Origin of the sequence: Mucilaginibacter sp. NFR10, assembly GCF_900100445.1 — a bacterium.
In the GTDB taxonomy this organism is placed as follows: Bacteria; Bacteroidota; Bacteroidia; order Sphingobacteriales; family Sphingobacteriaceae; genus Mucilaginibacter; species Mucilaginibacter rubeus.
In genome coordinates, this window is sequence record NZ_FMTV01000001.1 from 1778579 (window position 1) to 1893921 (window position 115343).

General features: G+C 43.5%; 92 protein-coding genes (1 of these 92 cut by a window edge). 36 read left to right on the forward strand and 56 right to left on the reverse strand.

Translation table 11 applies throughout. The annotated features are described in order from the left end of the window. Window positions 1-18: 18 nt before the first annotated feature. Entirely contained in the window at window positions 19-1686 is a 1668-nt protein-coding gene (gene glgP, locus BLP33_RS07295; RefSeq protein ID WP_090526043.1) for an alpha-glucan family phosphorylase, read from the reverse strand. A gap of 508 nt (window positions 1687-2194) precedes the next feature. Here glgP and BLP33_RS07300 point away from each other — a divergent pair. The 4 genes from BLP33_RS07300 (at window position 2195) to BLP33_RS07315 (ending at window position 8586) form a co-directional block, all read left to right on the forward strand. Further along, the gene (locus BLP33_RS07300; RefSeq protein WP_090526044.1) at window positions 2195-2578 is read left to right on the forward strand and encodes a hypothetical protein; all 384 of its coding nucleotides are present in this window, start codon (window positions 2195-2197) and stop codon (window positions 2576-2578) included. A 93-nt stretch (window positions 2579-2671) separates the two neighbouring features. After that, window positions 2672-7024 (forward strand): CusA/CzcA family heavy metal efflux RND transporter, encoded by a 4353-nt coding sequence (locus tag BLP33_RS07305; protein ID WP_090526045.1) that lies wholly within the window; start codon window positions 2672-2674, stop codon window positions 7022-7024. Window positions 7025-7034: 10 nt separating this feature from the next. Continuing rightward, window positions 7035-8168, forward strand: coding sequence for an efflux RND transporter periplasmic adaptor subunit (locus BLP33_RS07310; RefSeq protein ID WP_090526253.1), 1134 nt, complete (start codon window positions 7035-7037; stop codon window positions 8166-8168). A gap of 34 nt (window positions 8169-8202) precedes the next feature. After that, on the forward strand, window positions 8203-8586 hold the full coding sequence (locus BLP33_RS07315; protein WP_090526046.1) for a hypothetical protein: 384 nt from the start codon (window positions 8203-8205) through the stop codon (window positions 8584-8586). A gap of 243 nt (window positions 8587-8829) precedes the next feature. Here BLP33_RS07315 and BLP33_RS07320 read toward each other — a convergent pair whose 3' ends face one another. The 3 genes from BLP33_RS07320 to BLP33_RS07330 all read right to left on the reverse strand — a co-directional run bounded on the left by BLP33_RS07320 (window position 8830) and on the right by BLP33_RS07330 (window position 12546). Next, complete coding sequence (locus tag BLP33_RS07320; protein WP_175489960.1) at window positions 8830-11217, reverse strand: phosphoketolase family protein; 2388 nt, start codon at window positions 11215-11217, stop codon at window positions 8830-8832. Between the two features lie 234 nt (window positions 11218-11451). Beyond that, window positions 11452-12036, reverse strand: a complete 585-nt coding sequence (locus tag BLP33_RS07325; protein ID WP_139159949.1) for an HdeD family acid-resistance protein — start codon at window positions 12034-12036, stop codon at window positions 11452-11454. 78 nt (window positions 12037-12114) lie between these two features. After that, window positions 12115-12546, reverse strand: a complete 432-nt coding sequence (locus BLP33_RS07330) for an Hsp20/alpha crystallin family protein (RefSeq protein WP_090526048.1) — start codon at window positions 12544-12546, stop codon at window positions 12115-12117. 224 nt (window positions 12547-12770) lie between these two features. Between BLP33_RS07330 and BLP33_RS07335 the strand changes: the two genes are divergently transcribed. After that, a complete protein-coding gene (locus BLP33_RS07335) occupies window positions 12771-13631 on the forward strand; it encodes a universal stress protein (RefSeq protein WP_090526049.1) in 861 nt (286 codons plus the stop codon). Window positions 13632-13725: 94 nt separating this feature from the next. Here the strand turns inward: BLP33_RS07335 and BLP33_RS27840 are convergent, their stop codons facing one another. The 9 genes from BLP33_RS27840 to BLP33_RS07380 form a co-directional block, all read right to left on the reverse strand. Further along, window positions 13726-13878 (reverse strand): PAS domain-containing protein, encoded by a 153-nt coding sequence (locus tag BLP33_RS27840; RefSeq protein WP_090526050.1) that lies wholly within the window; start codon window positions 13876-13878, stop codon window positions 13726-13728. Between the two features lie 40 nt (window positions 13879-13918). Further along, complete coding sequence (locus BLP33_RS07345) at window positions 13919-14563, reverse strand: LOG family protein (protein ID WP_254780076.1); 645 nt, start codon at window positions 14561-14563, stop codon at window positions 13919-13921. A gap of 93 nt (window positions 14564-14656) precedes the next feature. After that, window positions 14657-14770 (reverse strand): universal stress protein, encoded by a 114-nt coding sequence (locus tag BLP33_RS07350; RefSeq protein ID WP_090526052.1) that lies wholly within the window; start codon window positions 14768-14770, stop codon window positions 14657-14659. A gap of 28 nt (window positions 14771-14798) precedes the next feature. Continuing rightward, a complete protein-coding gene (locus BLP33_RS07355) occupies window positions 14799-16163 on the reverse strand; it encodes a L,D-transpeptidase scaffold domain-containing protein (RefSeq protein WP_090526053.1) in 1365 nt (454 codons plus the stop codon). Window positions 16164-16272: 109 nt separating this feature from the next. After that, the gene (locus BLP33_RS07360; protein WP_090526054.1) at window positions 16273-17091 is read right to left on the reverse strand and encodes a universal stress protein; all 819 of its coding nucleotides are present in this window, start codon (window positions 17089-17091) and stop codon (window positions 16273-16275) included. 295 nt (window positions 17092-17386) lie between these two features. Then, window positions 17387-19924 carry a magnesium-translocating P-type ATPase gene (mgtA, locus tag BLP33_RS07365; protein WP_090526055.1) on the reverse strand — a complete coding sequence of 846 codons (2538 nt, stop codon included), beginning with the start codon at window positions 19922-19924 and terminating at the stop codon, window positions 17387-17389. A gap of 128 nt (window positions 19925-20052) precedes the next feature. Continuing rightward, window positions 20053-20811, reverse strand: coding sequence for a hypothetical protein (locus BLP33_RS07370; RefSeq protein ID WP_090526056.1), 759 nt, complete (start codon window positions 20809-20811; stop codon window positions 20053-20055). A gap of 109 nt (window positions 20812-20920) precedes the next feature. Continuing rightward, window positions 20921-22171 carry a sensor histidine kinase gene (locus BLP33_RS07375; RefSeq protein WP_139159950.1) on the reverse strand — a complete coding sequence of 417 codons (1251 nt, stop codon included), beginning with the start codon at window positions 22169-22171 and terminating at the stop codon, window positions 20921-20923. Further along, on the reverse strand, window positions 22171-22845 hold the full coding sequence (locus BLP33_RS07380) for a response regulator transcription factor (protein WP_090526058.1): 675 nt from the start codon (window positions 22843-22845) through the stop codon (window positions 22171-22173). Before BLP33_RS07380 ends, BLP33_RS07375 begins: the two co-directional genes overlap by 1 nt. Window positions 22846-22986: 141 nt before the next feature. Here BLP33_RS07380 and BLP33_RS07385 point away from each other — a divergent pair, with 141 nt between their 5' ends. Then, entirely contained in the window at window positions 22987-23649 is a 663-nt protein-coding gene (locus tag BLP33_RS07385) for a cytochrome b/b6 domain-containing protein (protein ID WP_090526059.1), read from the forward strand. A gap of 3 nt (window positions 23650-23652) precedes the next feature. Here the strand turns inward: BLP33_RS07385 and BLP33_RS07390 are convergent, their stop codons facing one another. Genes BLP33_RS07390 through BLP33_RS07415 form a run of 6 tightly spaced genes read right to left on the reverse strand, consistent with a single transcriptional unit; the run spans window position 23653 to window position 27437 of the window. After that, a complete protein-coding gene (locus BLP33_RS07390) occupies window positions 23653-24342 on the reverse strand; it encodes a VIT1/CCC1 transporter family protein (protein WP_090526060.1) in 690 nt (229 codons plus the stop codon). Window positions 24343-24348: 6 nt separating this feature from the next. Then, entirely contained in the window at window positions 24349-25572 is a 1224-nt protein-coding gene (locus BLP33_RS07395; RefSeq protein WP_090526061.1) for a DUF3570 domain-containing protein, read from the reverse strand. Window positions 25573-25587: 15 nt separating this feature from the next. Beyond that, window positions 25588-25815 (reverse strand): DUF4266 domain-containing protein, encoded by a 228-nt coding sequence (locus BLP33_RS07400; RefSeq protein ID WP_090526062.1) that lies wholly within the window; start codon window positions 25813-25815, stop codon window positions 25588-25590. Between the two features lie 3 nt (window positions 25816-25818). After that, complete coding sequence (locus BLP33_RS07405) at window positions 25819-26766, reverse strand: FAD:protein FMN transferase (protein ID WP_090526063.1); 948 nt, start codon at window positions 26764-26766, stop codon at window positions 25819-25821. After that, window positions 26763-27191 (reverse strand): thioredoxin family protein, encoded by a 429-nt coding sequence (locus BLP33_RS07410; RefSeq protein WP_090526064.1) that lies wholly within the window; start codon window positions 27189-27191, stop codon window positions 26763-26765. Before BLP33_RS07410 ends, BLP33_RS07405 begins: the two co-directional genes overlap by 4 nt. 12 nt (window positions 27192-27203) lie before the next feature. Then, the gene (locus BLP33_RS07415) at window positions 27204-27437 is read right to left on the reverse strand and encodes a QcrA and Rieske domain-containing protein (RefSeq protein ID WP_090526065.1); all 234 of its coding nucleotides are present in this window, start codon (window positions 27435-27437) and stop codon (window positions 27204-27206) included. Between the two features lie 334 nt (window positions 27438-27771). Here BLP33_RS07415 and BLP33_RS07420 point away from each other — a divergent pair, with 334 nt between their 5' ends. Together BLP33_RS07420 and BLP33_RS07425 are read left to right on the forward strand one after the other, a co-directional pair. Then, window positions 27772-28809 carry a zinc-dependent alcohol dehydrogenase family protein gene (locus tag BLP33_RS07420; RefSeq protein ID WP_090526066.1) on the forward strand — a complete coding sequence of 346 codons (1038 nt, stop codon included), beginning with the start codon at window positions 27772-27774 and terminating at the stop codon, window positions 28807-28809. A 59-nt stretch (window positions 28810-28868) separates the two neighbouring features. After that, window positions 28869-29711, forward strand: a complete 843-nt coding sequence (locus tag BLP33_RS07425; RefSeq protein ID WP_090526067.1) for a universal stress protein — start codon at window positions 28869-28871, stop codon at window positions 29709-29711. 191 nt (window positions 29712-29902) lie between these two features. On the opposite strand, the gene BLP33_RS07430 is transcribed toward BLP33_RS07425, so the two are convergent. Both BLP33_RS07430 and BLP33_RS07435 read right to left on the reverse strand, forming a co-directional pair. Then, complete coding sequence (locus BLP33_RS07430) at window positions 29903-30973, reverse strand: AI-2E family transporter (protein ID WP_090526068.1); 1071 nt, start codon at window positions 30971-30973, stop codon at window positions 29903-29905. Between the two features lie 234 nt (window positions 30974-31207). Further along, a complete protein-coding gene (locus tag BLP33_RS07435; RefSeq protein ID WP_090526069.1) occupies window positions 31208-31687 on the reverse strand; it encodes a DUF2231 domain-containing protein in 480 nt (159 codons plus the stop codon). A gap of 126 nt (window positions 31688-31813) precedes the next feature. Between BLP33_RS07435 and BLP33_RS07440 the strand changes: the two genes are divergently transcribed. The 4 genes from BLP33_RS07440 to BLP33_RS07455 all read left to right on the forward strand — a co-directional run bounded on the left by BLP33_RS07440 (window position 31814) and on the right by BLP33_RS07455 (window position 37421). Further along, window positions 31814-32671: a universal stress protein gene (locus tag BLP33_RS07440; RefSeq protein WP_090526070.1), complete on the forward strand. Its 858-nt coding sequence runs from the start codon at window positions 31814-31816 to the stop codon at window positions 32669-32671. A 34-nt stretch (window positions 32672-32705) separates the two neighbouring features. Next, entirely contained in the window at window positions 32706-35225 is a 2520-nt protein-coding gene (locus BLP33_RS07445) for a cation-translocating P-type ATPase (RefSeq protein WP_090526071.1), read from the forward strand. Window positions 35226-35537: 312 nt separating this feature from the next. Further along, entirely contained in the window at window positions 35538-36431 is an 894-nt protein-coding gene (locus BLP33_RS07450) for a MerR family transcriptional regulator (RefSeq protein ID WP_090526072.1), read from the forward strand. A 153-nt stretch (window positions 36432-36584) separates the two neighbouring features. Further along, window positions 36585-37421 (forward strand): phytoene/squalene synthase family protein, encoded by an 837-nt coding sequence (locus tag BLP33_RS07455; protein ID WP_090526073.1) that lies wholly within the window; start codon window positions 36585-36587, stop codon window positions 37419-37421. Between the two features lie 10 nt (window positions 37422-37431). Here BLP33_RS07455 and BLP33_RS07460 read toward each other — a convergent pair whose 3' ends face one another. From BLP33_RS07460 to BLP33_RS07475, 4 genes are all read right to left on the reverse strand, one after another. Beyond that, window positions 37432-37686, reverse strand: coding sequence for a hypothetical protein (locus BLP33_RS07460; protein ID WP_090526074.1), 255 nt, complete (start codon window positions 37684-37686; stop codon window positions 37432-37434). After that, window positions 37676-38191, reverse strand: coding sequence for a flavodoxin domain-containing protein (locus tag BLP33_RS07465; RefSeq protein WP_090526075.1), 516 nt, complete (start codon window positions 38189-38191; stop codon window positions 37676-37678). The genes BLP33_RS07460 and BLP33_RS07465 overlap by 11 nt, the downstream gene beginning before the upstream one ends. A gap of 258 nt (window positions 38192-38449) precedes the next feature. After that, complete coding sequence (locus BLP33_RS07470; RefSeq protein ID WP_090526076.1) at window positions 38450-39742, reverse strand: NRAMP family divalent metal transporter; 1293 nt, start codon at window positions 39740-39742, stop codon at window positions 38450-38452. A 147-nt stretch (window positions 39743-39889) separates the two neighbouring features. Continuing rightward, entirely contained in the window at window positions 39890-41302 is a 1413-nt protein-coding gene (locus tag BLP33_RS07475; RefSeq protein ID WP_090526077.1) for a L,D-transpeptidase scaffold domain-containing protein, read from the reverse strand. 224 nt (window positions 41303-41526) lie between these two features. Between BLP33_RS07475 and BLP33_RS07480 the strand changes: the two genes are divergently transcribed. From BLP33_RS07480 to BLP33_RS07490, 3 genes are read left to right on the forward strand one after another with little or no spacing between them, the layout of a single operon-like run. Then, window positions 41527-42666, forward strand: a complete 1140-nt coding sequence (locus BLP33_RS07480; protein WP_090526078.1) for an efflux RND transporter periplasmic adaptor subunit — start codon at window positions 41527-41529, stop codon at window positions 42664-42666. After that, window positions 42663-43922, forward strand: a complete 1260-nt coding sequence (locus tag BLP33_RS07485; RefSeq protein ID WP_090526079.1) for an ABC transporter permease — start codon at window positions 42663-42665, stop codon at window positions 43920-43922. The genes BLP33_RS07480 and BLP33_RS07485 overlap by 4 nt, the downstream gene beginning before the upstream one ends. Before the next feature lies 1 nt (window position 43923). Then, a complete protein-coding gene (locus BLP33_RS07490; protein WP_090526080.1) occupies window positions 43924-44601 on the forward strand; it encodes an ABC transporter ATP-binding protein in 678 nt (225 codons plus the stop codon). A 270-nt stretch (window positions 44602-44871) separates the two neighbouring features. Here BLP33_RS07490 and BLP33_RS07495 read toward each other — a convergent pair whose 3' ends face one another. The 8 genes from BLP33_RS07495 to BLP33_RS07535 form a co-directional block, all read right to left on the reverse strand. Further along, a complete protein-coding gene (locus BLP33_RS07495) occupies window positions 44872-46434 on the reverse strand; it encodes a RagB/SusD family nutrient uptake outer membrane protein (RefSeq protein ID WP_090526081.1) in 1563 nt (520 codons plus the stop codon). Between the two features lie 20 nt (window positions 46435-46454). Next, window positions 46455-49787, reverse strand: coding sequence for a TonB-dependent receptor (locus BLP33_RS07500; protein ID WP_175489962.1), 3333 nt, complete (start codon window positions 49785-49787; stop codon window positions 46455-46457). 231 nt (window positions 49788-50018) lie between these two features. Continuing rightward, window positions 50019-51023 carry a FecR family protein gene (locus BLP33_RS07505; protein WP_090526083.1) on the reverse strand — a complete coding sequence of 335 codons (1005 nt, stop codon included), beginning with the start codon at window positions 51021-51023 and terminating at the stop codon, window positions 50019-50021. Between the two features lie 69 nt (window positions 51024-51092). Next, window positions 51093-51695 (reverse strand): RNA polymerase sigma-70 factor, encoded by a 603-nt coding sequence (locus BLP33_RS07510; RefSeq protein ID WP_090526084.1) that lies wholly within the window; start codon window positions 51693-51695, stop codon window positions 51093-51095. Between the two features lie 267 nt (window positions 51696-51962). After that, window positions 51963-53609, reverse strand: a complete 1647-nt coding sequence (locus tag BLP33_RS07520) for a hypothetical protein (protein ID WP_139159951.1) — start codon at window positions 53607-53609, stop codon at window positions 51963-51965. Window positions 53610-54168: 559 nt separating this feature from the next. Further along, the gene (locus BLP33_RS07525) at window positions 54169-55092 is read right to left on the reverse strand and encodes a ketopantoate reductase family protein (protein WP_090526087.1); all 924 of its coding nucleotides are present in this window, start codon (window positions 55090-55092) and stop codon (window positions 54169-54171) included. Window positions 55093-55110: 18 nt separating this feature from the next. Continuing rightward, window positions 55111-55653, reverse strand: a complete 543-nt coding sequence (locus tag BLP33_RS07530; RefSeq protein ID WP_090526088.1) for a YbhB/YbcL family Raf kinase inhibitor-like protein — start codon at window positions 55651-55653, stop codon at window positions 55111-55113. A gap of 73 nt (window positions 55654-55726) precedes the next feature. Further along, window positions 55727-56563, reverse strand: coding sequence for a helix-turn-helix domain-containing protein (locus BLP33_RS07535; RefSeq protein WP_090526089.1), 837 nt, complete (start codon window positions 56561-56563; stop codon window positions 55727-55729). Window positions 56564-56702: 139 nt separating this feature from the next. On the opposite strand from BLP33_RS07535, the gene BLP33_RS07540 reads away from it, so the two are divergent. The 7 genes from BLP33_RS07540 to BLP33_RS07570 all read left to right on the forward strand — a co-directional run bounded on the left by BLP33_RS07540 (window position 56703) and on the right by BLP33_RS07570 (window position 60433). Then, entirely contained in the window at window positions 56703-57725 is a 1023-nt protein-coding gene (locus BLP33_RS07540) for an LLM class flavin-dependent oxidoreductase (RefSeq protein ID WP_090526090.1), read from the forward strand. Window positions 57726-57809: 84 nt separating this feature from the next. After that, complete coding sequence (locus tag BLP33_RS07545; protein WP_090526091.1) at window positions 57810-57998, forward strand: hypothetical protein; 189 nt, start codon at window positions 57810-57812, stop codon at window positions 57996-57998. A 44-nt stretch (window positions 57999-58042) separates the two neighbouring features. Continuing rightward, window positions 58043-58705, forward strand: coding sequence for a class I SAM-dependent methyltransferase (locus BLP33_RS07550; RefSeq protein ID WP_175489963.1), 663 nt, complete (start codon window positions 58043-58045; stop codon window positions 58703-58705). 136 nt (window positions 58706-58841) lie between these two features. Continuing rightward, window positions 58842-59345: a class I SAM-dependent methyltransferase gene (locus BLP33_RS07555; RefSeq protein ID WP_217633116.1), complete on the forward strand. Its 504-nt coding sequence runs from the start codon at window positions 58842-58844 to the stop codon at window positions 59343-59345. Between the two features lie 99 nt (window positions 59346-59444). Then, the gene (gene gcvH / locus BLP33_RS07560; protein WP_090526094.1) at window positions 59445-59825 is read left to right on the forward strand and encodes a glycine cleavage system protein GcvH; all 381 of its coding nucleotides are present in this window, start codon (window positions 59445-59447) and stop codon (window positions 59823-59825) included. A gap of 100 nt (window positions 59826-59925) precedes the next feature. Beyond that, window positions 59926-60105, forward strand: coding sequence for a histone H1 (locus BLP33_RS07565; protein WP_090526095.1), 180 nt, complete (start codon window positions 59926-59928; stop codon window positions 60103-60105). A 91-nt stretch (window positions 60106-60196) separates the two neighbouring features. Continuing rightward, window positions 60197-60433 carry a hypothetical protein gene (locus BLP33_RS07570; RefSeq protein ID WP_090526096.1) on the forward strand — a complete coding sequence of 79 codons (237 nt, stop codon included), beginning with the start codon at window positions 60197-60199 and terminating at the stop codon, window positions 60431-60433. An 8-nt stretch (window positions 60434-60441) separates the two neighbouring features. On the opposite strand, the gene BLP33_RS07575 is transcribed toward BLP33_RS07570, so the two are convergent. Continuing rightward, on the reverse strand, window positions 60442-62154 hold the full coding sequence (locus tag BLP33_RS07575) for a SulP family inorganic anion transporter (protein ID WP_254780077.1): 1713 nt from the start codon (window positions 62152-62154) through the stop codon (window positions 60442-60444). Beyond that, a complete protein-coding gene (locus tag BLP33_RS07580; RefSeq protein ID WP_317197331.1) occupies window positions 62154-62447 on the reverse strand; it encodes a hypothetical protein in 294 nt (97 codons plus the stop codon). The genes BLP33_RS07575 and BLP33_RS07580 overlap by 1 nt, the downstream gene beginning before the upstream one ends. Window positions 62448-62756: 309 nt before the next feature. Between BLP33_RS07580 and BLP33_RS07585 the strand changes: the two genes are divergently transcribed. Next, window positions 62757-63476 carry a Crp/Fnr family transcriptional regulator gene (locus BLP33_RS07585; RefSeq protein ID WP_090526098.1) on the forward strand — a complete coding sequence of 240 codons (720 nt, stop codon included), beginning with the start codon at window positions 62757-62759 and terminating at the stop codon, window positions 63474-63476. A 344-nt stretch (window positions 63477-63820) separates the two neighbouring features. Here BLP33_RS07585 and BLP33_RS07590 read toward each other — a convergent pair whose 3' ends face one another. From BLP33_RS07590 to BLP33_RS07625, 8 genes are all read right to left on the reverse strand, one after another. Next, window positions 63821-65332, reverse strand: coding sequence for a SusD/RagB family nutrient-binding outer membrane lipoprotein (locus BLP33_RS07590; protein ID WP_090526099.1), 1512 nt, complete (start codon window positions 65330-65332; stop codon window positions 63821-63823). A 12-nt stretch (window positions 65333-65344) separates the two neighbouring features. Further along, window positions 65345-68503 carry a SusC/RagA family TonB-linked outer membrane protein gene (locus BLP33_RS07595; protein WP_090526100.1) on the reverse strand — a complete coding sequence of 1053 codons (3159 nt, stop codon included), beginning with the start codon at window positions 68501-68503 and terminating at the stop codon, window positions 65345-65347. A 185-nt stretch (window positions 68504-68688) separates the two neighbouring features. Next, a complete protein-coding gene (locus tag BLP33_RS07600) occupies window positions 68689-70005 on the reverse strand; it encodes a gluconate:H+ symporter (protein ID WP_090526101.1) in 1317 nt (438 codons plus the stop codon). A 15-nt stretch (window positions 70006-70020) separates the two neighbouring features. Next, a complete protein-coding gene (locus BLP33_RS07605; protein ID WP_090526102.1) occupies window positions 70021-71736 on the reverse strand; it encodes an IlvD/Edd family dehydratase in 1716 nt (571 codons plus the stop codon). A 50-nt stretch (window positions 71737-71786) separates the two neighbouring features. Continuing rightward, a complete protein-coding gene (locus BLP33_RS07610) occupies window positions 71787-72623 on the reverse strand; it encodes a fumarylacetoacetate hydrolase family protein (RefSeq protein WP_090526103.1) in 837 nt (278 codons plus the stop codon). Window positions 72624-72947: 324 nt separating this feature from the next. Further along, window positions 72948-74069 carry a bile acid:sodium symporter family protein gene (locus BLP33_RS07615; RefSeq protein WP_090526258.1) on the reverse strand — a complete coding sequence of 374 codons (1122 nt, stop codon included), beginning with the start codon at window positions 74067-74069 and terminating at the stop codon, window positions 72948-72950. A gap of 12 nt (window positions 74070-74081) precedes the next feature. Beyond that, the gene (locus BLP33_RS07620) at window positions 74082-75365 is read right to left on the reverse strand and encodes a mandelate racemase/muconate lactonizing enzyme family protein (protein WP_090526104.1); all 1284 of its coding nucleotides are present in this window, start codon (window positions 75363-75365) and stop codon (window positions 74082-74084) included. Window positions 75366-75389: 24 nt separating this feature from the next. Then, window positions 75390-76343 carry an RraA family protein gene (locus BLP33_RS07625; RefSeq protein ID WP_090526105.1) on the reverse strand — a complete coding sequence of 318 codons (954 nt, stop codon included), beginning with the start codon at window positions 76341-76343 and terminating at the stop codon, window positions 75390-75392. 247 nt (window positions 76344-76590) lie between these two features. On the opposite strand from BLP33_RS07625, the gene BLP33_RS07630 reads away from it, so the two are divergent. After that, window positions 76591-77457 (forward strand): AraC family transcriptional regulator, encoded by an 867-nt coding sequence (locus tag BLP33_RS07630; protein WP_090526106.1) that lies wholly within the window; start codon window positions 76591-76593, stop codon window positions 77455-77457. A 24-nt stretch (window positions 77458-77481) separates the two neighbouring features. Further along, on the forward strand, window positions 77482-79008 hold the full coding sequence (locus BLP33_RS07635) for a gluconokinase (protein ID WP_090526107.1): 1527 nt from the start codon (window positions 77482-77484) through the stop codon (window positions 79006-79008). An 87-nt stretch (window positions 79009-79095) separates the two neighbouring features. Here the strand turns inward: BLP33_RS07635 and BLP33_RS07640 are convergent, their stop codons facing one another. After that, on the reverse strand, window positions 79096-80481 hold the full coding sequence (locus BLP33_RS07640; RefSeq protein WP_090526108.1) for an alpha-L-fucosidase: 1386 nt from the start codon (window positions 80479-80481) through the stop codon (window positions 79096-79098). A 357-nt stretch (window positions 80482-80838) separates the two neighbouring features. Between BLP33_RS07640 and BLP33_RS07645 the strand changes: the two genes are divergently transcribed. The 7 genes from BLP33_RS07645 to BLP33_RS07675 all read left to right on the forward strand — a co-directional run bounded on the left by BLP33_RS07645 (window position 80839) and on the right by BLP33_RS07675 (window position 87800). Next, the gene (locus tag BLP33_RS07645) at window positions 80839-81201 is read left to right on the forward strand and encodes a transmembrane 220 family protein (protein WP_090526109.1); all 363 of its coding nucleotides are present in this window, start codon (window positions 80839-80841) and stop codon (window positions 81199-81201) included. Window positions 81202-81237: 36 nt separating this feature from the next. After that, window positions 81238-82110 (forward strand): EboA domain-containing protein, encoded by an 873-nt coding sequence (locus tag BLP33_RS07650; RefSeq protein ID WP_175489964.1) that lies wholly within the window; start codon window positions 81238-81240, stop codon window positions 82108-82110. 90 nt (window positions 82111-82200) lie between these two features. Further along, the gene (locus tag BLP33_RS07655; protein ID WP_254780078.1) at window positions 82201-83106 is read left to right on the forward strand and encodes a TatD family hydrolase; all 906 of its coding nucleotides are present in this window, start codon (window positions 82201-82203) and stop codon (window positions 83104-83106) included. Between the two features lie 2 nt (window positions 83107-83108). Then, on the forward strand, window positions 83109-83999 hold the full coding sequence (eboC, locus tag BLP33_RS07660) for a UbiA-like protein EboC (protein WP_254780079.1): 891 nt from the start codon (window positions 83109-83111) through the stop codon (window positions 83997-83999). Between the two features lie 29 nt (window positions 84000-84028). Further along, window positions 84029-85201, forward strand: a complete 1173-nt coding sequence (locus BLP33_RS07665) for a 3-dehydroquinate synthase (RefSeq protein WP_090526112.1) — start codon at window positions 84029-84031, stop codon at window positions 85199-85201. A 21-nt stretch (window positions 85202-85222) separates the two neighbouring features. Further along, a complete protein-coding gene (eboE, locus tag BLP33_RS07670; protein ID WP_090526113.1) occupies window positions 85223-86434 on the forward strand; it encodes a metabolite traffic protein EboE in 1212 nt (403 codons plus the stop codon). A 13-nt stretch (window positions 86435-86447) separates the two neighbouring features. Then, window positions 86448-87800, forward strand: coding sequence for an alkaline phosphatase family protein (locus BLP33_RS07675; RefSeq protein WP_090526114.1), 1353 nt, complete (start codon window positions 86448-86450; stop codon window positions 87798-87800). A 101-nt stretch (window positions 87801-87901) separates the two neighbouring features. On the opposite strand, the gene BLP33_RS07680 is transcribed toward BLP33_RS07675, so the two are convergent. The 6 genes from BLP33_RS07680 to BLP33_RS07705 form a co-directional block, all read right to left on the reverse strand. Beyond that, window positions 87902-88990 carry an MBL fold metallo-hydrolase gene (locus BLP33_RS07680; protein WP_090526115.1) on the reverse strand — a complete coding sequence of 363 codons (1089 nt, stop codon included), beginning with the start codon at window positions 88988-88990 and terminating at the stop codon, window positions 87902-87904. Between the two features lie 301 nt (window positions 88991-89291). After that, window positions 89292-89525 carry a hypothetical protein gene (locus tag BLP33_RS07685; RefSeq protein ID WP_090526116.1) on the reverse strand — a complete coding sequence of 78 codons (234 nt, stop codon included), beginning with the start codon at window positions 89523-89525 and terminating at the stop codon, window positions 89292-89294. A gap of 116 nt (window positions 89526-89641) precedes the next feature. Further along, window positions 89642-90016, reverse strand: coding sequence for a DoxX family membrane protein (locus tag BLP33_RS07690; RefSeq protein WP_090526117.1), 375 nt, complete (start codon window positions 90014-90016; stop codon window positions 89642-89644). 46 nt (window positions 90017-90062) lie between these two features. After that, the gene (locus tag BLP33_RS07695) at window positions 90063-91454 is read right to left on the reverse strand and encodes an MATE family efflux transporter (RefSeq protein ID WP_090526118.1); all 1392 of its coding nucleotides are present in this window, start codon (window positions 91452-91454) and stop codon (window positions 90063-90065) included. A 168-nt stretch (window positions 91455-91622) separates the two neighbouring features. Then, a complete protein-coding gene (gene ppsA / locus BLP33_RS07700) occupies window positions 91623-94259 on the reverse strand; it encodes a phosphoenolpyruvate synthase (RefSeq protein ID WP_090526119.1) in 2637 nt (878 codons plus the stop codon). Between the two features lie 5 nt (window positions 94260-94264). Further along, window positions 94265-94720 (reverse strand): MarR family winged helix-turn-helix transcriptional regulator, encoded by a 456-nt coding sequence (locus BLP33_RS07705; RefSeq protein WP_090526120.1) that lies wholly within the window; start codon window positions 94718-94720, stop codon window positions 94265-94267. 78 nt (window positions 94721-94798) lie between these two features. Between BLP33_RS07705 and BLP33_RS07710 the strand changes: the two genes are divergently transcribed. Further along, window positions 94799-95173 (forward strand): DUF6597 domain-containing transcriptional factor, encoded by a 375-nt coding sequence (locus BLP33_RS07710; protein WP_139159952.1) that lies wholly within the window; start codon window positions 94799-94801, stop codon window positions 95171-95173. Here the strand turns inward: BLP33_RS07710 and BLP33_RS07715 are convergent. The 4 genes from BLP33_RS07715 to BLP33_RS07730 form a co-directional block, all read right to left on the reverse strand. Beyond that, complete coding sequence (locus tag BLP33_RS07715) at window positions 95132-97387, reverse strand: CRTAC1 family protein (RefSeq protein WP_254780080.1); 2256 nt, start codon at window positions 97385-97387, stop codon at window positions 95132-95134. The two genes, BLP33_RS07710 and BLP33_RS07715, sit on opposite strands and share 42 nt — an antisense overlap. Before the next feature lie 90 nt (window positions 97388-97477). Then, window positions 97478-101050, reverse strand: coding sequence for a VCBS repeat-containing protein (locus BLP33_RS07720; protein ID WP_090526122.1), 3573 nt, complete (start codon window positions 101048-101050; stop codon window positions 97478-97480). 108 nt (window positions 101051-101158) lie between these two features. Further along, window positions 101159-102718 (reverse strand): RagB/SusD family nutrient uptake outer membrane protein, encoded by a 1560-nt coding sequence (locus tag BLP33_RS07725; protein ID WP_090526123.1) that lies wholly within the window; start codon window positions 102716-102718, stop codon window positions 101159-101161. A gap of 24 nt (window positions 102719-102742) precedes the next feature. Further along, window positions 102743-105940: a SusC/RagA family TonB-linked outer membrane protein gene (locus BLP33_RS07730; protein ID WP_254780081.1), complete on the reverse strand. Its 3198-nt coding sequence runs from the start codon at window positions 105938-105940 to the stop codon at window positions 102743-102745. A gap of 1277 nt (window positions 105941-107217) precedes the next feature. Here BLP33_RS07730 and BLP33_RS07735 point away from each other — a divergent pair. Continuing rightward, window positions 107218-108111, forward strand: a complete 894-nt coding sequence (locus tag BLP33_RS07735) for a sialate O-acetylesterase (protein ID WP_090526124.1) — start codon at window positions 107218-107220, stop codon at window positions 108109-108111. A 37-nt stretch (window positions 108112-108148) separates the two neighbouring features. On the opposite strand, the gene BLP33_RS07740 is transcribed toward BLP33_RS07735, so the two are convergent. Then, entirely contained in the window at window positions 108149-112333 is a 4185-nt protein-coding gene (locus BLP33_RS07740; RefSeq protein WP_090526125.1) for a hybrid sensor histidine kinase/response regulator transcription factor, read from the reverse strand. A 563-nt stretch (window positions 112334-112896) separates the two neighbouring features. On the opposite strand from BLP33_RS07740, the gene BLP33_RS07745 reads away from it, so the two are divergent. Together BLP33_RS07745 and BLP33_RS07750 are read left to right on the forward strand one after the other, a co-directional pair. Beyond that, window positions 112897-114018, forward strand: a complete 1122-nt coding sequence (locus tag BLP33_RS07745; RefSeq protein WP_090526126.1) for an alpha/beta hydrolase-fold protein — start codon at window positions 112897-112899, stop codon at window positions 114016-114018. 170 nt (window positions 114019-114188) lie between these two features. Beyond that, the gene (locus BLP33_RS07750) at window positions 114189-114572 is read left to right on the forward strand and encodes a hypothetical protein (protein WP_090526127.1); all 384 of its coding nucleotides are present in this window, start codon (window positions 114189-114191) and stop codon (window positions 114570-114572) included. 142 nt (window positions 114573-114714) lie between these two features. On the opposite strand, the gene BLP33_RS07755 is transcribed toward BLP33_RS07750, so the two are convergent. Next, a protein-coding gene (locus BLP33_RS07755; protein ID WP_217633117.1) for a glycoside hydrolase family 9 protein crosses the window boundary here: on the reverse strand, window positions 114715-115343 show its 3' end. 1924 nt of this gene lie beyond the right edge of the window; only the last 629 of its 2553 coding nucleotides appear in the window; its start codon lies off the right edge, out of view — the gene reads right to left on this strand; it ends in the stop codon at window positions 114715-114717.

Sequence of the window (115343 nt, forward strand, 5' to 3'; positions counted from 1 at the left end):
GTAGCGAAGAAGCCCACATTAACAAATATTAGTACCGTTGATAGTATAAAGCTGTTTATAATACTCATTTGCCATCCGGTTACTGTCAAAGAGAGGGAATATATCCTGCATACTGCGCCTAATTATTTCAACCCATTTATCCGGATGATCGTAATACAGGGGAATGACTGTTTTTTGCAGCAAATTGTACAAGTTATGCGCATCGGTTTCATCCTGTTGAAATTTATGCTCACTAATTTCAGTATTAGGTATAACAAAACCGTTCACTCCATCCACAACAAATTCCGGAAACCAGCCATCAGGAATCGAAACATTAACACATCCGTTCATTGCCGCCGACATCCCGCTCGTACCTGAAGCTTCGTGGGTCAGCCGCGGCGTGTTGAGCCAGACGTCTGCCCCTTGTTTAAGTAATCGTGATAAACGCAATTCATAACCGACTAAAATCGCGCAGTTTGGGTAATCCTTACATAAGTTTACGATCTTATTAAAACTGGCTATCGCATCATAATCCATTGGATAAGGCTTTCCCGCCCATATCATTTGGATCGGCATTTTATTGTTAGTTAGCAGTTGGTGAAAAAAGTCCATATCATGCAATAGCAATTCCGGCCTTTTGTACCCGGCAAACCTTTTCGCAAAAACAATGGTGAGCACTTCAGGATCGAGGAGAACACCACATTGGTCCGCTACCTCGTCAAAAAGTGCACGTTTACCTGCCTTTTTCCTTTCCACCAGCTTTTGCATCTGATTAGTTTCCAATGCCGCATACATTTCCTTGTCTGCCCAATAAGAATAGCTCTGCGCATTTGTTATAGAAGTAAGTTCACAAATGCCGTTATTTCCATTCCATATTCCCTGTAGCGTGTTTAAATGCATTTTTGACACAGCATTGGCTTTGCCGGAGAACCTAAACGCAGTTAAGGTATGATCCATAACGTCGCCCTGACAACCCGCTATTTCCTTCACTTCATCTATTGGAATATCCCCCCAAAAGCCCATTTTATTAAGCAGGAACAAATCAGACCGTTGGTTGCCGCCAGGCTCGGGTGTATGGTTAGTGAAAACCAGTCTTCTTTTTACTTCCTCAACGGACTTATATTTTTTATATAAATAAAATGCGATGGGTAAGGCATGCGATTCGTTCAGATGATAAATATCTGGTTGGAAATTGATTGCTTCTAATAAGCGTGCCCCGCCTTCACCCAACAATATCGCAGCAGCAGTCCCCGTTTCAGGATTACTGTCATAAAGCTTATGTGAAATGGTTTTAGCCAAATAATCATTCTCCGGCAGATCTGTTGTCAGGAAAAACAGAGGAGCCGTTTTAAAAATTTCAGGCTTCAGGTAAAACGCGGTAACCCAAACATCGTGGCCGGATACCTTAATAGTAAATTTAATGCCGGTATCAATGAGGAAGTGATATATTTTTTCCTGGAAGAGTACCTCCATGGTTTCATCACCCTTTCTTCCCTGGTTATAATAACCATATTTCCACAAGATTCCGATACCTATAACGTTCTGCCTGAGTTCATAGGCGCTCCTCATAAAAGAGCCTGCAAGATAGCCGAGGCCACCTGAGTAGGTTTTAAGGGGCTGATGGACGGCATATTCCATGCAAAGATAAGCGACCGGCATTTTGTATTCCGGGTTTATTGGGTAAGGATGCTGAAAGGAGAAGCTCATATGATTTAAAAAAAAGACCCGTAGCTATTTTAAAGCTGACGAGTATATTAGTATTATAGACTATTTTGATTTCTGTTTTTCACAAGTTGTGATGAATGTTTTTTCAAATGTTGGTGTTTATCTGCTAACCGGGAATGACACGGATCAGGGTATTATATGACAGTACGCACAAAACACTCAAATTCAAACGATGGATTAAGAGCCAAATTTGAAACCGGCCCGCAATTGACTTTAATAAGTGACCTCACTCCTACATACTTTAAAACAGAAAACCGCTTTTAATATTTCCGTTTACAAAATTCTTTCACAATGATACCCTTTCCGTGTAAGTACTTTCGTCATTCCCGTGTTTTCCAGTCTGAATATGAAAAAAGGACCAAATGCGGCTGCGAAGACCTTCGGGAGCTCATTTTGAGCCTATCGCGCATATTAATAAATGATTAAAACTTAATAATCATATGATCTGCGTCAAAAACGATTGTTTATTAATTGTTACTTTTGTATAGTTTTGAAAAAGTTCACGGCCATATTGCTTTTAACAACCTTCCTGTTCTCAACAACTGAACTCCACCAGTTGCTGAAATTGCCTGTGGTTTTTGAACACTTTGCCGAACACCGGAAGGAAAACAAGAGCATTTCATTCCTGCAATTTCTGGACATGCATTACATGCATGGCAGCCCGAGGGATAAAGACTACAGCGAGGATATGAAGCTGCCCTTCAAAACAGCAGATAATTGCACAGCGACGATATCACCCGTGCTGGTTCCTCAATTATTCCAGCCACTCGTCCCTCCCCTGGTATTCTCAACGAAAACGAAGTTACATGCCTTCGATCAGTCGTTTAACCACTCAACTTATTTATCCAGCATTTGGCAGCCGCCAAAATCCTAATTAGCAGTCATTTCTATGTTATTTACAGCGCTTAGCCTGGCTATTCCTGCTATGCGCTGCTTTTTGAATTGCTAATTTTCAAGATCTTATTTTATGTTAAATCATATTATCGCTTTTTCCGTGCGGAATAAGCTGATCATAGGGCTTTTTATTATCGCCCTTATTGGCTATGGCAGCTATCAGTTTACCAGGCTGCCCATTGATGCCGTACCCGATATTACCAACAACCAGGTACAGGTTATTACCATCGCCCCATCATTCGGAGCTACAGATATCGAACGTTTGGTTACCTACCCTATAGAGCAGGCGAACAGCAATATCTCGGGCTTAAAAGAGATCCGAAGTTTTTCCAGGTTTGGCCTGTCGCTGGTTACCATTGTTTTTGACGACGCTACAGATGTTTACTGGGCGAGACAGCAGGTTGCCGAACGTTTGCAAAAAGTGCAAAGCCAGATACCCGCCGGTATCGGCACACCCGAGTTGGGCCCGGTAAGCACCGGGCTGGGCGAAATTTACCAATACGTAGTGCGCCCCAAAAAGGGCTATGCCGGTAGGTATAACGAAACCGAGCTCCGTACGATACAGGACTGGATAGTTCGCCGCCAGTTACTCGGCGTCAAAGGTGTAGCCGAAGTGAGCAGCTTTGGCGGGAAGCTTAAACAGTATTCTATTGAAGTTGATCCTAATAAACTGCTTTCCCATAATATTACCATAACCGATGTTTTTAAGGCCCTGGAAAGTAACAACCAGAACACCGGCGGCGCTTATATTGAAAAAGGCCCGACGGTGGTATATATCCGTAGCCAGGGGCTGATCGGCAATATGGAAGATATCAATAATACGGTAATTAAAAATACTGCCGATGGCTCGCCGCTTTTTATTAAAGACGTGGCTGACGTTAAAATAGGCTATGCTACCCGTTATGGTGCGATGTGCTATAACGACGAAGGCGAAGTTGCGGGAGCGGTTGTCATGATGCTGAAAGGTGCCAACAGCAGCGAGGTGATTAAAAACGTAAAGGAACGTATAGCACAAATCCAGAAAACTATGCCAGAAGGCGTGGAGATTGAACCTTTCCTGGACCGTACCAAAATGGTGAACAACGCCATCGGTACTGTGGAGCGCAATCTGCTGGAGGGGGCGCTCATTGTGGTATTTGTACTGGTATTATTCCTTGGCAATTTTAGGGCAGGTTTGCTCGTTGCCTCTGTGATCCCGTTGTCGATGCTGTTTGCCATTATTATGATGAACCTTTTTGGTGTAAGCGGTAACCTGATGAGCCTTGGTGCGCTTGATTTCGGTTTAATTGTAGATGGCGCCGTAATTATTGTAGAAGCCGTAATGCATACCCTTAGCCATAGCAAACATTTTACATTAACTGACAAGATTGGGCAGAAAGAAATGGATCAGGAAGTGAACAGTTCTGCCAGCAAAATGATGAACAGCGCCGTTTTTGGCCAGATCATTATATTAGTAGTATACCTGCCGATCTTCACTTTGCAGGGAATCGAGGGTAAAATGTTTAAGCCTATGGCGCAAACCGTGGCGTTTGCGCTGTTGGGCGCTTTTATTTTATCACTCACTTACATCCCTATGATGAGCGCCGTCTTCCTGAGTAAGAAGATCAAGCACAAGCCCAATTTTTCGGATAGGTTAATGGCGAAGGTTGAAAGAATATATCAAAAAACATTAAGCGGGGTAATTGCAGTTCCCAAAGCTGCATTATTAACTATTATCGGTCTGTTTATATTTTCAGCCTATATTTTAACCACACTGGGCGGTGAGTTTATACCTGCACTGGAAGAAGGTGATTTTGCGGTTGATACGCGGGTGCTAACCGGCAGTAGCCTGAATACTACTATTACCAATACCCAAAAGGCCGCCCACATCTTAAAAAGCCAATTCCCCGAAGTTGAAAAGGTGGTGACCAAAATAGGCAGCGGCGAAGTTCCGACCGATCCTATGCCGATGGATGCAAGCGATATGATGGTGATCCTAAAACCCAAGAAAGAGTGGACATCGGCTAAAACCTTTAATGAATTGTCTGAAAAAATGGGTAAGGCCTTACAAGCGGTTCCGGGTGTTACCGCAGGCTTTCAGTACCCGGTTCAGATGCGTTTTAACGAACTGATGACCGGTGCGCGCCAGGACGTGGTTTGTAAAATATTCGGCGAAGACCTGGATACCCTCGCTGCTTATGCGAATAAACTGGGTAAGATCATCAATACCGTTGACGGCGCTAAAAACCTGTTTGTGGAAGCAGTTGCCGGCATGCCACAGATCATCATTAATTATAACCGCAATGCCATAGCACAATACAACCTCAATATCGCCGATATTAACAAGGTGGTTAACACAGCACTTGCCGGGCAAAGCACCGGAACCCTGTTTGAAGGTGAAAAGCGCTTTGAAGTAGTGGTCAGGATAAGCAGCGAGCAAAAAAAAGACTTGAAGGATATTCAAAATTTACTCATCCCGACACCGCGGGGTACACAGATCCCTTTATATCAGCTGGCCGATGTACAAATAAAAGACGGCCCCAACCAGATACAGCGCGAGGATGCCAAACGCCGTATCGTAGTTGGCTTTAATGTGCGCGGCCGGGACGTACAAACAATCGTAAACGAGCTGCAGGCCAAGGTAGATAAACAACTTAAATTCCCGGCGGGGTATTATGTAACCTATGGTGGTGCCTTTGAAAACCTGAATGCTGCCAAACAGCGCCTGATGATAGCCGTGCCGGTTTCGTTACTGCTTATTTTCTTACTACTCTATTTTGCTTTCAACTCCATTAAGCACGGATTATTGATTTACTCCGCAATTCCATTGTCAGCTATCGGCGGCATCCTGTTCCTTGCTTTGCGCGGCATGCCTTTCAGCATCAGCGCCGGGGTGGGTTTTATCGCTCTGTTTGGCGTGGCCGTGCTAAACGGCATTGTATTGATATCGGAATTTAACCAGTTAAAAAAAGAAGGTATGACCAATTTGAAACATATTGTGTTATCAGGCACCAAGGTAAGGTTAAGACCGGTACTCATGACCGCATTTGTGGCTTCCTTGGGTTTCTTTCCCATGGCCATCAGTAACGGTGCCGGTGCCGAAGTACAAAGGCCCTTAGCTACGGTAGTAATAGGTGGCTTGCTGATCGCCACTTTCCTCACCTTGTTTGTATTGCCCGTTTTGTATGTCATGTTTGAAAAAGGCTTTAAAACAGTGCTATCGAAGAAAACGGCCACTGTGCTTTCCATCATTTTGCTGACTGTAATAAGCCAAACCTCGGGGGCGCAAACGCCCATCACCCTTAAAGCCGCTATAGATACTGCTTTAAAAAACAACTTACAAGTTAAACATGAACAGTTAAAGTCGAAGTATCAGCAGATACTGATCGGCACATCAGCCAATATTTCGCAGGCTACGCTGTTTGGAGAGGTTGGGCAAATCAACAGCAGCTACAACGATACGAAATTCGGTATTTCCCAGTCTTTCAACTTTCCGACTGTCTATAGCAGGCAGAAAGAACTTTTGCAAGAAGACTGGAAAAACAGCATACTGAATATCGCGGTAAATGAGGTGCTGTTAAAAAAGCAGGTTAGCCAGGTTTTTAACACCCTGGTATATTTGGAAAACAAGCGAATGTTACTACAGCATGCCGATAGCTTGTATTTGAGCTTTTATAAAAAAGCCGAGTTGCGGCTGGCCAAAGGCGAAGCCAATATACTGGAGAAAACGAGTGCTGAAACATTATTGGGACAGGTGCAGATGCAGCTAAGCCAGTTAAAGGAAGATGTGGCCATCATACAACTGCAATTCCAGTTGTTGCTTAATTCTACAGAGCTCTTAACACCAGACAGATCCGACTATAAATTAGCCGTTATATTGGCCTCAGATACCTTGACCTTGAAAAACCACCCGGTAATAAAACTAATAGCTCAGCAGCAGCAAATTGCAGACGCTGCTATCCGCATGGAAAAGAGCAAACTTTTGCCTGATCTGGCCATAGGATATAACAATACCAGCATCAAGGGTATTGGTGCCGATAATAAGCTTTACAATGGCTCAAATCGGTTTAACTCAGTGCAATTGGGTATCGGCATACCTATTTTTGCCCGGGCGCAAAAGGCGCGGATCAACAGCGCGAGAGTAAACAAACAGATAGCCGAAAGTAGTTATGCTATGGAACTTCAAAGCATGACAACGGCTTATCAATCTGCCGTTTTTCAATACCACAAGTACCTGCAAACGGTTCAGCATTTTGAAAGCAAGCCGTTAAAAAATGCCGCTTTAATAACCGTTACCGCCAACCAGCAAATTGCCGCCGGAAACATCAACTACCTGGAATGGACACAACTGATTAACCAGGCCACTACTATTAAAAATGATTACCTGGATGCTGTTCGCAACCTTAACGAGGCCATCATTCAACTCAACTATTTTTCAAACAACTAAAAATATGATCATGAAATCCATTATATATCTATCAGTCATCATTATTCTGCTATCTGCCTGCGGCGAAAAAAAACCGGCAACAGATAATACAGATAAAGCAGAGAATACTAACATTGTAACCCTGACGGATGCGCAGCTAAAAAATGCATCGATACTTACAGGCAAGATTGAGCAAAGGGAAATATCATCTGTGTTAAAACTCAATGGAAAAATCGATGTTCCGCCGCAAAATATGGTTTCCATTAGTGTCCCCCTTGGTGGGTATTTAAAATCAACCAAGTTGTTGCCGGGCATGCATGTGAATAAAGGTGAAGCCATAGCGATGATAGAGGACCAGCAATATATTCAGTTACAACAGGATTATCTTACAGCGAAGGCGCGGATAGGGTACCTGGAAAATGAATATAACCGCCAAAAAGACCTTAACCAGAGCAAAGCGAGCAGTGACAAGGTTTTTCAGCAGGCCGAGGCCGAATACCGCAGCCAGCAAGTGTTAATTAGCTCATTAGCTGAGAAATTACAACTCATTGGTATCAACGTACGAACTATCAGCGCTTCAAAAATATCAAGGAGCGTAAATATATACTCTCCTATCACCGGCTTTGTATCTAAAGTAAATGTCAATATCGGCAAATACGTATCCCCGACGGAGGTGCTGTTCGAGTTGGTCAACCCAACAGATATCCACCTGGCGCTGAAAGTATATGAGAAAGATCTGGATAAATTATATGTCGGTCAAAAACTGGTGGCCTATACCAACAACCAACCCGCAAAAAAACACGAAGCCGAGATATTACTGATTGGCCGTGATCTTTCTGCCGACAGGAACGCAGACGTGCATTGCCATTTTGAAACCTACGATAAAACACTGGTTCCGGGTACGTATATGAATGCAGAAGTACAAGTAAAAAATACTAAGGCATATGCCATAGCTAACGAAGCCATTGTTCAGTTTGAAGGTAAACAGTATATCTATAAAGTTATCGGGAACCGACAGTTTGAGATGACCGAGGTTAATACAGGTGAAAGTGAAAACGGCTTTACAGAAATACTGTTGCCTACAAAGACTATGACCGCAAACGCTGTTTTTGTAACCAAAGGTGCGTATTCATTATTAATGATGATGAAGAATAAGGCGGAATAAAATTAAATAGCGTTTAAACTAAGGCCTGTCAAATATGAAAACTAATATCACGATGAAATTAGTCATCTCAGTAGTTGCCATCACTATATTATCATCATGCGAAAAAGCTAGTGTATATAATGGGAATGTTAATATTATGGTACAATACAACCAACAACCTGTGCCAGATATTCCTGTTTATTACTATGCCGGGATACCTGAAAAAGACAACTCAGGCAACATTAGATATCAAGGAATGCAGCTTTCCGCTATTGATGGAAGTGCAACTTTTAGCCAATTATCCCCCGGGCAATATCACTTTACTGCATCTGTTTTTTTGAAGCCTGCCCATAAAACGGTAGCAGCAGACACTGATGTCACAGTAAGAAAGCGTTACCGGGACGAAAGTAATTATCAGATACTACTCTCCCTTCGTTAAATTAAAGTCCGGAAACAGAAAATGCCTGTTGGCATTTTCTGTTTCACCGGGCCCCGTTGTCGTAATAGGATAAATTGCTAAGTAATGCAGGCCGGTTTTTGCAGTGTGGCTTTGGGGGACAGGGAATTACATTATGTCCCGATCTGCATATTTATTTGAATCAGGATCCGCAATAATTAGCTGGTTATCATGGTGATTAGATTAAGCATACGTGCAACTTCTGGCTTTCGAAAATTTCACCTTTCAAGCTTTCCACCGCCAATTTCTGATTTCGGGCATATCCTCACCATTAACATTGATGTATTGTTTGTGCTCAACCAATTTGTCCATTAGGTTTTGTTTGAGATATAAACCTTTACTGCCCAAATCCGGCAATCGATCGATTACGTCCATTACGAGATGAAACCTATCCATTTCGTTAAGCACGGTCATGTCAAAGGATGTCGTTATTGTGCCTTCTTCTTTGTAACCTCTTACATGAATATTGTTATTATTGGTCCTATTATAAGTAAGCCTGTGAATAAGCCATGGATAGCCATGAAAAGCGAAGATCACGGGTTTATTGACAGTAAAAAGTGCATCAAAATCATGGTCGTTCAAGCCATGTGGATGGCTGGATTGCCTTTCCAGCTTTAGCAAGTCGACAACGTTTACAACCCTTATCTTTAAATCAGGAAAATGTTCACGTAATATGGATACAGCAGCCAGCGTTTCTAATGTAGGCACATCACCGCAACAGGCCATCACAATATCCGGCTCACAGTCCTGATCATTACTTGCCCAGTCCCATACCCCAATGCCTCTTGAACAATGAACCACAGCCTCATCCATACTTAACCATTGAGGAGAAGGATGCTTCCCTGCTACCATAACATTTACATAATGTTTACTGCCCAGGCAATGAGCCATAACCGACAAAAGGCAGTTAGAATCCGGTGGCAGGTAAACCCTCACAATTTCTGATTTTTTATTAATGACGTGATCAATGAATCCCGGGTCCTGATGGGTAAAACCGTTATGGTCCTGGCGCCAAACGGTTGAAGTAAGCAGGATATTCAGGGATGCTATCTTTCTCCGCCATGGTATCTCCCGCGTCATTTTCAACCATTTGGCGTGCTGGTTAAACATCGAATCGACGATATGTATAAATGCCTCATAACAATTGAATAGCCCGTGCCTGCCGGTTAGCAAATACCCTTCGAGCCAACCTTCGCACTGATGTTCGCTGAGCATCTCCATTACCCTCCCCTCTGGGGCAAGGTATTCATCATTTACATTAATATCAGCGTTCCACTGACGGCTGGTAGTTTCAAAAATTGCCTCTAACTTATTTGAGACAGTCTCATCGGGACCGAAAACTCTGAAATTTTGAGGATTAAGAGATATTACATCCCGTAAGAAACGACCGGTGACGTGCACATCACCTTCGCCTGTGATACCCGGATGATCAACATTAACTGCATATTTCTGAAAATCAGGAAGCACCAACTCTCTAAGCAAAAGGCCCCCATTTGTGTGCGCATTTGCTCCCATCCTTCGATTGCCTTTTGGTGCTATTTCCGCAATTTCCTTCTTTAAGCAACCGTTAGTATCGAATAACTCTCCGGGCCGGTAACTCTTCATCCAGCTTTCGAGCATTTGCAAATGACTCTCCGGGCTTGACTCAGAAACGGTAAGCGGTATTTGATGAGAGCGAAATGTGCCCTCTATCTGCTTTCCATCAACAACCTTTGGCCCGGTCCATCCTTTTGGTGAATTTAATATGATCATTGGCCATTTTGGTCGCTCCTGCCCTGGATGCTCTATGGCATTGTATTTTATTTGCTTTAGAAAGTGTACTGCTTGCTCTAAGGCCGCAGCCATAGCCTGGTGCATAATTGCAGGGTCCGAACCTTCGACAAATAAAGGAAAGTAGCCATAACCATGAAATAATTGTTCGAGCTCGATGTGGGGAATGCGGGCCAAAACCGTTGGATTTGAAATCTTATAGCCGTTCAAATGCAAAATTGGTAATACAGCGCCATCGGTAATCGGGTTCAGGAACTTATTAGAATGCCAGGCAGTTGCCAGCGGACCGGTTTCGGCTTCTCCATCGCCCACAACACAAGCAGCAATGAGGTCCGGATTATCCAGCACAGCGCCAAATGCATGGCTTAACGAGTATCCAAGTTCGCCCCCTTCATGCATTGACCCCGGTGTTTGGGGCGAGGCATGACTGGATACACCACCTGGAAATGAGAACCGTTTAAACAAATTTTTCATCCCCGCGCGGTCCTGGCTAACTTCCGGATAAACTTCGCTGTAGGTCCCTTCCAGGTATGTACCTGCTGCTACTGCAGGTCCGCCGTGCCCGGGTCCTGAAATATAAAGCATATTTAAATCATATCTGTTAATGATCCGGTTAAGGTGCGTATAAATAAAATTCTGCCCGGGGGTGGTACCCCAGTGGCCTAACTGCATTTTCTTGAGATGTTCTATTTTTAACGGCTCTTCCAAAAGCGGATTATCGCAAAGATAAAGCTGGCCGACAGACAAATAATTAGCTGCGCGCCAATAAGCATCTAATTTTTCCAAACATTCACCGGTTAACGGCGCGTTATCGATTGATGTGATATCAGTTATCATTGTCATTTTAATTGCTTTAAATAATTTAAAATGCGGTTTATTTCATTCACGATCTGCGCCATCATCAGTTCCTCATCAGTTGGTATAATATAGACGTTTACCCCTGAATAATTTACAGATATATTCTTATTTTGGTTAAGATTCATTATTCAGGGATTTAACATTATCAACAAATATCGAATGACTGGGATTCTCAAAACATGACCGCCATCACTAATTCCGATGAGTAACAGCATTTAGTTAACCTTTGGATTTACCCGAAGAAAGACTGATGATATGCCTAACCTTAAAAGAAATAACCACTCTGAAAATACCTGCTCCCAAAAACGCCATTCCAGTCCATACGATCAGGTTAGCGATACCAAAAGCAGGATAAGCAAGAATGCCAACTGAAAAGAAAATGATAACCAAGCTATTAAACATGATCCAGCCCCAACTCCCGATACCGTAAGCACGCATATCAAGCGCGCTTCCTATACCCATTATGCCTCTTACAAGCAACCAAAATCCAACAATAATCGGAAGCAACATCATGGTTATTGTTGGGTAGGTAAACAAATAACTACCTATAGCTAAATCAATCAACCCGCTTGCCAGCAGCCACCCCCAGCGCTCAATATGCCGGATACTTATCATTGCAAAAACAGTTTCAAAAAGGCCGGTCATCATCATTCCTGCGGCAAACGTAATACTAAGTGAAAGATACGACTGCAGCGGCGATAGAATCACCCAAAACCCAAGAACACAAAGCAGGATACCAGATAACAGCATCAATATCCAATATCTGGACGGGACAATTACCCTGTTATAAACTACAGCTTCCATAGTTTGATATTTTTTGCGGCGTTTGATCAAAGAAGAAGTTGCACCTGTACAATCAAAGTACAGGCGCAACGCGGTTGATCAGTCAATGTTAATTTTCTTTTTCTCTGCAACAGCAGGGGTTGTTTTACGAATATCAATAGTCAGCAACCCGTTCTTGTAATTTGCTTTAATGTGGTCATCATCCACATCTTCGGGTAAATTGAAGCTTCGGGTAAAGGAACTGCTTGAAAATTCTTTGCGGGTGTAACTCTCTTTTTCCTCATTATGTTCCTCGCTGGTTTCGGCGCTGATAGTCAGCAAACCATTTTCAATACCGATATTGAAATCATCTTTCTTGAAACCCGGGGCGGCAACTTCAAGTTCATAATTCTCTTTCTTATCACGGATGTTTACCGCCGGCAATAGCTCCCGATTAAAGAAAGTATGATTAAAGAAATTGTCGTTGTTCCAGAAATCCTCCATCATTGAACGCAATGAGGGGATATTGTTTGATTTTACTAATGTTGACATAGCGTTGTATATTTAAGTTTATGGTTCAAAATTCGGAATGGATCATTCAAATTCACATGACCGTGCTCACCAAGAGCTATGATTGTGGGCATTAAATGCAAGGCTGTATTTAACCATTCATGTTTAAAGTCAAGTTCAGTTATGACCATGGTCATTTATAATAAGGACTGAGACGTGAATATTTGTGTAATCAAATCAGTTACTTAAAAATTCAATCCATTATCATGAAAACTATCCTCGCACTCACCGATTTTTCCGATAATTCATCAAACGCTGCAAATTTGGCTGTACTACTGGCAGGTAAATTGCATGCCAACGTACTTTTGTATCATAACTATGAAACCATAGCGGTAGCGTCCACTTTTTCAGGAGGCCCCTACGTAGAAGAAGAGTTTTTTTTAGCCACTGCCGAAATAAAGAAAAAACTTGATCATCAATTAAATACGCTGCAATACATTGCAGATGGGATTGATAAAACCGAACGAAAGCCAACACTTAAAGGCTTAAGCGGTGACGGTAACCTGAAAGATAATCTCAAACAAATACTTGATGAAAACCAAATTGTGTTTATAACGATGGGGGCCCCATCAGGTACCTCTATCGAACACTTGTTTTTCGGCAGCGAAACCAATAAAATAATTCAACATACACAACGCCCGGTGTTGGTGGTACCAGCCAGTACCAGTGTTACCGATATTAAAAAGGTAGTGTTCGCTACTACCTTCGATGAAGCGGATATTGCGCCACTCCATTTCTTAATTGGCCTGGGAAAGATCTTTAAGTTCAGTATTGAAGTAGTACATGTAAACCAGCCGGTAAAAGATAAGAAACAGCAAATTGAAAAGGAAGAAGCTTTCCAAAAACATATTGCCAAATTCGGGTACGACCGTATTTCGTTTAAGGACCTCGGAGGCCGCGAAGTTGCGGACCGGCTACACCGTCATTGCGCTGAAGAAAAACCTGATCTCCTCGCGGTAGTTCATCACCAACATTCTTTTTTCAGACGCTATTTTGAACATAGCACTACCAAAGAAGCTCTTAGCGACCTAAAATTGCCGCTGTTCATTTTCCCGACTATTATTTAAACCCGGTTCAATTTATTAAAAACGGTCCATTCAAAAATGGGTTCAACCCATACTTTGAATGGACCATTAGTATCAGTTACATGAAGCGGTTTATTCAACCGGAAATTTCATTTCGAAAAAGGCGCCATCTTTGAGGCTTGTATCCAAACGATTCGTCAGCTGCTGGATTGGTATAAATGACCTCTCCGGTTTTATCAATGATAATAATACCATCTATCACATGCTGTATAACGGCTTTTAGGGAAATTCAGATCATTCATATTGATAGCGATATTGATAATAAACTATTAGATGCGTTCCAAAAGCCACTTTATAGGAGTGATTGGTTTTGCCGGCTTTAGCCCAAACGTTTTGATGCACTTTTCGGAAATTAAACTAACGGCTTCTTCTATATCATCAGTTATCAAATACAACTTCATATCACCAGGCCCTATTGTTCCATTAGCCTTCATGAGATCGATATGTTCAACAAGTTTGCTATAGTATTCTTTACCGAAAATAATCACCGGGAAGTCTTTTATCTTGTGTGTTTGGATCAGGGTTAGCGCTTCAAAATATTCGTCCATTGTACCATATCCCCCAGGCATAACAACAAAGGCAAAAGAGTATTTGACCAATAACACCTTCCTTACAAAAAAATGTTTCATGTAAACCCATTTATCGAGGTATTGGTTAGGCTTCTGCTCTACAGGAAGCTGGATATTACAGGCAACAGACCGGCCGCCAACATCCTTAGCGCCCCTATTAGCCGCTTCCATAAGTCCAGGCCCTCCCCCTGTCATAATTGTAAAACCGAGTTTCGCAAATTCGGCAGCAGCTTTCCGGGTCAGTTCATAATAAGGATGGTTTTCCTTAAATCTGGCCGAACCAAATACCGTAATACAGGGGCCAATAAAATGTAATGCACGGAATCCTTTTATAAATTCCCACATTGTTTCGAACGTAAAACTTAGCTCCTTAAATCGCGAATGGGGGCCCTCCAGGAATGCGATCTCAGATTTATTGCTCTCTTTAGACATCACTAATTATAATTGGCATAATATTACGCCTGCCCTTATATTTTGAGCAATATTTACAGCATAACTTGCCGCATTTTTTGCCTGCGCCGAAAAATCTGTTGGAACTAAAATCGTTTTCATAATTTTTCAAAATCATAATTAAAACCGCTCACTTTGTTTTATTGACGGGTTTAAGGCCATAAAGCTGATTTTCGACCTTGCTGTCAAGGTTATATATATCTTCATATTTTACAATCTGGCCATCCGCAATAGCGGTAGTGATATAGGTGATCCTGATTGGGACGGGCTTTTTAAGTTGAAAAACTTTAATTTCCCGATCCATCAGGGCCCGGTGCATGGATTTTATGTCTGTTTTATTTCCGGCTGTAGTTAATAACAATTTGGCAAGTTCTTCTCCCCGCTCAATTCTTATCGCCCCGTTACTCGTCGCTCTTTTTTGCTTCCTGAATAAATTCTTATCAGATAAACCCAACAACTCTATACCTGCCTTATTGCCGGGCATGAAATAGATGTAAGTACCATTTTTTTGATTGCCTGTTTTTTGTTTAAAAAACAGATTATACGGAATCATTTTGTCTCTCTGATTAGTTTTGGGATTTACAGCGCCTGTTCCGGTAACAAAATCTGTAAGCGTACTTACCATTAAGGGTGTTGGTGTAGCACGAGCCCCTACAACTATTTTGAAATTAAACGTTGTATCCGGCAGGACTAATTTTAATGTATAAGTTGGAATATTAATCTGGATATAAGTACTATCGTTTATTTCGGCCCACCGTAACCGCTCCATATTCACAGCAATTTTTCTCACATCGGCTTCCGGCGTTTCATAGCAGTCTCCCTCATAAAGCCCTTTAATCAAATGTAACTGATGTTGAAATATTGCGTACTCTTTGTTTAAAGGTTGCACTTTTACTACTGCATCCATAAAAGCAGGTAATTTGAGCGCATTAGTTAATATTTCTTCGCTGTTAAAGCCGTTAATGGTTGCCCTATCAATTTTCGCAGGCGGATAATATGGGTTCAGTTTGCCGAAATGCAGGTTATTCATAAAAGCGAGCATAGCGTCGGTGAGGAATATCTCAAACCGGGCCTTTTGCTTGTTGCTTACTTTACCGGGTTGTTCGAGTATGGTGTGCAAGGTGGTATACTGCAGCTCTTTAGGATGATAATCTTCGTGCCTTAAACCAAATTGCAACACACAATCAATCAGGAGCATGGCAGCCCATGTTTTATTTTGATCTTTTTGTTCCACTGTCCATACCGGAGCAAAAGCCCGTTTTTCGTAAAACCGCTTAGCTGAAACAGGAAAATACAAGCCATTATTCAATGCCTTATCATTTAATTGCCCGGCGATCTGTGCTGTGATCGAAGTATCAGTTGTATTGCGAATAATGTTTTTTCCTGGTGCATAGCTTTTTGATATGGCTTCTACCGGCATAAAAAAAATGCACAAAACAAACAGCCAAATAAGGGTTTGTTTACTGGCGGCAAAGCTTATTTCAACTATTTTCATAATATCGTTTTTATGACGTAAAATTGCAATGCCTGGTAGGTTAAATTAGTGACGACGGTCATTTATCCAATTGATCCTGAACACTCAAAACAATTTCAACTTTGTAAACTCAATATGGAAAGACAAGCACCGGGATGCCTACTTGCACAGGAATGGAAATATCGCTCCCCTCGGTTCTCAACTGCTCACAATGAAATCGGTGATGTACAACCGCCAGCAGATCGGCATGCATATTATGTATCATAACATCAACAGCCCGTGACATATTACGTTCTTTTGTATTACTAAAAAACAGCCTCTCATAGCCGATTTTTTTACTTATCTCGTCGCTAAAGAGTGTTAGCGCGTAATTTTGTTCTAAATGGGGCAAACCTTTTGCCGAAATATGAGCGAGTAACAGATCTGCCTGAAAGGCCTGGGCCAAAGAAGCAAGATGTTTCAAAACATTTAACCGGCAATATCGTAAATCAGCGGTGTAAACCAAGCGCTCAAAACCACCATCAAACTTCACAGGAACAAGCATCACCGGGCAAGATATCCGGTTTAAAACCGCCTGCACCTTAACGTCCCGATTAAATGGTGCCGATTCCGGCAACCCTTTTATAACCATCCAAACGCAATTTTTATTGATGTAAGTAACCAATTGCGCTTCCGTATCACTTGATACTTCAAGTTCTTTAATTAGCGGCATATGCTCCCCTTCTTTTACAGGCAAATTGGCCGGTTGGCCCCGTAACGGACCGGGTATGCAACCATCTGCGGCAACGTGCCCCGCCAATTGCAATGCTTTAGAAAACGATGGCTGTTTTACCGGATATATCCGGGCCAAAACTAAATTCGCTCCAATGTGCTTTGCTATATTGAAGGCAAGATGCGTGGCATTTGTAGCGGACGCAGAACCATCATCAATTACCAGGATCGTTTTCATAGGCTGTGTTTTCAGGTTAATAATGGAAGTACGATAGCAAAATTAGGCATAGGCATATTTTATCCACTTGATGTAAATCAACGATTTACGTGATTTTCCTCATACATTTTGCAGGCCTTATAAAACGACTTTTTCATGGTAGCCCTTGAAATGGCTAAAAACATTAATATTCCGTTGCTGATATTAAATGCGAAATAGAATTTAAAATACACATAACCATATACAGGTACAATATCATCTTAAGCTATGATAGCGATTTGCAGACAGCTATTACTATGTACGTCGGACAAAGAGGTTATTTAATTTTTTTATAAAACCATCTCTTGGCAAGTTCGGCCGATAGAATATATGCAGTAACAGTTGCAAGCATCAACATATAATATTTCCAGGACAGTGGTACGAAACCAAATATTGACGCCAATGGCGAATATGGAATCATTAACACCAATAGCAATATTGCGATGGTAGTTATCGATAAATATTTGCCGGGAAGGCTTTTAAAAAATGACAGTCGGGTACGTACTACTAAAACAATTAAAACTGCAGAAACCACAGACTCGGTGAACCACCCTGTTTGAAAAACTCTTTGATTAGCATGCAAAATAAAAATGAGCACGGCAAATGTCAAATAATCAAAAACGGAACTCAATAAACCGAAAACGATCATAAATCGTTTAATAAAACCGAGGTCCCACCGTTGCGGCGTTTTAAGATTAATATCATCAACCCTGTCTGAAGATATGGTCATTTCAGGAAAATCGGTCAACAGGTTGGTAAGCAATATCTGCTTTGGCAACAAAGGCAAAAAGGGCAAAAATAACGATGCACCGGCCATACTAAACATATTACCAAAATTTGCACTGGTAGCCATAAAAATATACTTCATGGTATTTGTAAATGTTTTACGGCCTTCTATAATCCCATCACATAATACATTTAGGTCCTGATCTAATAAAACAATATCAGCTGCCTCTTTTGCAACATCAACCGCCGAATTTACTGATATACCCACGTCGGCCGTGTGCAGTGCCGGCGCGTCATTAATACCATCTCCCATAAAACCAACAACGTTTCCTGCTTTTTTTAAAACACTTATGATACGTTCTTTCTGGCTGGGCTCAACCTCCGCAAAAATATGAGTCAGGGGCGCCTTATGACGCAATGCTGCACTACTCATATTACGTATTTCCTGACCGGTAAGGACCTGTGCGGATGAAAGCCCAAGCTGTTTAGCCAGGTTTCTGGCTACCGGTGCGTTATCACCTGTAATAATCTTAAGTCTGACACCGAGATGTTGCAGTTTTTTAATAGTTTCAGACATGCCGGCACGCGGAGGGTCAAATAATGTTATAAACCCAAGGAAAACCATATCATGCTCATTTTCCCTGGTGAAAATTTGATCAGGACCAACTTCCTTATATGACACTCCAAGCGTGCGCAATCCCGAATCACTTAAAAGCTGATACTGAGCTAAAATCGCTTCTTTATGGTCGCCTATATCCGCAAGAATACCTGCCGATGTTTCAACCCGATTACAAATATCAAGAACCTGACGCACAGCACCTTTCGTGATGGCTATATTGGCTGCCGGGATTTTCACCTGTACTGTAAGCCGTTTACGCACAAAATCATATGGCACTTCTGTAATCGCCGAAAAATCCTTCGCTTCATTTCCCTCATAGTGGACAGAACAGATGGCTTTATCAATCGGGTTGACAAATCCTTGCTGGCAGCTGGCATTAAGCCAGGCATATTTAAAAACTTTATCGCTGGGTGCGCCTTTAAAATCAAGTGTCTCTTTTAAAGTTACTTTACCTTCTGTAATTGTCCCTGTCTTATCAGAACACAAGATATTCATGCTGCCAAAGTTTTCAATAGCGCTCAGCCGTTTTACAATCACCTTTTGGCTGGCCATCCTGCGGGCACCAACCGAAAGATTAACGCTAATGATGGCGGGCAACAATTGAGGTGTAAGCCCTACGGCCAACGCGAGTGAAAACAAAAACGAATCAAGCGCCGGCTTATGCAACAACACATTAACGGCAAAGATCACCAACACTAACAAAAGCGTGATCTCCATTAACATATATCCAAATTTTCTTATCCCTTTTTCGAAATCAGTTTCAGGAATTCTTAATGACAGCTTATCTGATATTTTCCCAAATTCGGTTTGCTGGCCTGTTGTCACGATGAGTGCCTTTCCAATACCGCTTACCACGCTCGAACCCATAAACAGGCAATTGTTGCGCCTGACTAAGGGGGCGTCAACACTTTCAACTCCTGGATTTTTTTCTACCGGGTAAGATTCGCCGGTAAATGCCGCTTCATCAACAAACAAAGCCTCAGATTCTAAAACAAGGCCATCGGCAGGGATAATATCTCCCGCTGAAAGGCAAATCACATCTCCAGGTACAACAGCAGTTACCTCAAGCTCTGTTTTCCTGTTATCCCGTAGCACGGTGCAGTGTAGCTGAACCATCTTTAACAGTTCACTTACCGCACTTGCTGCACCTTTTTCCTGCCAGAAACCAAGAAGGCTGCTGATCAGGACAATGATCATAATGATTAATGTGTCGGCGGTATCTCCCAGGGCTGCGGAAAGCAAAGCAGCAGCTATAAGCAACAATGTTACCGGGCTTTTAAACTGAGAAAATAATATGATCAGGTTATTAAATTTATTAGCTTTTTTTAACGTATTGGCGCCATATTGATTAAGCCTTTTATTAGCTTCGGCAGTGCCAATACCTGTTGCCTGAGTTTCAAGGAGTTTAAGTGCATCATTAATAGAAAGTTGCCAAAAATTACTCAGTTGATCATTAGTTTTGCTTTCCATCAGTTTGGGCTAAAAGAGGTTAGAAAATTCTAAACAAATTGAGCTATTGCGAATTAAAAACTGAATGCTTCTGATCAGTCCGAAAAATGATTCAGGTCACTATTAATTATCAGAACATTTTAATAAACCTAAAATCTTCTGCCAATAATTATTTTAACAATGGCACGGTCCGAATTCGATGTAAATCCATAGCCAATTCCTCCGTTAAACTCCCATTTAGGGTCTACGTTGAGGTCCGTGGCTACAAACAACTGGTGATCTTGTTGTTTAATTGGGTCGTAGTGAAAAAATGGCCCGGTACTACCATAATATTCGAGGCCCAGGGCAACGGCTTTTGTTACATCGTAACTCCCTTTAACATTTGGTGAAAAGGTAAATCCACGGTTTTGATCGGGCCCCTTGAAACTCTTCTCGAGGGTAGGATTTAAGGATATATATAACTTGTTCCATTTTTTATCTACGATTGGCCTGATTTCCAGCGTGGAGGTATTTGCCGAGAACGCACTTTTCTGGAAGCCAAACTCTGTAGATATACTTACCCCCACGGGCCAGTTCCAGCTTGAAGGAGCGGCAACCCTGGGCCTGATGTGAGAGCCGACGTAAGCCGTCCGGCCCGCATCCCCAATAGAGTTAAAGATATAAAAACCTGTTTCAAACCAGGTTGTCCAACCATGAGTGATCTCTATCGTTTCATGTACAACATGGTTGGTAGGAAGTTCTCCGCTGGTTACAGTTTTACTGCCGTTTAATGTATAATTGCTATGCAATTCAAACATTGTTTTACCCTTTTCAACGGTTTCAGAACCGTAAACCTGAATCTCATAATTATCTTGCGCCTTAAGTTCCAGGGCGTAAAACACTAAGATCAATAAACATAAATATTTCATCAATAGTCGGTTTTAACTTGTATACAAATAGTATAGCGTTAAAACTATCGGGACAATCTGAAGTAAAATTGGAGTTAAAGCTTATGTATAAGAAACGTGACAAACGAAATTAAAAGGTTATGACAAACGTATGCTTTCCCGCGTCATATTGGTATTGGATGCCATACCCGTAGTGCTGGCAAATATTTTTAACCAGTGTTAATCCCAGTCCGGCACCTTGTGAATCTTTGCTTTTGTGAAAACGTTCAAAAATTTGTTGGCCGTTTAACGCGTTTGCAATACCGGTATTTTTTATCGAAAGTTGGTTTGGGTCAAGACCAATAAAAATTTCACCACCCGGCACATTATGGCGGATTGCATTACCAAACAAATTATTTAGTAAAATATCAATCAGGTATTTACTGGCCGATATCTGCTTCGGATGCAGCTTATACCGGATAGTAAGGTTCTTATTTTGCATAAGTTCCTGAAATTGGAGCACTTTCCTTTCAAGTATTACATCGAGTTCAATCGCCTCTTCTTCAACGATCAGCTTATTTTCCAGTTTAGCCAGCAGTAATAATGAGTGATTAAGTCGACTGGACTTGTTTACTGAGCTGTAAATATCTGCGATCTGCGCCAATTGCGCTGCAGTCAATGTTTCGTCCTGTATTAGTGTATCCAATTTGGTGGTTACAACAGCCAGGGGTGTCATCATTTCATGTGATGCATTCTCTGTAAATTGTTTCAGGCTAAGATAATCCTGAGTTACCCTCAAAGACATTTCCCGTATGGCTTCATTAAGTTCTGTAAACTCGTCCACCTTACTTGGCTTACCTGTAAATTGATCAACGTCGGCGATATTGAACTGTTTGATCTCTTTAAGGGTGAGCTGAAAAGGCTTCCAAAGGCCATTTAGCAGATATTTATTGGTTATAAAGAGTACCGTCAATAAACCGGCAAGTAATGCAAGTGTGATAGTAGAAATGAGTTCGATAAGGTTTTTTTGCCCAACCCTCGAAATAGTAATTGTAACCTTATAGTTGCTGTTCTTTAACTTTACGAGGTCTTCTACGGCTCTACCTGCTTCCCGTCGCTGCTCTGCCGGGTTTAAATAAATAGTGTCAAAAAAACGCTTCTGTAACAGTTGCCTGTAAGTTTTAACAAATACAGCGTGATCGCGGTCAAGGTCATATTGCTGCGGATTGCCATTGTTGCTCCTGATATACTCTTCAGCCTCTGTTAACTGTTGTTGAAGCGCCCGATCAAGTTGCTGTGTGCCAATGTAATTTATAGCGAAGTAGTAAATCACTGCTCCTATCACTAACACAGCCAGGGTAATATAAAAACTCGTCCTGGTATAATGCTCTGACAGCCTCATCAATCAGTGAATTTATAGCCGAGTCCGTATATAGATGTCAAATAATCTCTTCCTCCCGCATCCAGAATTTTCCGCCGGAGGTTTTTAATATGGGTATAAATGAAATCGAAAGTATCATACATGTCCATCTCGTCGCCCCAAAGGTGTTCTGCAATAGCATTTTTTGAAATTACTTTACCTTTATTGGCAATAAAGTACAGTAACATTTCATATTCTTTTCTGGTCAATATTATCGTATTTTTATTAACCTCGACAGTACGTCCCTGTATATCAATTGAAATTTCATTAAAAACCAGCTTGCTGCTGGTATTTAGCGCTTTCCTGCGATAAACAGCCATCAGCCTGGCTTTAAGCTCGGCCAAATGAAAAGGCTTGGTCAGGTAATCGTCTGCGCCTATGTTGAGCCCCTTCAATTTATCATCGAGCGAGTTGCGGGCAGAAATGATCAAAACAGCTTCGCTTTTTTGTTGTGTGCTTAAGTATTCAAGTACACCAAACCCTTCGCCATCGGGTAAGCCAATGTCAAGCAAAACACAGTCATAATCATAATCAGATAGTTTTTGCAGTGCGGGAGTCAATGCATTGCAACTTTCACAAATGTTACCATCTACATTCAAATAACTCGTGATGTTTTCGCGTAAACCTTGCTCGTCTTCTATTACCAGTATTTTCAAAGCTTTTTAATCAAATTTAAAAATTGAAACTGAAGAGAACCTGAAGTATTACCAACACTACAGACTTACTTCAAAATCATCAGGTAATTTACAAACATTTTAAATGAGGATACAAATAACCCGATTCTTGTTAAAACAACCATGGCAATAATCCAACCTGATCATCAGCCCCTCACCCGCCGGGTATACTCAGCTCCCTTGCGTTTTTGGCATTGGGCAAACACAATAGTTATGAGTGGTTCATTAATTACTGTTTTGATCAATTCTACTATTACCGACAGAAGAACTTTAACAAACATAATTAAAACGCAACTGAAAACCCAGGGCGCCACCATAACCGATGATCAATCGGGCTCAGTTGCTCATGCGCTGGGGGATAGTGTTTGGAGCATACATACCTGGTTTGGTTATGTATTAGCGGGGCTATTGCTGTTCAGGCTCATCCTTGAACTTTTTCAAGTAACCGATCAAAAATTCATCCGCCGGATAAAGGACCTCTATAGTCAGTTTCATTCCACAAGAAAAGAGCGTGAACTTGCCAAACATGAGCTCATTGTGAAAGCCGTTTATGCAGCATTCTATATCTTGCTTATTATAATGGCAGTAACGGGTTTATTCCTGGCATTTGAAAATCTGTTAGCGCCATTTAAGGCTATCAGGCATAGTGTTAAAGAAGTTCACGGCTTTTGTATGTACCTGATTATCGCGTTTATACTTGTTCATTTGACCGGCGTACTTTTGGCTGAGCGGAAAGATGACAAAGGCATTGTTTCAGACATGATAAACGGTGGTAATAATAACTAAATATCATTTTCCGGTAATCAGCTTTGCCATAATAAACGCGGCCCCCGCAGCAAGAGCTCCAATAATTACCACTTTTAACGCGCCGCTTAACGCAGGCTGACCGGTCATTTTGCTTTTGAAATAGCCAAAAATGAACAAGCAAATTATTGTTACCCCGCATGAGTAATAAAGTGCCTCTTGCGCCTCATGAATAATAATATAGGGTGAAAGCGGGATGATGCCACCTACGATATAGGAAATACCAATAGTGATAGCACTTTGGGTAGCGCGGTTTGCATTAGGTTCCTCCAGGCCCAGTTCATAACGCATCATAAATTCAACCCACTGCGTCTTGTCTTTTGCCAGCTCATCTGCTATCTCGTCCTGCAGATGATTTGAAAGTCCGAAATCTGCAAATACCTTCTTTACTTCTGCCTTCTCCTGTTCAGGCACACGCTCAACCTCATCATATTCCCGCTTCAACTCAGATTGATAATGGTCAACTTCCGTTCGACCGGCAAGATATCCGCCCAGCCCCATGGCAATAGATCCGGCTACTATTTCGGCGATACCCGCAGTAACCACCAGGGTCGACGAACTTACCGCCCCACTTAGCCCTGCTGCAAGCGCAAAAGGCACGGTTAAGCCATCAGACATACCGATAACGATATCCCTGATGGTTTCTGAACTTGTTACATGATGTTCACGATGCATATGACTTTATTTAAACTTCATTGCTAAAGTTACAATATTTGAATTTAAACCCGTCGAGCGCATGTAATGTCCCGCCCTGATCTCCAGCGAATTGAAATGCTGCCATCCAAATACACCGGTTGGCGGCGATAACCTGATGTTGGCACCAACAAAACTACTATGGAGTGTTGACAGGTCGTAATCGCTGGTATAATACACAGCGGTTGGGTCATGTTGCCCATAAGGTGCAAAGTACCTTGTACCCTGCTGATTATTATACCGGTAATAGGGACTTACCGATACAAAAGAGGTAAGCTTTATCGGTACCTCCAATTCGGCTGTGTGCGCCCGGATCCCCCAATTGTCCATGTAGTACCTGTAAAACGTTCTGATCACAAAATGATCATCCAGAAAATAATTGAACCTTACCGCAATTGGCAATTTATAACGGCTACCTGGCAGGTTTTCAACCCTTTCAGATCCATCGGTAAAATAATCACGTTGATATTTTGTTGCCAGTAACCCATGCTGATAGGACGGTTCGATAATGAACAAAGCCTGTAAACGGGTGGTAAGCACCTGCGAAATTGAAAACGAGGTACTAAATGAATTGCGGGGGCTATGGTCTACCTTACCCCGCCCGTCCCTCTCTGATCCTGACCCATATCCTGGTGGCCTTAATTCAACCGGCAATATAACCTTCCACGTATCAAGAAACACTTGTCCCTTAAAATCAAACTGCGTGTTTTTATCTTTTGATACCCTGGTCAGGTTGATACCCCCACCGAAAGACTGGTAATCAAACTCATGTGAATAAGACCCGGTTAAGCCAAACGCGTTTCCCGTTTTATCGTTGGATACTGTCCAATTTAGCGAGGGGTATACACGGGTGTCCTGCCTGGATGCGGAAGAAATACTATAAGGATCGATCTTATCTGAAGAAGCGGAAGTATAATGGTCAACACCTAATTCAAAAGTAAAAGTGTGTTTATTTCCTCCTATTCCATATTTGGATAATTGCAGATCGAAGGTATTAGCAAAATCTGTCAGTTTTTCTGTGCCGATACCACCTGTAACCGCCGAGTTGTTACCATCCTGGTGGTAATAGGCAGATATGATGTTAATTTCATCAATTTTAAGCTTACGTGCCTGGTAATTGCTGCTATCCTTAACGGGCAAGGCTTTAGTTTGCGCATGCGAGGCAACTATTCCTAAGTACAAAGCGGCAACGCATAAATATATTTTCCTCATTTTCCGGCCGCCGTTTTAATTACATCCGCAGCCACCGCCGCTCTTTCCGCCATTTGCTCCTGAACCACCTTCACGGTACAATTGGAAACTTTGCTCAAACTTTTGCGATTTACGGGCTGATAGCTCCATCTCCGCATCATTAAGGCGATTTTTCTGATATGCTTTTACCGACATGCAAGATGTAAGGCCAAGCGCCGGTAAGCTACTTACCAGCATTAATTTAATCAGGGGTATTTTTTTCATGTACTAATTTTTAATATTAATATTACTGGAGGTATAAAGGCGGTTATTGTCGTCGATGATCACACAGGCAAGTTGCTGCAGCTGGTTTACCAGGTCCAACCCCACGCTGATCCCCATTACTGTTACGGGTGTGGCCATAGCGTCGGCAAGCTCCGCGCTCGGACAAATAATGCTTACGCTTTTAATTCCGCTTACCGGCAAACCCGTTTTAGGATCGATGGTATGGGAATATTTTTTACCATTTATCACGGCGTACTTTTCATAGTTACCGGATGTGGCAATAGCCATATCGCTTATATTGAGCGTTGAAAACGGCGTCATCTGCTTATTCGGATCTGCTATTGCTATAGTCCATGGCTTACCATTAGGTTGTGTTCCCCAGGTAATCAGGTCGCCGGCTGCATTTACTATCCCGCTGTTTACTCCATTTTGCTGTAAAATGGCTTTCGCCCGATCAGCTGCATACCCCTTCCCAATTCCTCCAAAACCTATACGCATACCTTTTTCTTTGAGCATCACAGTCATGTGATCAGAATCCATGATCACATTTTTATAATTGATCAGTCGTACAGCATTTCGCGCGGTTTCGGCATTAGGCAAACTTTTCATATTTACATCAAAATTCCACAGGCTTTTATCAATTGATCCGTAAGTAATATCAAATGCTCCCTGCGTAAGCTCGGATATTCTTAGCGAACGCTGAATAAGTTGAAAAACCTCATGATCTATTTTTACCGGCTTTATTCCGGCAGCGGCATTGATCTGGTTGGTTTGGCTATCGTCACTGAACGTAGTTAGTAATTTTTCTATGCGGCTTATCTCCGCTACAGCCAAATCAATACACTTTGCGGCCCATTGCCCATCATTACCTACAACGCTTATCTCAAAACGGTTACCCATCAGTTTCAGCACACGTTGATGTACGGTTGCCCCGCTGTCAATGGCTGTCATTGGACAAACGCTTTGATCTGGTCAATAAACTGTTCAGCGGATTCATTTGGATAACCGTCCCACTCTTTTAATACCTTACCATGTTCGTCAACAAGCAGCGTAAATGGGAACTTACCGTCAGGATTGTATTTATCTGCAAGCGCTTCATTTAACTGTACCTGCTCTTTGCTGAGTTGATTTTTCTTTTGGCGGGGAAAATCAGCCCTTACCAAAACAAGTTTATCTGCAGCGAAATCATTAAATTTTTCGGATTCCAAAATCTCTTTCCGCAGCCGGATGCAAGGGCCGCACCAATCAGAGCCGGAAAAATTTATTACTATGAGCTTATGCGACGTTGCCGCTTCCGTCTGCGCTTTCTTAAAATCACCAAGCCATGTAACCGGCTTGCCTGTAAACAACAATAATGAGATGATCAGTAATTTCATTTTATCAACGGGTTAAGAGAATATCCGCAACGAGGTGCCGGTTAAAGTTGTTTGATATACGGTAAGGTTGCGGTTTGCAGGCGAATTTTTAACAACTCCGGCTTCTGAGAAAGCGGAACCATGATTATTGCAAAAAAACTGCCGTTCGCTGCTCTGATAAATAAGAGGATAGCTTTCATGGGTGCAGGATTGCTGAACAGCAATATAGCTACCGGTTGCAATTGATAGAAATTCTTTTCTGTCCATAAATTTAAGATCGGGGTATATCAATAAATCTCAACCAACTTAAACAAGCCTCCTGAAGGTAAATCTCTGCGTAAAGCAATTCAGCTTCAGGTGCGTTTATGTAATTATTGCAATAGTATCTTTACATTCTGTAGTTTACATGAAATCACGGGTATTTAACAGATTTTAACAGATCGCGAATTTTAAAACAAACCTCCCACATATCAGGACCTCCTTAAATATCCGCCATTTTCAAATAGTGATATATATCATTTATTTACCTGACGACCAGCATCATAAAAAAATAAAACAACAGCAATTTTGTGCTTAACATAAGTAGGTTAAAGCAGAAAATATGAGAGCATTAGTTTATCACGGCCCAGGTCAGAAAGCCTGGGAAGAAAAGCCCAAACCGGTACTGCTGTCAACAAGCGATGCCATTGTAAAAATCCTGAAAACAACGATTTGCGGTACAGATCTGCACATTATGAAAGGAGATGTTCCTGAAGTTGCCGATGGCAGGATCATCGGGCACGAAGGCGTGGGCGTGATCGAAGAAGTGGGGACCACTGTCAGTAATTTTAAGCCGGGTGACCACGTGATTATATCCTGTATCACATCTTGCGGTAAATGTACCTACTGTAAAAAGGGTATGTATTCTCACTGTACAGATGGCGGTTGGTTATTAGGACACCTGATTGATGGCACGCAGGCAGAATATGTTCGTATCCCCCATGCAGACAACAGCCTTTTTCTGGTACCCAGCGGTTCTGACGAAGAAGCATTGGTGATGTTAAGCGATATACTGCCTACGGGCTTTGAATGCGGCGTATTAAACGGCAAAGTACAACCTGGAGATACTATAGCCATAATAGGTGCCGGCCCGATCGGGATTGCCACTTTACTTACCGCACAATTTTATACACCTGCGGAAATTATCATGATCGATCAGGATGATAACCGGCTCAATGTGGCCAGGAAATTCGGTGCAACACAGATTATTAATAGCCGCAATGAAAATACAATTGAAGCGGTAATGAAACTCACCAACCAAACCGGCGTTGATGTGGCGATAGAAGCTGTCGGCATTCCCGAGACATTCGAGCTGTGTGAGGCGATTATCGCCCCCGGCGGCCGTATCGCCAACATTGGCGTTCATGGAAAAAGTGTCCGTTTACACCTGGAAGACCTGTGGTCGAAAAACATTACTATCACGACCAGGCTCGTAGACACAGTGACTTCACCAATGTTGTTAAAAACAATACAATCAAAGAAAATAGCGCCCGCCAAACTAATCACACATCGTTTCAGATTAGATCAGGTGGCAGAAGCATACGATACATTTGGCAATGCAGCCGAAGCGAAAGCGCTGAAAGTTATTTTAAGCTCTTAAACAACATGCATATACGTGCCGAATAAAACAACATCACAACCGTTAAACCTCGAATAATTATGGAAAAGATATTAGTTACAACAGATCAATCCGTTAATTCCAAAGCGGCCATCCGTTTTGCGATTAAACTGGCCAGCCAGCGTAAGGCCGAATTAACCATCCTTCATGTATACCATCTTTTAAAACCCTTCAAATGGACAGACCACGCTTTTGCGGCGTATACCAATGAATTCAGAAAAAAAACGACAGAAGAATTGTCATCATTTATTGCAGGCATTTATCGTGATATCGATGAACGCGAAATTAACTACGAATTAGTTTTAGTATCCAATATCGATGTAGTTGCTGGCATCACGGATTATGCCAGCAGGAACAGTTGTTCTTATATCTGCATCAGTACCCGTGGAGCGGGCACTATCGCAAAAATATTCGGCACGCATACCGCAAAATTGATCAGCTGTTCGACTGTGCCTGTTATATGCATACCAAGCGCATACCATTTAAAAGAATTGAAACACATCCTGTATGCTTCGGATATGACCGACTATGAAAACGAATTAAAAGAAGTTGTCGATTTTGCCAGGCCAATTGGTGCCAGTGTCGAGATGGTACATATCGCCTATCCTAATGAATTTGCTTTTGACAAAGAGTTGGCTGAAGCCACTTTACAGAAAAAAAATAGTTATAAAATTAGCCTTTTAAACCTGCAAAGAGATGTCAACAATAATTTACTGGAAGATATAGATCACGCTGTTAAGATCAGCAAACCGTCCCTTTTGGTCTTATTCACTCATCAGTCCAGATCTATGCTCGAAAAACTATTTTTCCCTTCTAATGCCACAGAATATTCCTTTTATGGAAAGGTTCCTTTACTCACCTTTAAAAAAAAGGAGGGCAAATAATTTTGCTAAGGTCCGCTCCTTGATATATGGATTGTCATTTCTGTAGTGGACCACCGTTAATTGTCTTTGTTATACCCCGCCTGCGTTTAGTATTATTATAAGTTGTGGCTGACCGCTACAACAGCCAGCCTGTTGCCATTAGTTGTTTTTCAGGGCTGCAAAGCTTTCCAGAAAATACACAACCGGAAGAGTTAAACCTGCATCTGGCTCTTTACAGGCCGCTCATCGCCCAGTAACACACCCCATTGCTTATAATTTTCGCTACGATCAAACACTATTTTTAAAATAGATAGCACCGGCATCGCCAGGAACATGCCCGAAAGCCCCGCCATGCTTCCGCCAACGATAATACCAACAATGGAAACAAGCGGATTAATTTTCACCTGCGACCCTACGATACGCGGCATTAAAATATTGTTATCCAGAAATTGTACTACTGTAATAGCTCCCAATACAATCAGCACATCTGCAATACTATCTGACGAAGCGAGCGTTAACAGCACACCCAGAATATTGCCGATCAGGGCGCCCAGGTACGGGATCAGGTTCAGAAAAGCGAAGATAATACCAATGAGCAGTGCATTTTGAATATCGAAAAACCATAATAGGCCACCTAAAAGAACAATGATATAGGTAATCTGTATCAGCAGCCCCACAAGATAACTTTTAACCATTTTTTCAGTTTGCCTTACAGCTTCCTCCACATTCAGATACTCCTCTTTTTTAAACCACATCAGCAGAAATTTCAAAAAAAGGTTCCTGTATAGAATGATCAGGTAGATATAGATCGGCAATAATCCAATAAATATAACCATGCCAGACAAAGATCCAGCCGCGCCGCTTAAAACTCCGCCTAAAGAACTGAATAACTTTTTGCTTTGCACATTAATGAATTTCACTTGCTCTGCCGGGGAATATCCAAATGACTTGCTGATCCAGATACTTAGGTCATCCAGGTGTTTGGCCACGGTACGTTGAATCTGCGGAAAATCATCTACCAAAGCACCTATCTGACTGGAGAACAGCCAGATGATCAGCGCCACGATGACCGTTAATAACAATATTGGCAAAAAAACCGCAATAACCTCCGGCACTTTGAGCTTCCTGAAAAAACGAAAGACGGGTAAAAGCACCAGGCTGAAGAAGAACGCCATCAACAAAGGCATAATGATCGTATTTCCAGCTATGATGATGGTTCCTAAAACAAACAGGCCAATTAGTTCTATGGCCCGTTTCACGGTTACCGGCATTTCTTTTACCATGGGAGCAGTTTTACACTTTTAGGGGCGCGCTTTTTTTATTACCCAATATAAGCCTTTTATATCGGTTTCCCATTTCGGAATAATAAGTACGTGCGATTCCTCTAACAAATCAAGGATGGTTAAGCTGACAATAATAATGTCAAAAGTAAGGGAGCCGCCGATAACCTATAAAAGGTAATGGCATTTACTATATAATAACTCCGTTATGCGTGAGGTTAACAAGTATAATGCTATTCAATCATTATCATTTCTCTGTTTTAATGGAGATATCGTATCAGTTCTGATTTCCGAATGCCTGATTTGTCCGCCTAAATAGCCAGTCCTTGCAATCAGTCCAAAGCTTATCAAGGATACGGCGAGCACTATTAACGCCATACGTCTAACCTGTGATGTATTTTTTAATGTTGCAAAAAGCCCGATCAGCGAAACCCCACCTGTAAGTATTAAAGCGATCAAAGATACCAGGGCGGACTCCTCATGATCTTCAATGAGATGTTTTGATATTCCTTTTAAATGTTCAATGGTTTCTTCGGCACCCTCGCCGGTCGCATAAGCAATACCGGCACCAATTGCTGAAACGATCAAAACATTATAAGCAGCGATTAGTGTACCTTTGTTCCTTTTCCATATCCCATGGATCAGGACAAATGCCCCCAAAGCCGTACCAACGATAGGCAGGTGGGTGATCAGCAGGTGGATGTGTGTTTGGTTCATGACTTTTTTATCAAAGGTGATCAACTAATAGCACTGTTTAAATAGCAGTAATCAAGCTAATAAATGATCTTAATCATTTATTGTCGGGTAATGAACGGATAGCTTTACAATCTAAAGAATTACGCCATGAAGATGATTCTAATGCTCACTGACTTTTCGATAAATGCAAACCACGCCGCAAAAACCGCCGCAAAAGCGCTGAGGAATTTAAATGCAGATATACTGCTTTACAATACTTATTATGACCACCCTATACTTCCTACATATGCCGGTGGCCCCTGGGTGGTAGAAGAATTCGTTTTTCGTAAAGATGAAAGCGCGGCACGACTGGGCCAATTGGCTATTCAACTAAGGCATATTATTTCAGATCTAACTACAGACGGCGTTGAACCTAAAATTGATTATCAATTTGGTGAAGGTTCACTTGGCAGAAATACAGCGGCGGTTATTCAGGAGAACAATGTTGACCTTGTTGTAATCGGCAGTAGTACAGACAGCTCTTTAGACCACTTGATCTTCGGCAGAGATACGATGCAGGTGATAGATCATTCGTCATGCCCCGTATTGATCATCCCGCCAACAGCAGATTTAGCCCGGCTAAAAAAAGTAACGTTAGCCACGGCTTTCGAACTGGCCGATATCAATGCAATCAATTACTTAACCGGCTTACAAAAACAGTTACACTTTCAACTGGAAATTGTCCATGTATCCGCCATAGAAGAGGAAGACGATCCTGTAAAAGAAAAGGCTTTACTTAACCATATTGATGCAATCAAACAGGATAATACAACCTTTCAGGAAATAAGGGGAAAAGACGTGATTAAACGATTAAATAGGTTATGCAAAGATAACGGATCGGATATACTGGCACTTGTTCATCATCAAAACTCTTTTTTGTCGGGGCTGTTTGACAAGTCTACAACGGTGGCCGCTTTAGACAACCAGCATTTACCTCTGATGGTCATTCCGGCTGAAATGGTCTGATCGACTCGTGACTAATTATTAGCTGATCAAATAAATGGCAATAAATAATTTCGATATACAGGGCCTGAGCGAACAGGAAGTACTTGCGGCGAGATCTAAATACGGAGCGAACAGCCTTTCGTTTAAGAAAGAAAACGGATTTGTTAATGCGTTGATAGGATTGACAAAAGAACCGATGGTAATCTTATTGTTGGTTACCTCATGTATTTATTTTATTAGCGGAAAGGCCGGAGACGGTATTTTTTTAGCTTCAGCAATTGTACTCGTGGCGGGCATATCTTTATATCAGGACTCCAGAAGCCGGAACGCGCTCGAAAAATTGAAGGATTTTTCGCAACCTAAATGCAAAGTGATCAGGCACGGAGAAGTTTTAGAGGTAAAAAAAGAAGAACTTGTTATTGGCGACAGCCTGATGGTAGAGGAAGGCACTTTTATTACTGCTGATGGTGTTATTGAACATTCCAATGATTTCTCAATCAACGAAAGCATTCTCACAGGCGAATCCCTGACTGTTTTTAAAGACAAATCCTCTGCAGACAATCTGATTTTCAGTGGCACAACAGTAGCAAGCGGACTGGCCATTGCAACCGTAACGGCAATAGGTAATCAAACACGATTAGGTAAAATTGGCGGGAGCCTGGAATCTATAGCGGAAGAAAAAACACCCCTGGAAATACAGATCAGCAATTTTGTAAAGAAAATGGTGATCGTGGGGGTTATTGTGTTTCTGACGGTGTGGGGAATAAACTATTTTCATTCGGCAAATATCTTAGACAGTCTCCTTAAGGCGCTTACACTGGCTATGAGTATCCTGCCCGAAGAAATTCCCGTTGCGTTTACCACCTTTATGGCGCTTGGGGCCTGGCGGCTTATGAAAATTGGCGTCGTTGTTAAGCAAATGAAAACGGTGGAGACTTTGGGCAGCGCATCGGTTATATGCACTGATAAAACCGGCACACTAACCGAGAATAAGATGAGCCTGGCGAAAGCGTATGTCCTGAAGGAAGATTGCATTTATAATCTTAATGAAAAGCTATCTACCGGCGCAGTAACAGAGCTAATCGCGCTTGCCATGTGGGCCAGCGAACCGATCCCTTTTGATCCTATGGAAGTTGCCCTGCACAATGCTTACACTCAGACGGATCTGGCAGATGAGCGTCCGGATTATAAAATGGTCCACGAATATCCGCTGGGCGGCAAGCCGCCTATGATGACCCACCTTTTTGAAAATGGAAAAGGGAATCGCATTATCGCAGCCAAAGGTGCACCTGAAGCATTGATCGGCGTCAGCAACTTAAATCAAACCCAGAAAGAACATGTGACTGCTGCAATAGCTGCTTTGGCTATCGAAGGTTACCGGGTATTGGCCGTAGGAGAAGCAAATTTTGTGGGAAGTGATTTCCCTGCTACACAGCAGGAGTTTCATTTTGTATTCAAAGGGCTGGTTGCGTTTTATGATCCGCCAAAGAAAAACATCACTACTGTACTACAGGGCTTTTACAAAGCTGGTATCAAGGTTAAAATCATCACAGGCGATAATGCAGAAACTACCGGTGCTATCGCGAAGCAAATTGACTTCCGTGGAGCAGACCAATGTATCAGCGGAGACATGCTGATGCAACTGTCAGAACAGGAACTTAGGGAGAATGTGAAGAAAGCCAACATTTTTACCCGTATGTTCCCGGATGCCAAGCTAAAGATCATCAATGCTTTAAAAGCCCAAAATGAGATAGTAGCTATGACCGGAGACGGAGTTAACGACGGCCCCGCGCTGAAAGCGGCGCATATAGGCATTGCTATGGGAAAAAAGGGCACAGAGATAGCGAAGCAGGCTGCCTCATTAATTTTATTGGAGGATGACCTTTCAAAAATGGTTGATGCTGTAGCCATGGGCCGGCGTATCTACACCAACCTAAAAAAAGCCATACAGTATATTATCTCCATTCACATCCCTATCGTATTAACGGTATTTATACCACTGGCCTTAGGTTGGATTTATCCGAATATTTTTTCACCGGTGCATATTATTTTCCTGGAACTGATTATGGGGCCGACTTGTTCGATCATTTATGAAAACGAGCCCATAGAAAAGAATGCCATGTTGCAAAAGCCACGTCCGTTCAGTACTACTTTCTTTAATTGGAAAGAGTTGGCGACCAGCATAGTACAGGGGGCAGCCATCACAATCGGAACACTCGCGGTCTACCAATATGCCGTAAGCAAAGCAGCAGATGAACAACTGACCCGTACCATGGTATTTACCAGCCTGATATCGGCTAATGTTTTGCTCACCTTAGTCAATCGTTCGTTTTACTACTCGCTGCTTACCACAATCAAATATAAAAATAACCTTGTACTGCTGGTTATCGGGCTTACAATCTTTATATCATCTTCACTGATATACATCCGCCCTTTGGCAGTTTTCTTCGGTTTCAACTCGCTAAAAATGAGTGACCTGTTGATCAGTGTAATTATAGGATTTACCTCCGTCATTTGGTTCGAGCTTTATAAAGGATGGTTACGTAAGGACTCAAATGTAAAAACCTCGTCATAGAAAATACGTTGATCGTACATTAAGATTTTGAAACAGGCACTTTAGATGGAGAATTAATCCTGATGCCCCCTTATCAATTGATTAAGATATGATCTTCTTTTTCATCTTACCTGTTATAGTGGCATCGGGTTAAATATTTCTCAGAGAATTTACAGTTTCATTGTGCCGCTTGCCACCCCCTCCGTTTTTTTCGTACTTAATAACTGTCTATTTCCTACAATACTCGCGCTTAAGAAATTTGGCATACCTCAGAAACAAACATTTGGAAATTCATTTTTTTGTCTAAATTTGAAATAGAAAAATTTAGACAAAATGAGTTATTCCATTTCTGATCTTGAGCAATTGTCAGGTGTTTCCGCCCATAATATCCGTATTTGGGAAAGGAGGTACCAAGCATTTACGCCTTCAAGGACAGCCGGAAATACGCGCTTTTATAATGATGACCAGCTAAAGAAATTATTGAACATAGCCGGACTTTACCACGCGGGCTACAAAATTTCTAAAGCCTGCGCGTTAAGCCGGGAGGAAATGAACGAACTACTCCAGACTGAAATAGATAAAACCCGGCCCGCGCGGCATAAGCATGAGTATTTCATTTCTCAGATCATCAGCAATGCATTAATTTTTCATGAGTATGCAGTAAACGAGCTTATAACCAAATCGTTCGAGCAGAATGGAGTTTTAGGGACATATAAATTCGTGATATACCCCATGTTAGTACGTGCTGGTTTAATGTGGCTAAACAATTCGCTTTGCCCATCACAGGAGCATTTTCTTTCGTCCATTATCAGGCAAAAGCTATTTTCTGCAATCAATGATTGTATGGAGCAACAGCAAAATAGCAAACCGTTATGGCTGCTATTTTTACCGGAAGACGAAGATCATGATATTGGCCTCCTCCTTGCAAGCTATATGTTGCGGACTGCCGGCCATCGGGTGATTTATTTAGGTCCGCAGGTGCCCATGTCGGCTTTAAACCATGCGCTTGAAAGTACGCAACCTCACAACCTTCTTTTTTTTATGACGCGTGTAAGGCCAATTGCTAATGCACAGGCATATATTGACCAGCTCGCGTCTACTTTCAAATCTGTTAAAATATACTTATCTGGCAACAAGCAAGTCATAAATAGCGTTCACTTCCCGAAAAATGTGTATTGGTTGGAAACGCTTCCGGATTTTGAACAAATAATAGCGCCGGTTATATGAGCAAAAAGGAAAGAAAAGGGTACGCGATACCAGGCACTGACATTGCGGGATTAAGCGCCGCGGCGTACCTCTTTTTTGCGGGTGTTCCGCCAGCCAGCGTTTCCGATAATGTTTCAATACATCAATTATTAAACTCTCTGAAAAACCTAATCGATGAAAGAAAAATTTGACCGCCTTTCTGCGGAATGCAGTAAACTGGCAACGCGCAGGTACAGTACCAGCTTTTTTCTGGGCATCAATTTTCTTGATAAAGAATTGCATCAGCCAATTTATGCTATCTATGGCTTTGTCAGGCTTACTGACGAAATCGTAGACAGCTTTCATAATTATGACAAGCGTGAATTACTAAATAAATTTAGAAAGGATTGCTTTGAAGCGATAGAACTGGGTATCAGCCTGAATCCCATCCTTAACGCTTTCCAGGAAACAGTCAATAAATACCATATAGATCACCAATTGATTAACCAATTTCTGCATAGTATGGAAATGGACCTGGACGATCAGCATTATGACCAACAAAAATTTGAAGAATATATCCTTGGATCTGCAGAAGTGGTTGGCCTGATGTGCTTGTATGTGTTCACAAACGGCAATAAGGAACGTTACGAAGCTCTTAAGCCGGGAGCCATGCGCTTAGGTGCGGCCTTTCAAAAGGTTAATTTTCTGAGAGATATCGGTGCGGACTACCTTCAGCTCAACAGAAGCTACTTTCCGGGGATTGACCTTAAGCATTTTTCCGAAACAGATAAAAAAAAGATAGAACAAGAAATTGAAAAAGACTTCAATGAAGCGTTGAAAGACATCCGAAGACTGCCAAAATCTTCCCGCCGGGGCGTCTATCTGGCTTATCAATATTATCGCGAGTTGTTTAAAAAAATTAAGCTTGCGAGCGCCTGCGTGGTTTTTTCGAAAAGATTCAGAATTTCTAATGGCAGCAAGCTTATATTGATATTCGATACTTTGCTTAAACACCAACTCAATTACCTTTAAAAACCGTTTTTCAGATATCCAATTTTTCAGAAATGTGTACTATAGCGTTATTAAGATTGTCTGCGGAAGCAATCAAATAGCTCACCGAACTCTCAAATTCCGTTTGACGGTCATCAGCGTCCTTTATTAGTCCAATAATGCCCATGATATTGGAAAGATGACGGCGAACTTCATGCGAATGAATGAACGCGAGTTCTTCGCTTCTTGCTTTAAACACCAGTTGATCATAATAACGCTTCTTTCTTATCGCGCCATCAATAGTCATCAGCCATACGGTGAATATTTTCGATGAGAGGTTTGAGGTTGCTCCGCTCAAGATGATCAAACCCATTACGCATCACCGATTTCTTTTCAGGATCTTTTTCAATCCAGGCGCCCAATTTCAGCATAAGCCTGTCTTTCCACGACAGTCCGGAAACGACACACCTGCCGGGCAGGAAAAATATTTCGGCAACATCTTTGATCTTAGTACCAAGATTATTTTTTATTATCTCCGGCTGTTGCGTCATGTCATTAACTGCGAAGCTGCAAACAATAAAAATGAAAAGCTTTTTGTCTTTTAGCCTGATATCATTTTCCTTTAACCAATCGCGTAGTACAAGCCGGCCGATATAAACTGAGCTGCCTATAATAATGGTATCATAAAGGGCTAAAACTGCAGGTGTTACATTCTCTACTTTTGATACCGGCATCTGCAATGTTTCTCCAAGCCAATGCGCATACTGCCTGGTTGCACCATATTTGCCCTGATAAATAATAATTCCGTTCATAGCGGTAATTTGATTTGGTTATACAAGTTACCGAACCGGAGCTAATGCAAAAATGACAATGGTCATCTCTGAACCGTCAATTATATCAAAGCCGACAATAGCGTCAGTCGATTCTTAACCCGAAACGAGATACATAAAGCTTTTATGAGTACCACTCCCCTGTTATTCATGACGAGAATCAATGATCTTGCTGACAGAAATCACAGCACAGTATATTGTGTAATTTAAATCATTAAATTAAAGGGGCCAAATCCCGTGCTAATACAATGTATAACACAAAGCTATTGCAGCTGCCCCCATGGCAGCAAAACTGCTCCAAAGCATCAATTTGGAAATAAACTTGCTATTGTACTCTCCCATGATTTTGGGGTTAGAGGAGATCCTGGCAATCAGGAACAATAGTGGTACCGCTGCTATCCCATTTAATACCGCCGCATAAACTAATGCCTTAACCGGATCGATGCCAATATAATTAATTAGTAATCCAATTAAAGTGGCAATGCATATGACAGCATAAAAAGAGCGCGCCTTTTTCAATTTTAAATTAAGCCCTGCCTTCCAGTTAAAGGCCTCACAAGCGGCATATCCTACCGAGCCGGAAAGTACCGGGACAGCCAATAAACCAAGGCCTATAATGCCGGTAGAAAAAATTAATTTGGCTAAAAATCCGGCGTTAGGAAAGGTATGCACCAGCGGCTCTATCGCCCTTGCCGCATCAGACGCACTTTTTATGTCAGTTACACCGCTATTGTGCAAAACGGTTGCAGCAACTACAATAATACTCCAGGCAGTGAATTCTGAAAATATCATGCCGATAGTGTTATCAATACGCATTTTTTTTATTTGCATCCAACCGGGCCTGGGTTTATGCCGCGAAATCCTCTCCTTTTCTTTCTGCTCCTCCACTTCCTGTGAGGCCTCCCAAAAAAACATATATGGAGAAATTGTGGTTCCCAAAACCCCCGTTATGATAAATAGAAAACTAAAATTTAACTCAAAATGAGGTATAACAGTTGCTTTCAGAACGGTAAGCCATGGCTGGTGTACAATAAACAAAGTTATGGGATATGCCAATAAAGTTACTGCAAGCCATTTTAGTATCCTGGCGTAAGAATGATAAGAAGTAAAAACCTCCAGAACAAGGGTCAACAATGTAAAAAACAAGGTTAATGCAACAAACGGGGCTGGGATAAGTAATCGGGCCGCAGCTGCCATAGCTCCTATATCGGCCCCGATATTGATTGTATTGGCCACCAATACGAGCCCGACAACCGCATATAAAACAGTTTTGCTGTAATGTTCCTTAATTACAGCTGATAGGCCTTTACCTGCTACCATGCCGATACGTGCGCAAGCTTCCTGAACGGCAATCATAAAAGGTAACATATATAGCGCTGCCCACAGCTGATTGTAGCCAAACTGTGCGCCGGTTTGCGAATAAGTAGCAATGCCAGAGGGGTCATCATCAGCAGCACCAGTAGTAAGGCCCGGGCCTAAAATTGAAAAAAATCTCAAAAAGCGGTTCTTTTTTTTCTGTTGATTACCTTTCATGGTATTGAATATCAGAAAATTATATTATTCCCATACACCAAATGATGAATTTTCTGATCACCTACTATGTTTTGACGCTGGTAGTAGTGGCCGCTTATGAGTTAAAGGTTCAAAATTTGATTTAACAACTTTGGCGCAAAATGAAGCTTATCTTATGCTCGTATTGCGTTGAAGCTTGCTGTAAATAGCCAATTCCAGGCTTGTGTCCATATTATAGATATCCTCAAACCTGATTAATTCACCTTTTTTTATGTCACATGTCAGGTAAGTGATTTTTATAGGAACAGGTTTATTAAGCACGAAATTATGTGTCTTTGATTTTTTAAGAATTTTAAACAATTTGTCGCTTTGCTCTGAAGCGTCATATTTGAGCAATAACGCGGCGAGCCCGGCAGCATCATCTAACCAGATACAACCATTACTTAAATCACGTTTATCTTTTTCAAACAGCTTTTGATCAGCAATTTGGTTTAAGTATATGTTGTACACATTTTGAAAATGAAAAACCAGCGATCCCAGGGTGTTATCGCAGCCGGGCGCCTGTTTAGCGTAATAGCCCTGGGGCGAAGTCAATATGCTCTTAAGTTGGGCGTTAGTGATATCTTTTAATTGACCAGCCTTATTATAAATACTGATCTGAAGCCGGTCAAGGAATAAACTATCAGCTATTGCTTTCGGGAGGATGTCGCGGATAAATATCCGGTCAGGAACAAGCCAGTCTGGAAAAGAAGTAAAATAGGTGATTTGGCTCTGCAAAGTCGGGCTGGGAGTTTGTGGCGTCCCGACAATAGCTTTAAATACCACCAATGTATCCGGCAAATGAAATGTCAGCTCGTAGGTAGGGATATTAATTTGTATATATTTTTCCTGGTCATCAACGTTTGCCCACCTGATTCTTTCCATGTTGACGGCGATTTTCATTACATCATCTCCTGGGGTTCCATAGCAATCATCCGGGGCTTGTCCTCTGATTATGTGCAGCATTTCCTGAAAAGCGGTATAGAGTTTTGCATTAGGTTGTACCTCCAAAACAGACTTCGTAAACTCCTGCGAATGTATAATGTCCTGCAGTTTAGCTTCTGCATGAAATGGTACATCCATGCCATGATCTACCCTGTCGGATCCGTAGTCAGGATTGAGCTTTCCATAATGCAAATAGTTCAGCATGGTAATGACAGCATCTGTAAGCAAAACATCAAACTGTGCCTTTAAGGAGTCACTAACCGAACCTGGATTTTCCAAAATATCGCGGAGCATATCAAACTGAAGCTCTTTAGGATGAAAATCATCATGCGATAATCCGTATTGTAACACACAATCTAAAAGCACCATTGCATTCCCGGTGTTTTGACGAGATTGCGGATTAGTCCATACCGGAAGGTAATTGTTTTGCCGATAAAACCGGGTAACGCTTTGTGGGTAATGTAATTGTTGCGACGTAGCAGCACTTTTGAGCTGTTCGTTAATTACGTTATTGGTAATCCCCTTCTTTTCCTGGGCAAATACATTAACCAGAAAAAACGAACTGAAAGTGAATAACAAAAGAACCGACTTTTTCATTGTAATATTTTGTGAGTATCCAAATCTTCTTCAGTGCGGCCCATGGCTACATTGATATTGTGTAAAGTTTTGAATAAGACCCAGCAAAAAGAATGACACACATCAAATAACTTGTTGATGCAGATCATAAAATTATGCCTGCCACCAAATTGGCGTGAGCACCGTCACTATTCATCCTGATATTTATCAAACTTAAAGTACTTAAGAGTGATGACATTAGCGATATGAAAATTGTTAGGGGCTTTAGTATTACTGATAATATAACAAACCATCAGATAAATATTGTAAAAGCGATAATTACTGCATCCACGTTTCTGTTCAGCTTTTCCTGTCAATTAAAAAGCGATAAAATAAGCCCGGTAGTTGCTTCCATATCAGAGTCCGTATATGCGTCCGGCATAATTAAAAGCAAGGATCAATATCAAGCTTTTGCCTCAGTTAGCGGTATTATTCAGGAACAATTTGTAACTGAAGGTCAATATGTTACTGCTGGCACTCCTTTAATATCTATTAAAAAAGAAAATCAAAAGCTAAATGTTGAAAACGCGATGATATCGGCTTCGTTTGCCGACTTCAGGCTAAATAAAGATAAACTGGCCGCAGCGGCAATCGCGGTTGATCAGGCCCGGTCCAGGATGCTTAACGACTCGGTAATGTTGGTCAGGCAAAAAGAACTGTGGGGGCAGCAGATCGGTACTAAAGTACAGCTTGAGGAAAGTGAATTAGCAGTAGTCAATTCAAAAACAGCTCTGCAAACAGCCATAATTAACTTCACAGAATTGAAAAGACAGTTGCGTTATAACGCCGCGCAAAGCATAAATAATCTCAGTATTAACAAACAACAGGAAAGCGACTTTACTGTTAAAAGCAATATAAACGGAGTAGTATATAACCTTTACAAAAATCCAGGCGAAACTGTTAGCCCGCAAACACCGCTGGCCCTCATTGGCAAAGCCGACCGTTTCCTGCTTGAATTACAAGTGGACGAATATGATATCGTTAAAGTAAATCCGGGGCTTACCGTTTTTGTCACAATGGATAGTTACAGAGGCAAGGTATTTGAAGCCAGAGTGACCAAAATATATCCGGAAATGAACGAACACACCAAAACATTTCGCGTCGAAGCTATTTTTACTACCCCGCCGCTAAAATTGTATCCTAACACTACTTTGGAAGCGAATATAATTATCCAAACCCGGAAAAAGGCTTTGCTTATCCCCAGAAGCTACTTGCTCAATGATTCCGTTGTGATAAGAAGCAACGGTGAAAAACTTAAAATAAAAACAGGTCTTAGTGATTACCTGCAAGTAGAAGTAATTTCCGGTCTCCAGTTAAATGATGAACTAATAAAACCGATACCATGAATTTTAAGCTGACCTGGAACATCGCGGTAGCTTTATTATTAGCCCACTTAAGACAGACGATTGTTGCCGCAACCGGTGTAACTTTTAGCATAACAATGTTTATTGCCCTATTGAGTTTTATGGGTGGCTTAAACAAGCTTTTAGATGGGCTGGTAATAAACCGCACTCCTCATATCAGATTGTATAATGAAATTGCAGCCGCACGGCATCAACCGGTGGACCTTACCAACGCATATCGCCACAGTTACAACTTTGTAAGCTCCGTCAAGCCGCAGAACAAGCGCCTGGGCATTTACAATAGCAGGGCTATAATGAAGGCTATCGCACTCGATCCGCGCGTACAGGGACTTTCACCGCTAATTACCGCGCAAATATTCTACAATACGGGACAGGTTAATATCACCGGGCTTATTAACGGGATTGATCCGAACAAGGAAAATGAACTTTTTTTATTTGGGGACTATATTATAGCGGGCAAATTCATTGACCTGAAAAATACTCCTAACAGTATTATTTTAGGAAAAGGCATCGCAAAAAAAATGATAGTCCATCTCGGGGATATCATTCATGTAACTCCGGCTAATGGAAACCAGGTGCCTTTAAAAGTAGTAGGGATTTATCAATCCGGTCTTGAAGAGATTGACAACAAGCAAAGTTATACCTCTATCGCAACAACTCAAAAATTACTTAACGAATCAAACAATTATATCACAGACATCCAGGTCAAATTAAAAAACATCAGCGAAGCACCGAAAATTGCAGCTTATTACAGGCAGGTATTTAATATAGATGCGATGGATATTCAAACGGCCAATTCACAATTTGATACCGGTAGTTTTATCCGCTCGCTGATATCTTACACAGTTGGGGTAACTTTACTGATTGTAGCAGGTTTTGGGATATATAACATTCTGAATATGATGATTTATGAAAAGCTCGATTCAATCGCAATATTAAAAGCCACAGGATTTTCAGGCAAAGATGTCAGTCGCATATTTAGCACAATTGCATTAGGCATAGGTATTTTTGGCGGCCTGGCAGGGCTGATTCTGGGTTTCATCTTATCTGTTATCATAAACCACATCCCATTTAATACAACCGCGCTTCCTACAATTAAAACCTATCCCATTGATTTCAATATAGGTTTTTATTTTATCGCTGGTCTGTTCTCTTTTCTAACCACCTATTTCGCGGGATATTTTCCCTCAAAAAAAGCAAGTAAAGTAGATCCTGTAATCATTATAAGAGGGAAATAACATGGACTCAATAATATTAGAAGCTTTAAACATCTCAAAAACCTTTTATGAACCCAAAGCGGTAAAAGTATTGAGGGATGTTAATTTTTCGCTTCATAAAGGCGAATTCGCGTCAATTATGGGAAAATCAGGCTGCGGCAAATCAACACTATTATATATCCTTTCAACCATGGACACTGATTATGAAGGAGACCTAAGGATTGATCATATCAGTATGAAACAAAAGAACGAACCGGAGCTGGCCTCGGTAAGAAACGAAAAAATAGGCTTCGTATTTCAATTCCATTACCTGTTAAATGAATTCTCTGTACTCCAAAATGTGATGCTCCCAGGCCTGAGGCTTGGAAAATACAGCGCAGAAGAAACTGAACACCGGGCTTTTGAAAAATTAAAAGTATTAGGCGTTGAAACGGAAGCAAAAAAAAAGCCGAATCAATTATCTGGCGGGCAAAAGCAAAGGGTAGCCATTGCACGGGCATTGATCAATGATCCGCTAATCATCATGGCTGATGAGCCAACCGGTAATTTGGATAAAAAAAATACTGAAATCGTTTTTAACATTTTTAACGAATTGATTACCAATTATCAACAGACGATACTTGTAGTTACACATGATAGTGAATTCGCGCGTAAGACCCAAAGAATTATTGAAATGGAAGACGGAACCATCATAAACTAATTGAAAAAACAGCAACCGCATCGGCATGTAAGAATGCTTCTCAGCGGAATCTCATCATCCAAGGTTTTCTTGCTTTTATCCGGGCTTTTCCTGGTTTTGTCGAACGATCTGCCAAGTCATTTTCTCAATCAACGAATTGGGCCATCCTGAAATTATTTCACAGTTACAGCTATTATAATCATGGTGATCTATTGGCAAAAACAGGTTTATATTAAGAGGCCGTATCAAAATAAATTGATACGGCCTCGCTGTCTAACAATTATTTATTATTTAATAACCGGGATTTTGCACCAGTTCGGGCGAATTCCTGTCAATTTCGGGTTGCGGAATCGGCCAAAAATCATAGTTATCGGCATACTTGGTTTTCACAGTGGGGAATAAAGGATTTTGCACAAAGCCGTTCAACTTCTGCGTAGCAATTCCCCATCTCCTCAAATCAAAATAACGGATCCCCTCCAGGGCAAATTCAACCCTTCTTTCATGACGCACTTTCTCTCTAAACTGGGCCTGTGATAGGCCGGCAGCCAGGTCGGGCATATTAACCCTTTTCCTAACCAGGTTAATTGCGTTGTAAGCGCTTGCATCCGGGCCTACTGCCTCGTTTTGTGCTTCAGCATACATCAGTAATACATCTGCATAACGCAATAAAACAAAGTCATTATCACCCTTTACTCCATAGTCAGGGTCTACAAGTGTTGGATCAAGCCATTTTTTTACAGCATAGTAACCTACTATCCATGAATCTTTTCCGGGCTGGGCCACGGCATATGATCCTGTAAATGGCCACCCCTGCGCTTTGGTATCACCTGGAAAAAACAGGGTCATCCGCATCCGGGGATCGCGATTGTCAAACGGTTTTCCCTTTACATAAACGGCAGATGAGGTTGTGTCCTTGCCATCAGCAGCTTCGTACTCGTTAACCAAATCCTGGGTTGCTAATTCTCCTTTCCAGCGTTGTAAGGGCACACTTATACCATTATCCTGGTGCGAGAGATTTGGCAGTTGGTATTTAACCGAAAACATGATTTCAGGGCTGCTGTTCTGCGCAGGTTTATAAAAATTTGAAGGATAAGACGGGTTTAAAGAAAATTTCCCGCCTGCGATAATGGTATTGGCGAGCGTGGCCGCATCGGCGTATTTTTTCTCAAATAACAATGCCCTTACCTTGTAACCCTGGGCTGTAGCTTTAACAGCATGTCCGTTACCATAGGCAACATCCGGTAAGCCGGCTATCGCCAGGTCAAGGTCTGCCTCTACTTGTTTCAAAACATCGGCCCTGGTAGATTTGGCCATGTGTTTTTTATAATCCAGCGTAAAAGGATCGGCCGTGGTAATGATCACATTTCCGTATAATATAGCAAGCCAGTAATAATTAAAGGCACGCAAAAAATAGGCTTCAGCCTTGTATTGTTTAAGCTTATCGCCGGTAAGTACTTTATCTACGTTTGCCAAAAAATAGTTAATAGAGGCTATAGCAGTATAATTATTAACATAATAGGACGATTGATAAAGATTATAAGTATCAAAAACGCCGGGAGATAAACCAGATGACAGTGCACTGGTACCGCCACCATAGTTATATTGCCCGTAAGAATTGTCACTAAAATTATCCCATGCAACCACCTCATATTGCGATGTGGAATAACTCCCTCCCTGTGCATATAAGAAATTGTAACAACCTGTTAATGCCAGGTCGGCATCACTTTCTGACTTCCAAAAATTTTGAGTTGAAAGTTTATCTGGTGGGTTAAGGTCAAGGGAACTTTTCTTACAAGATACCAGTATGACTACCACCGTCATCAGTATGTATATATACTTATTATAAAGTTTCATAATCGTTTTCTTTAATAATTTTAAAGTTTAATGGAAGCTCCAAAAGTTATCGTTCTGTTTTGCGGATAAGTAACGTAGGTTCCGTCCCCTACCCGTTCAGGATCAAGGCCTGGATACTTACTTATAGTAAATACGTTGTCAGCCGCTACAAAAACCCTCAGCGATTTTATCGACACCTTTTTTAGCACAGGTAAGGCGAAATTATAGCCCAGCTGTAAGCTTTTAAGACGAACGAACGAGGCATCCTTTAAGAAATAAGTAGAAGGATAATTTTGAACGGCAGCATAACCATCTGCCACATAAATCTTGGGCATTGTGTTGGTATGGTTGGTTGGAGTCCAACGATTTAGCCAATGTGTAGTTGGCACAGAACCTTGCCTGAAAGGCTCAATTCCCCAGCCATTAACATAAGCCTTTTGGCCCTGGGAGCCATATAGCTGAGCGCTAAAATCAAACCCCTTATAAGCAGCGCCGATATTGGCCGAATATTGATATGAAGGGAATCTGCCGCTCACATAAGTTCTGTCATTGGCATCTATTTTACCGTCGCCGTTAACATCTTTGATCTTCAGGTCGCCGGGAGTAGGTGTAACCGGCTGTTTAGGCGAATTGTCTATCTCCTGCTGACTTTGGAATATCCCGTCCCACACATACATGTAGTAAGCATCCAGTTCATGTCCCTCTTGCCTGATGGTGTGGTCGCTGATATCCTTTGATCCGTACCTTTCAAGCTTGTTTTTGTAGGTTTGAAGATTTACGCCTACGGTATAAGAGAAATCTCTTCCAATCCTGTCGTTATATTGCAGGGCAAACTCGAAACCTTTATTACGAAGCGCCCCGTCATTGATTGTAGGCGCGTTCAAACCAATATAGAATGGCACCTGCGAGCTTCTCAAAATATCAAAAGTATATTTATTGAAATAATCTGCCGACAAAACAAGTTTGTTATTTAAAATGGTCATATCAAGGCCAATATCTCCAACCCGCGTGGTTTCCCAGGTCAGGCTCGGATCAACCAGCGTATTGGCGACGAAACCTGAAGAAACAGAGCCTCCAAAGGCATAATTGGCACCCGACAGAGTTGATTGATAAGGATAAGTTCCGATATTCTGGTTACCCAATTGTCCCCACGAGCCCCGGACTTTAAGGTCATTTAACCACAAAACATCCTTCAGGAAATTCTCTTTGGAAATTCGCCAGCCACCGGAGAATGAATAGAAAGTACCATACCTTGAGTTTGAAGGCAAACGGGAGGTTCCATCGTATCTGATGTTAGCGCCCAGTAAATATTTATCTGCATAATCATAATTGGCACTGCCATAAAATGAGCTGATCGCCCATGCGGATGATGTGCCGTTATTGGTTTGCCCGTCAGAAGGCCCGGCATTCAGTTCCCGCAGGTAGTTTGTTACATACTGGGTGCGGGACGCGTTGATGTTACTGGCATTATTTTTTTCCCGCTGATAACCGGCAAATGCCGAAAAATTGTGAAGCCCAAGGCTCTTTTTATAAGTCAGCTGGCTATAATATACCGTATAAATATTGTCTGAATTGCCCACATTTAAACCCGGCGACCCATCATCAAGGTTGCCCGCAGGAGACATATCACTATAATAATATGTAGGAATTACCGGCCTGAAATCATTGAATTTATAGTAGCCATAATTAAACCCTCCTTTATTTTCCCAACGCAAACCTTTAAAAAGATCGATATCCAGGGATAGGTTACCCTGTAAATAATAATCATTACCCCGTGTTCTGATATCCTCGCCTACAATAGCCGCGGGATTTTTATTACCCTGCTCGTTGGAGTATGCTTTTTTTATCCATCTGCCATCTGAACTTTGGGCAGGATATAATGGTGATTGGGCCAATGCCGAAAGAAACTGATCACTTGCGCCATTTTCAGGGGTCAGTTTTCTGCCGTACCGCATCTGGATATCCGAACCAAAAGTGATCCGTTTATTTAGCTTTGAGTTTAAGCCCAGCGAAAACGTATATTTCGAATAGTCAAATCCCCGCATCACGCCAGGCTGGTTTGTAATCCCTACGCCTACGCTATACGTTGTACTATCTTTACCCCCACTCATGTTCAGATAATGGTTTTGGGTATAAGCTGTTCGAAAAATATCATTCAACCATTTATGATTTGGGTATTTTACCCTATCGGTAGCGTTTTGGTACAGATCTATCTGGTCCTGCGTATACAAAGGTGCAAGCGAAGAGTTTGTGCGCGCCTCATTTGACAACTGCATGTACGTTGCCGAATTGGTGATTATATCAGGGAGTTTGGTAGCCTTGGAGACCCCCAGATTGTATGTATACTGGATAGCCAGGCTACCGGCCTTACCTCTTTTAGTTTTTACTACAATAACACCGTTAGCACCCCGGGAGCCGTAAATGGCCGCCGAAGAAGCATCCTTTAATACAGATATCGATTCGATATCATTGGCGTTCAATACATCAAGGCTTCCCGGAAGGCCATCAACAATAATTAATGGATTGGACCCTGCCCCGCTGAATGTACCGACGCCCCTTATGGTTAATTGAACATTTTCATTTCCAGGCTCTCCGGAACCCTGAACAACCTGTAAACCCGGCAACTTACCCTGCAGTAAAGTTGAGGGTGAAGTAGCGACCCTTTTATTAAGTTCATCGCCAGAAACGGTAACTACTGCACTGGTCAATTTATGCCTGCTCTGCGTACTGTAACCAACAACAACTACTTCGTTAAGGGCCTTGTTATCTTCCTGCAATTGAATATTGACAACTTTTTGGCCATTTATCGCTACTTCACGGGTTACGTAGCCTAAATAACTGACAATTAACGTCGCGTTATAATCGGGCGCATTTATCGTATAATTACCCTGTCCATCGGTTGCCGCTGCTACAGTGGTTCCTTTTACCTTAATGGTAACTCCCGGCAATACTACTCCCTTATCATCGGTAACCTGCCCGGTAACTTTTACCTGTATTATCTCCGGTCCATCATTTTTATCTTCACTATTTCGTGAGCCGGTGTCGGCAGGTGTTCGGAGTTTTGTCAGGATAATTTGATTGTTAACGAGTTCAAAACCAATACCATTAGCAAGAAAAACCTGCTCCAATATTGCTTTTAAATCTTTCTGCCCTCCCGCAGTCGTAACCTTTTGTTGATTACTTAAAGTTTCTTTTAAATAGACAAACTTAACTCCCGCTTTTTTTGAAAGCATATTAAGAAAAGACTTCATATCCATATCAACAGCGGCGATATCAACCTTGCGGTCCAGGACTCCCTGCGCACGCGTGGTGCCGGCTACCGATACACCTGCAAATATGATGGCCAACAAAATCTGGCAACAGGATAACTTCATAATTTTATACCAGTTGATCGATATTAGTAAATTAATATTCATACATTAGTGTGTTTTATTTGGTAAAAAAATGAGACAAAAAAGCCCCCGCACCTCTACGAAAGGTGTGTAATGACACGGCCGGGGCCCGAAGAAAGCGTGGTAACGACACGCTTTCTTCATTTTACATAAGTGGCGTTTGCTGAGGTTAATCTTTCTTCATAATTTAACTTTAGGGTTAATAATAATTGGTTAATTGGTTGTTATGGCTCTCTGTAACACAAACTTCTTCCCATCGGTTACATAGCTAACGTTGAGGAGTTTTTCAAGTACTTCCATTATTTCGGGCAGGCTTTGATTGCTAAAGTCAGCCTGTAACTTGGCTTCTGCAAGATCGTGATCCCCGTCGGGCAACATAATTATCACATCAAATTGCTGTTGAAGTACACGAACTGCTTCTCTAAGGGACACATCATTAAATGAAAGGCTGGTTTTTCCCCAAATTTTCAATACCGAGTGCTTCTCTACAAGGCTAACTTCAAGTTTATCAGTCTTTTTTGCTGTTACCTGCCAAACTGCCTTTTGCTGAGGATGGAGCATAACATCTGCAACGTCTTTATTTCGATCAGCTATCGCGACAGATACTTTTCCGGTAACTACTGCTACTTCGGCGCGAAGCGCATGTTCATTATCCTTTACACTAAAACTGGTTCCCCAAACTTTAGTTGACATGTGCGCTGTCCGGACAATAAATGGATGGGCGTGATCTTTTTTCACGTCAAAAAACGACTCGCCGGTAAGCGAAACAGTCCGGAATTCACGATTAAATGTACGGTCATATGCAACCATAGTCCCTGGGCTAAGCCAGGCCGTACTACCATCGGGCAGCGTTACTTTTTTTATCTTTTGCCCTGTATTTACAATCCTGACATTATCATTACTAACCGTTGATTTATTTGCCGCCGGTTGTTTGTACCATAAAAGGCCAATTGTAATAAAAATCAAAATGCTGGCTGCTATTGCACCGGCCCAATAATAATTAAACTTCTTTACGGGAGGTTCGGACAAGCGTATTTTCTCGCGTATTCCCAATATCAACCGGTCCTGTAAGGCCTGTTTAGCCTCCGGCGAAAGCTGATCATACGCATCCGGTTCATTTTCCGGCGCATTAAACCACGTGAGTACTGTGGCCTCTTCGTCAGTATTACATTTCCCTGCAAGGTATTTCTCAATAAGTTCCGGTGTAATAGGTTGCATGGTTTTAAAATTGTCCTTTTAATAACCAAGACAGTTAAAACCTATGTAGCACCCAAAAGAATTTTATTTTTATTTAAAAAAAGTTTTAAGATAGAGCAAGGAGTATATAATAGCAATTGTAAACAACTGGTGGAGGGATAATCGCAAAAATCTGAGTGCCCGGTTCATATGATTTTCTACCGTTTTTTCGGTAATACCCAGCTCGGCGGCAATCTGCTTATTAGATTTGTATTGTTTCCGGCTGAGTTCGTAAACAGTTCTGCATTTTTCGGGGAGTAAATGAAGATTCCGGTCAACCTCCTGCCCAATTTCTTTAACTATCAGCATTTCCTCAGGGGCGGTTTGCGGAACAGGCGCCGCTAAACGCAAAATTTCAGTGGCCCTATCACGAAGCATTTGCTTTTGAATATGATTCAACACCAAATTTCGTAACGCAACATACAGGTATCCACTCAGGGTTGCCTTTATATACAATTGCCCGCGTTTAATCCATAAATTCACAAACAGGTCCTGCACCAGTTCTTCTGCTATTTCTGCTTCGCGGCACCGTTTTAGTGCAAATGAATATAAAGCCCCGTGATAACGGTGAAAAATTTCTGTAAATGCTGCATGGTCAGAAAAATTTAACCGCTCAACCAACTCCTCATCGGTTAATGTTTTCCAATTGTTCATGCTTAAACTAAATTTAAAATTGGTTCTCGGTGCTAAGAACGCACTGGCAGTCAAATCTAAAATAGTATTTTAATTTTTCATTAACATAATCGACTTTCTTATGTACGAATCAGGCATTTTATTAAGCCCTTTATGCAATTTTTACTTTTATTAAATTGTTGATTGACCTGTAAAAAAGATTTTGGTTGCCCCTCTTCACCAATTTTTGTTTGCATTCCTACTATTTGACTATAATAGCAAAATGCCGCCTGTATACCGGCAGAGCTTTTATTGATCTGCCAGTAATAATACAACACGCTGGTCTTGTGGCCTGATGCGGTATAAACTGCCATTGGCGCTTTTTTCCAGAGTGCCCTGCTGCATAGCAAGCCGGTAGGTATGGCCATCAAATTCATACAGGGCGCTGTTGCCTGTCAATTGTTTAAACGGGGTTTTAGCGCCTTCCGCAATGCATAAGTCCAGGAACCAGTCGCCGGCCGGATGGTTCGTCGCCGTGATGGTCAGGGATTTCTCGCTCATATTGATTTCGAAAGAACCTTTACCAACAGGCCATGAAGCATGGGCCGTCGTCGTATTCAGATTTGTGAAAACAGGATCTCCTCCCTGAACCGGCACCTCCCCGCCCCCGTCGTTCATCATCAGGCGAAAGCCCTCGGGTTTGCCGCGTTTTCCCCATTGAAAACCATCTGCCACCGGGAGCGTGTAAAAGAAACTTTGATTAACGGTAGTAACGTTATTCAGGTATTTATCCGGCACGGTTTCGTTAAACAGGTGGATATCTGTTATCCGCAACGTTCCATTTTCCCAAAGCAGGTTAGTCCTGTAAAACCTGCTGTTATACCAAACGGTTTTTTTATCGCTGTTTGCCAGATCCCTGCTTACCGTAAAAGTAGTAGCCGGGGTTACCTTGTAGGTACGTTTAAACCATTCGCCCGACTGTGCCATGGTTTCTACGCGAACCTTGCCCTGTTTGCGGAGACGGGCAATTACCGGCATCTGCCATTCCAGCCCTTTTTTCATGGCATCCCAGGTGAATGAATTTTCCTGCCCAGCCTGCGTATAATTGTAGCCGAGCGAGGAGTCGTTGGCAAAAGTATGTAAAAACCAGTTGATCCACTGTTCATTTCCGCCCGCATGGGGGTAAACAGGCTCAAGCGTGGTTACCGAGCTGCCATCGGCGTATTGCCGTATAGGGTCGCTGCCCAGCATCCTGAATACGGGCACCGGCAACTGCTTATCCGCATGCTGGGCAGGCATATAAGCGTTTAAACGGCTCGGGTAATAGGCTTGGTTCCAGTAACCGCCCCAAAGGGTAAAGCCGTCGGTTCCTACCTGGTCTTTACAGTTGGCAGAGGCAACAATCTTATATTTATCATACATATAATTCAGCGAATGCGCATCGATGACCCATGAAGCAATGGATTTGGGATAATACCCGAATATGCTTTTAAAATCAGCAAAATAAACGTCGATGATCTTTTCGCGTTCGGCAGGCGTGTAACCCACAGAAAAACCGATGTCTGAATGCCAGTCCCAGGCATATTTTCCCCGCCATTTGATCCCGGCTTTTTCAATCAGCGGTTGCGGCAGTTCCCACCATCCCCCAATCTCAAACTCATCTTTCGGAAGCGTTTTCAGCAAATCCTGGTAGCGCTTGTCAATCAGCGCATCGTACTGTAATAAAAAAGTTCCGCCCAGGTGATATTGCTTCATCAGCGCAATCTGGTTTACCACGGTCTGGTACAGGACATCTTTGGTAATGCTCGCATCACGTGGTTCGATGTCGCGGATAAAATTGACAATGTTAACGATTTTGGGCGTATTGCCTGGCTTTGTTTTTTGAGCGAACAAAGGTGTGGTAACGACCGCCGCCATTGCAGCTGAAGTGAAGATCAAAAGAGTTTTAAATCTCATAAAAGATAGTGCTTTTATTTTATTTTCCGGGAACAGGTATCGGTAGCTTTGCGCGCGGATGAACAAATATTCCGTTTGGCTGGTTTATAACGATTGTAACCGCTAAGTTATCATAATTCGATTTTTTCAAACAGCCTGCTAAGATATATAATGCGTATCCGTAACCGTCCCCAACTGTCTGTCGGAGCAAACCCCAGAAGTGTTCGGAAGATTTTTAATTCCTACCCCTGGGAGGGGTGCGGCTGGATTTCGTGGTGGCAGGGAGGGGTATATACGTCATTTCAGGCGAATAAGTCTGTGAATGAAACCCCCTCTCTACACCCTCGCAGGGGAGGGAATCGCACAATCCTCGCTTTTTTTTATTTCTTCCGAACACTTTTGGAGCAAACCCGGTCGATCAACCGTACTGGCTGCTTTACATACCGCAGGAAAATGAAAAACGACAACTATCAAAAACTCCGCAGATTTTGTTCCTCACTTGAACCGCGCAAAATAACACACTGTCCGGATCAGTTGCTTCCGGTTTGTAGCATTGGTACATAGGCATAAGGCCGGCTAATTATTGAATCAGGCTTAAGCTTGATTTGATCGCTGTCAGTTCCCCTAAAAGGCGCGTTTCTTTTACCATATCTTCCAGGCCCAGCTCTTTGGCTATCCGTGCGATCTCCAGGTTGAGGGTGGCGATTTCCGTAGGACGATGTTCATTGATGTCCTGCAGGGTAGATATCAATTGTCCCTCGGATGAGCGGCTGATGGCAAGCAATGTCTCGGTTACCTCTTCCTCCGGAAGGGAGACGCCACAAACGTCAGCTACCTGGATACACTCTTTAATTATTCGTTTTCCGATTGCCAGCGCTTCATTATTACGGTGAAAAATACCGTTATCAATGTTCAGCAAAGGGCACACAGAGTTGAACACGCAGTTGACGATCACTTTTTTCCAGATCACTGCCTGGATGTCTGATTCTGGTTTAAAGGAAAATGCAGGACTGTTTATTTCTGATACGACTGCTGCAAGACTTTCCTCATTTCCATTGACCACCCCTACCGGGCAGGTTGCTACCGGTTTGAACCGTACCACGTTATCGGCGGTAAACTGGCCCGTCACAAACAACACGCAACGATATAACTGCGTAAAACCAAGCATAATAAATGGCTGCTCCACATTCAGGCCATTCTGCAAAAGCACAACAGGATAACGGACTCCCTTCAAAGCTAACTTCGCTGCTAACGCGCTATTGGCAAATGATTTTGCGGTGATGATAACGATACCATCAATCGTTTTTATTTGACTGAAAGTTTTTACATCAATGTTTTCACTTACTTCTGATCCGTCTGGCAAGTTAATCCTAATCCTTTCGGACGAGCCCGGCAAGCCATCAACAGTTCCACGGATCAACAGCACATTCTTACCGGCATGCTTTAATATAACCGCGAGCGTGCGGCCAATGACACCCGCTCCGGCAATATAAATCGTTTTCATATCTGCTTTGTTTCCAGGTTATCGCCTGCAATAAACCACGAGGGAAGCTTTAGCCAGGGCCGCTTTGTTGAGCAGGTATCCTGATAAAGCAGCCGGCGTGCCAGTTGCAATACCCAATTTATCTGTATTCAACGCGTAAACCGTGATGATGTAACGATGCGGTGCTTCTCCTTCACCAGGGCAGGGCCCCTGGTACCCGGCGGCGCCCGTGTCATTAATGCTTTGCAAACTACCGGCCGGCGCCGCGCTGACTTTTGGGTCACCTGCTCCACGTTTCAGTTCTGTAACAACCGGGGGGATATTGACAATCACCCAATGCCAGAACCCGCTCCCTGTGGGGGCATCAGCGTCATACATGGTAATCGCGAAGCTTTTTGTACCTGCAGGCGCGTTTGACCACCCGAGCTGCGGCGAATGATTTTGTCCGTTGCAGCCAAAGTTGCCGGCCACAAATTCATTGGTAAACTGACCGCCAAGGTCTGCACTTTTAAGGGTGAATGTCTGTGCAGATGAGCAGTAATAACTGATTGCAAAAGCGCAAAAGAGGATAAACTTTTTCATGCCTCAAATATGCCTGCGTATTGCATAAGGCAATTGTTGCTGAAAGTTCAGAATATAATGAGAAAAGCTCAAATTATGGCGTTTTACGGTAATTCGCCGGAGTTACGCCATATTTCCTTTTGAAAGCCGTGTTGAAATTGGACACGTGCTGATAACCGTAGTCCAGGTATAGCTCGCTGGCCGACTTGCCTTTTAGCAGTTCGGTACAAGCCATTTCCAGTTTCCGCTCCCGGATGTATTTTTGAGGAGCTACCCCGTAATCTCTTTCGAAGTCACGCTTAAATGACGACACGCTCCGGTTACTCAGAAAGGCAAGTTCATCGAGTGTAAGGCTGCTTAACAGGTTATTTTCAACAACAGTTTTAAGGGATATATCTGCAGGGTTGCCGAACATGCCGGTCAAAAGTTCGGGCGCCAACTCATGCAAAGCGGTGAGCAATTCGGTAAGTTTGAGTAAGGCCATTTCATAAGAAAGGCTTTGCCTGCCGGCGATCAGGGATTTGATGTTGCGCACATACTCATTGATATAAGTGTTGGTCTTGAAATAAATATACGGCGCATCGCCGGCGCTGGCTCCCCCCTTGCCGGGGCGGCTTACCGTGAATTCCTGCCCGATGCTGCGCGGAAAAAAGACAATTACACTACCATAGGGCTCGGCGTTATTGCTGTGCTCGGCAATAATTGAATTGCCCTCAGGTATCAACATGCCATAACCCGGGGTAAGAACAGTATTTTCAGCGGCACGATAAATCTGTTTTTGACCATTTTGTACAAAGCTGACCGCGCACCGGCTAAAAAAAACGCGCGTACGGAAAGCGCTGCCCCTATCATGATAATCCACGAAAGTGATCTCACCAGCCGAAATGTGGGAATGGTGACGTGTAACTTCCGGTACCTGTATGATTTCCATGCTGTTTTTTGGAACAAATAAACCGCAAAATACGCTCAATCCAAAATGAGTGCGGATAAAAACCCGCGGTTCATGAACTAAAACCTTGACTTTTCCCTGATACCTAACCAACGATTCATTCCTTAGATTTGTTGTTAATATGAAGAAAATTGGCTTTTTATCGTTCGGACACTGGTCCGACCACCCTGCATATAAGACGCGTACCGCGGCCGATACCTTGCTGCAATCTATTGACCTGGCGGTTGCTGCCGAAGAAATCGGCCTTGACGGCGCTTATTTCCGCGTCCATCATTTCGCATCTCAACTGGCATCTCCCTTTCCTTTGCTATCGGCTATCGGTACAAAAACAAATCGGATTGAGATCGGCACAGGTGTGATAGATATGCGGTATGAGAACCCGCTTTATATGGTTGAAGACGCCGGGGCCGCCGATCTGATCTCGGGCGGACGGTTACAACTGGGCATCAGCCGCGGTTCTCCGGAACAGGTGATCGAGGGCTGGCGTTATTTTGGATATGAGCCTGCCGAGGACGAAAACGATGCGGATATGGGGCGTAAAAAAGCATTGGTATTTTTGGATAAGTTAAAAGGTATTGGTTTCGCCGAGCCAAACCCATACCCCATGTTTCCAAATCCGCCGGGCTTGTTACGTTTAGAGCCCTACTCAAAAGGACTGCGGGAACGCATTTGGTGGGGCGCTGCTTCGAACGCCACGGCTGTTTGGGCAGCCGAACAGGGAATGCATCTGCAAAGTTCCACATTAAAGTTCGATGAAAGCGGCAAGCCTTTCCATGTACAGCAGGCCGAGCAAATCAGGGTGTATAAAGAGGCGTGGAAGAAGGCCGGTCATGATCGCGAGCCAAGGGTGTCAGTAAGCCGTTCTATTTTTGCATTGGTAAACGACCAGGACAGGCTTTATTTTGGCCAGCAAGGGAAAGGAGCAGACAGTTTCGGTTATATCGAAGCGGATAAGCGGGCGGTCTTCGGCAGAAGTTATGCCGCTGAACCAGACCGGCTGATCGCCGAACTATCTAAAGATGAAGCCATCCAGGAAGCGGATACGGTGCTTTTGACAATACCTAACACCTTAGGTGTTGATTACAATGTGCATGTGCTGTCTTCGATCCTGGAGCATGTGGCTCCCGGGCTGGGTTGGCGTTAAAACACTTGGTAAGCGCATGCGGAATGCAGCCATCCTGACGGTAGGCGCTATGATTCGCGCTTCGAATTGTATGCCCATGAAATCATGGCGGCGGCTTTCGGCATACCTGCAGATGTGATAGCTCCCCCGCTGCCGGTGGCAGGCATATGCTTTACTGAACAAGATGCTTTCGCCAACAATGTCGCGAAGGCGCTTGTTTACGGTCGGATCATTCCTGCCTCAATTATCCAAACCTTGCTACCTAAAACTGATAAATATCATCTTTATCATTGATTTCTTGCAGGTAAAGCGGCCTGTAATGGCGGATATATTTGCATGTGCCAACACAATACCCATTTTCAGCATTTCCCGACCGGTCCGAAGAACAGCAGCGCGCGACGACACTTTTTAAGAAAAAAAATCCCAATGATTGTTTTTTTCGCAATGATGCGGAATTTGACTGGCTTTACCCGGAGCATTTGCAGTCGTTATCACAAAAACAATGGACGCCTATTGCCATCGCCAAAAAGGCCGCCGAATATTTAGCAGTAAAAGGCGCCAAAGTACTGGATGTTGGTAGCGGCATAGGAAAATTCTGCTTAACCGCGGCGCATTTTTATCCTGATTCTTTTTATTTCGGGGTTGAACAGCGGCATGAACTGGTGCATTACGCCCAAACCACACAAAAATACCTGGATCTTAATAATGTCAGTTTCATACATGCCAATATCACCCAGGTTAACTTTCATCAATTTGATCATTTCTATTTCTATAATTCTTTCTTTGAAAATTTAGACCAGGAGAACGCTATTGATGACCATATAGAGACGTCTTACGGCCTCTACGCCTATTATTCACGGTATTTAAAATCGATGTTGAATGATAAACCGTCGGGTACCAGAGTAGTGACCTATCAGAGTTTCGGAGAAATTATTCCGATAGATTACAGCATGAAAGATCTCGCTTATGATTCCTTACTTCAGTTGTGGGTCAAAGATTAATTACGATTTAACTTAAACACGTGAATAACATGCAGTTCCCTTTTTTATGTATAGTGATACAATAAGCATTTCTTATTTCCGCAAAGACGCAGCTTTCGATACTTTGTATCCGATACACATCCGGGAGCTATCACAAATGCACTGGACTGGCCTGGACATTTCGCTCGAAGCCAGCAATTTCCTCGCAGCCCCGGGGGCCAGAATCCTGGATATTGGCAGCGGTGTCGGTAAATTTTGTATCGCGTCGGGCGTTTATCATCCGGAGGCTACCTTTTATGGCATTGAGCAACGGGAAGAGTTGTTCAATTATGCAGAATCAGCCAAAGCGCAGATAGGTGTACCCAATGTGCAGTTTATGCATGGTAACCTCACTAACCTGGATTATGACCTGTTTGATCATTTTTATTTCTTCAATCCCTTTTATGAAAATATAGAACCAAGCATCCGGATCGATTATAGCGTCAATACCTCGTTTGATCTGTACAACTACTATACTTTGTTCATTTACGAAATGCTGAACAAAAGACCGGCCGGCACCCGGTTGGTTACCTTCCATGCCCCGGAAAAACAGATTCCGGTTAGTTATCGATTAGTGAACAATTCCTATAGCCGGGTGCTGAAAATGTGGATCAAGCAGTAAAAGAGTTGGTTCAGCCTTGCTATAGAAAACATTCAGATCAGGCCTGATGAACGCGGCAATATTTATTAAATAATAATTGAACGATAAAAAATAAAAATCATGAATTACCCCGAACATTTATTTTATACCAAAGACCATGAATGGATCAGCTTCGAGCAGGACCATGCATTGATTGGTATCACCGATTTTGCACAAAAGGAATTGGGTGATATCGTTTATGTTGATATCCCATGCCTGAACAAGATCATTGCTAAAGAGGCCATATTTGGCACAGTTGAAGCGGTAAAAACAGTATCAGATCTTTTTATGCCGGTAAATGGTAAAGTAATAGCGGTTAATCCTTTGCTTGAAACTAACCCCGAGCTGGTGAACCAGGACCCTTATGGATGCTGGATGATCAAAGTGCTGGTAAGCTTAGCAGACGACCGCGAGTCGCTGTTGACAGTAGAGCAATACCTGGCACAGATCGGAGGTAACTAATCCTCTGCGTTGATACCATTTTGACGGTATTAAGCCAAATATTTAACCTTACTGGCTAAAAAACAAAATCAAACACATTATTTATTTAACACAAAACACAATGGAAAAATTTAAAGCGGCAAAAGATTTGATAGATGCCATAGAGAAAGACATGTTCAGCTTTTACGAAAAAGGCAACAAAGCTGCAGGAACCAGGGTTAGAAATGCTATGCAGCAATTAAAAGTTATGGCAACAGATATCCGTAAAGAAATAACAGAAAAGAAAAACAATCAACAATAGTTTAAGAACTGTTTTGGGAAAATAAACCTGGTCAACCTTTGACCTGGTTTATTTTATCAATAACAGCCTGACAAATCATTCTTTTTGATATATGATCGGATTTCCTTTACGTGTTACTTATCAGCAGCATGATTTTATTTATTATATCATTGCTGCCCCGAGTAAAAAGAACCATACCCTCGAGATTCTTTTAGATGCTAAAAGTTACACCTTTATTCTAGGTTTAAATAAACTATGGATCGAAAAAGATCCGGATAAAGATCGCCCTCTTGATCAGGGATTGGTGCTGGCCATAAGCAGAGCGGTGATCTTGCGTTACCCTATTTAATACCAGGATTATAACAGATCAAAGCCTTTATTAACCTGCATAGTTTTTTTTGAGAGGTCGGTGTCTGATAAAACTTCATCTGCCCGTTTTAATGCTTTTTCAAATGTGTCCCGGACATTGCCTTTCCCGATTTGAAATAATAAACGCGTCTTTTTTAACGCTCCTGTTACCTGTTCGCTGTTTGCCTCCGACAGGATAAGTTTAGTTCCTTTCTTTTTTATTTCCTGATGAACATCCCTTAATACCCTGATACCGGTTGCATCAATGACGGGTACATTACCCATCCGGATAATCAATACCCGGGCGGGTTTTTCCAGCACTTTCATCGTATCTTTAAATTTATAGGCCGCACCAAAGAACAAAGGCCCATTGATCTCAAAAACGTCAACCCCTTTGGGGATAACTGATTGATTAAATTCATCATCAGATAATTGATCCGGAGACAAAATGGTTTGCTGTACAGAACTGGACTGCATCATTTTGCGCATAAAAAGGAAAGCGGCAACAATTATCCCAATTTCAATAGCTACGGTCAGGTCTACCAATATGGTGAGGCCGAAGGTGATCAACAAAACGGAAGCATCACTTTTTGAGCCTTTAAATACGTCTATAAAATTCCCCAGTTCGCTCATATTCCAGGCCACCACCACCAATATACCTGCAAGTGTTGCCATGGGGATCAGTGCTGCCCATTTGCCTATAAAAAGCATAATAAGAAGTAAAGTAATGGCATGTATGATCCCCGCTACGGGTGTACTTCCGCCATTTTTAATATTGGTAGCCGTTCTTGCTATTGCGCCGGTGGCCGGAATTCCCCCTAAAACAGATGAACAGATATTGGCCACTCCCTGTGCAATGAGCTCTGTATTAGACCGGTGATTTCCGCCGGTCATGCCATCTGCCACAACCGCTGATAGTAAAGACTCAATACTGCACAACAAAGCGATGGTAAAAGCAGGCCTGATCAACTGCCTGATGGTTTCCAGGCTTACATCTGGCATGACCGGGTGCGGTAAAGCAGCAGAGATCACTCCAAAACGGCTGCCAATAGTTTCTACCGGAAGATGGAAATACCGGACAAGCAGTGTGCTTATGACAATTGCGATCAGCGAACCGGGAACTTTCCGGGTTACCCTGGGCCATAGCAAAACAACCAGTAAGGTAAAAACCCCGATGAGCAAGGCATAAAGGTTCAGTGAAGACAGGTGCCGGCTATAGCCGATCCATTTACTGATAAAATCAGCAGGGACATTTCCCATTTTCAACCCCAAAAAGTCTTTAACTTCTGAAGAAAAAATGATGACCGCGATCCCGGTGGTAAAACCAATGACCAACGGATAGGGAATGTATTTGATAGTATTACCCAATTTAGCTACCCCCATAATAATCAAAATGATCCCGGCAATAAATGTGGCAATAACCAATCCGCTCACACCGAACTGCTGAACGATCCCGTAAACAACAACGATAAACGCGCCTGTGGGCCCTCCTATCTGTACCTTGCTGCCTCCCAATGCGGATATAATTGCCCCCGCAATGATAGCCGTAAAAATTCCTTTTTCGGGGGATACGCCCGAAGCAATGGCAAAAGCTATGGCCAGGGGCAAAGCAACAACACCTACAATTACTCCGGCAACAACATCTTTATAAAATTGCGCGGGGGTGTAACCTTTAAGGGTGTCAATCAGCTTGGGCCTGAACAAATTCATCATCTTGTTCATTATTGAAACCATTTAAATTTATTCCCGTCCACCGGCATTTCAATATCAAGTTCGGGGTGATAATGTACCTTGGGAGATAACCAGTAAAGCAATATTACGCGGGAATACCTGAAATTCAACGGTGCAAGCAAGAACAAACCACCGAGAATGGTACTGAGATATAACCATGGCGAATCGTTATTTTGGGTTATCAGGAAAGTGGCGGCCCACAAGATGCCTCCCTCTGCTACATTCATAGCGTAGCTGATATACATCGCCGCATAAAAATAGCCGGGCTCGATCTCGAAGATCATCTGACAATGCGGGCAATTCAAGTTGATCTTGTTGGAACCCAAACGGTATGTTGCTCCTTCGAACATATTACCCCTGCGACAGCGCGGGCATTTTGCATGGAGCATCGCCCATGATTTTGATGTTCTTACCATTAATACAAAGCTATGCTTATAATAAAGGCCTGATATGGTATGACATCAGCAAACAAACTGATATTTATCAGTTTTAGACGGCAAGCCCGCGCTTAATATACGCCCTGCGGGTTTCTCCGGTCATACAGGGCATACCAGTCAATAACATTGGCTTCATTAAATTTATATATTTGTAATATGAGTTTATCCGGAATTTTTCCAATTGATAAGTGGGAATTCACAACACAATCTGTTCTTAATACACTTTCCGAAGAAGATTATAACTTTTTAATCTCCCGGCAAGGCGCGCAGAAATATCAAAAAGGGGAAATCATCTTCAAAGAAGGCATTGTACCTTCCGGTATCTATTTTATTCACCAGGGAAAAATAAAAAAATATAAAGTTGACCGGAATGGCCGGGAGCAGATCATATATGTAGCTAATAAAGGCGAATTAATAGGGTATCACGCGATTTTGGCGGAAGAGCGTTGCCCAGATTCTGCAGCTGCATTGGAAGACTGCCTGATCAGTTTTATCCCTAAAGAGGACTTTTTAACCATTCTGGACAGATCACCGCTTTTCATGCGGCGCTTATTAAAATCATTGAGCCATGAATTTAGTGTATTGGCCAATAGTATTTCCGTGATCTCTCAGAGAACAGCATCTGAACGCCTCGCTATTTCGCTGATCATTTTGAGAGAAAAGTTTAAAGGGGACGGATCAGGTGAAAAAGATGTTATTCTCAATATCTCAAGAATGGACCTGGCCGGCATGGCAGGGATAGCGCAAGAAAATGTGATCCGCTTGTTAAAAGAATTTAAAGAGGAAGGCGTACTGGAAACCGACGGCCGGAAGATATGGATCAAAGACATTAAACGCTTAGTTAAAAAATCGAACTACGGATTTGGGAACCCGTAGTTACGCAGACGCAATTGCATCAGCGAGGAATTAGTGACAATATCTTGTCAGTGTTCAATTTTTAAAAAACGGGTGTTCAACCAATTAAAATACAATTTCACAACTAATTGATTATCAACAACAATCTGTTCAAATTGAGATTTATCAGATTTTAATTAAACCTTAAGTAATTGATTATCAATGGTAATTTATTTTGAAAAAATATCAACTGTTCACACTTTTAAAAGTTGAACACTCGTGAGTGAACAGTTACTTCAGCTACCCACAAGGTTTTGTAGCCCCCTTAATGATACCCCGGCGCCAAATGCCACCGGGGTAGTGAAGTGTAATTAATCTGGGCTAATTTATTTATCCCAAAACACAGGTGTATCCAAGTCATCCGCGCCTATGCTGGCCACCGCCGCTCTGTAGTTATCGGCATTAATAGCCGCTTCTGTTTGCGGGTAGGTGTACCTGCGTACAAAGTTGCCTTTGATTTGCCTGCCGGGATATGTGTTTGGCGCTAATGCAGGGTACCCGCTCCTCCTGAAATTAGCCCATGTTTCTGCACCGTTTCCAAACGAAGTTATCCAGTATTGTGTATTGATCAGTTTCAGGGCATTGGCATCAGAATATGCAATTGCCGGGTTATTTAAATAGGCGTTTTGTGCATCGCTGCTGATGACAGCAGTAGCATCGTAGGTAGTAAATTGATCCATGGCCGCCTTTACACCGTTATTATAATAAGTACTTGCCGTACCTGCTATATATCCCTTAAAAGCCGCCTCGGCCAGTAACAACTGCGTTTGGGCATAGGTTACAAAGAACTGCGGAGCGGTTATTTTACCAAATACGCTGTAATTTACCTGCGAATATTTGAACCCTGATCCGCTCACACCGCGAAATCCGGGCGCTGATGGCAACGTACCGCTGTCATAACCTATCGGCAAACCAAACTGGTTGGCTGATGCAGTATCGGGCGCGAGGGACAATGCTTTTCCGGGGTCGGCGTACATAGCCGAGATGTACTTCAGCCTTGGATCACCCGTGGATTTTAATTGCGTTATAAAAGGCTCGGCCAAATAATAAGTATTGGTTAGCTGTTGAATTTGCTGGGTAACCAGGTTAGGATAGGTATTATTGTATTTCAGGTAACAGTTGTCGGCATTGGATTGCATTACGCCTCCTGTCACAGCTGCCTGAACAATAGTTTTTGCCTTGCCCGGGTCTAATTTAGAATAGCGCATGCCTATCCGAAGCAACAATGAATAGCCAAGGCGCTTCCATTGTGTAATATCTCCTCCATAAAACACATCTCCTTTAACAAGATCTTTCGCTGGGTCTAACGCCGCGGTGGCTGTTGTCAGTTCGTTTACCAAGTCGGCATAAATATCCTGTTGCTTGTCGTATTTAGGAAGGAAAGCAGAATTGAGATAAGCCTGGCCAGCCTGGCTGTATGGCACATCGCCGTAAGTGTCAACCAGCATCATATAATTATAAGCCCGCCATATCCTGGTTTCGTTGTACAAATTAGATCGGGACGCATTGCCTTTGATATCCGGCAGGATATGCTCAAGCAATTTTATGGTGTTTGGATAAGCGTTATTCCACCGCATCACTGTATAGGTTTGATTTAATACGTTGAAGTTAAACGCTGAGGTAACCCCACCAAAAGGATCAATAAACTGCTGAACAACCGTTGGTTCAGTTTCCATTAATGCCGCATACGTTAAAACTTCCGCGTTAGAAAACAAAAACACCGGATCGAGACTGGTAGTGTTATTTGGATTAACGTTCAACTCTCTGAACCCTTTATCGCAACCTGCTGCAGAAAACAGGCAGGCCGCGGACAATATGATCTTTATATATTTTTTCATGATCGTACTCTTTTAAAATTTGACGTTTAGGTTAAACCCATAAGTCCGCGTGGTAGGCAGCGAACTTTGCTCGTAACCGGTTAAAATATCACCGCTTGATGAGATAGCCTCCGGATCGATATTAGGTGTGTATTTTTTAATGATAAGCACGTTGTGGCATACCGCTGAAAGCACAAGCCCTTTAATAAATTTGGTTTTCATCATTTTCGAAAAATCATAGCTAACTGAAAGATTTCTCAACTTAATGAAGTCCGATTTATAAACGAAAGGATCAAGGATACCCTGTGAGCGATAGTTGGCATAAAAGTCCTCGGCATTTACTGCTGTTGTGTTAGGTGTGCCATCGGCATTCACCGCGTCAAACTTTACGCCTCCTTCCCTACCCACCAGCGACTCTTTTGACAAACCTTCTCTCAGGAAATTCAGGTTAGAACTTGACAATATTTTACCACCTTTTTTATAATCGATATGCGCCATCAGGGTAAACCTTTTGTAAGTAAATGTATTTACCCAACCACCTGTAGCTTTAGGCAATGCGCTGCCAAAAAGTGCAGGAGATGTACTTGCCACTGGTTTACCGCCTGATACGATGATCTTGCCATTGGCATCTTTGCGATAAGTTGAGCCCTGGATCTGGTTTAATGGCAGACCTACCTGGTCAACAATAGAGCCGAAAAATTCGCCCGCGCCTAATGTCAGTTGTTTTTGACCATTTGCCAGCGCCAAAACTTTAGAGGTATTTATGGCCGTATTAAATGCCGAACGCCAGCTAAAGTTTGGTTTTCTGACGGGCACTAACTCCAGCAAAAACTCCATACCACGGTTTTGCAGCTCGCCAAGGTTTACAATGGTGCCAGTATAGCCCGACGCGTTAGAAATAGCAACACTTAAAATTTGGTTAGTAGTATGCTTGTCATACGCGGCTATATCCAGGTTTACCCGGCTATTGAACATACGCAGTTCAAGACCGATTTCCTTTTCTTTTACACTGTACGGCTTAATCGCCTGATTTGGCGTAGTTACATTGCTGATACTTCCCAGCGGAACACCATTAAACGCGTTTTGTGAAAGCGTGAACGTGAGCGAATTGCTGTAAGGATTAATACCGTTAGCACTGCCCACGTTAGCGTAGGTCGCTCTGATTTTTCCGAAAGTTAGCCATGAGGGCGGATTCTTTAAAAACTCAGAAAAAACAAAGCTGCCACTTACCGACGGATAAAAATAATGGTTATGTTCAGGGCTTAGCACCGAGAACCAGTCGTTACGGCCGGTTACATTTAAAAACAAATAAGATTTATAGCCAAACTCGGCGGTGCCATAAAGCGAGTTTACTGTTGATTTGGAAACCGCGAAGGCAGAGGTATTGGTTACGCCATTTCCAAGGGTATAAAAATCCCTCACGTAGAAATTTGTAGCGGTAACAGTATATCCTTGTGATGAGGATGGGAATGTATTTCCTCCTACCGTGGCATCAAAAGAAAAAGGGCCCCATTTGTGGCCGCCGCCTAATAAGAAGTCGGCGTTAAGCGCACGATAGGTATTATCATTGGAGTTATAGCTACCGTTATAAAGGCCAACGGGTGCAGCCGCGTTTGCTAAAGTACCTGTTGGCGAATTTTGTTCGTAGTAAGATGGACTATATTCCATATTTACACGGCCCTGTAAATAAAGCCAGTCAAAAAACTGGTATCGCAGGGTAGCGGTACCTAAAAGATGATCTTTAGTTTGCCTGGTAAATTGCTTGTTCATGATCCAGTACGGGTTGGTAAGCGTAGTGAAACGTGATGTGGGCGTTTCATTGCCGTTTGCATCAACCGCGGCCGCTTTTAACACATCCAAACTAACCGAGTTACTGTAACGGTAGATATAATTGGTAACCGAAGATCCCTGGATGCCAATAACCGGAGGGTTTTTGTTGTTCTCATGGTCATAGTTCACATAGATCTGCGCAGACAATTTGGGGGTGAAATTATAGTTGAGCCCCAGATTGAAGATCTTTTTATGATAGTCATTGTTAGGTATGATGCCTTGCGCATCCTGGTTTGAATAAGAAAACCTAAAGCTGCCTTTTTCATTACCGCCTGAAAACGCGATGGTATTGGTCCAGGCGTTGGCGAGCCTGAAAAACTTGCTGATCCGGTTTCTTTCGGGCGCGTAAGGGCGTTGAACGCCATCAAACTGGTAGGTAGGCGCATTATCAAATTTTTCCCCAAAGCTCCATGCGCCCGAACTTTGCGCCTGCCCCTGTGTTTTTGGCCTCACATTATTCTCACCTTGCCCGTACTCATATTGAAAGTCGGTAAAATCCAGTGCCTTGTTTTGAGTAAAGTTGGAAGTAAACTCAATACCTATCCCGCCGTTTTTATTACCGCTTTTGGTAGTAATGATCAACGCGCCGTTACTTGCCCTTGAACCGTAAAGCGCAGCGGCTGTAGCCCCTTTCAATACGGTCATCGATTCGATATCATCCGGGTTGATCTGCTGCATATTATCACCAAGATCGACCGACTGGGTGTAACCGTTGGTACTTGAGGGACTTTGCGATAAAGGCAGGCCGTTTAATACGATTAACGGCGCATTATCACCCTGGAACGCTGATTGCCCCCGCAGCCTGATCTTGGTACTGCCGCCAGGACCGCTTGCCGGTGGAGAGATGTCTAAACCGGCAACTTTTCCTTCAAGTGAATTAACAAAGTTTGTTGAACGGTTAGTTGTTATTTCGGCTACACGCACATTTTCTGCCGCATAGCCTAATTTTTTGGACTCGCGCTTGATGCCTAAAGCCGTTACAATGATCTCGCTGATGGCGGTTGACTTGGGCTCAAGCGAAACATTCAGCGTAGTGCGCCCATTAAGGGGCTCGGTTTTTGGATTGTAGCCCACGTAGCTGAATAGTAAAACAGCGTTATCGGCAGATACCTGGAGTTTGTAATTACCGTTCGCGTCGGTTAAAACACCATTTTTTGTTCCTTTTTCGCTTACGCTAACGCCGATAAGCGGGCCGCCTTTTTCGTCGGTCACTTTACCGGTAACTATTTGTACCCCCACTTCGGGGTTGGTTCGGGCTGCGACGGCGCTTTCCGCCTGCACATGCCCTGCAATCATAAGTGTAAAAAGAACACTTATTGCAATAGACAGCATCATTCCTGATACTTTGATTTCTTTTTCCATAATTTTAGGGTTAATTCAAATTGGCAAATCTTACTTTAACTTCTTTCTCAAAATTGGTAGTTGCGAAAGAGCTTCTCGGGGCGGTAACTTTAAAAGCCGCTTTTCATTTTAGTATCGCTTTTTCTTCATGTTATGCAGGGTTTTGGTTTAAAATTGGTTTATATACATGTACCGGTATAATCTATTTATAGTAAACAGTCCAACGATAAGACGCCGACAAGCCCTATTACAGCTACCATGCTTTCCATCACCGTCCATGAGCGGAGTGTTTCCTTTACTGATAACCCGAAATATTCTTTGCATAGCCAAAAAGCTGTATCGTTTACGTGCGAGCCAAACAAGCTGCCCGCTCCGATAGCCAGCACCAGTAAATTGGTATTTACGCCCGCATGTTGAGCTATCGGGAACAACACGCCCGCGGCGGTTACGCCAGCCACCGTAGCCGAGCCGAGGCAAATTCGTAGACAAGCCGTCGCCAGCCACGCCAACAACAAGGGATGCATGGTGCTGCTGACCAGCATACCGGCAAGGGTATTGCTTAAGTGGCTATCTACAAATACTTGCTTCAGTGCACCCGCGCTGCCAATGATGAGCAATACCATGGCTATATCTTTTACTGCACACACATACCCATCCATTATTTTTGCCAATGACCTGCCTTTACGCAAACCAAGCGTATACGTACTTATAATTACGGTGACCAGTATGGCTATAATTGGTTCGGCGAACCATTCAGATAAACTCTTTATCAAAGATTTATCCCTAAAAAGCACAGGCAGCAAATGGGCCAGGCAAATCAATACTACAGGTAAAAGAGATGATAGTATGCTGTTAACAATACCCGGTAGTTCATGAACAGGCAAGGCGGCCGAACTACGGGTAAATTGCAAACCGTTAGGCCCTATTTTTTTGAGGGTACCTGAGAATATCGGCCCCGCAATTATGATAGCAGGAATAGCAATGATCAGCCCATAGCCAAATGTTTTTACTACATCGGCATGAAAAACGCTGATGAGTGTCATTGGCGAAGGATGAGGTGGTAAAAAGCCGTGCATTACAGATAGCGCCGTGAGCATAGGCATTCCCACATACAACAGCGGTAAACGGTAGCTGGAGGCAACCGAAAAAATGATAGGGACCAGCAGTATGAACCCAACGTTGTAATACAATGGGATCCCTACAATAAAGCCTGTAAGGGCCATGGCATAGCTTACATATCTGGCTCCAAATAAACCGTGCATGAAATGTGCTATCCGCTGCGCGGCACCGCTTTCGGCAACCAATTTACCCAACATGGCACCTAATACAATAATGATTGCTACTGACCCTAATGTATCGCCCAGCCCTTTATTTATCGATGCGATAACCGTTGTAAACGGCATGCCGAAAAAGCTGCTCGCCAGCAGTGCTACAATAATAAAGGCAAGAAAAGCATTCACTTTTGCCCAGGTGATCAGCACTATAAGCAGTAAAATACAAATGATAAGTACAAGCATTGTCATTATAATCAGCTTAGTTTAATGCGAATCGCGGGTTACAACAGATCCTGAATTTCCAACCAGGAAATCCAGATCGGCTCCTTTATCGGCTTGCTGCACATGGCGCTGATACATAGATACGTACCCCCTATCGGTATGATAAGCAGGTTTTTGCCATAACAACCGCCGTCTTTGCAATTCAACTTCATCTACAAGCAACTCTATTTTTTTGGCCGGTACATCGAGGCATATCAGGTCCCCGTTTTCAACCAGCGCCAGGTTACCGCCGATGGCGGACTCCGGTGAAACATGGAGCACAACCGTACCGTATGCGGTGCCGCTCATCCGTCCGTCGGAGATCCTTACCATATCCGTAATACCTTTATCCAGCAGTTTTTTGGGCAGCACCATATTGCCAACTTCGGGCATGCCGGGATAACCTACCGGCCCAACATTTTTAAGCACCATCACGCAGGTTTCGTCAATATCAAGCTGCGGGTCATCAACCCTGGTGTGATAGTCTTCGATAGTTTCAAAAACCACCGCCCTGCCGGTATGCTGCATTAGTGCTGGCGTTGCCGCCGACGGCTTGATAACCGCGCCGTTAATGGCCAGGTTTCCTTTTAAAACGGCTATGCCCGCTTCAGCAATGATTGGATCATCATAAGCGGCGATAACGTCCTTATTGTAGCATATAGCATCGTCTTTTATATTTTCCGCATGCGATTTACCTGTTACCGTTATCGCGTCCATATCCAGCTCATTGCTAAGCTCTTTCAATATCACCGGCAGGCCGCCTGCATAGTAAAAATCTTCCATCAGGTATTTTCCGGAAGGCATGAGGTTGAGTAACAAAGGTATTTTGCTGCCCAGCCTGTCAAAATCGTCGAGGCATAAGTCAACCCCGATACGCCCGGCAATTGCCGTAAGATGTATAATGAAATTGGTTGACCCTCCTATTGCCGCGTTTACTTTAATAGCGTTTTCGAAAGCGGTACGTGTAAGAACTTTTGATATCGTTAAACCTTCCTTTACCATTTCAACGATACGCCTGCCGGATAGCTGCGCCAGTACTTTTTTCCTGGAGTCGACCGCCGGGGTAGCCGCGGCCTGCGAAAGGCACATGCCAAGCGACTCAACCATACAGGCCATAGTAGACGCGGTGCCCATTGTCATACAATGGCCCGCACTTCTCGACATGCAGCTTTCAGCAGCAAGGTATTCATCGCTGGTTATTTTACCGGTTTTGAGGTCGTCGGTCAGCTTCCATACCGCTGTGCCCGATCCGATATCAGCGCCGCGATATTTACCGTTGAGCATTGGCCCGCCCGGCACTACGATAGTAGGTAAGCCTACGCTGGCCGCTCCCATCATGGTAGATGGTGTAGTTTTGTCGCAGCCGGTCAGCAATACCACGCCATCTATCGGGTTGCCGCGAATTGATTCTTCCGCGTCCATACTGGCCAGGTTCCTGAACAGCATAGCGGTTGGTTTTAGCAAAGTTTCGCCTAAGGACATGATCGGGAACTCTACCGGGAAACCGCCGGCCTCATAAACCCCGCGCTTAACCGCTTCGGCAAGGTCCCGTAAATGTGCATTGCAAGGGGTTAGTTCCGACCATGTATTACAGATCCCGATGACCGGTCTTCCGTCGAAAAGGTCGGTAGGCATACCCTGGTTTTTCATCCAGCTCCTGTATAAGAACCCCATTTTACCTGTTTTTCCAAACCAATCGGCACTTCTGAACTGTGACATTTTATTTTCTTTTATAATTTTATTTAATTGATATCGTTGCCCTGATGCAATTATTTGCCCACCAGGTTTGTAAGTGTTCCTATATTGCTTATTGTAATACTTATTACATCGCCGTAGTTAAGTGTGAAAGAATCCGGGGGCACTATACCGGTACCGGTCATCAGGTATGCACCCGCTGGAAATGACATCTCCATAAACAGGTAACCGGCGAGCTCCCGGTGCGTACGCTTCATCCTGCTGATCAATATGGTGTCGGCAAATACCTGAACATTATCTCTCACTATTTCAATTTGAATTTCGGTGTCAGGCGGGATAGCTGTCCCCGGCACATAAAGACACGGGCCAACCGCGGCGGCTCCGTCGTATGATTTAGCCTGAGGAAGATATAAGGGATTTTCTCCTTCGATATCTCTTGACGACATGTCATTGCCAATCATATAACCCTCAATAGTCCCCGCGCTGCAAATGAACAATACCAACTCGGGCTCCGGAACGTTCCATTCCGAATCTTTCCGGATGCGAACCGTTCCACCGGGGCCGACCGCGCGGGATGCCGACGATTTAAAAAAGATCTCGGGACGTTCGGCATTGTAAACCCTTGCATAGAAATCACCTCCACCTGCATCTTTAGATTCTTCCATCCGGGCATCTTTACTGCGCAGATAAGTGACGCCCGACGCCCAGATCTCCTGACTGGCAATGGGAGTACATAATTGTTCCAGATCATGGGCCAGCAACGGGTCGGCTGAAATGTTTTGGAGATCTTTTAAAACTTCGCTGTGCAGCGTTTCACGGTTTATAAAACTGTCCCAGTTCCAATCCGGCGAACTGTATAACAGACCGGCGTATTTTACAATAACTTTATCGTTGGTTTTAAATATATGCATAGCTATTTATTGCTGTCCGGCGTTTATGCGGCAGTTATTTCGTTATCAAAAAAATGTAACAAATCGGTTACTTGGTTATGTACAAAGAATGCTAAAGCAAATCGCTTAAGCTTCCAAAAAAACACAGCGTTGATTTTTGCACAAAAAACTTAGCGGAAACCGCTGGCATCTTAGGGGCTGTTTAAAAACGATGATTTCCAAATGTAGAGGCGCATCACATGCGTCTTCCGCATGCTCGCCTATTGAGCACGGCTTGTCCTACGGGAGACGCATGTGATGCGCCTCTACAAAAAACATTCATTTCATTCGTTTTTAAACAGCTTCTTAGTTCTCAGCAGGATTGTGCAAAGTAGCCTTGTGCGCCGGACCGGGCTTTCTTTTGTGCCAGTAAGACGCCAGCAAAGAACCCGTAATATTCATGAAAGTTGAAAAGATGACCGGGGCAAGGCCCAGCGTAGCGATTTTGCCCATCGCTTTGGCAAGTCCAGCAGCCATCCCCCCATTTTGCATCCCTACTTCTATAGCGATGGTGCGGCAGTCACGTTCTTCCATTCCAAATGCCTTAGCCGACCAAAAGCCAAGTAAATAGCCGCCAATATTATGCAGCAATACCAAAAATGCCAGTAGCAGGCCAACTTTAAGCAGGCTTTCTCTCCCGGCAGCTGTTATAATAATAATGATGCAGATAATGCCTCCCATGGATATTATGGGCATTATCCTTTTTAGCCATGTGCTGCGTTTTTTGGCTATTGAAGAAAACAGCACACCCAAAGCAATAGGTATCATGACCATTTTAAAAATATCCACCACCATTAACCAGGGGTCTATTTTAATAAGCGGACCAGCAAGTAAATTCATTGAAAATGGTGTCAATACCGGCGATAGCATGGTGGAAATGCTGGTTATAGTAACCGAGAGCGCCAGGTTTGCCCTCGCCAGATAGGATACCACATTGGATGCCATGCCGTTAGGGCAACAACCGATCAGTATAATGCCGGCCGCTATCTCGGCAGGCATTCCGGCTAATTTTACGCTCAGTGTCGCGATGCTGAAGCCAAGTAAGGGCATTATAATAAAATGGCTCACCACCCCTATGATGATTCCTCCGGGCGACTTTAACACGCCGAGAAAATCCTGGTAATGCATGGAAGTGCCCATACCAAACATGATGAGCTGTATTAGCGGGATAATAAGTGTGGCATATTTAAAATTGCCATAACTGATAAAAAAACCAGGATAATAAAGCGCCATGGCCGCCGCGCCAAAAATCAATACCGTATAAGCAAAGCTTTTGGTTTTTGGCGAAGCACAGAGGCTTACTGCAAGCAGTACAAAAAAGGCAAGTACATAAGGCCCTGTGTATCCAAGGCCTTTAGGTATCACAATAAGTACAGCGGCAAACGCAGCGATGGTTAACGTGATAGTGACTTTGAAAAAAGTATTCATACCCGGCATTGATCAAGCAAAGAAAGGGACTCCGGGCATCGCGTATTTCTTCAACCCTTCCTCGTTGATCTCAACACCCACTCCGGGCTTGTCAGATAGCACCAGGAAACCTTTCTCAATAAAGGGTTTATCGTATTGTACTATTTCCTTCCATTTTGGCTCGGTATCGCTCAACGTTTGCCATTCCAGGATATGGAAATTGGGTACCGAGGCACAAACATGCGCGGTTGCCATAGCCCCCAGGAAAGATCCTACCATGTGCGGCGAAAACGGCACATAATATAAGTTGGCAAGGTTGGCTATCCGCTGCCCCTCGCCCAGCCCGCCGCATTTTTGAAGATCGGGCATTACAATATCAATTCCGGCTTCCGAAAGCAGCCTCGTATAACCGTAAGCCAGGTAAAAATTTTCCCCGGCACAAATAGGTGTGCTGGTTTCCTGGGTTATAGTTTTGTACACATCAATATTATCTGCAGGTACCGGTTCTTCCAACCACATTAAGTTAAGGGGTTCCATCATTTTTGCAACCCTGCGGCCGGTTGTAGCATCGTAACGGCCGTGCATATCCACACATATATCAATGTTTGGCCCAACCTCTTTCCTCACTGCTGCTATGGCATTATACATCCTGTCGAGTTCGGCGTTACTGGCTGTCCAGTTATAGCGGTCAAATTTATTGGGGTCACGGGCATCGTCAATATCAAATTTCACGGCAGTGTATCCGCGGTTAACCGCCCCGCGGGCAGCCTTTGCATAATCATCAGGCACAGGGTTTGTGGCTGTGTATAATTCCGTATCACAATAAACACGGCATTTATCGCGATATTTGCCGCCTAATAACTGGTAAACCGGTAAACCCAAAGCTTTACCTGTAAGGTCCCAAAGGGCCGCCTCAACCGCGGTGAGCACGGCCACAAACATCCCGGATTGCGCACCGGAAAAAAAGTTCGCTTTCCTGATCTCCTCCGCTATCCTGTTTGGATTTAAGGGGCTTCGGCCTTTCAGCATCCATTCCAGCCGTTTAACCAGGTAATAAGTTCCCGCTATGGCGTCAACTCCTTCGCCCGAGCCCCAGATGCCCTGGTTGGTATATATTTTTACAAAAAGCCCGCCACCCGCGTAGGCGCACTTAACTTCTGTAATTTTAAGGTCGGATGGGGATGATGCCTGCGGGGTGCGCTCTTTGGCATCTATTAGCCCCTGCCCAAATGTTTTATTTAATGGTGCTGCTAATACAGCGGCACCGGCTAATACAGTTTTCGAAAGAAAGCTGCGCCTGTTTTGATAGTTTGACATATTTTATATTTAGGATAGATTTATTTACCAGGTCCGGTTTTTCAGGATATTTTGGATCTGCTCCTTAGGTACCGGTAATTCGTTAATATGCTCGTTAAGCCATGCTGAAAAATCTTTTTCTATATCCGGGCTCCACCGGGCGTCTATTTGCCCGGCTGTGTATTTACCTTCTTTTAACCTCAGGTGGCCAAACATATCCCTTAACCTCACCACTTCGGAGGTGGTCACTACTTTTTCGGCCAGGTGCGGCGGGATAAATATGACTACGCCATTCTCGCCCAAAACCACGTCTCCGGGCATTACGGTAGCCTGCTTGATCCTGGTAGGCTGATTGATCCCAACAATCATGGTGTTCAGGTCGCCGGGCGGGTTATGGTACGATGGATCATAACTTTCTACAAAGGATGTAAAGCCGCCCATCTCTTTTAATCCCCGCAAATCCCTCACCGCACCATTATAAACTATGCCGTTGCCGGTTTTCGCGTAGATAGCGTTACCGACGTTATCGCCGATGGTAGGCCCGTTTTTATGGGCCCCAAACTGATCGGCCACGTACACATCGCCTTTTATCAGCAGGTCTACCGGCCAGGTGTTTTGCCCTTTTTTTCCCTGGGTTTTGCCCCTGTCGTCAATAGCTTTCCATACATCGGGGCGTGCAGGCATGAAAACAGCAGTTACTGCGCGGCCAACCAAAACGCTGTCGGGATTTATCACCAGCCAGTTTTCGGTTAGCTGATAGCCATAGCCTGCATTTTTAAGAACGGCCCAGGCTTCTTCAATACTCACCTGCTTCATCCGGGCCAGGATTGCATCCGGCACCCGGGGGCGACCATCGGCAAAGCGCTCACCTTTCCATTCGGGAGTAAGAAATATCAGCTCATCCCTGGAAATTTGCTGCGCGAAGGCGTTATGAAAAAACAAACAGCATTGCAGCAATGCAATACCCGCAACACGGTAAAGAAGACGGCATTTTCTCATCGTAATAAATTTAAAACGCGCACTATTAAGGGGAATAGCGGCTTTGGTATTGGTTGTAACTGGTTATAATACTTACAAAGTATCATAATATTTAACCCGGAAAATACCATTAAAAAACAGCGTTGGTTTTTATACAAATTTTAGTTTTGTAATGTGTAAACTTGCTTTCAATGGGCGCCCCCTGTTGGATGCCCGATAACCGTTGCAGTACAGAGGCGGCAGCAACGTATACCAATTATTATACTGAATGAATCAATTGATACTTCAGCAGGGCATATCTAAAGAACTTATGCATTTTCCGCATATTCTGGAGTTTACCCACAAAAAGAACAATACTATCCAACTCAACTCCTTTAACAGTAACGTTACGGACTGCATTTGCCTGTATTATATTTTAGAGGGAAAATTCAGCTGGATGATTGACTTACAACAACATACCTTATACCCGGGCGATTTTGCCTTAGTATTGCCCGGGCAACGCATTGGCGGCGAAACGGGAATATTAAATATCGGCGCTCTGTTTGGGTTAAAGATCTCTGCCGAAGATTGTGGAAAGATTTTGCTGGGTAAATGGAGCGGGCTTACTAAAAAGGAAAAACTATCCATCAACCAGATTTTGCTTGTAAATAAGCAACAGCTTGTTTTGAAACTGAAAGAAGCGCAGGTTTTAATGCATAATTTACAACTTGAATTACAAAATGAGGAAGTAGGCTTTTACACACGTGTAAACCAGCTGCTCGACGAGCTTTTTGTGTTGGTGAGCCGGCAATTGATCAGGCAAAACAATTCCAGAAGAGATTTCCCTCAAACATTCCTGAAGCTGGAGCAAACATTACGGCAAAACCTTGCACATCAATGGACGGTGGAAGAAATGGCGGCGCTGACAGGCATGGGGACTACCGCCTTCACGGAAAAAGTAAAAAACTATTCAGGCTTTTCACCTCTAAATTATTTAATCAACATCAGGATAACTGAAGCTACCAAACTGCTTAAAAAAAACGAGGTAAATGTTACCGACATAGCGCTGAGCACAGGATTTTATTCGTCTCAGCATTTTTCCACAACCTTTAAAAAACTTACCGGGTACACCCCAAGCGAGTTCAGAAAAAAATAAAACACCAGATCATCAATATACATCATGAATTGTATCATCATCATAGAAATGGGCACAGACGCTGTAAGGGTCTTCGCCTTTGATCTTTCCGGTAACTTAATCAGTTCGTCAAAGGGGCATTATCCCACCTTTCATGAACAACCCGACCATAGCGAACAGGATCCTGAGCAGATGTTTATTACCATGCTCTACATTTTGAAAAATCTGCTTAATGAAAAGATCTACCCTAAAAAATATACCGTAACCTGTATCTGCTTTGGCTCATCTATGCATAGTTTACTGGCAGTGGATAAGGATGGCATACCGTTAGGCAACGCCATTACCTGGGCTGATAACCGGGGCAAAAAAGAGGCCGCAGAGCTTAAACAAAGCAGCCTGGGCGAGGAGATCTACAAGGCTACCGGCACTCCCATCCACCCGATGTCGTCGTTAATTAAAATTGCCTGGATGAAAAACCACGAACCCGAAAAATTCAAACAGGCACAAAAGTTTATGCCTATAAAGAGCTATATCATTCAACAACTAACAGGAGACTGTGTGATAGATTACAGTATAGCATCTGCAACAGGCCTGATGAATATTCATAAATTAACCTGGGATGAGGCTGCGTTGGAGTTTGCCGGCATAACACCACAGGAGCTTCCGGATCTGCACCCGGTTTTCTATTCGGGGGTAACGCTGAAAAAAGAATATCAAAGGGTTTTAAAACTGTCGCCAACGGTTAAAATCCTGATTGGATCAAGTGATGGTTGCCTGGCTACACTGGGCGCGGGCGTTTGGGAAAATAGTATGGCCACTATTACCATTGAAGATAGCGGCGCGTTCCGGATCATTGGCGATAAAATAATAGAAGACCCCAAACAGCAGATTTTCAACTACCTGCTTACCGATAAGCATATCATCACCGGAGGGCCTACAAGTAACGGTGGCGTGATATTCAATTGGTTTGCGAAACAATTTGGTGATTTTCGGGAGGCTTTTGATATCGATCAATCAATGGAAATGCTGATAGAGGAAGCTGCGGGTGTCGAAGTCGGCTCGGGCGGTTTGATCTTCCTTCCCTTTTTGCACGGCGAACGGGCACCTATCTGGAACCCCAATTCAAGGGGGTGTTATTTTGGCGTTAACATCAGGCACGAGCGCAAACACTTTATACGGGCCACCATTGAGGGTATCTTATATGAGATGTACAGTATTGGCCGTACGCTGGAAAAACACCGTCATATCGAAAGCCTGTCTATCAACGGCAGTTTCGCGTCTATACCCTTTTGCACTCAAATTATAGCCGACCTGTTTAATAAACCCGTAAGCACACTTAACCATGCGGACAGCATAGGCAAAGGTGCGTTCCTGCTAAGCGCGACCGAGATGGGTATTTATCCTTCTTTAGAAGAAGCCTCCAAAACGGTAACCATGCATCAAACCTATTTGCCCAACGCGGAAAACCACAAGGTGTATGCCCAATATTTTAAAGTATTCGAAAGCCTGATAACAAAAGTCGCTGATGAATTTGACGCTATTTCTGATTTGCAACAACGGTATAGTCAATAAATTAACAAGGTGGCCGGGGCCGGGCTGGGATTGACACAGTTTATTTTACAGCCCCGGTTTTAGCTCAACTTTAGGATATTTGAACAGTTAGTTAATTTTTGTTTTTAACTCCAAAGTGGTTGCCAGTGAATCGAGTTTTACTGTGGCTAAGTCAAGACTGATACCCGTTGAATCCTGATCAAATTTAACTTTTTTACCATGCAGTACCCTGCAATGAGTAATAGTTTGTTTAACAGGCGGTAATTTTATGATAGTATCTCCCGCCGGCATTTTCAGCACGTGGATATATATTTTATCCCCCCTGCTTGTGGCTCCATAAAAATCATCAACAGGTTGAAAAGGTCCCGGACGCGTTTGATATATGCTCTCGCCATTTTTTGCTAACCACTGCCCCACTTCTCTCAGGCGATCCACATGAGCAGGGGGAATAACACCGTCCGGATCCGGCCCAACATTTAATAACATATTTCCACCGCGGTCAACGGTATTAACAAGCATGTTTATAATCTTTTTCAGCGGCATCAATCGCTGAGCCTTATTGTATCCCCAACTGGTTTCATTAAGGTTCAAGCATTTTTCCCATGGAAAGGGAATAATAGACCCTTTAACATCCGCGCCACCTTCGTCGGTCTGGAAATCTCCCACCATCCCTGATCTTGGATTAATGACCACATCCGGGTTGTAGCTACGTACCATAGCATTAAGTTTTAATGGTTCCCAAAACCAGGCAGCGTCGGCATCGGTACCTTTATGCGCCAGCCAGCCCCCATCATACCACAAAATATCTATTTTGCCGTAATTTTTCATTAGTTCTTCTACCTGCCCATATGTTTGTTTTTTGAGCAAGGCAGCGTTGTCAGGAAGCCCCTTAGGGTCGAAATAACCAGGAAAACGCCAATCCAAAGGAGAATAATAAATGCCTACATAAAGGCCTGCTTTACGGCACGCATCAGTATACTCTTTTACAAAATCACGGTGAGCGGCAGTTTCCCAACTATCAAAATGCCGGTAACTTGAGGGGCTGTTCCAAAGGGCAAAGCCATCATGATGGCGGCTAACCATTACCATATATTTCATACCTGCCTCCTTGGCTACCTTAGCCCATTCTGTGGCGCTAAAATGTTTTGGGTTAAACTGATCGGCTAACCTGGCATATTCCTCCGCCGATATCTTTTGATTAAACATGGTCCATTCACCCGTGGCCGGAATTGCATATAGGCCCCAATGTATAAACATCCCAAATTTCTGATCCTCCCACCATTGCATCTTTTCGGGCGGAAGATTAGAACCTGGGCCCGATACACCCTGCCCTGCACCCTTTAATGCGGGGTACACCTTACCTTTTTCCATTGATTTTCGTTCTGCGTCGCTCATTTGCTGGCTCCTTACCACAAAAGAATGGCTCAATAGTGTTAGCAGCAAACAAGCTGCCTTGATCGTGTTTTTTCGGTTAAACATAATTAGGGTTTTCATACAGTAACAATTCAGGCAATTAGCGATGGTTTAAACCTTTTGTATGATAATAAACCCAACGTTTTTCAGGACGGTTTAATTAAGGTATACGCCACGCTAAATTAATTAAAGCCAGCGACGCAGAATTACCTAAACCAGACTTTATTTTATACAAAAACGACCTCCGGCCGGTGTCTCTTCCGGCTCTGCAAAAACTCATCACTTCCGATATGTAAGCGTTTTTGCCTGGTTACAATGCAAAAACACTGCCCATCTCCAATAGAAAGTGAAGTTGTCAAGAGAAAGAAAATTTATATTGATATATGAGCCTTAGATTACATTACATTTATTAATTTGCCTGGCTCCGATCTGTTCAATATGATTACTATTATAAATATCATTTTCTGTCTCTCTTTCCTGGTCTTCGCTTACCTTAACCTGAACGATGTCGATCCATGGCTTTGGGTACCAATCTACCTTAGTGCGGCGGTGTGTTGCGGGCTGGTAGTTTTTCACCTGGTTTATCCGAGGTTGTATCTATGCTTGATCGCGATATATCTTGTTCATGCAGGTATCATTTATTTTTCTAAAGATGGTGTCCGCGACTGGATAACGAAATATAACAGGCCAAGTTTGGTAGAAACGATGCAGGCAGACAAGCCTTATATAGAAAAAACGAGGGAGTTCTTTGGCCTGCTGATCATTGCCGGCGCATTGCTCATCAATTATATCGCGGCCTGAGCAACACAGATCGGTCAACCCTGATGATTTGAAGATATGTTCACTTATGATATAGAAAAATTTAAGCCCCTGCTTACAGATCTCATTGCAAGGCATGTAAGCCCGGATGCAAAAGACTGGCTGCTGGCCCAGGGAGCCCATGCTGCATCTGCTGCAGCATTTAACGCTACCTTCACCGCTTTGCCGCGTAAGACAGGAAAAGCTCCGGTCAATGCCGGTACTGAAAACGAAGCTGGTTTATCGGCTATCCGTAAAGATTTTTCGATCGCAGGATGGTCGGTTGACAGGCTTGCCAGGGTATGGCTGTTGTTAACGCTTGACACCACCGATAAAGATCGTTATCAGCGGAACATCGAGAACTTATTCTTAGCTGCTGAAATGAACGAATTGGTGGCTTTATATTCGGCTTTACCTCTGCTTGCTTACGCCCCGATATGGGTACAACGCTGTACGGAAGGCAACCGCAGTAATCTGGGCGTTGTGCTCGAAGCGATCATGTATCGCAACCCCTACCCTGCGGAAAACCTGCCCGAGCCGGCCTGGAACCAAATGGTGCTAAAGGCACTTTTCACCGAAAAAAAGCTGGAACTGATCACGGGATTGGACCAGCGTGCCAATGCCAGCCTTGCACATACATTGATCGATTACGCGCGAGAGCGCTGGTCAGCCGGCCGGAGTACAGATCCTATGCTATGGCGATTAGTAAGTCGCTTTATGGATGATGCTATACTGCAGGACATCAAGGAAGGATTACCGGGTGTAAGCGAACTTGAAAGGGAAGCGGTGGCATTAGCTATTGCCGAAAGCAGCTTTCAGCCAGCAAAAGAATTGTTGAAAGTTGATCATTTAAAGATGGCGGCGGGCAGAAAAACGAGTTGGAACGAATTTATTAACGATACAAAAAATTAATTTTGGGATATGTGTTGCAGCAATTTTGAAAACAGAGAGCAAATACCTGGCGAAAAACCAGAGTCATTTGATATAACGGCCATAAAAGGTATGCGTTTTTTTGACCCGCATGTACATATGACATCCCGTACAACTGATGACTACCAGGCTATGGCTGATGCGGGCGTGGTTGGGCTGATAGAACCGGCTTTCTGGCTGGGACAGCCCCGGACGGGCATTGACAGCTTTCGCGATTATTACAGCAGCCTGGTTGGCTGGGAAAGATTCCGCTCATCGCAGTTTGGCATTAAACATTATTGCACCATAGGGCTTAACTCCCGCGAGGCAAACAATGAAAGCCTTGCAGAACAAGTGATGGAAATACTTCCGCTGTTTGCTTATAAAGAGGGTGTTGTGGGTATCGGTGAAATAGGTTTCGACGATCAAACAGCGGCTGAAGAAAAATATTACCGCTTGCAACTGGAACTGGCCAGGGAAGCCGGCCTGCCGGTACAGGTCCACACGCCGCACCGCGACAAGAAAAACGGCACACGCCGTAGTATGGACATCGCGATAGAACATGGCATTGATCCTTATAAGGTCATCATTGATCATAACAACGAGGAGACCGTTAAAGAGGTCCTTGACCGGGGTTTTTGGGCCGCATTCACGATTTACCCCTTCACCAAAATGGGTAATGAGCGCATGGTTGAAATCGCCAGGCAATATGGCCCGGAGCGGATCATGGTCAATTCGGCTGCTGATTGGGGCATCAGTGATCCCCTGGCTGTGCCGAAAACCGCCGCACTAATGAAAATACGCGGTATCAGTGACAAAGATATCCAATTGATCACCTACGGTAACGCAATTACCGCTTTTGCCCAAAGCGGACAGCTCGATGAAACTGATTTCGCCGCGGTGAGGAACGTTGATCAAAGCGTAAAATTTGAAGGTAACAGTATATTGCGCGGCGGCCAGCAACCGAGAATCGATAAATCATCCATCATCATTAGCTAATCGTGATCTTGAGGAAACTGTACATTTATCTTCAGCTCATGCGGCCCGCCAATATTGTTACTTCGGTCGCAGATATTCTGGCGGGGATCGCTATTGCCAGTGCTCCGGGTACTTTAACGGAAAGAGCCTGGCCAACGGCCCTCCTCCTTTGCCTTTCCACAGCTTGTCTTTACGGCGGCGGTATTGTTTTTAACGATATTTTCGATGTGGAGACTGATAAGATTGAACGGCCTGAAAGGGCTATCCCCTCAGGCAAGGTTAGTTTACCGGAAGCTTCAGCGCTCGGCACGTTGTTGTTAAGCGCAGGCATTTTATTGGCATTTCTCGTTTCGGCGGCATCTGGTATAATCGCGGCAGCTATTGCGCTCTGCGCGCTGCTCTATGACAAGTTTGGTAAGCATCATCCCTTTTTCGGGCCGCTTAATATGGGGATGTGTCGGGGATTAAACCTGCTGCTGGGAGTCAGCCTCATACCGGATGCGCTCAACCATTGGTCAATGTTAGCATTAGCGCCTGTGGTTTACATATTCTCGATCACACTGACCAGTCGTGGCGAAGTTCATGGGGGCAAAAAGAGCAACTTGTATATAGCGGCATTTCTGTACGCCGCGGTCATTGCCTTTATCAGCTACTTTTCGTACGTTAATAACCGGCTGCTATGGTCACTGCTTTTCATCTTACCGTTTACCTGGATGATATTCAAACCGTTGCTCATAGCTATAAGAGAGCCAATCGGCAAAAATATTGGTAATGCCGTAAAGGCCGGGGTGATCTCCCTGATATTGATGGACGCTTCCTGGTCTGCCACATTCAGCTCACTTACATTCGCCTTGATGATCGCCTGCCTTTTACCGCTCTCGTTGTGGCTGTCGAAAATGTTTGCAGTCACCTAATTAATTTCAATAACAAAGATCTTCCCCCGATGGAACATTTGCAACAGAACTTCAGCGTAAAATATAGTTATAACGTCTTTTTTACTTCGGCCTTATTCGCAAAGGACAATCCCCTTCTGAACGGTTTTCTGGCAAACGCTGCTACTTCAGGCGCGTTAAGGAAGATCCTGTTTGTGATGGATCAGGGGGTGGCCGACGCCCATGAGCATTTATACTCCGATATCAACTCCTATTTTCAGACGCATACTGCTATTCAGCTGGTGCCCGAGATCTTGCTGATCCCCGGCGGCGAGTACGTAAAGAATGATGAACGCTATTTTGATATGATCCTCGAAGCGGTAAATAATTACGGTATAGACCGGCATTCATACATCGCCGTAATTGGCGGCGGGGCCGTATTGGATATGGCAGGTTATGCTGCTGCAGTAGCCCACCGGGGAGTAAAGCTTATCCGCATACCAACAACTGTGCTGTCTCAGAACGATTCAGGGATCGGGGTGAAGAACAGCATCAATTATTTTGGGAAAAAGAATTTCCTGGGCACATTCGCACCACCTGTCGCTGTTTTTAATGATGACCAGTTTTTGACCACCCTGACCGACCGAGACTGGCGTTCCGGAATATCCGAAGCTATCAAAGTTGCCCTGATCAAAGACCCTGTTTTTTTCAACTGGATAGAACAGAACGCATCCGCCCTCGTAAGCCGCGACGCGGCAGCAATGAATTACCTGATTTGGCGTTGTGCGCAGCTGCACATGCAGCACATTGCCGGCGCCGACCCCTTTGAAAGCGGTTCATCACGCCCTTTGGATTTCGGGCACTGGAGCGCGCACAAACTGGAATATCTCAGCGGTTTCGACGTTCGACATGGTGAGGCAGTAGCCATGGGGATAGCCCTGGATACGGTTTATTCCTGCCTTTGCGGCCGTTTAACCGCGGCGGACAGTGAGCGCGTGGTAAGCCTGATCCAAAACTTAGGTTTTGAAATCAGCCATGGGCTCTTAAAGATCAGCGGAGAAGACAGCCCATTATTGCAGGGCCTGGAGGAGTTTCGCGAGCATTTGGGCGGAGAGCTCACTATTACGTTACTCAATGCTATTGGCGAAGGTGCCGAGGTGCATGAAATTGATACCGAGCTTTTGAAACAAGCGAGTATTGAACTATACAACCGGCAATTCGAACTTCAACAAACGCAAATTTAAACAATACAAACATCTGCCCTCATGAAAATAAATGCAGCGCACCTGACCTATTGTACCAATATCCATCCCGCGGAGAACTGGCCGGAAACTTTCGGAGCCCTGAAAAACCATTTCCCGGCAATCAGGGCGGCCCTTGCAGGGAAGGAACAAATGGGTATTGGCCTGCGCCTTTCTAATATGGCGAGCCTGGGTTTGCTGGCAGAGGAAGATAACTTAGCGGAGTTCAAACAATGGCTGTTTGATCATGATGCTTATGTTTTCACGATGAACGGTTTCCCCTATGGCGGTTTCCACAACACCGTGGTCAAGGACGAAGTGCATGCGCCGGATTGGACAACAGTTGAGCGCGTGGATTATACCTTACGCCTGTTTCATATATTGGCCGAATTACTTCCTGAAGGTTTGCAGGGAGGAATTTCAACCTCACCCTTAAGCTATAAGCCATGGCATGCGGCCGGTGAAGCCCGGAACACTGCAAGGGCGATCGCCACGGAGAATATTTTAACGGTGGCGGCCGCACTTTTTGAAAAATACAGTTCGACTGGAATCCTGATGCACCTGGATATCGAACCCGAGCCGGATGGCTTCCTGGAATCAGGCCGGGAGTTTATAGATTGGTTTGAAAACGACCTGCTGCCGCGGGGTATTTTAGTGCTGGGAGAACAGTTTGGCCTGTCTCCGGCTGATGCAGAAGCAGTTGTAAAACAACATATTAACCTATGCTATGATGTTTGCCATTTTGCTATCGGCTATGAAGAACATGAGCGCGTCATTGATGAACTGGCCGCGAAAGGTATCTGGGTTGGCAAGATACAAATCAGTGCTGCCCTAAAGGCCCGCCTTCCGGTGAATTTGGCTATGAGGGATGAGGTGACCGACGCGCTTGCCAGATTCAACGAGCCAACCTATTTGCACCAGGTGATCGCGAAAACTGCAAATGGAGAATTGATCCGCTATCCCGATTTACCGGAAGCCCTGGCAGATAGCCGGAACCCGGTAGTCAATGAATGGCGTGCGCATTTCCATGTACCTGTTTTTGTGGAGGATATGGGTGTGGTGCAATCAACACAAAACGATATTATCAGGGTGCTCAACAAGTTCAGGAACGCTGCTTTTACACAACACCTGGAGGTGGAAACATATACCTGGAGTGTATTGCCGGATGAGCTGAAGGCCCCCCTAACGCAATCGATCATCCGGGAATTGGATTGGGTTAAAGCGCAGATATCATAAGAAAGAAACTAATATGAATAAAACGGTAGTTATCGATGTAGTAGGTTTATCCACGTCTCTGATCGGCGAGCATACGCCATTTCTTAAATCTTATACCAAAGACAGACATCTGACGCATATAACACCTGTATTACCTGCTGTTACCACCGCCATGCAGTCCGCCTACGTCACCGGTAAATTTCCTGTTGACAATGGCATTGTAGGTAATGGGTGGTATGACCGCGCGGATTGTGAAGTAAAATTCTGGAAGCAGTCAAACAAACTTGTGGAGGGACAGAAAATATGGGAAAAGGCCAAGAGCGAAGATCCTTCTTTTACGAGTTCGGTAATGTTTTGGTGGTATAATATGTACTCATCGGCGGATTACTCCGTGACGCCGAGGCCAAACTACCTTGCGGACGGACGAAAAATACCGGATTGTTACTCGGAGCCTGCCGGCCTGCGCGATCACCTTCAGGCGAAGTTGGGGCAGTTTCCGCTTTTTCAGTTTTGGGGGCCCGGCGCCAACATCAAATCAAGCCGTTGGATAGCTGACGCTGCAATGGAAACAGATACGCTGTATGACCCGACGCTAACACTGGTATACCTGCCCCATCTGGACTATTGCCTGCAGAAATTCGGTCCGGATTTACCAATTATTGCCAAAGACCTGAATGATATTGATAAAATTATCGAAGATCTGGTTTCGTTTTACAGGAAAAAAGATGCCGAGATCATTATCCTTTCCGAATATGGTATCTCCCCGGTGGACCGCCCGGTTCATTTAAACCGGGTATTGAGGCAAAACGGCTTGTTAGGCATCAGGATTGAGCGTGGACTGGAGATACTTGACCCTGGCGCTTCAAAAGCCTTTGCGGTAGCTGATCACCAACTGGCACATGTCTACATCAACGATGCGAGCGTAACGGCAAAAGTCAAAGCGCTGCTTGAAGCCGTGCCTGGTGTTGAACGGGTGCTTACCCGGGAAGAGCAGGCCGCATATCACATCGACCATCCCCGGGCCGGCGACCTGGTCCTGATCGCTGATGAAAGAAGTTGGTTCACTTATTACTTTTGGCTGGATGACGCGCTTGCCCCGGATTACGCGCGCGTAGTTGACATCCATAAAAAACCGGGTTATGATCCTGTTGAGATGTTTATGAGCTCAAAGCTCCGCGCCGGCTACAAGTTGCTGCGCAAAAAGGCTGGTTTCAGGTATGTGATGGATGTCATTCCCCTGGATGCCGCCCTGATTAAAGGCTCTCATGGCCGGGTGGATGTACCGTCAGAATATCAGCCGGTGATCATTACCGATAACCCATTGGAAAAACAGGACCTGATAGCGACCGACATTCATGATATCATCTGGAGGCACCTGAAAAATTGATTAGCTAAGCTGGCCTTGTATACTGATTGCCGGTTGTTCAAATGATCATCCTGCCATCGGATATGATCCTTCTTATTAACTATTCAATATTACAAAAGCAGTTATTCAAAATTCCACCACGCAACCTGTTTGAGGGGGCTGCCTAAAGTGTAAGGCTCCCCAATACGCGGAACGTTTAGTTCGACACCCAACTCCTTTGCTGCAGGCACAAGCCTTTTTATCGGTTCGTTCCAGGGCTGGTTAGCTTCAATAAACTTAGCCCAGTGAATAGGCTGTAACAAACGGGCATGCAGGTCAGCAGCAGCCTGTGCGGGTTGCCCTAACCACAGGTGCGTCCATGGCCAATTGGGGCTATACTGCCCGCATTCCAAAAACGCCAGATCAAATGGCCCGAATTGCTGGCCTATTTGTTTAAAATGCGGCCCGTACCCGCTATCGCCACTGTAAAACAGCCTATAACTGCCAATCTGAAAAACGTAAGAGGCCCATAATGTTTTATTCTCATTCTTATACGTACGATTGCTGCGATGTTGGGCTGGGGTGGCGGTAACCCGAATACCACCTGACAACGTAATCGATTGGTTCCAATTAAGTTCGATGATCTTTTTAGGGTCAAACCCCCAGTATACCAGATCAGCGCCTACTCCCATGGGCACGATAGCCATTTTAATACGGTTCTTTAATTTTTTCAAAGTTCGATAATCCAAGTGATCGTAATGATCATGAGAAATGATCAGCGCATCTATTTGAGGCATATCATCGGCGTGATAATGCTTTGTACCCGGGAATGCGGTAATCAATCCGGGCACCGGTCCGGCATGATTGCTAAAAACCGGATCAATGAGCATATTAAACTGTCCGCTTTTTATAAGTAAAGACGAATGTCCAAACCAAACGATCGTAGGTGCAGGAGCAGCTAATGAATTCAGATCGGTTTTAATCCACGGAAGTGCATGAGAAGGCCTGATGGTTTCAGGACGTCTGCTCAAAAAAAGAAATTTACGTTTGACCGTAGAATCGGAAAGTTCAGCCAAATTTATAAAAGCTCCATTTTTATAATTTGGTAAAGAATCCAACCGGGTAAGTTCTTCGCCATCCGGATTTTTACCCAGAGATTTAACTACGCCGCAACCGTCGACCGTCAATAATAACAGTGCAGCCAACACAATTCCCAAACACGCTCTTTTCATGCACTAAATGATGAATGTAACGCTTAAAAACAACATTTATTTTATCGATGCGTAATCTGTCTTCCCGGCTGCCATATTCCCACAATTTGAGCCGGCCGTTCTGAATTTATTTCAAAACATAACAAAAGACGATTTTAAGGCAGGTGAGTTTCCGACGCAAGCCGGCCAGTGTCCGAGAACGATATTGTTGGCTATCGACGGCGAGACGAAATTATCGTGGGAACAAGGGCAGACTCAGAAACAACTCTGATAACACTTTACTCCACCTCAATTCAACGTAACCGGATCCCCCAGGGACGTGCTAATCTTCGCGATTTTTAATTACAAGGTTATCTACGCTGAGATTACCGACATGGAGGTTTCTGATTACAGCTTTTTTAACCATGATTCGGCTAATCACCAATGCGCCTATAGCAATCGCGCCAATAGCCATAGATCCCAATGCTAACACAGCAATTGCTGATGCCCCGGTTGCAGAAGCTCCGGTTACCCCGACACAGTTTGTTTTGCCCGTTTCCTTTTCAAAAAGTTTCATGTGATTTTTAATAAAGTCTCTCAAATACGTAACACGACTTGCCTATAATCATTTGTAATTTCCAATTCACCGGACGGTTATTATTTAGTTGCGGAATAGCCAGACTATGCCATCCGCTACCGGATCATGTGAAAATATTTCTCCCTGTTTTCAAATAGCACCCAGATGAGCACCGCCCAAAGCACAAGCACCATCGGTATTCCCGAAGATAAAGAAATAACAGTTAACAATATGCCAACCATAACTGGAAAAATGATCACCGCGCCTAAAGCCCTGAAACGGGGAATAATCACCAGGATCCCTCCAATAATTTCGGCGATGCCGATAAGTGGCATCAGCCATTTGATCTGCATAATGGCGCCAAACATGGCCATAGCATTTGGCGGCATATCTTTTGGTACAGGCATGTAATTTAAAAACTTGTTCAGGCCTGCATTGATAAACATCAGCCCGAATAACAGGCATGCAATGAATAGGATTTTGTTTTTCATTTTTTATGTGGTTTAATTGTTTTTTAGTAATTCAATATGGACGGCCTTACACTTTCACCTTTTTCCAGTTCCCTTTTTTAAAGTAATACCAGGAAACCAGGGCTAAAAGCGCCTCCGCCGCGGGCACCGCTGCGATGGCGCCTGCCGAATGCCATCCTAAGCCTTTTGCGAGTAAGTAAGCTAAAGGCACCTGAAAAAGCCAGAAGCACCCAAAATTGATCCATGTAGGCGTTTTGGTGTCACCGGCCCCGTTTAAGGCCTGGCTCATGACCATGGCTATAGCATAAAAAATAAATCCCGAACCGATGATCCGGAGCGCCGTACTGCCAAAGTTCAAAATAACGGGTTCGGTTGTAAATATGCTGATGATGGGACGGGCAAAGAACAGGAACAGCAGCATGACGAAACTCATCAATACAGCATTATATCGCGCCGTAAGCAACACACTTTGAGCCGCCCTTTCAACATGACCTGCACCTAAATTTTGCCCTACCAGGGTCGCAGCAGCATTACTTAACCCCCAGCATGGTAAAATAAAGAAAACAAAATTCCGAAAAGCGATCTGGTAGCCGGCTGAAGCTGCTGTACCGCCGGTTTCAGCAACCAACCGCGTCAAGATGATCCAACTGCCGCTTGCAATGATAAATTGAAAGGTTGCCGGCCAGGCCACAGCGATGATGGTCTTTACCACAGCGGGATCCCAATTAAAGTGGACACTGCGAAATTTCAGAATGCCGCTGCCTTTAAACAGGTGGTATACCTGGAAGGTCACCCCGCAACTCCTTCCAATTACGGTGGCCATAGCAGCGCCCTTCAACCCAAAAAAGTGAATGAAAACCGGGCAGAGAATAATGTTTATAATGCTTGCAATCCAAAGGCTCTTCATCGCCATGGCGGCGTCACCCGCGCCGCGAAAAATTCCGTTGATCAGAAACAACAGGATAATAATAAGGCTGCTGCCCAGCATGATCCGGGTAAAAATAGCTCCGTCCCTCACCACTTCTTCGCTTGCACCCATTAACTTTAAGATCTCAGGTGCATATAAAACACCAGCCATGCTTACTATTATAGTTGTAATCAGGCAAATTACCAGCGCCTGGGCTCCTGCATGTGCCGCGGCTTCCGGTTTCTTTTCACCAATCCTTCGCGCTACGATTGCCGTGGCCGCGGTGCTTAAGCCAATAGCGATGGAATAGACAATGGTGATCACCGACTCCGTTAAACCTACCGTGGCTATAGCGTTTTGTCCAAGTTTACCTACAAAGAACATATCTACCACCGCAAAAACGCTTTCCAGGCTTAATTCCAGGATCATTGGGATAGCCAGTAAAAAGATGGCTTTCGGGATACTGCCTTGTGTATAATCCTGCTGCTCGCCGTTTAGAGAAAGCTTAATGGCGTTCCAAAGCTTTGAGCTTGTAATTTGTATTGTACTCATCGTTATTTGCTTGTTTAAAAATTTTGTACGGTTTACTTTGTTGTTTTCGTAACACGATCCTAATTGATCATAAACTTAATCAACGATACAAAGATGGGATGCACGCCGGTGTTTCGCAGTGTGCAAAAGCGACAATCCCGGGGGTAATTCGCGACAAGATTATTTCCACTACACGTCTGCTTCGCTCATAATCTCCACATACCCTGCGGTTCCATGCACACGAATGCGTTGACCGTCTTTAATCAGCTTGGTCGCGTTTTCCACGCCAACAACCGCCGGCAAACCGTATTCACGGGCTATTACCGCGCCATGTGTCATCAGTCCGCCAACTTCCGTAACCACGCCCTTGATGGCTAAAAATAAAGGGGTCCAGCTTGGGTCGGTAAAGGTTGTAACCAGGATATCGCCATCTTCCAGATCAGCACCTTCTACGTTTAGCACCACTCGTGCGCGCCCTTCAACTATGCCGGAAGAAACAGCGAGACCGGCCAGGGCCCCTGCCGGGATATTTTCCCGTCTGTAATGACCTGTTATTACCTCACCTTCAGATGTAATAACTCGTGGCGGCGTCAGCTTTTCATAAAATTGATAATCCGTTTTGCGCTGGTCAATAAGCTGGTAATCTACTTCTCCGGTACGCACCGCCTCCTGCAACTCTTCAAAATAAAGATAATAGCTATCTTTTTCATCATGAAGCACACCGGCTTTTACAAGGCGTTCGGCTTCCTGAAGCAAAGCCTGCTTATAGATAAAGTACCTGCTCACGATATCGTATTTCGGATATTCGCGGTAGCCGATAAAATTCCGCAACAGGTCAATCATCTGCTTCGTTTCCCGGGCTTTTTCTTCACCATCAGGCAATTGTTTCAAGCGCAACATTAAGTCTTGTTCTTTTTCTAAGGCTGCCTGCTTCCCCTGCTTAAATCTTCGGGTGCTCTCCCCTGGTTCGAGGTTTTTGGTATTACTCAAGATCATCGGAACCAGCGCACCTGGATTTTCCCTCCATCGGGTACGGGTAATATCGATCTCGCCGGCGCAACGCATACCATACTTGTTAAGATAAGCAATGAAAGCGTCGTGTACTTGCGATCCGCCCTCCAACTGGCATAACCCATTCAATAAATTATTCTGTTTTGCCCCTTGCAGATAGGCGATGACCTCCGGATAGGGACGAATCACATCCGCCAGGTCCAAAAGTTCAAGGCCCATTTCTGAGGTAATGTTGTTTGGAACAGAAAGCGACAGAACATCTGCTGCGTTGATTTCACCAAGCCACTCTTTCATCTTGTCATTGATCCAGGCCGATGCATGGATGGCCGCCATGATCACGTTCAGATTTTTCTTTTCTAAAGACAGCTGCCTCCGTTGCTGCATATCGTCCAGGATGTAATCAAATACATCGGGTCCTGTTTTTGCCCGGATGTTATCTTTCAATGCTGATACCGACTTTTCACTGCTATTGATGAGATCGGCAACAATTCCCACGTCGTTCCCTACTTCCGTGAGTATATCCGACGCTGACATCCCGTGATGACCTTTAACCTGTCCGGGAATATTGGCTTCAGGGTCCTCTTTTACAAAGTTTCGATCGATTACAGTCATCAGTGCGTCTTTTATGAGCGGATCTGAATGCCCCAACACGTTCAACAGATTTTCCCTGCCTGCCGGCGAAGCCAGGCCCTTCGAGATATCAACAAATAACCTTCCGCCAGCCATTTTGAACATCGCGCGGTTTCCGGTTAACATCCAAACGGATATGCCGAGTGGTTTAAATGCATCAGTCATCATTTGTTGATGCCCTACAGATACATAAACCCGGTTCTCCTGATCGTCTGCCGCTGGCACAGGATATATTGTGGTGATTGGCCGGCTTTGTACAATATAGAATTTATCGTCAGCTAAACACCATTCAATATCCTGGGGATGGCCGAAATGTGCCTCGATCATCCTGCCCGCTTGTTCGAGTTTTAGAATTTGCTCGTCAGTTAGTGCTTGCATATGTTGTTGCTCCGGCCCGATCTCTGTTTGCCTGGTGCCGCCATTTTTAATGATCTCAATAGCGATCCTTTTCTCCGAAATCTTCTTTTCAATAATTCTTGACTCACGCACCTGGTAATTATCGGCGTTAACCAAACCAGAAACCAGTGCTTCCCCCAAACCAAAGCTTGCATCTATCGAGCTCACTGTCCTGTTTCCATTAACCGGATGGGCTGTAAACAGCACGCCTGCTACCTTTGCAGCTACCATTTGCTGTACAATAACAGCCAGGTAAACCTTGCGGTGATCAAAGCCATTCTGAAGCCGGTAGATTATGGCACGTTCCGTAAAAAGAGATGCCCAACATTTGCTGATGTGTTTTAAAATAGCGGCTTCGCCGATAACGTTTAGGTAGGTATCTTGTTGTCCGGCGAACGATGCGGTGGCTAAGTCCTCCGCTGTCGCACTTGAACGAACGGCGTAAGCGTAATCACTTCCATATTGGTCCATATGCGCAACGATCTGGCTTTTCAGTTCCTGAGAAAGAGCTATCGATTCTATCAGCGTTCTGATCTTTTTGCTTATTTCATTGATCTCATTCTTTTGGTTTTCGGTTAGCAATGCTAATTGCTCCAGCAGTGAATTAAACTCCTGGTCGTTCCCAACAGTTTCTTTAAACGCTTCAGTGGTTATACAAAAACCGTCAGGCACATTAAGCGCCTTAATTTTGTATAATTCTGCCAGATTTGCCCCCTTGCCCCCGATTAACTTAATAAACGTTTTATCGGCCTTTTTTAAATCAACAATGTATAAACTTCTGTTTTTCATATACCTCACTTGTCTTTAAACTGATTGGCTGTTTCATTCATAATTGCAATCGATCCTTCCAAAAATTTTTCGATAATTTTCAAATCTTCTTCAGCGAAAGAACCGATCAATTGCTCCGAATGGCTGCGATAATCCTTGTAAAGCGGAGCCATGAGCTGCATTATCTTTTCAGTATCCGGCACTACCAATACTTTTCGCCTGTCCGTTTTCGCAAATTCTCTTTTGACCAGGTCTTTTTTCTCAAACCGGTCAATCAAACCTGTAACAGCGCCGCTGGTAAGCCCTGTTACTTCCATAAGCTCACCGGCTGTCATGGCCCCTTTCACCAGGAAAAAGCCCAGGTATTTTTGATCGGTACCTGATAGTCCGGCTTTTCGAGCGATATTTTCATGCATTTGAATGGATGTATAAGCATACAACTGGCTTAGTTTTCTTATCCGGGTAATAGCTTCGCTTTTCACAATATCTTTGTAACTTTGATTATCTTAGTTACAAAGATAATTTTATTTTATTAATTGAAAGAAGTAATTTAGAAATCGGTGAATATAATTACGTTGTTTCCGCCTCCCGACCTTGACGAATATGTCGCTGGTATACTGACCATTGAAAGCAAAACCCTCAGTGCTGATTTTATTTTGCCGCTTTATGCCAATGGCTGCCCTACACTGGTATTTCAAACGGCATTAGGAAAGCGTTCTGAATCGGATACCGGATATCTTAACCTCTATGGACAAACAATCCAACCGAAAACGCTCATGATCAAACAGCCTTTTACGTTGATTGCCTTTTTTATGCTCCCACATATCGTCCAGAGCTTATTTGGTGTAAGTGCCCGTGAATTAACCGACAGCTATCTCGACTTAAGCGAGATCTCACATTTTCATCGCCATATTATTGATACTAAGTTTTTTTAATTGAATCAGGGCCACTTTCTCTTTTCCTTCGATAATGTGGTAAAACTGATTTACTTTCAAATTACGAAACCGTTGAACAGTATGGCTGCCAGCCCATGTTATTTCAAGCTCTTCGATAAGCCCGGCATGCCCTACCCCTATTTCCGCCTGTATGGGCGATGAACCAAAACTACCGCCCGAGTTTAGGTCGTGGTAAACATTTCTTTTAACACCATTGTCAACAAATGTTATTTTTAACCGACTGCCAATGGCAACCTTATTACATTTCACCCCTTCTGCCTTTATAGTTATCCAGTTATTATCGTTCTGACCAGGGTTTACGTACAAGGCACTGGTATAGGCATCGCCGGCGTAAGCCCCGCCCATTTCAATGAAGATATCCTGTAAACCACGGTTCCTGAAATCTGCAAACGCGACACCGTGGCCTTTTTGCAGGTTTCCCGTCCCGGAGACGCCTGTAATGTCCTCAAACCGCTGTCCGTCTAGGTTCCTGAACATTTTATTGGGTATAAGGGAGCCAAAATCGGGGTTGCCTGTGCCAAAATACAGGTCGGGAAAGCCGTCATTATCAATATCACCAAAGTTTGCGCCCATGCTGAACACTACTTTATCAAGACCCGTTTGTTTGGTAACATCAGTGAAAGTGCCGTTATGGTTATTTTTATACAGGTAAATGTTTCCTGCATTGGATATGGGCTTTCCGAGCGCTTCTGCAGCCGAATAATATCCCAGCGGGGCCTCGAATTTGTAATCTGCAATCAGGATATCCTGCCAGTCATCATTATTATAATCAAAAAACCAGGTAGTAAAAGTGCTGTTGGTATTTGCCAATATCCCGGATTGCTTGGTAACGTCTTCAAAGTCGGGGATATTCCCGCTGTTACCTTTATTTTTTAAAAGGTACTTACGCCCGTCCATTGTTGAAATAAAAATATCCGGCCACCCGTCATGGTTAAAATCTGCCGATGTAACCCCTTTTACGTATGACATTACATCGCAATGCGCTTTATGGCCAACCTCAGTAAAGGTACCGTTCCGGTTATTTATATAAATCATGCTCCGATGGATATTGACGCTGTCGCCGTTGTTAAAACCCTCCGCCCCTACAAATACATCAAGCCATCCATCATTATTAAAATCAGCCCAGACTGCCGCCTGTGTAGGGTGATAAAAAAGTAGCCCGGCGGGTATCGTTACATCCGTGAATGTGCCATCGCCATTGTTACGGAGCAGCGAGGCAGGCTGGTTGCCAAAACCGTTCTTTTTCCAGGCACCCCGCAGTACAAAAATGTCCATCTTCCCATCGTTGTTGTAATCAGTTTGCTGGATATTCAGCCCGCCTGTAAACTTCCCCAACCCGCTTGTTTCAGACTTGTCAATAAATGTTCCGTCCTGATTATTTTGAAAATAATGCATATGATCATCAAGTTCCGTTCCCGAGGTTACTATATCAAGGTAACCGTCGTTATTAAAATCATCTGCTATAACGCCACCCGCCCTGCTGTTCAGTTTAATACCCACATCGGCAGCCATATCGGTAAACGGCTTTATTTTTGTCGCGGATGTTTTATTGAGATTTGGGATTAAAAACGGCTTGGGCACACTATCGGGGTAGTGTCCCAATGTCATGTAAGCAATATTGAGCATCCAGCGGGATTCCAGGTCGGCCGGATGCTTCTTCAAAATGCTTTCATAAACTGCAATAGCATGTCGCGAACCGGTTTGATTTACATGAATCGCGTTATCCCTTATTGGGTAGGTACATGACATTCGGTTGTGGTTCAACATACAATTAGTTCGCTCGCCTAACCTCATGTAGGCCAGTGCCATATCCGGTTCAAATAAGTCACGCTTTGAGCTATCGGCCCCCATCATCATTTTTTCGTAGATGGCAACAGCCTGTGTTTCGTCACCGGTTTCCAATAAAAGCTTAGCCTTGGTATTTAAAAGATAAAAATCATTTTCCCTGCCCGGCAGTTTAAGTAAGCTATCGCACTGCGCCACTTTCGCTTCGGGACAAAACGGATTGCGGCTGTTGTAATCCTTTTGGTTCAGACCGGCAATGACCTGGATCATTTTACCCTCGGATGATTCGCGGCATGATGTAATAAATGACATGGCCGGTATCAAGAGCAAAAATTTTGCATAAATATTTAACGACGTTTTTCCACGGGCCAAATTCAAAGCAAAATTGATAATTACATTCTTCGGCATTTCGTTCTGTAAAATTAGCTACACATTATTTTTTCTTAAGACTCTGATCAATATTGAAGGTGTTATATTTTGAATACCACAAGCGGATTATTAAAGCTTAATTTCCCTACACCGGCCATCGTTAGATACAATCTTAACTTTCTGCACGTCCGGGCTTATTTTCAGAAACCTTGCCGATTGTGATAAAAAAGACGAGCCGTAATAAAACTCCTGCTTGGTAACCGAACCATCTTTTGCAGATACTTCCGCATAGGCATCCTGCGGCCCGATCTTTATGGTTTTTCCCGGTGCGTTGAGCTTTAACAACTTCAAATTGCCGTTATGCTCGCTGGCCGCGAGGTAGTAACGGCTATCGTTCCCCTTAAGTTTTACCAGGGCTTTCCCATCGCCGGGGAAACAGATCCCGCTTTGCAAAATCGTTAATGGCTTAAACCCTCCTTTACCATCACCTTTTAAAAGCAATCCGTTTAAGGCATCGTACCGGCCTACCGAAACATTTGTACTGTAATCGTTCCCGTTTATGGCTACGTCTAAATTGCCATCACCGTCAAAATCATCCACTACCATTCCGTTAATGGCAGAAACCTGCGCATAGTTTGGCAGAGGGTACATTTTAAATTTCCCGTTTCCTAAATTTTTGAGATAACATGAAGTAAGCGTATTGGCTTTTAACCGCAAGGCATTTTTCAGTTGTTCAGGCGATAACAAATCCTGCAACGTTGCGTGGCCAAAGGATCTGTAATTAACAAACTTTTTTCGGAGACTGATCATTTGCTTAATAGCATCGTCGCGAACAAAAGATGGAAATTCACGTTTCACCCCGTCAGTGTCGGGGAGGAATAGGGATGGAAAGGCATCAGTGGTTTTACGTTTATCAAAATCGCCTGCCGTGATATATACGGGCTCTTTATCGCTGGCTTTGAAAAAACTATTCTTTCCCAGGTTGCCAACAATATAGTCTATCTTACCGCAATGCCTGAAATCGCCGGCCGCGATGGAATTCCACCAGCCGATCTTATCAGCAATACCAGACGCTGCTGTGGAGTTAACGAATTTGCCCCCAACGTTTTTGATAAACGTAATGGGCATCCATTCACCCGCTATAACAAGATCCGGCCAACCGTCATTATCATAATCTGTAACCAGGGCATCACAGGTTAGCCCCAGATTTTTTAAGCAAGGGGCAACTGATGCCGTTACATCTGTAAATTGCAGCTTCCCGGGTTTACTGTCGTTTCGTAAAATAAAACTGGATACCGGGTTGGGATAATGCCAGGGATCAACCCGACCGGTTACCAGCAAGTCGAGCTTGCCATCCTTATTATAATCGAACGCTCTGACACATAGCTTACTTGTAAAATTACCGGGTAAGGCACCTTTTTGTTCGCTGAACCGCCCGCGGCCATCGTTAAGGTAGATGCGGTCTGCATAATTTTTTGAACCCGGCGCGCTTTCATATCCCCCGCTGGCCATATACAGATCTGGCTTCCCATCGCCATCGGCATCAAAGAACAATAAACTTTCATCCTTATAATTTGCACTGTCCGGTTTTACATCAATTAAATTTCGCTGATTAAATTTACCGTTAGCCTGCTGCAGGAAAACCTGAGCGGGAAATTTCGTGTTACCGCCAATAGCGATATCATCAAGCCCGTTGCCATCAATATCTTCGGCTGCAAGCGCCGGAGCGTACGCCGAAAATTTGTGAGGCAATAATTTCTGAATGGTAAAATCCGGAAAATCATCCTCCTTGTGCCTGTAACTAATACCTGCCGTGCCTGTAACTTCAGTAAACAGTGCCCCCCTGTTTTTTTGGGGTATAACCCAACTATAAGCCTGACGCGCATCATTGATATTTACTTTCAGCGTTTGATTAGCGCTTACATTTTTTAATACCTGCTTATAATTATTCGACCATCTCACTACTACAGAATCGAGCTTATTGACTTTGCCGAGGCCAAAGTGCGCGATGTTTTGGATAGAAGATAAATATCCACGATAAGGATTGTTCTCGTATACCTGGTGTTGCTTGCCTGCATAATAGATATCTACCCAGGCACCAATGCCATCCCTGTTAAAGTTGTTGCCATTCAATTTTACCTGCAAGTAATTTGATGGTTTGGAGGTAAGTGCGCGGCTATTGTTTTTATAGATAAGAGCCTCGTCATTGATGTTATTGATCACCATATCCATTGCACCGTCACTGTTCAGATCAGCATAAGCGGCGCCGTTTGAAAAGGTCGGTAAATCCAATCCCCATTGGCTGGAAACATCACCAAAGTTTAGGTCGCCATTATTTTGAAAAGCATAATTATGGATCTTGACTGTAGGAATCTGGTCAATAACAGTTTTTTTTGAGGCTGTGGAATAAGGATTGTTTCGGTAAACGATAAAGTCATGATCAGTAACATCCTTCGGAAATCCATTGGTTACAATGATATCACGGTAACCATCATTGTTGAAATCTGTTATCAAAGGCGTCCAGCTCCAGTCGGTCTCTGTAACTCCGCTCAAGAACCCGGTTTCACTGAATACGGAGTTCTTGATAGAATCATTCTGCCCCAATCCCGGCCCCTGGTTTATCTGCAAGGTGTTACGTGCATATTGATATTGGTATGCATAATGATTAAATAACTCGTACGACTGGTAGCTTTCCGGCATCGACATCATTTTTTTCCGGTAATTATCCGGTGGTGACATGTCCAGTTCAAATACATCGGCCAAACCATCGTTATTTAAATCTTCGATGTCCTGCCCCATCGAGTTCATCGAGGTGTGCTTAAAGTATTCTTTAGATCTATTGGTGAATGTACCATCACCATTATTGATGTAGAGAATATTGGGCGATATAAAATCGTCGGTAACATAAATGTCCTTCCAACCGTCTTTGTTTATATCCACAATAGTTGCCGCGTGCCCATAGCCTTCAATGGATATACCGGCTTTTTTGGATACATCGCTAAACACCGGGTGTTTAAGCTGGGCATCCCATTTGCTTTCATATAACCTCCCTGTACTCTTACCGCTGCCGTCCGCGATTATCGGGCGAAACTGGTTTGCGTAATAGCCATCGCCGGGGCGGTTAACGGTAAGATACATGTCCAGCTTGCCATCATTATTGTAGTCAAAAAAGGTTGCCATGGTAGAATATGCGTGTATATTTAGGCCATATTCTTTGCCTTCTTCCTTAAAGTGCGGTACCCCCTCTTTATCTGCCCCCTGGTTTATGTAAAGCAAATTTTGCCTTTTAACGCTATCCTGTAGCAGCGAATTGCATACATAAATATCCTGCAAGCCATCATTATTAATATCAATAACGGCAACGCCTCTGCCCCATTTTCCTAAACCATTAACGCCGGCTTTATCGGTGATATCATCGAACTTGAAGTCGCCACGGTTCAAGTACAGCTTGTTTGATACCATATTACCCGAAAAGTAAATATCCTGCAAGCCGTCGTTATTAAAATCACCTATACCAACTCCGCCACCATTGTAAACGTTGGCATTGTCAATCGGGTTGATAGAGTCGTTTTCGGTAATTAAATTATTGAAAGTAACGCCCGAATGCGAAGACGGTATCAATTCGAACAGTGTTGCTTTCTTTTTAGCACATGAAAAAAGAACAACACTAACGAGTAATAAAGCCGGGTAAAATTTCTTCATTTATAAATTGGTTTATATGGAAAAGATAGGCTGCTATGCACAGCCTATCTCTTTTAACAAGTCCGAAACTCTATACTTTTTAACTGCTATATATAAGCAAGTTAAGTATTAATAGCCAGGGTTTTGATGTCCGTTTACCTTAGGGTTATTATCCAACTCGGCCTGAGGAATTGGCAATAGTTCATCTCTTCCTTTTCTGAAATACGGGAATGGGTCAGTGGTGAAGTATTGCTTTTTCCTCCAGCGAAGGATGTCGATATTTCTTATTTCTTCGCAACCCATTTCCACCATTTTTTCGTGCATGATGGCTTTTACCACATCAGCTTTTGACGCTACAGGAAATTGCGCTGTTGGATAAAGAGGCATAGCAACATCCGCACGTGCACGAACCATATTGAGGTAGTTAATTGCTGCAGGAATATTACCCAGCTCATTTTCACATTCGGCCAGCATCAATAAAACCTCGGCATAACGGATAATGCGTTGATTATTGCCGCCCGGGTGGAAACCCGCTGCCGGCAAACCTTCCTTGTAGATGATCATGAACTTACGAAAACTGATCTTTTTGGTTACGCCGTTCATCACTGACGAGTTGCCGTTCTGGTCGCCGTCTGTTAGCACCGACGCACCTTTATTATAAGTGTCGCCCGATTGGTAACAGGTGTAGTGAAAACGGGGATCAGATTTGGCCGCGCCGGTAGCAGTGTTCTCAAATTCGTTAATCAATTTGTTTGACGGAATAAGATTTCTCCATGCTATGGGGTTGTATTCCTGGTTACGTACGGTAGACTGCGCTTCAGTAGGACTGTCACCGCCCCAGTTAAATCCGCCGTCGCCTTTGTCAACAAAAACGATCTCGAAGATGGATTCGCTATTGAATTCGGTCTCCTCCTCAAAGTTGTCGAGGTACCTGGCAGTAAGGGTATAGCCGTTTGCTCCGGTTGTAGGGATCTTTAAAAGCGCAGCTTTAGCACCGGCATAATCACCGGTTTGCATTAATACGCGGCCCAGCATAGCATTTGCCGCAGAAGCGGTTGCCCGGCCTTTATCGGTACCGGTTTTTTCAGGAAGAACGGCTGCTGCATCCTGAAGATCTTTAACAATTAAGGCATAAACCTCTGCTTCGGATGAGCGTGGCTGAAAATCGCCAACTGCCTTAGCAGGCGTTGTATAAACCGGCACCCCTCCCCATTGTGAAACCAGGTCGAAATAAGCCCAGGCGCGCAAAAACTTAGCCTCGCCAACCAACCGGTCACGCAGGGCCGTGTTATCAGTTACATTAGGCCCATTCGCAATAACTACATTCGCCCTGAAAATAGTTGTGTACCAGGTATTCCAAACAGAGTTCATCACCGAGTTGGCAGGATCAACATTACCGTTAAGCATCTGTCCCCTTGGGGCTTCAAGCTGCCCGCCGCCGCTTGCAACTTCATCACTTCTGAGGTCGTGAATAAAAAACCACTCCCTTGATACCAGCCCCAGGCTATGTATGGCAACATAAATAGCGTTTACCCCCTTGGTTAACTGATCGCTGGTTTTGTAGTATTGGTTCGTTGTTACATTATTAGGGTCGCTGGTGTCAAGGGACCCTTTTTTGCAGGAGTTAACCGTTGCCGTTACCATAATAGCTGTAAGGGCCGACCATATGTATATTTTCTTCGTTTTCATTGCTGTATCTTTTTAAATTAATCATTAAAAGGTCGCCTGTAAACCTAGCTGAACTGTTGTTGGCTGCGGATACTGGCCGTAATCAATACCGTTGGTAAGGGTACCATTACGAGAGCCGATTTCGGGATCAAGACCTTTATATTTAGTAAATGTTAAAAGATTGGTTGATGCCACGTAAATCCTGAGCCTGTTCAACGCGTTGTCTGTTTTTGACTTTAACCATGAGGTTGGGAAATTATAGCCTATCTGCATATTTTTAACCCGCAGGTATGAGCCGCTTTCAATCCACCTGGTTGAAGGCCTTTTGTTGCCGTTCGGATCACCTGAAATGGCGCGCGGGATATTTGTGTTGGTATTTGTAGGTGTCCATGCCTTTAACACATTGGTACCGGCATTGAAAAGCCTTGGCATGCCTTCGAGGATAATCCTTTCGCCATTAAATATCTTGTTGCCATAAACGCCCTGGAAAAACACTATCGCGTCGAAATTTTTATAGGAAGCGCTGTAGTTTAACGAGTAGGTGAATTTTGGCAGATAGCTACCAATAAAAGTGCGGTCAGCATCAGTGATAACACCATCGTGGTTTATATCCCTGAACTTGATATCGCCGGGAGCGGCATTCGTTTGCTTTGCTGAATTAGCAACTTCACCGGCGTTTTGGAATATCCCATCTGCAATATAGCCAAAGAATGATTGAACCGGCTGCCCAACTGCTGTTTTGGTTATAGGATCACCACCGCCATAATCCGCGTCGCCGCCGGCGGTAATGGAAGCATTGGCGGTACTAAGCGTTAAAACCTTGTTTCTGTTGAGGGAAAAATTTCCGGTAATATCATATTTAAATTCGCCGTGTGTTTTATGATAACCTAAACTAACTTCAAAACCGCGGTTACGCATTGAACCCACGTTAGCTAAGGTCCCGGTACCGTTAAAACCGAGGCTGGGCGAGGTAGGTACTGTTAATAGAAGATTATCGGTTTTCCTGGTATAAACCTCGGCAGATAATGTAAAGACATCCTGGAACAAGCCCAGATCTAAACCAATGTTGGTTTGTTTAGTTGTTTCCCATGACAAATTGAGGTTACTTAAACCACTGTAAAACGAAGCATTTCCAAGATCGGCCAGTGAACCGTTGAACGGATAGGTAGCTATGTTAGATGATATCGGTTGCAAATAAGGATAATTGCCCAATACGGTGCCATTGATACCTGTTACACCATAACCGGCCCTCAGCTTTAATGACGAAACCGACTTGAGCGACTTCATGAAATCTTCCTGGTCTACCTTCCAGCCTAATGACGCGGCAGGGAAACTTTCATGTTTATGCCCCGGCGCAAATACAGATAAACCGTCGCGACGTATAGAGCCTGATATCAGATATTTGCCTTCAAAATCATAACCCAAACGGGCTACTTCTGAAACGAGGAGATTGGTGCCGTAGGTATAATTAGTGAAAAGATTAGTCGCGCCATTTAGTGTCCTTACCGTATTGGTATTTTGGTTACCCGAAGAAACCTGATTGTCGCCGCGTGAGCTTTGGGCCTCGTAAACTAAAACGGCATTAACATGGTGCTTGTTGCCGAACGTTTTATCGAAAGTAAGCTGCTGCGAGTACAGTTGCGTGGTGCTGGTGCCCCTGGTGTAATTAATAACCGCGGTTGGCGATTGAGAGGTACCACCGTCATTATAAATAGGCGTGTAAGTATTATTCATGTTGCTGCCATAATCAATACCATAAATTGATTTAAAGTTAAGCCATGAAGTAAACTTCAGCGTAGCGTAAGCATTACCGTGGATAGTATAACCGTGATTGGTATTATCAATCAGTTTGGCTGCCTCAATCGGATTGGTCGGGTCCGAGCCATCGAAACTATTTTGTGGCCCCATAAACCCGCCGGCGTTATTTGGATTGTAGATTGGCAGATATGGCTGCATCCTCACCACATTTGTTATGGCAGACCGGTTACCCGCATCTACGCCGTAACGCTGATGATTGATGATGGCATTGAATGTTTCGCCAAACGACAGGATTTTACTGATCGTATGATCGGCGTTAACCCGAATTGCCTTGTGGTAGGCACTCAAGCCCTGGGCGATACCCTGCTGATCGAAGTAATTTGCCGAAGTATAAAAGCGGGTCACCGCGTTGCCACCGCTCAATGCCACATTGTGCTGCTGGATAGGAGCATTACTCCTGAAATACGCGTCCTGCCAGTTGGTATTTGTTTGAGCAAAGGTTTGGGAACTACCCGCATAAATTGGTTTGTTAAAGTTTTCTGGCAGCAGGCGCGGCGGTATGGCTATAACAGGAGTGGCTGAACCGTTAAGAGCGCGCTCATATTGCAAGTATTGCTGGGTATTAAGCAGGTCATACTTTTTGATTACATTTTGTATGCCATAGTATGAGTCGATAGTTATCTCTGTGCGGCTATTGTTGCTCCCCTTTTTAGTGGTTATAATAATAACACCATTTGTACCCCTGGAACCATAGATCGCCGCAGCACTCGCATCCTTCAACACGTCGATACTTTGAATATCCTTAATATCAACGCCTGTGAGGCTGCCCGGATATCCATCAACGATGTATAAAGGATCAGATCCGAAATTCACAGAGCTAATACCACGCAATGAAATAATAGCCCCGGTTCCCGGACCGCCGTTATTGGTAACAGTAAGACCAGCTATACGGCCTTGCAAAGCTTCAATGCCACCCACAGGCAGAGAGGCAAGAGTTTTGCCGCTAACCGATGAAACCGCTCCCGTTACCTTAGCACGTTTTTGCGATCCGTAACCAACCACAACAACCTCTTCCAGGTTCTTGGTATCTTTTTTCATTTGCACCTTTAGCTCGGCAGCGCTGGTAACCGTTATCTCTTGCTGTGCAAAACCAATTAATTTGAAAACGAGCACGGCTGAATTTCCGGGCACTGCTATTTTGAAGTTACCGCCGGCATCAGTAGTTACGCCTTGTGTTGTGCCTTTTATGGAAACCGCTACGCCGGGCAGGGGTTGGTTATCGTCATCAGTAACTTTGCCCGAAACGTTGAATGCAGGCTTCATTTTCAAAGCGCCATTTTTGTTAATGGTAATGCCATTCAATGAACCTGCTGAACCACGATTATGTGCAATTGACACCGATGGCATTGCGAGCGCGCATCCGGTTAAGATGAGCGTAGCGTAACGCCATTTGTTATTATAAATTTTTTGTAAAGAATACTTCATGTTATTAAGGTTTAAAATTTTCGATTCGATTAAGGAAACGTTGACGTGATTTGCTCTCGGGGCAACATTTACCGATATCGTTTAAGCTGTAAATGCCTAAAATTATCCTGGCCTTACCTAATGGTAACTACCGGATTTAAATGAACGACGAAACCTATCCGTTAGCTGTTCCGTACTTATCCAGGATCTGAAAATCTCTTTTTTGTCTTTCCATAATTTTTCTTGTTAGTTAATTGATTGATAATTGATATGTAGGTGTTATTAGTTTTCAATTTCAAACAGTATCCCACGCCGAACCGGACAGCAAACGACAAATGCCACGAATGCTCCATTATTGGTCAACATGTTTATAATTGGTAATCTGTACGTTGTAATGCCAACAGTACTTATTGTTACATCCTGCAAAAAGCAGGTTGTAATAACAGGGGTAAAATTATCTTTCGCGGTTGGGCAGGTAGCGCAGTATTTATCTTAATCTTACAACATTTGTTTAAGCAAGTTCCCTACAACAAGGTTTTCTTTCCATGTTAAAACAGTTTTCCCGCATGATATATGACGTGCCTCAATGTAGATTTTTGAGACCGATAAAAATTACAAATAACTGATTTTAAGCTATTTAAATACAAAACAAAAATCAAAACGAGTTGAACACTGGTGATTTTCTTTACCAGAAACTGGCACTGGTTTGTTAATTTGAAGGCAAAAATACCGCCAACAACAATCGATTGCGAAACTTGCCCGAAACACGGTATTTAGGTATTGTTAAAACAATAAATCTTATTGATTTATAGCTATAGAAATAATAAATATTTTTAGCATACCTGCTTACAGGAAACAAATAAGGACAGCCTCGCGCTGTCCTTACAACCAATTTTAAAAAAAGAAAAGTAATAAAGGTGAGGTATTATATCTTGTAAGTATGTGATAAAGTATTTGCGCGTTAACGCAAATGCTACAAATAATTATTGATCATATCAGTAAACTTTGTTAAGGTTATGTAGTCCAGGATTAGTACACCTCAAGCAATCAAATGTATTAAGGATGGTAAACTTTAAATGACACACATGTTGAAAAGGTTAACACATTGGTTTACTAAACGCACAATCGCTCCCCCATTCCTAACTTATTGCTGTTCTTTGTAGACTATTGCAAAATGCCCTAAACAATTGTTATAGCACTTTCAACAATTGTTGTAATAGTATGATTATGGGTTAGCCTATTTTTATCAGCAAGCCGGCCGGCAATTTTGACTGCCGCGAAACCTAAAAGAACATCAAATGAATCTAAGGATCTTTTCTCTTACCCTGTTGGCAATCGTCTTGTTATTTGTTGGTAATGCATCAGCCCAAAACAAAAAGTTTTATATTTTTTTGTGCTTCGGCCAATCAAATATGGAAGGTAACGCACGCATACAGCCACAGGATACCGTAGTTGATCCGCGTTTACAAGTACTGGAAACTGTTGACTGCTCTAACCTTAAACGGGCAAAGGGCAACTGGTACACCGCCGTACCACCATTAGCACGCTGCAATACCGGCCTCACCCCTGCCGACTACTTTGGCCGCACCCTGATAGCAACCCTGCCCAGCGATGTAACAGTTGGTATTGTGAACGTATCGGTAGCTGGTTGTAAAATTGAATTGTTCCAAAAAGACAGTTATAAGGACTATGCAGCCACCGCCCCTTCCTGGATGGTGAATATGATCAACGAATATGGCGGCAATCCCTATGGCCATTTGGTCGAGATGGCTAAACTGGCACAAAAATCCGGTGTAATTAAAGGCATCTTGCTGCACCAGGGCGAATCTAACCCAAATGATACGCTTTGGACACTGAAAGTGAAAGGCATTTATGATATGCTATTAAAAGATCTTCACCTGAAGTCCAAAAAAGTTCCCTTGCTGGCTGGCGAGCTTGTTAATGAAGACCAGGGCGGCAAGTGCGCTGCTATGAACCACATAATTGATAAGCTTCCTGAAGTTATCTCCAACGCATATGTGATCAATTCAAGCGGCTGCCCGGCCGCATCAGATAAGCTGCACTTCACCGCTGAGGGTTATCGAGTTTTAGGCACCCGATATGGATTACAAATGCTCAATCTGTTGGGTTACAAAGCATCAGCCACCACCTATCCTATACAAGTTCAAACAACAGGGAATGCCGGCAGGTAACATCGATATTTTTCTATCCGATAAAATGAAAACTTTCTTAAGCCACACTTTTGACATCTATTTTCTTCACCCGGTACTCGGATGGCAGAACATTATATTTTGCCTTGAATGATTTGGTAAAATAATGAGGCGTCGAAAAACCGATGGAGTATGCTATCTCTGCAATGGTCAAATCGGTTTTTTCGAGCAGTATGGCTGCTTTGTCCAGTTTTATGGAGCGGATAAACTCCACAGGTGGCTCGCCGGTTAGTTCGGTGATCTTGCTATAGAATGATCCCCTGCTCATACTAAAATGATGGCTGATCTCCTCGACGGAAAATTTAGGGTTGTTGATGTTTTTCTCAATATACATCACCACATCTTTAATGAACCGTTCTGACGAGGATTCGATATCCATGTCTGCCGGGATAACTTTTATTTTTTTCTGATAGGTTTCTTTAAGCGACTTATTTAGATGAAGCAGGTTTTTAATTTTGATATTCAGGATATCGAAGTTGAAAGGTTTGGTCAGGTAATCGTTCACGCCCAATTCCAGCCCTGCAAGTTGCTCTTTTTGGCTGGCCATCGCCGTTAATAATATAATGGGAATATGGCTGGTCCTTTTATCAGCCCTAAGTTTACAACTTAGCTGAATCCCATCCATATATGGCATACTGATATCACTAACTATCAGGTCGGGATGGACGGCAAGTGCTTTATGCCACCCTTCACGGCCATTAGCCGCCTCCGAAACTTTGTAAGTTGCAGCCAGGCTTTCTGACAAGTATTGCCTCATTTCATCATTGTCTTCAATGACCAGAACATGGAGCCGGTTAACACCTGTGGCAATCGCCGTCTTCGGTTTATTGTCCCTGTCATCGTCGATAATAACTGGGGCAGCCTCAGGCGTATTTTGCTCATGCATTGCTGTCTCCGATAGATTAATTACAGGCAATGAAATTGATAAGGAGAAAATTGAGCCTTTGCCTAATTCACTTTTCACACCAATCTCGCCGCCATGCAACTGCACAAGCTCGCGTGTTATCGATAAGCCTATCCCGCTTCCCTGATTAAGTATGGCAGGCTGGGCATCTGCCTGATAAAACCTGTCAAAAACATGCTTAACCTGCTCGGTTGCTATACCGGTACCTGTATCCGCAACCGAAATACCCAAGCGATATGAATTGCCGTCTTCTGATATAACAGGGGCGGTAACTTCAACAGTAATTTGCCCGCCAGGCATCGTAAATTTAAATGCGTTGGATAGCAAGTTAAATAATATTCGCTCCACTTTATCATGATCAAATTTTACAAATAACCTTTCCCCGGCAGTTTTAAATACCGTAACAATTTTTTTTCTATTGGCCAGGTCATAAAACGAATCTGCTACTTCGCGAACAAAAGAAATAAACTCTCCCTCAACCAAATTCAACTTAAGCTCATTCTCTTCAAGTTTCCTAAAATCGAGCAGTTGGTTAACCAGGTTAAGCAACCTGCGCGAGTTTCTTTTAATAACACCTAATTGTTCGGTAACAGGCCCGCTGTTAGGCTGCTCCAAAAGCTTATCAACAGGCGCCATTATCAAAGATATCGGTGTCCGGAATTCATGGCTCAGGTTGGTTAAAAACTTAATTTTCATCTCATCCAGTTCATGACGGGCTTCGGCTGCTTTACGTTCCTGCTCATCGTGCAATTTCTTTTTAAGCTTTTTAACACCCTGCCTGCGGATGAGCAACAACACGCCAAAGGCCAGCAAAACATAAAGCACATAAGCATATATAGTCATCCAAAAAGGCGGCTTCACTATAATTTTCAACGATGTACCGGTATCATTCCATTTACCATCATTATTGGATGCCCGTACCCGGAACGTGTATTCTCCCGGATCAAGGTTGGTATAACTGGCCGTTGTTGATGTTCCTGCATTTTTCCAGGTATTGCTAAATCCCTCTAAAATGTACGAATATCGATTTTGCTGTGGAAGGGTATAATTAAGCGCCACAAAGTTTATGGAGATGTCTTGTTTATACTTTATGGTGATCTCTTTTGCCTCACTGATATTAACAGGCAAGGGGTTATCACGATTGGGCGAAATACGTTTATTATCTATACTAAGCGTAGTTAATACAACCGGGGGCAGATTTTTATTAAGCCTTACATCTGATCCTTTAAAATAATTGAAGCCGTCGACGCCGCCAAAGTAAAGCGTGCCATCTGCGGCAATAATACCCGACCCGTTTAAAAAAACATTGTTTTGAAGCCCGTTATCGTTACAATAAACATAAAGTTTCTGATCAGCAGGATCAATTCTCCCGATACCCTGGTTTGTACTGAACCAAATATTATTGGTTTTATCCTGCAAAATTTTACAAATTACACCGTTCGGCAACTGGCTATTGTATTTAAACGGGGTTATTTTTTTAAGCCGATGATCATAAAAGAAAAGGCCATCGCCGTTGGTACCTATCCACATATTGCCGTTAGTATCGCGTTTTAAAGACAACACCTCTGCTATAGGCAAACCTGTATTGATTGGATTAAGTGTATCGAACACTTTGGTAGCCGGGTTATAAATAGCGATGCCCGTACCGTACGACCCGATCCACATATTACCGTCATTATCCTCTTCAAAAGCCCTGATATAACCATTTGATGGCATTTTATAGCCTTTTACGGAGACTAAGGCAGGTTTAAACCGGCGGAAGCTATCAGCCTTCGCGTCAAAAATATCGATACCCGCGCCGTTAGTACCTATCCATACATTACCAGAGCGGTCTTCCTTGAAGCAGAAAATGTTATTTTGACTGATATTTAGCTTTCCGCTACCGCCGGTGAATTGTGTATAGCTATTGTTTGCAGTATTGAGTTTAAAAAGCCCGTGGCCGAATGTTCCTATCCAAAGTTGTTTTTTATGATCCAATAACATAGCCAGAACAGGCAGGCCTGCCGAATTTATTTTTTCCTTCGGCTGAATAGCGATATGAGTGAAACGGTTGGTTTTGTTGTTGAAAATGCTAAGGCCGCCGCCGTCTGTCCCCACGTATAGCTCATTGTCATTTTTTTGCGCGAAAGATGATACGATTGGCGCGCGCAAACCGTAAGGGTCTAACTCAGTGGGTTGCACATAATTAAACAATGTGAGGTTTTTGTCGTATTTATTGATGCCGCCCATATAGGTACCCACCCAATAAATGCCTTTAGGATCGATATAAATGCTGCGGATGGATTTACTGTTAAGGCTGTACGGATCGCGCGGGTCATGGCGGTAACGGATGGATTTCCCGGTGTGGATATCCATAACATTCAAACCGCCTTCGGTACCAACCCAGATGTGGTCTTTATCATCAGCGGCAATGCTGTAAACAATGTCACCACATAGCGACGTCTCATCCTTATCATTATAACAGTAATTAACAAAGTGTTCACCATCCTTATCCAGGCGGCTTAAGCCATTAGCTGTACCTACCCACAAATTGCCCGCTTTATCCTGCGAAACTGTCATTACAACATCCGAGGGTAAACTACGGGTATCGTTTTTTTGATGACGGAAGGCTTTAAAACCTTTATGCGTATCATCATATAAATACAAACCTAAATTGGTACAAATCCATATCCTGCTGTAACTATCCTCAAAAATACAGCCCATGCTTTTAACAGGTATCTGCCCTGGTTTGCCTGTCCCGGTTTCAAAATGGCTGATATATTTACGATCGGGGCTGATCACATCAAGGCCGTTTACCGTTCCCACCCAGATCTCATTTTTATCGTTTGCACAAACGGCGGTAATAACACCCTGGCTTAAACGCTGCCCTTTTAAGGGCGAACTAAAGCTTTTGAAATCATCCGCCGCCTTATCGTAATAATACAAACCAAAACCGATGGTGCCTACCCATAGCGTACCAGCACGGTCCATACTGATGCTGCTTATTTCGTAGGAGCCCGGCTCTACCTGCCTTTTGGCACCCAATGTATAAACTTTAAACTTCCTTCCGTCATACCTGTTCAGGCTTTCGGAGGTGCCAACCCACATCATCCCGTTATTATCTTTTACGATGGCATTTACGGCGTTACCCATTAACCCTTGCCTGGTGGTTAATGCGGTAAATTTCAGGTTAGGCTTTTGAGCATTTGCCAGGAAACTGAGGTTGGCCAAAACGACTAAGGTGAGTATAACGCGCACAGTGCCTGCCAGCACTGTATTGATCTTTTTGCGAATACACAAATCGGGTACAGAATGCATCATAACAAACAGGTTACTTTTTTCCGGAGCGGATAACCCGCAGGAAAAAATTGTTGATGAACTATGGTTTTAAAATTGGTGTGATTGACGTCTTCGAACAAAACATCATTATCCAAATCTACATTTTATGATGATGAAACAGGCAAACATTTGTTCAAAGAAATAACACACTTGTTCAATCACACAGGTAATTATTGTACAAAAGTACATATCGACGAATTTGCGGCAATGATATCGCTCCACATGGCATCGACAAATGTTGTAAAATTATGCTAAAAACTGCGTGCCTTGTTTTTAATATAAAAATACTTTTATAATAAGAAAAAGCCGCTCAAAACAACAGGATAGCCATTATAAATTATTTTTAAATATTTCATCCCGGATCAACTTTTCATAAATAATGAAAACTGGCTCCGGTTAAAGTCAAAACAAAACAACTACTTAATATGTGTAACAATAACAATTAATCACAATTTAATCATTTATCGTATTCCGTGTATTTCACCGGATCAAAACAGCCCGGCACTTTACTATTAGCCACAATTTATAAACCTCAATATTCTATTATGAAACCAAAATGTTTACTTGCCTTGTTGGCCGTTACATGTGCCTCCAGTCTCTGCATGGCACAAACAGCTTCAATTGCCGAAGATTTCAAACCATCAACTTTTAACCAGCCGGGACAAGAGTACCCCCAGGTAAACTCGCAAGGCTACGCGCGCTTTCGTATTAAAGCCCCACAGTCGGACAGTATAAAAGTTAGCCTTGGCCTTGGCGGGCGCGGGGGCACCAAACTCACAAAAGGAGCTGACGGGTTCTGGACCGGCACCACAGAAGGACCGATGGATGAAGGATTTCATTACTACCACTTAACCATCGATGGCGGGGTATTTAATGATCCGGGCACATTAAATTTTTATGGATCCACACGTTGGGAAAGCGGCATTGAGATCCCCGCGCACGACCAGGATTTTTATGCGCTTAAAGATGTTCCGCACGGCAATGTACAGCAGATCCTTTTTCCTTCAAAAAGCACCAATACCCAGCGCAGGGCTTTTGTTTACACGCCACCAGGGTACGAAAAGGATAAATCAAAAAAATATCCGGTACTATATCTGCAGCATGGCTGGGGCGAAGATGAAACCGCGTGGAGCAACCAGGGCCATGCCAACCTGATTATGGATAACTTAATTGCAACCGGTAAAATACAGCCCTTCATTATTGTAATGACTTACGGCATGACCAACGATGTGAGGCCCGGCCCTGGGGCATTTAAAAGTTTTAAGATTGATCACTTTCAAACAGTTTTAACTGACGAGCTTATCCCCTACGTTGATGCAAGCTTCCGCACACGTGCAGACAGGGCTCACCGTGCGATGGGGGGATTATCAATGGGCGGTATGGAAACGCATATGATAACACTAAACAAGCCCGAGCTTTTTGCCTATTATGCCCTGCTTAGCGGCGGAACTTATTCGCCGGATGAGCTTAAAGACAAAACCAAACCCAAACTGATATTCATAAGCTGCGGCAGCAAGGAACGGCCCGACGGCGTTAAAAATGCCGTGATTGCCTTAAAAGGTGCGGGATATGACGCGGTATCTTACATTTCTGAAAACACCGCACATGAGTTCCTGACCTGGCGCCGTAGCCTTTACGAACTTGCGCCTTTGCTATTTAAAGAGTAAATACCAATTACATTCCCACGGTCATATACCAAGAAGCCCTGCCGGTAAAATGCCGGCAGGGCTTCTTGGTATAAACGGTCCTCTAAAAATAAAGTATTTAAGGTTGGTTATTTTGATATATCGAAATAACCAACCTTTTTTGCATAATTAACGTTATTATTACTAAACCGATGGCTGAACGATATCCAAGGACTGACAAAGACTTTTTAATCGAATCGATAGTAGGTTTAAAAGACGTTACAGATCGACACACTTTAGCAGGTTTTGAAGATATACCGGACGAAATCTTATACAGGCGTTTCTTTCAGCTAATTGATTTCTTGCAAAAAAAACAATTAACCAACGTCATTAAATACAATGGTCTGTCAGATATAACTATTAATAGTGAGCTAAAAAACTCTGATCTTAACGATGCTGGATTTTATTTTTTACAGTATGCATTAGGGAAATGGGAAAGTCGTTTCCATAAGGATCAAGGAGATACTAAAGAAAGTGAATTCATTGAAAAATGGTATAAGGTATTTGTTAAAAACAATCCTGATCTCTTTTTTTAAATTTACTTTTCTTAATGATCTTGTCTATGAAAAATTTAAACTTCATTTGGTGATTGTACTTAGGTTAAATCCACCTCCCCGATCCCTTTATTCGAAATCGGGGAAGTGATTGTTTAATTTGAAATAATGCTCCTTTAACCTGTTAATTATGCTGACCTAACTGATTAGCAGCTCCTGACAAAACAATGTACTGCGCACAGCCGGCTATTGTAACTTCATTCTCCCCCCAGAAAAACGGCCAGTCTTCCTTATTCTCCGGAAAATCGGGTTTAAGCAGCAGGATACCGGGCACTACGCCACCGGCAATAAACCTGAAGTCGGCCCGGTTATTACCGTAGGTTACTTTTTTTGAACGTACACCGACCGCCGATACAAACGAAAGGTTGGAATAAGGATGACACCCGAAAATATAATTCAGCCCTTTGTAAACATATTCCGGACCGATTATATTAGGGAAATACTTATTTGCGTAATAGTTGGTAATGGCGTAGTTAATAACCTGCCCACTACCGCCCCAGCCTCCCGGAGTAACCGGCACACCATAGGGATTTTGTTTATCGTACTCATCACATGAAGCCTTGTACTTTTGCATATAGGCTGCGATTTTATCCTGGTAATCTTTATCCATGTAAGGGTAAGCGTGCAGCGCGCTTATCATAACAAAGCCGGGAAAGCGATCAAGCATCGGCATAATCAGCTTTTTGAAATGATCTGCATACTGCTGATCTTTGGTTGTGATATACAATTGGAGCGCGGCAAGCATTTCGTTAC

Excerpts from the sequence above, each read along its gene's own strand:
- glgP (WP_090526043.1), bottom strand. The coding sequence starts at position 1,686 with ATGAGCTTCTCCTTTCAGCATCCTTACCCAATAAACCCGGAATACAAA.
- BLP33_RS07305 (WP_090526045.1), top strand. The coding sequence starts at position 2,672 with ATGTTAAATCATATTATCGCTTTTTCCGTGCGGAATAAGCTGATCATA.
- BLP33_RS07310 (WP_090526253.1), top strand. The coding sequence starts at position 7,035 with ATGAAATCCATTATATATCTATCAGTCATCATTATTCTGCTATCTGCC.
- BLP33_RS07315 (WP_090526046.1), top strand. The coding sequence starts at position 8,203 with ATGAAAACTAATATCACGATGAAATTAGTCATCTCAGTAGTTGCCATC.
- BLP33_RS07320 (WP_175489960.1), bottom strand. The coding sequence starts at position 11,217 with ATGACAATGATAACTGATATCACATCAATCGATAACGCGCCGTTAACC.
- BLP33_RS07325 (WP_139159949.1), bottom strand. The coding sequence starts at position 12,036 with ATGGAAGCTGTAGTTTATAACAGGGTAATTGTCCCGTCCAGATATTGG.
- BLP33_RS07330 (WP_090526048.1), bottom strand. The coding sequence starts at position 12,546 with ATGTCAACATTAGTAAAATCAAACAATATCCCCTCATTGCGTTCAATG.
- BLP33_RS07335 (WP_090526049.1), top strand. The coding sequence starts at position 12,771 with ATGAAAACTATCCTCGCACTCACCGATTTTTCCGATAATTCATCAAAC.
- BLP33_RS07345 (WP_254780076.1), bottom strand. The coding sequence starts at position 14,563 with ATGTGGGAATTTATAAAAGGATTCCGTGCATTACATTTTATTGGCCCC.
- BLP33_RS07350 (WP_090526052.1), bottom strand. The coding sequence starts at position 14,770 with ATGAAAACGATTTTAGTTCCAACAGATTTTTCGGCGCAGGCAAAAAAT.
- BLP33_RS07355 (WP_090526053.1), bottom strand. The coding sequence starts at position 16,163 with ATGAAAATAGTTGAAATAAGCTTTGCCGCCAGTAAACAAACCCTTATT.
- BLP33_RS07360 (WP_090526054.1), bottom strand. The coding sequence starts at position 17,091 with ATGAAAACGATCCTGGTAATTGATGATGGTTCTGCGTCCGCTACAAAT.
- mgtA (WP_090526055.1), bottom strand. The coding sequence starts at position 19,924 with ATGGAAAGCAAAACTAATGATCAACTGAGTAATTTTTGGCAACTTTCT.
- BLP33_RS07370 (WP_090526056.1), bottom strand. The coding sequence starts at position 20,811 with ATGAAATATTTATGTTTATTGATCTTAGTGTTTTACGCCCTGGAACTT.
- BLP33_RS07375 (WP_139159950.1), bottom strand. The coding sequence starts at position 22,171 with ATGAGGCTGTCAGAGCATTATACCAGGACGAGTTTTTATATTACCCTG.
- BLP33_RS07385 (WP_090526059.1), top strand. The coding sequence starts at position 22,987 with ATGGCAATAATCCAACCTGATCATCAGCCCCTCACCCGCCGGGTATAC.
- BLP33_RS07390 (WP_090526060.1), bottom strand. The coding sequence starts at position 24,342 with ATGCATCGTGAACATCATGTAACAAGTTCAGAAACCATCAGGGATATC.
- BLP33_RS07395 (WP_090526061.1), bottom strand. The coding sequence starts at position 25,572 with ATGAGGAAAATATATTTATGCGTTGCCGCTTTGTACTTAGGAATAGTT.
- BLP33_RS07400 (WP_090526062.1), bottom strand. The coding sequence starts at position 25,815 with ATGAAAAAAATACCCCTGATTAAATTAATGCTGGTAAGTAGCTTACCG.
- BLP33_RS07405 (WP_090526063.1), bottom strand. The coding sequence starts at position 26,766 with ATGACAGCCATTGACAGCGGGGCAACCGTACATCAACGTGTGCTGAAA.
- BLP33_RS07410 (WP_090526064.1), bottom strand. The coding sequence starts at position 27,191 with ATGAAATTACTGATCATCTCATTATTGTTGTTTACAGGCAAGCCGGTT.
- BLP33_RS07415 (WP_090526065.1), bottom strand. The coding sequence starts at position 27,437 with ATGGACAGAAAAGAATTTCTATCAATTGCAACCGGTAGCTATATTGCT.
- BLP33_RS07420 (WP_090526066.1), top strand. The coding sequence starts at position 27,772 with ATGAGAGCATTAGTTTATCACGGCCCAGGTCAGAAAGCCTGGGAAGAA.
- BLP33_RS07425 (WP_090526067.1), top strand. The coding sequence starts at position 28,869 with ATGGAAAAGATATTAGTTACAACAGATCAATCCGTTAATTCCAAAGCG.
- BLP33_RS07430 (WP_090526068.1), bottom strand. The coding sequence starts at position 30,973 with ATGGTAAAAGAAATGCCGGTAACCGTGAAACGGGCCATAGAACTAATT.
- BLP33_RS07435 (WP_090526069.1), bottom strand. The coding sequence starts at position 31,687 with ATGAACCAAACACACATCCACCTGCTGATCACCCACCTGCCTATCGTT.
- BLP33_RS07440 (WP_090526070.1), top strand. The coding sequence starts at position 31,814 with ATGAAGATGATTCTAATGCTCACTGACTTTTCGATAAATGCAAACCAC.
- BLP33_RS07445 (WP_090526071.1), top strand. The coding sequence starts at position 32,706 with ATGGCAATAAATAATTTCGATATACAGGGCCTGAGCGAACAGGAAGTA.
- BLP33_RS07450 (WP_090526072.1), top strand. The coding sequence starts at position 35,538 with ATGAGTTATTCCATTTCTGATCTTGAGCAATTGTCAGGTGTTTCCGCC.
- BLP33_RS07455 (WP_090526073.1), top strand. The coding sequence starts at position 36,585 with ATGAAAGAAAAATTTGACCGCCTTTCTGCGGAATGCAGTAAACTGGCA.
- BLP33_RS07460 (WP_090526074.1), bottom strand. The coding sequence starts at position 37,686 with ATGACTATTGATGGCGCGATAAGAAAGAAGCGTTATTATGATCAACTG.
- BLP33_RS07465 (WP_090526075.1), bottom strand. The coding sequence starts at position 38,191 with ATGAACGGAATTATTATTTATCAGGGCAAATATGGTGCAACCAGGCAG.
- BLP33_RS07470 (WP_090526076.1), bottom strand. The coding sequence starts at position 39,742 with ATGAAAGGTAATCAACAGAAAAAAAAGAACCGCTTTTTGAGATTTTTT.
- BLP33_RS07475 (WP_090526077.1), bottom strand. The coding sequence starts at position 41,302 with ATGAAAAAGTCGGTTCTTTTGTTATTCACTTTCAGTTCGTTTTTTCTG.
- BLP33_RS07480 (WP_090526078.1), top strand. The coding sequence starts at position 41,527 with ATGAAAATTGTTAGGGGCTTTAGTATTACTGATAATATAACAAACCAT.
- BLP33_RS07485 (WP_090526079.1), top strand. The coding sequence starts at position 42,663 with ATGAATTTTAAGCTGACCTGGAACATCGCGGTAGCTTTATTATTAGCC.
- BLP33_RS07490 (WP_090526080.1), top strand. The coding sequence starts at position 43,924 with ATGGACTCAATAATATTAGAAGCTTTAAACATCTCAAAAACCTTTTAT.
- BLP33_RS07495 (WP_090526081.1), bottom strand. The coding sequence starts at position 46,434 with ATGAAACTTTATAATAAGTATATATACATACTGATGACGGTGGTAGTC.
- BLP33_RS07500 (WP_175489962.1), bottom strand. The coding sequence starts at position 49,787 with ATGAAGTTATCCTGTTGCCAGATTTTGTTGGCCATCATATTTGCAGGT.
- BLP33_RS07505 (WP_090526083.1), bottom strand. The coding sequence starts at position 51,023 with ATGCAACCTATTACACCGGAACTTATTGAGAAATACCTTGCAGGGAAA.
- BLP33_RS07510 (WP_090526084.1), bottom strand. The coding sequence starts at position 51,695 with ATGAACAATTGGAAAACATTAACCGATGAGGAGTTGGTTGAGCGGTTA.
- BLP33_RS07520 (WP_139159951.1), bottom strand. The coding sequence starts at position 53,609 with ATGAGATTTAAAACTCTTTTGATCTTCACTTCAGCTGCAATGGCGGCG.
- BLP33_RS07525 (WP_090526087.1), bottom strand. The coding sequence starts at position 55,092 with ATGAAAACGATTTATATTGCCGGAGCGGGTGTCATTGGCCGCACGCTC.
- BLP33_RS07530 (WP_090526088.1), bottom strand. The coding sequence starts at position 55,653 with ATGAAAAAGTTTATCCTCTTTTGCGCTTTTGCAATCAGTTATTACTGC.
- BLP33_RS07535 (WP_090526089.1), bottom strand. The coding sequence starts at position 56,563 with ATGGAAATCATACAGGTACCGGAAGTTACACGTCACCATTCCCACATT.
- BLP33_RS07540 (WP_090526090.1), top strand. The coding sequence starts at position 56,703 with ATGAAGAAAATTGGCTTTTTATCGTTCGGACACTGGTCCGACCACCCT.
- BLP33_RS07545 (WP_090526091.1), top strand. The coding sequence starts at position 57,810 with ATGGCGGCGGCTTTCGGCATACCTGCAGATGTGATAGCTCCCCCGCTG.
- BLP33_RS07555 (WP_217633116.1), top strand. The coding sequence starts at position 58,842 with ATGCACTGGACTGGCCTGGACATTTCGCTCGAAGCCAGCAATTTCCTC.
- gcvH (WP_090526094.1), top strand. The coding sequence starts at position 59,445 with ATGAATTACCCCGAACATTTATTTTATACCAAAGACCATGAATGGATC.
- BLP33_RS07565 (WP_090526095.1), top strand. The coding sequence starts at position 59,926 with ATGGAAAAATTTAAAGCGGCAAAAGATTTGATAGATGCCATAGAGAAA.
- BLP33_RS07570 (WP_090526096.1), top strand. The coding sequence starts at position 60,197 with ATGATCGGATTTCCTTTACGTGTTACTTATCAGCAGCATGATTTTATT.
- BLP33_RS07575 (WP_254780077.1), bottom strand. The coding sequence starts at position 62,154 with ATGAACAAGATGATGAATTTGTTCAGGCCCAAGCTGATTGACACCCTT.
- BLP33_RS07580 (WP_317197331.1), bottom strand. The coding sequence starts at position 62,447 with ATGATCTTCGAGATCGAGCCCGGCTATTTTTATGCGGCGATGTATATC.
- BLP33_RS07585 (WP_090526098.1), top strand. The coding sequence starts at position 62,757 with ATGAGTTTATCCGGAATTTTTCCAATTGATAAGTGGGAATTCACAACA.
- BLP33_RS07590 (WP_090526099.1), bottom strand. The coding sequence starts at position 65,332 with ATGAAAAAATATATAAAGATCATATTGTCCGCGGCCTGCCTGTTTTCT.
- BLP33_RS07595 (WP_090526100.1), bottom strand. The coding sequence starts at position 68,503 with ATGGAAAAAGAAATCAAAGTATCAGGAATGATGCTGTCTATTGCAATA.
- BLP33_RS07600 (WP_090526101.1), bottom strand. The coding sequence starts at position 70,005 with ATGACAATGCTTGTACTTATCATTTGTATTTTACTGCTTATAGTGCTG.
- BLP33_RS07605 (WP_090526102.1), bottom strand. The coding sequence starts at position 71,736 with ATGTCACAGTTCAGAAGTGCCGATTGGTTTGGAAAAACAGGTAAAATG.
- BLP33_RS07610 (WP_090526103.1), bottom strand. The coding sequence starts at position 72,623 with ATGCATATATTTAAAACCAACGATAAAGTTATTGTAAAATACGCCGGT.
- BLP33_RS07615 (WP_090526258.1), bottom strand. The coding sequence starts at position 74,069 with ATGAATACTTTTTTCAAAGTCACTATCACGTTAACCATCGCTGCGTTT.
- BLP33_RS07620 (WP_090526104.1), bottom strand. The coding sequence starts at position 75,365 with ATGTCAAACTATCAAAACAGGCGCAGCTTTCTTTCGAAAACTGTATTA.
- BLP33_RS07625 (WP_090526105.1), bottom strand. The coding sequence starts at position 76,343 with ATGAGAAAATGCCGTCTTCTTTACCGTGTTGCGGGTATTGCATTGCTG.
- BLP33_RS07630 (WP_090526106.1), top strand. The coding sequence starts at position 76,591 with ATGAATCAATTGATACTTCAGCAGGGCATATCTAAAGAACTTATGCAT.
- BLP33_RS07635 (WP_090526107.1), top strand. The coding sequence starts at position 77,482 with ATGAATTGTATCATCATCATAGAAATGGGCACAGACGCTGTAAGGGTC.
- BLP33_RS07640 (WP_090526108.1), bottom strand. The coding sequence starts at position 80,481 with ATGAAAACCCTAATTATGTTTAACCGAAAAAACACGATCAAGGCAGCT.
- BLP33_RS07645 (WP_090526109.1), top strand. The coding sequence starts at position 80,839 with ATGATTACTATTATAAATATCATTTTCTGTCTCTCTTTCCTGGTCTTC.
- BLP33_RS07650 (WP_175489964.1), top strand. The coding sequence starts at position 81,238 with ATGTTCACTTATGATATAGAAAAATTTAAGCCCCTGCTTACAGATCTC.
- BLP33_RS07655 (WP_254780078.1), top strand. The coding sequence starts at position 82,201 with ATGCGTTTTTTTGACCCGCATGTACATATGACATCCCGTACAACTGAT.
- BLP33_RS07665 (WP_090526112.1), top strand. The coding sequence starts at position 84,029 with ATGGAACATTTGCAACAGAACTTCAGCGTAAAATATAGTTATAACGTC.
- eboE (WP_090526113.1), top strand. The coding sequence starts at position 85,223 with ATGAAAATAAATGCAGCGCACCTGACCTATTGTACCAATATCCATCCC.
- BLP33_RS07675 (WP_090526114.1), top strand. The coding sequence starts at position 86,448 with ATGAATAAAACGGTAGTTATCGATGTAGTAGGTTTATCCACGTCTCTG.
- BLP33_RS07680 (WP_090526115.1), bottom strand. The coding sequence starts at position 88,990 with ATGAAAAGAGCGTGTTTGGGAATTGTGTTGGCTGCACTGTTATTATTG.
- BLP33_RS07685 (WP_090526116.1), bottom strand. The coding sequence starts at position 89,525 with ATGAAACTTTTTGAAAAGGAAACGGGCAAAACAAACTGTGTCGGGGTA.
- BLP33_RS07690 (WP_090526117.1), bottom strand. The coding sequence starts at position 90,016 with ATGAAAAACAAAATCCTATTCATTGCATGCCTGTTATTCGGGCTGATG.
- BLP33_RS07695 (WP_090526118.1), bottom strand. The coding sequence starts at position 91,454 with ATGAGTACAATACAAATTACAAGCTCAAAGCTTTGGAACGCCATTAAG.
- ppsA (WP_090526119.1), bottom strand. The coding sequence starts at position 94,259 with ATGAAAAACAGAAGTTTATACATTGTTGATTTAAAAAAGGCCGATAAA.
- BLP33_RS07715 (WP_254780080.1), bottom strand. The coding sequence starts at position 97,387 with ATGCCGAAGAATGTAATTATCAATTTTGCTTTGAATTTGGCCCGTGGA.
- BLP33_RS07720 (WP_090526122.1), bottom strand. The coding sequence starts at position 101,050 with ATGAAGAAATTTTACCCGGCTTTATTACTCGTTAGTGTTGTTCTTTTT.
- BLP33_RS07725 (WP_090526123.1), bottom strand. The coding sequence starts at position 102,718 with ATGAAAACGAAGAAAATATACATATGGTCGGCCCTTACAGCTATTATG.
- BLP33_RS07730 (WP_254780081.1), bottom strand. The coding sequence starts at position 105,940 with ATGAAGTATTCTTTACAAAAAATTTATAATAACAAATGGCGTTACGCT.
- BLP33_RS07735 (WP_090526124.1), top strand. The coding sequence starts at position 107,218 with ATGAATCTAAGGATCTTTTCTCTTACCCTGTTGGCAATCGTCTTGTTA.
- BLP33_RS07740 (WP_090526125.1), bottom strand. The coding sequence starts at position 112,333 with ATGATGCATTCTGTACCCGATTTGTGTATTCGCAAAAAGATCAATACA.
- BLP33_RS07745 (WP_090526126.1), top strand. The coding sequence starts at position 112,897 with ATGAAACCAAAATGTTTACTTGCCTTGTTGGCCGTTACATGTGCCTCC.
- BLP33_RS07750 (WP_090526127.1), top strand. The coding sequence starts at position 114,189 with ATGGCTGAACGATATCCAAGGACTGACAAAGACTTTTTAATCGAATCG.